Genomic DNA, 106,000 nt, shown 5'->3' on the forward strand with positions numbered 1-106,000 from the left:
GCGGGGGGGGGGGGCGCGCCCGGGGGGGGGGGCGGGGGGGCGGCCGGCCGGGGGGGGGGGGGGGGGCGGGCCCGGGGGGGGGGGGGGCCCGGGGCGGGGGGGGGGGGGGGCCCGCCCCGGCTTCGTCGGGGTCCGCTGCGCTGCGAGGATGTGAGTTCAGGAAGTTCAGCCGGCCAAAGCGGGCCGGCCGGGGCCGCGGGGGATTACACCTGTAGGGCGCGCCCCGGGAGAAGCAAGGGAGGAAGAACAGCATGGTGGTCACGCTCGCCAAGGGCGGGAACGTCTCGCTCACCAAGGCTGCGCCGAACCTGACGCAGGTCCAGATCGGCCTCGGCTGGTCCGCCCGTTCGACCACGGGCGCACCGTTCGACCTCGACGCGAGTGCCCTGATCTGCGGTAGCGGGCGAGTGCTCGGTGACGAGTACTTCGTCTTCTACAACAACCTGAAGAGCCCCGAGGGCTCGGTGGAGCACCAGGGCGACAACCTCGTGGGCGGCGACGAAGCGGGTGACGACGAGCTGATCCTGGTCAACCTGGAGCTGGTCCCGGCGCAGGCCGACAAGGTGGTCTTCGCGGTGTCGATCTACGACGCCGAGGCCCGGCTGCAGAACTTCGGCCAGGTCCGCAACGCCTACATCCGGGTGGTCAACTCCCTTGACGGCCAGGAGATCGCGCGCTACGACCTGTCCGAGGACGCGTCCAGCGAGACCGCGATGATCTTCGGCGAGCTGTACCGGTACGCGGGCGAGTGGAAGTTCCGCGCGGTGGGCCAGGGCTACGCCTCCGGCCTGCGTGGCATCGCACTCGACTTCGGCGTCAACGTACAGTAAGGGCGTAAATCGGACTTATCGCACCCAACCAACGATCATGAGAACAGAGGGCAGTGCGGGGGTGACCTGACCGGGTCCCGGCCCGGTCAGGCGTCTCGGGACGAGGCCGACCCCGGCACGGCCAGAATCCCGAAAGGTAGCCAACTCCCGTGTTCCTCCGCACATTCGGCTGGTCGTTCGCGATCACCGCCATCGGCCTGATCGCGGCCGGACTGCTCTGGGGAGCCCAAGGCTTCGGCATCGTGCTGATCCTCTCCATCCTGGAGATCTCCCTCTCCTTCGACAACGCGGTGGTCAACGCCACGGTGTTGAAGCGGATGAACCCGTACTGGCAGAAGATCTTCCTGACGGTCGGTGTCCTCATCGCCGTCTTCGGCATGCGGCTGGTCTTCCCGCTGCTGGTCGTCGGCCTCACCGCGAAGCTCAACCCGGCGACGGTGATCGACCTCGCGCTGCATTCCGACACGACCCACAACGGCCTCACCTACGGCCAGTACCTGGAAGCGGCCAACCCGGCCATCGCGGCCTTCGGCGGCGTCTTCCTGCTGATGATCTTCCTCGACTTCGTGTTCGAGGAGAAGGAGCACAACTGGTTGAGCTGGCTGGAGCGGCCGCTGGAGAAGGTCGGCAAGCTGGACGCCCTGTCCACGGTCGTCGCCCTGGTCGCGCTGGTGCTGGCCTCCCGCTTCTTCGCCGCGGAGCACGCCGAAACCGTTCTGCTGGCCGGTGTCCTCGGCCTGATCACCTACCTCGCGGTCGGCGGCCTCTCCTCGATCTTCGAATCGGGCCTGGAGGCGGAGGCCGAGCGCGAGGAGGAGGCCGAGAAGGCCGGCAAGTCGGTCGTCCAGGTGGCCGGCAAGGCCGCGTTCTTCCTGTTCCTCTACCTGGAGGTGCTGGACGCCTCGTTCTCCTTCGACGGCGTGGTCGGCGCGTTCGCCATCTCCAGCGACATCTTCCAGATCACCCTGGGCCTCGGCATCGGCGCGATGTACATCCGCTCGCTCACCGTCTTCCTGGTCCGCAAGGGCACCCTGGACGACTACGTCTACCTGGAGCACGGCGCGCACTACGCGATCGGCGCGCTGGCGGTGATCCTGCTGATCGGGATCAAGTACCACATCCCGGAGATCGTCACCGGGCTGATCGGCGTCGCCTTCATCGGGCTGGCGCTGGGCTCGTCCGTCCTGCGCAACCGGCGCGAGGGCGCGGCGGAGGAGAAGGAGCTGGTCGCCAGCGACCAGTAGTCGCCGGGCTGATCTCCTGCGGGCCGGGTGGCCCGCCGGGCAAGCGCAACGGCCGCCTCCGGGGTTCCGGGGGCGGCCGTTCGCGTTGCCGTCCGGGCGTGCCGTCCGCGCGTCGCCGTTCGGGCGGTGCCGTCTGGGCGTTGTCGCCGGGGCCTTCGTCGTTACCGGGGCGCCGGGATCAGCCGAGCTGCTGCTCGATCGCGCGCAGCTTGCGCTCCAGCGAGTCCAGCTTCGGCATCGACAGGGTGTCGTCGTCGGCCGTCAGGTCGACGGTGGAGCCGCGACGGGTCGAGACGGAGTCGCTCGTCGACGAGGAGTACGTCGAGGACGAGTACGTCGAGGAGGAGTAGGAGGAGCTGACCGCGGCCCGCGGGCGGCGGCCGGCGTCCAGGGCGGTCGGCTCGAACGAGTCGAGGGCGAACCGGTCGGTGGAGCTGTTGGTGGAGGTGGCGCTGTCGTCCCTGGCGGCTAGGGCAGGCTCCGTAGCGCTCGGGCCGTCTCCGGCCGCCGTGAGAGCGGGAACCTGACGCCCGCCGCGGGCCCGGGCGAGCATGCCGCCCTGGCGGGAGATGGCCTTCAGCTCTGCCCGCTCACGGCGGTCGGCGGTGCGGGCGCGGGCCTTGGCGTCCAGCTTCGCCTGGCGCTCCTCGCGGACCTCGTCGACCGCCTCGTCCAGGCTGCGGACGTTCTCCAGCAGCATCAGCGACCAGGCCGCGTAGGTCTCGCGCGGGGCGCGCAGCCAGCGGACGATGCGGATCTGCGGCAGCGGGCGCGGGACGAGGCCCTGCTCACGCAGGGCGGCCTTGCGGGTCTGCTTCAGCGCGCGGTCGAACAGGATCGCCGCCGAGATCGACATGCCGGAGAAGAACTGCGGGGCGCCGGCGTGGCCGAAGCCGCGCGGGGCGTGCACCCAGTTGAACCAGGCCGAGGCGATCGCGAACACCCAGACCAGCAGGCGGGAGCCGAGCGCGGCGTCACCGTGGCTGGCCTCGCGGACGGCGAGCACCGAGCAGAACATCGCGGCGCCGTCCAGGCCGAACGGGACGAGGTACTCCCAGCCGTTGGCCAGGCCCAGGTTCTCCTTGCCGAAGCCGACGAGGCCATGGAAGGAGAGCGCGGCCGCGACGCCGGCGCAGCAGAACAGCAGGGTGTACGAGGAGATTCCGTAGATCATCTCCTTGCGGCGGCGGCGCTCCTCGCTGCGCTCCCAGGAGTCGCCCACCTCGTCCTTCTTCGAGTTCTTGAAGCGCAGCGTCGCCATCAGGACGGCGACGAACAGCAGGGCTGCGCCGCCGACGACAGTCCAGACCAACTGTATGGAGGTCAGGTTCATTGCGGGTCGGGCCTCGGGTTTCCGCAGGGGACAGGTTCACAGTGCGACACAGGCGGTCAGGTCCCGCCGTGCGGGCACTGCCTGACGGTTCGTTCGTCTCCGCACGGCGTGCCCACCGCGCCCGCGCAGGGGCGGAGGGGACACCTGTGCGGCTAGACGATATCGCGTCCGAAGGGGCGGCATGTTACGGGAGGGCGGCTTCCTCGGGCCAATCGACCCACCGGTTGGCGTCGGGGGTGGGCGCGAACGGCCTTGCGGGGTAGGGGAATGGGGAGTTCGGGTATCGGTCGGCCGGGTCGATGCCCGATCATGGACCGGTCGATCGTCGATCGTCGACCGGCGGATCGTCGATCGGTGGATCGTCGGACCGCCGCACGGAGGCAGGGGGAGAGGACGGGATGGTCTCGATCTGGGAGTACCTGCGCGGGGACAAGAGCTACACCTTCGACAACCCGGGCGCGCAGCACAAGGTCACACTCACCAAGTCGGCGCCGCAGCACGCGATCACCGGTTCGGCCGCCACCACCGGCTACCTCTACGTCAACCTGCACTGGACCATGCGCTCGGGCGCCGCCCGGCCGAGTACCCGGGAGACCGTCAAGCGCTTCTTCAGCCCCCGGATCCTGAGCCCGCTGGAGCCGGACTCGCCGGGGGGCAACGAGCAGCTGAACGTCGACCTCGACCTGGCCTGCATGTACGAGCTCACCGACGGCACCCGGGGCGTGGTGCAGCCGCTCGGCGGCTTCTTCGGCGACCTGCGGGAGCCGCCGTACATCAAGCTCAGCGGCGACGACCAGTACGGGGCGCCGTCCGGCGAGACGATGTACGTCAACCTGGAGAAGAAGGACAAGTTCAAGCGGCTGCTGATCTTCGTCTACATCTACGACGGAACCCCGGCCTTCGAGCAGACCCACGCGGTGATAACGATCGTGCCGCAGACCGGGCCGCGGATCGAGATCAAGCTGGACGAGCGGGCCCGGGCGGCGCGCTCCTGCGCCGTGGTGCTGATCGAGAACGCGGGGGACAACCAGCTGACGGTGCGCCGCGAGGTGCGGTACGTCAACGGGTTCCAGGCGGACATCGACCGGCTGTACGGGTTTGGGATGCAGTGGCAGCGGGGGTACAAGGGCCAGCCGGGGGGCGGGGACTGAGCGCCCTCCCCCTCGGCGGGGCCGTGTCGAGCCGGCCCCGCCGTCCGGCGGGCGGCCGCCGGACGGGGCGCTGCGGCCGGCGGGGTGCTGCGACCGGTGGTGGCCTGCGGCGGGGCCGGAACCGCGGCTAGCGGGGCTGGAACTGCGGGCCCTGCGGGGGAAGGGCGAACTCCTCGACGCCCTGTGTCGGGGGCTGCGGCGGTACCGGCGGCTGCTGGCCGGTGCCGGGCTGGTAGTGGGCGCCGGGGTGCTGCTGCGGCGGGACGGTCGGCTGCTGTTGCTGGGGGTAGCCGTAACCGGTGCCGGGCTGCGGCTGGGTCGACGGCGTGGGCGGGTACGGCTGGGCGGGCTGCGGGTAGCCGTAGCCGGTCGCGGGCTGGTGCTGCGGGTAGCCGTACCCGGTGCCGGGCTGCGGCTGGGGGTAGCCGTACCCGGTGCCCGGCTGGGTCGGCGGCGCGGGCGGGGCCGGCGGGACGTTCGGGGGCGCGGTGGGCGGAGCCGTCGGCGGGGGCGTCATGGTCGGCGGGGCCGTGGGCGGCGGAGGGGGCGGCGGCGTCGCGGGGCCGCCCGCGGCCGCTGCCGGGCCGGTCGTCGGGTGCTGCGGCTGCGCCGGGGGCTGGGGCGTTGGGACGGCCGGGGACAGCGTGAAGGTGCCCGGCTCGGGCTGGGGCGCCGGGCGCCGCTCCGGCAGCGGGGTGGCGCGCGGGTCGACCGCGCCGGTGGGGCTGGCGGTGGAGGCGGGGGCCGGGGTCGGCGTCGGCTCGGGCGCGGCGGTCTCCGCCTCGTCGTCCACGGTGATGCCGAAGTCGGTGGCCAGGCCGATCAGCCCGGAGGTGTAGCCCTGGCCGATCGCCCGGAACTTCCAGGCCCCGTTGCGCCGGTAGAGCTCGGCCGCGACCAGCGCGGTGACGTTCTCGGCGTCGGCGATCGCGAACTCGGCGATCGGGGGCGCGCCCTCACCGGTCGCGGCGTCGAACAGCAGCAGCCGCAGTCCGGGGACGGCCCGGAACGGTCCGCCCTCGGAGGAGCCGGCCAGCACCACCCGGTCCACGTCGGCGGGCAGCTTGGCGAGTTCGACCTCGACCGTGTCGATGATCTCGGCGCCGCCGGAGGTGTGCTGCTTGGGCAGGTGGCGGACGAGTCCGGAGGGGTGGCGCGGCTGGTTGTAGAAGACGAAGTCGGCGTCCGAACGGACCCTGCCGTTGGCGCCGAGCAGCAGCGCGGACGCGTCCACGTCCGGCGCACCGGGCGTGGCGCTCCAGCGCAGCACGGCGCGGACCGCCGCCGCCGGCAGTGCGATGTTGGCGCCCTTGGCCATCACGTGCGTCATAGCGGACCATCCTGCCTGTTCGCCACCCCTTCGGACAACGTGACCGGGACCGCCCGGGCGGGGGCGGACTTTGCCAAGACTTGCGCCAGACCGAGGTTTGCCGTCACCTTCCGCGCGCCCCTCGCCGTGATAGCGAGTGATCATCCGGTGATCGTTCAAGCGGACCACGGGCTTCCGGGATGTTCCGGGAGTTCAGTGCCCGGGAACCGGGAACGGCCGGAAATCGTCCGTACGATGGGCGTCCGAAAGGCCCCCGGGGGTCCGGCGGAGGGGAGTCCGCCGGCGGTGCCTCCAGGTGAAGCGCCCAGGTAGAGCCGCTGGCCGGAGGCCGTCCACCCCCGAGGAGAGCACCTTGCGCCATTTCGGCCACCTCGCCGACGACGTCCGCGCCCGGCTGTTCCTGGAGCAGCCGCGGACGTTCACCGCGGACAGCGAGCCCGCGGTGCTCGCCACCGCCCTCGGCGGCACCCTCTACAGCCCCGCCACCAGGCCCGTTCTGGCCGCCGACATCCGCAAACAGGCCGCTCGGGGCGTGGTTTCGATGGTGCTGTGCCTGGAGGACGCGATCGCCGACCACGAGGTGGACGCGGGGGAGCGGAACCTGGTCGAGCAGTTGACCGACCTGGTTCAGGATTTCACCGACTATGCACAGGATCACCCGCTTCTCTTCATTAGGGTTCGTGCCGCCTCCCAGATCCTCGACCTGGCCGAGCGGCTCGGCCCGGCCGTCTCGCTGCTCAGCGGCTTCGTGCTGCCCAAGTTCACCCCCGAGGGAGGCGGCGCCTACCTGGCCGCGCTCACCGCCGCCGAGGCCGCGACCGGGCGACGGCTGTTCGCCATGCCCGTCCTGGAATCGCCCGAACTCGCTCACCTGGAGAGCCGGCGCGAGCAGCTCTTCGGCATCGGCGAGCTGCTCGCCGGGCACCGCGAGCGGGTGCTCGCCGTCCGGCTCGGCGTCACCGACCTCTGCTCCGCCTACGGGCTGCGCCGCTCGCCGGACCTCACCGCGTACGACGTGGCGCTGGTCGCCTCGGTGATCGGCGACGTGGTCAACGTGCTCGGCCGGGCGGACGGCACCGGCTACACCGTGACCGGGCCGGTCTGGGAGTACTTCCCGGTGCAGGAGCGGATGTTCAAGCCGCAGCTGCGCCGCACCCCGTTCGCCGCCTCCGGCGGCACGGCCCGGGCCTCCGGGGAGGAGGTCCGGCGCCGGATCATCGAGCACGACCTGGACGGGCTGATCCGCGAGCTCGAACTCGACCGGGCCAACGGCCTGCTGGGCAAGACCTGCATCCACCCCAGCCACGTCCCCGCGGTGCACGCGCTCTCCGTGGTCACGCACGAGGAGTACTGCGACGCCCACGACATCCTCCGCCAGGAGCAGGCCGGCGGCGGGGTACTGCGCTCGGCGTACACCAACAAGATGAACGAGGCCCGGCCGCACCGCGCCTGGGCGGAGCGGGTGCTGCTGCGGGCGGAGGTGTTCGGCGTGGCCCGGGAGGACGTGAGCTTCGCGGAGCTGCTGTCGGCCTGCCTATGCGGCTGACCGCCACCTGAACGCGTGATGGGAACCGAACGCGTGATGAGACCTGAGCACGTGAGACCTGAGCACGTGATCCGACGAGCACCATCGAAGGCGGGACCGGCAGTGACGACAGCAGAGCAGACATGGACCGGGCGCTGGGTCGCCGACCGGGCCGGGATAGCGCTGACCGGATCGGAGCGCCTCCCCGAACTCGTCGGCCTGGCCCTGCGGTCCGGCAACCCCCGGCGTGCCCACCTGCTGGTCTCCAGCGTGCTCGGCAAGCACGTCCCGCAACGGCCCGCGGTGGTGCACGGCACCGGGCTGGAACTCGGCCGCCGGGTCCGGGAGCTGCTCGGCGCCGAGGGGGCCGCCCGGGCCGTCGTGCTCGGCTACGCGGAGACCGCCACCGGCCTCGGCCACAGCGTCGCCGACGGCCTGGACGCCCCGTATCTGCACTCCACCCGCCGGCCGGTCCCCGGGATCGCCCCGCTCGGCGGCTTCGAGGAGGAGCACTCGCACGCCACCGCCCACCTGCTGCTCCCCGCCGACCCCGCACTCCTCAGCGGGGACGGTCCGCTGGTGCTGGTGGACGACGAACTCTCGACCGGTCGGACGGTCCTCAACACCATCCGCGAACTGCACGCCCGCCACCCGCGCGGCCACTACGTGGTCGTCGCCCTGGTCGACCTGCGCTCGGCCGAGGACCGGGCCCGGCTCGCCGGGGCCGCCGCCGAACTCGGCGTCCGGCTGGACGTGGTGGCCACCGCCAGCGGAGCCGTCGAGCTGCCCGGGGACATCGTCGAGCGGGCCGAGCGGCTGATCGCTGCGGCGCCCCCGGCGGTCGTACCGCCGAGGGTCGCCCCCGCCCCGCTGGTCCGGGTCGCGCTGGACTGGCCCGCCGGGCTCCCCGACGGCGGCCGGCACGGCTTCACCGCCGCCGACCGCGCCCGGCTCGACGCCGTACTGCCCGCGCTGACCGGGCAGTTGGCCGAGGCGCTGCCCGAGGCGGCGGAGCGGGTGCTGGTGCTCGGCTGCGAGGAGCTGATGTACGCGCCGCTACGGCTGGCCGACGCGCTCGCCGCGCGGCTCGGCGGCGACCGCGTCCGGTACTCCACCACGACCCGCTCGCCCGTCCTCGCCGTGGACGACCCCGGCTACGCCATCCGCACCCGGCTGGCCTTCCCCGCCCACGACGACCCGCAGGACGACGCCTCCCGCGAGCGCTACGCCTACAACGTCGCCCCCGGTGCCGACCCGGCCCGGCGCTTCGACGCCGTGGTGCTGGTGGTGGACGACGTCGCCGACACCCCCGCGCTGCACCGCGGTGAGCGCGCGCTGCTGGGCCAACTGCGGCAGGTCGCCGACCAGGTGGTGCTCGCGGTGCTGCCCTCGCACCGGCCGGTGCCGTCATCGTCGTTGCCGCCGTCGCGGCCCTCGTCTTCTCCGCCCTCGTCTTCGCTTCCCTTGCCTTCGCCGCTGTACGGGCCGGAGTTCTCCTCGTACCGTCCCGAGGAGGTGGCCTGGCTGCTCAAGGACCTCTCCGACGTCCGGCTCGAAGCCCCCACCGAGGAGCGGGAGGAGGCCGTCCAGAACGGCGGGGCGCACTACGCCGAGTCGCTGCCGGTCGAGTACCGGCCCAGCCCCGAGTACCAGGAGCTGTTCCACCAGGCGCTGCGCGGCTCCGCCGAGCGGATCGCGCTCGCCGTCGGCACCGTCGCCGAGACGCTGCTGCGCGAGCGCGGGCCCGGGCTGGTACTCGCCTCCCTGGCCCGGGCCGGGACACCGGTCGGCATCCTGATCCGCCGCTGGCTGGCCTTCGCCCACGACCTCGACGTCCCGCACTACGCGGTGTCGATCGTTCGCGGCCGGGGCGTCGACCCGGTCGCCCTGCGCTACCTGGCGGCCCACCACCGGGCGGCGGACGTGGTGTTCGTGGACGGCTGGACCGGCAAGGGCGCGATCACCCGCGAACTCGCCGACGCGCTGGTCGGCACCGGCTTCGACCCGGACCTCGCGGTGCTCGCCGACCCGGGCCGCTGCGTGCGGACCTACGGCACCCGGGACGACTTCCTGATCCCGTCGGCCTGCCTCAACTCCACGGTGTCCGGGCTGGTTTCGCGCACCGTGCTGCGGGCCGGGCTGATCGGCCCCGACGACTTCCACGGGGCCAAGTACTACGCCGAGCTGGCCGGCGGCGATGTGTCGGCGGCCTTCCTGGACACGGTGGCCGCCTGTTTCGCTGCGGTTCGCGGCTCCGCGGTCGAGGGGGCCGAGCGGCTGGCCGCCGACCCGGACCGGACGCCCGACTGGGCCGGCTGGACCGCCGTGGAGCGGATCAGCGCCGAGTACGGGATCGACAACGTCAACCTGGTGAAGCCCGGCGTCGGCGAGACCACCCGGGTGCTGCTGCGCCGCGTCCCCTGGCGGGTGCTGGCCCGGCGCGGCGCCGGCGCCGACCTCGACCACGTACGGCTGCTCGCGGCCCAACGCGGCGTCGCGGTCGAGGAGGTGGACGGACTGCCGTACACCTGCGTCGGCCTGATCCACCCCCGCTACAGTCGGGGCGCGACCGGGGCGAGCGGTCGGTCCGTGACCGGGAGGGAGTCCTGATGGGTGGCGTGGCTGAGGAAGTCCCGAGGGGCGGCGCGGCTGAGGAAGCCCTGAGGGGTGGCGTGGCCGAGGTGCTGGTGGCCAGCGACCTCGACCGTACGCTCATCTACTCGGACCGGGCCCTGGCCCTGGACGTCCCCGACCGGCTGGCGCCGCGGCTGCTCTGCGTCGAGGTACTGGACGGGCGGCCGCTGTCCTTCCTGACTGAGCGGGCGGCCTCGCTGCTGGAACGGCTGGCGGGCGAGGCCGCCTTCGTACCCGCCACCACGCGGACCGTCGAACAGTACCGGCGAGTCAACCTGCCCGGCCCGACGCCGAGTTACGCGATCTGTGCGAACGGCGGGCAGCTACTGGTGGACGGCGAGCCGGACCAGGACTGGCGTCGCGAGATCACCGCGCGGATCGCGGCCGGCTCGGCGCCGCTGGAGGAGGTGGTCCGCCACCTGGCGCTGTGCGCCGACCCCGAGTGGACGCGTAAACGGCGGGTGGCCGACGAGCTGTTCACCTACCTGGTGATCGAGCGCGACCGGCTGCCGGACGGCTGGCTGGCGGAGCTGGCCGGCTGGTGCGCCGAACGCGGCTGGCGGGTCTCGTTGCAGGGACGGAAGGTGTACGCCGTGCCGGAGCCGCTCGGCAAGAGCGCCGCACTCGCCGAGGCCGTCCGGCGCAGCGGGGCCACCACCGTGCTGGCCGCCGGCGACTCGCTGCTGGACGTCGACCTGCTGCTCGCCGCTCACGCCGCCTGGCGGCCGGGACACGGCGAACTGGCCGACAGCGGATGGACCGCCCCCGGCGTCACCGCCCTCGCTGAGGTGGGGGTGGCGGCGGGGGAGGAGATCGTCCGTCGGTTCCTGACCGCTGTCGTCCGACCGCCTACGGACTAACCGCAGCAACCGCCGCCGCAGCAACCGCCCCCCGCGGGCTGTTGCGGTGCGGCGCCGGCCGCACCGGCGGCACCGGTCACGGCGACGGTGGACAGCAGCTTCACCGTGTCCTGGTGGCCCTCCGGGCAGACGGCGGGGTCGTTGGCCTGCGCCATCGGGCGGCTGAGCTCGAAGGTGGCGCCGCAGGAGCGGCAGCGGAAGTCGTAGCGTGGCATACCGGCAGGGTACCGATGGGCGCCGTGGTCGGTGGCATGGTCACCGGTGTTCATCGATGGCCGAGGTCGCCGCGGATCATGCCGATCACCTGCGCCGCCGTCTCCCGGACCGCCGCCAGCTCGGTCAGGAAGTGCCAGTAGTCGGGGTGCCGGCCGGCCGCCTGCAGGGTCGCCACCGCCTGGTCCAGCCGGGCCACCGCCTGGTCCAGCGGGGCCGCGTGCCGCGGATCCGGCGCGCTGCGGCCCACCATCGCCAGGCGCTGCGCGTCCCGGACGGCGAATCGGGCCCGCTCGATCTCCCGGTTGGGGTCGTGCTGCACCTCGTTCAGCCCGCGCAGCCGCTCGTTCACGGCGAGCACCGAGCCGTCCGCGGTCTCCAGCAGCGCGCGGACCGTGCCGATCGCGGCCGTGGCGTCCGCCCAGCGCTGCTCGTCCCGGGCCCGGGCGGCCTCCGCGAGCTTGCGCTCGGCGGCCCGGCCGGTCTCCGCGACCTGCGCGGGCACCTGCTGGAGGTCCTGCCAGCAGGCCGTACTGAACCGGCGGCGCAGCTCGCTCAGCGCCGGCTCGACCGTCGCCGCCTTGGTCTCCAGCGCCTGGATCCGGGTCCGCAGGCTGGACAGCCGTCGGTCGAGCTCCCGGGCCCGCTCCGGCAGCTGCGCGGCGTCGGCGGTGACCGCCTCGGCGCGCTGCCGCACCTCGTCGGCGCGGCGCAGCGTGGCGGCCACACCGTGCCGGGCCGGGCCCTCGTTCAGCCGCCCCAGCTCGGGGGCCAGCTCGGCCAGCCGGGCCGCCAGGTCGTCCGCCCGCAGACCGGCGCCGCGCACCTCGTCCAGCGTGGTGGTGGCCTGCAGCAGCGCGCGCTTGGCCTGCTCGACCGCCGGGGTGACCCGCATCAGCTGCTGCTCGGCGTGCTGGAGGGTCGGCTGCAGACGGCGCAGGAAGTCGTTCAGCTCGGCGCGGGCGGAGCCGAGCTGGCCCTTCACGTCCTCCAGCAGGCGCCGGGCCCGGGCGGCCGAACCGGCGTCCAACGCCTCGCTGTCGAGGTCATGGGCGTCCAGGGCGGCCAGGTAGTTCACGGTGACCTGCTCGACCCGGCCGGAGATCGCCGGCAGCTCGGCCAGCGCGCGCTGCGCCGTCGCGTCGTCCTCGGCGGCCCGGACGGTCTCCACCGCGAGCCTCACCTCGCGCTGCGTCTCGTCCAGCTCGTAGAACGCCTCCTGCGCCGCGGCCCGGGCCTCCTTGGCCTCCGCCCGCACACCCTCCCCGCCACGCCGGCCCCACCAGCCGCCACTGCCGGCCGACGCCAGCGCGACCGCCCCCAACGCGCCCGCCAGCACCACCGGCAACACCAGCGCATCCCCGACGGCCCCCGCCACCCGACGCCGCCCCCGCCGCCCGCTCCCGCCGGCCACCGCCACTGCGCGCTCCCTGCTCCGACTACCCGCTGATCCGCGCCCATTCTCCCCGATCCGCCCCTCGCGAGGGCACCCCGGGCCTGCGCCTTCCCCGGCATGCCCGCCGCCTGCGTGGTGGGCCCCACCCCGGCGCTTCCGGCCCGCCCCGCGGGCGCTGCCCGCGCCCTCCACAGAGCCCACCCGGCCCCCGCCCGTCCGCCCGTGCCGCGACCACCCCCCGGGACCAGGTACCCTAGGCACTCGTCGTGCGCCCATCGGGCCACGTACGGGGGCGCGTAGCTCAGTGGTAGAGCGCTGCTCTTACAAAGCAGATGTCGGCGGTTCGAAACCGTCCGCGCCCACCCCGTGAACAGGTGAAACGCAGGCTGCGGCCCAGGTCAGGAGCATGATCCTGACCTGGGCCGCAGTTGTTCCGGCAGTCTCACCACAGTCTCGAACAGTCTCGCCACAGTCTCACTACGCGGGCCCGCCTCCTAAATTCCTCCCAAACGATCATGGGGAACCTGCAGGTCGGAGCCGCCATAACGTGGAAGCGCCCCCAACCGCCGCAGCGGCCTGGGGGCGCTTTCATGCCGAGGAAGAGGGGGGTCAGGCCTGCCCCGGCAGATTGCTCGGCCCCACCATGCGGCGGGTCCCAAGCGGTAGCGAGGTCAGTAGGATTCCTACGACCTCACGGTCCCCCCTCGTAGCGCCCGTTTCCGGCGGGCACTCCGTGGGGGCGTGCGGGGGCCCGGCCGGTCGGAGAGCAGCCGCCGGCCGGGCCTGTGAGTGCCTCAGCCGCCCCACGAGGAGTCGTTGACAGTCATGGGTGCCGCCGAGACCGTCAGGTCCGGGTCCGGGTTCGGCGGGGCAATGCCGCCCCAGCTGGAGTCCGCGACGGTCGGCCGTGCGCCGGACGGCGTGGTCGCGCCTGCCAGCACCGCTCCGGCGACAAGAGCGGCTCCGACTAGGGCGACAGCAGCGCGGCGGGCGATCCACGTGCGAGACATGGGACACCCCTTTCAGTGCTCGGGGAAGGTGTGCGTGAACTCTTAACGCGCACGTACTAGTGTTCGCGCGGGTTGTTGCAGCTTCAAGCGTTCTACGCGGGGTGACAGCTACACTTCCCACAGTGGAAGTCTGCTGATGGGGTGAAAGTGGACAATCGGGGCGCCGAGCTTGATCAAAACCTTCTCAGTTGGGAAGCCAAGCAGCTCTACCGCGGCCTGCTGGCGGGATCCAGCACGCTGCCTCAGCCCGGCAACGCGCTCGACGAACTCCTCGGTCTGAGGCTTGCTGCACCCGACCCGAACCGCCCCGGGCACTACGTAGCCCTGAATGCCTCTACGGCAGCCCTTCACCTGCAGAACCACCTTCAGAACCTCGGTAGCAGGTACCTGGCGCAGGCCGTATCTGTCGCCACCGACATGAACGATCTGATCGGCGCGTACCAGCTGGCTCGGCCGGTGTCCGACGGGGGCGCCATCGAGTACCTGGTGGGCTTGGACGTGATCCAGGATCGGCTCACGCCGCTCCTGGCGGCATGTGAAGCGGAGCTGTTCACTGCTCAGCCGAATGGCCCGCGCCCGGCTGCCCAGCTTGCTCTCAGCTATCAGCGAGACCTGGCCGTGCTCCAACGCGGCATCAAGATGCGCACCATCTACCACTACACGGCCAGGGGTGACGAACCGACCGCTAAGTGGGCGGCCACCGTAACGGTGCATGGCGCCCAGGTGCGTACGGTGCCGAACCGCTTCCCCCGTACGGTCATCATCGACCGCAAGGTGGCAGTCACCGCGGTGCTCACCCCATGGGAAGGGCCTGGGCCTGCGCCTGAAGAGCGTGCCCTCCTCATATGCGACGAGGCCGTGGTTCGATGCCTGGCGACCATGCTGGACCTGCTGTGGGACAGCGCCCTGCCGTGGGACGGGAGCGCGCTGGTCGAGATGACTTCGACTCAGAAGGCGATCGTGGAGGGCCTGATTAGGGGAAATGGTTTGGAGGTCATTGGCCGAGCCCTCGGCGTGAGCCGCCGTACGGTGTCAACGCACCTTGACCCCCTCCGTGAAGCGGTGGGGGTCGAGTCGCTAGCGCAGCTGACCTACTGGTACGGGAAGAACGAAGGCCACTACCGGGGGATCACTCCGGTCGGCGGATGACGGCCACGTGCTCCCGCTGGTTGGCCACGAAGGTCAGCCGGTACTCGCCGTCGGCCAGTAGGAAGTCCCGAACCCGGCCCTCGTCTCCGAGGAACCAGAGGTACGCGTCGCGCTGAGCCGGGTCCAAGGGCATGGTTGTGAGCGCGTTGCCCAAGGCTGCGATGGCGGCCGCAAGGTCGACGTGGCGCGTTTCGTGGGCGTCGATGGCGAGGGTGTGGGTGGTACTCAGGGTTTGCTCCCGGTTTGGTCCCCCCGGTTGCATGTACCAATCATAAGCGAACGGAAAGTCGAACAGATGGGGACTTTGGTATGCAGACTTTTGATCTTGGTCGGGCGAGCGTCAATGCGTGCCAACCCCGCCCCAGCGCCCACCAGACACCCGCCAGCTGCAGGAACGTCGCGAGGTCGGTGACAGGATCCGCTTCCTCCGGCGCCAGCGGGGTGTCAGCCAGGAGCGCCTCGGCGAAATGGTTGGCCGCGACCGGCAGTCGATTTCCAACTGGGAAAACGGGCGCACCCCACCCAGTCTCGACGACCTCGTGGCCATCGCTCGGGTGTTCGGCGTCGAAACATGGAGGCTGTTCTACGGGTAGCCCCAGCTAACCACGGAGCCAGCGGCCTACTCCTCGGGCGGCTCCGGACAGCCGACGTGGTCCGTGATCCAGTCGGTGTGTGAGGTGCGGATGCCGTCGAATCGGCCTCGGCCGTACCCATCGCAGTATCGGCAGTAGCCGGACGAGTTGGCCGTTTCCTCGGGATCGGCGGGCTTGCCGCCGGCCATGCTCATCGCTCACCAGTCGGCAGGTGTCGCGAGCAGGTGCAGTCGGTGGCGCCGCACATGCAGAGCAGTGGCGGGTCGCCGGCCTCGGCGGGGAGGCCGCCGGGGCAGCCCCAGTGGGCGCCCAGCTGGCACTCGGCGCTGACGTACCGGCCGGCCCGGCTGACGTCCAGGCGGATGACGATGGCGGCCGGCGCATCCGGCCGGGGTGCGACTGTGGTCATTGCGCCTCCATCTCAACGCACGCTCGGTGGGCCACCACAGGCCAGCCGAGCGGGGCAGAGCCCTCGCCGGTGGACGTGCGGACGTGGCCGGCGTCAACCAGCACTTCACCGGTACATCCAGGGCCGACGACGCAGGCCCGGCCGTGCAGCTGCTCGCCGGTCACTCTGATCTGCCTGGGTTCGCCGCCGGGTGGCCTGTATTCGACCAGCATCGTCATGTCGACCGTCATGGTGGAATCGTCGTCACCCGATGTGGGTCAATCCATATGCAGCTCTATATGCCTGACATATCGTCAACTCATGACCGAGACGTCACCATGGGCAAACCCGCGTCTGCGTGCCGCCTGGGCGCGGACCGATTGGGCTGCCATCCTGCGCGAGTACCGGCGAGCCGCCAACATCTCCCAGACCGCCCTCGCGGGCCTGGTCGGGCTGAGCCAGGCAGACGTCAGCCTCATCGAACGAGGGCGGCGCACGGTGCGCGAATCCGCCGTGATGACCCGGATCACCGAAGGGCTGAACGTGCCCCCCGAGCTACTGAATCTGAGCGCGTCTGCATCGACCTGGGCGCCAGATCCCGAACTCACCGAGCGTATCGCCCGCGCCCATACCACCGGCCGCACCGATATCCGCTCGGCCGACTGGATCGCCCGCGTCCTCGCCGAACACCGCCGAGCCGAGGACGACGGCGCCGGGGCCGACCTCTGGCCGGTCGTCCGCAGCCAGCTCGACACCGTCACGCGGCTCATCCCCGGGGCCTCCGGCCCGACGGCGGACAAGCTGCTGCTGCTGAGCGCTGAGCACGCGCACTGGCTCAGTTGGGTAGCCCATGGTCAGGGGGAATACGGTGCCGCGCTGGCATGGCTCGGAGTCGCGCACGGCTGGGCGCTGGACGCAGGCAGTGCCGACATGGCGTCCTGGATTACTCGCGTGCGGTCGTACTACCAGCTCGGCGCGGGTGACCCGGTTCGGGCCCTGCGGACAGCTGAGACGGCTATAGGGGGCGGCGCCGGCCTGTCGCCAAGCGCGGCCTCGATCGCGTCTCACACGGCGGCCATGGCGGCGGCTGCGGTGGGGGAGCGTGACCGCGCCCACCGGCTGGCGGATGAAGCCTACGAGGCAGCCCTGAGGACGCCGGATGAGGATGACCGGCCGGGCTGGCTGTACTGGCTGTCGCCCACCCGGGCGCGCCTGCTGCTGGGCGAGGCGGCCTACGCGGCACGGGACTGGCGGCGCGCCGCCGATGCACTCGGTGACGGGCTGGCCGAACTGGAAGGCTACCCGCGGGATGCCGCGTTCTACATGGCCAAGCTGGAGGACGCCCGACGCAGGGCTTAGGCTTCCGCGGTCGCCGCGTCGCGGAGCTTCACGATGACCAGGTCGTCCGGGTGCTCGATGCGCGCATACGCATCGGGATCGGTCTCGCGGATGGCCTCGCGCAGGGCCCGGTGGATGTACGCAATGGCTGGCCCGCACCCAGGTGTCGGAGCGGGGTCTACGACCCGAACACGGAGCGTCTGCCGGGCCGGCTTGACCTCATCATCCGGTTCGGCGATCACATAGTCGATCACGTACTCGAACTCGGCCTCGTTCGCGTCCATAGCGCCGAGTGTATGGGGCCTGTGACAATTAGTCAGCCCATGAACAGGGTGAAGCCGCATATCCCCCTAATGGGGCGTGGCAGTTCAGTAGGCGATGAGCGGAGCCACCGTCTGACCTGGATTGTCGGATGCCGGTCGTACGATGGCGGCATGCCCAAGCCTCTGCCGCTCCCCGAAGACGTGCTCCCGCTCCACGCCGCCGCACTGCAGGCCGACCGGGCGATGACCGCCACTCGGGAGGCAGGCGGCGACGTGGACGCCGCACGGGACGCGTACGTCGACCGGGCACTCGCCCTCCGCGCGCACCCGATCTGGGAAGAGGCCCGGGGCGCCGGCTGCTACGCGCAGACCTGGCAAGCCAGCCTCGACGCCGCGAAAGCCGCGCTCGACGGCGAGGCCACCAGCTGAAGCCGAGCACAACGAAGCGCCCCCGCCCTCCCGAAGGAGGGCGGGGGTGTGGTGGTTCAGGGGTGGAGTGCCGCGTACACGGCGGTGATGGCTCCGACGACTCCGCCGATGGCGCCGATGGTCGGCAGGGGCCAGCGGCCTCGCTTCAGGGCCTCGACCTCGGCACGGAGTTGAGCGATGTCGGCCTCGGCCTGGGTCGTCCGTGTCAGCGCGACGTCCAGCCGGCCGTTCAGGGTCGCGAACCCCGTTTCCATGGTGCCGCGGATCTGCTCCAGCTTGACGGCTACCTCCGTTCCAAGGGAGGTCGGGGGTGGCTCCGGGCTCACTCGCGGCTCGCGGTCGGCGGGACGGGCGGCGCCAGCGCCTCGACCGGGTCGGGCAGCGGCGCCTTCGGCGGGGTCATCTTCAGCCAGGACGGCATCCAGGCGTCGACCTGCGGCAGGGCGAGGATGCGGGTGATCGCGGCGGCGACCGCCAGGACCGTGCCGACACCGGGGAGAGTGTCCGGCAGGCCAGCGGTGCGGACGAGCAGCGGCAGGCCCGCGGCGAGCGCGAGGACGACGGCGAGGATGGTGCGGGCGGTGCGGCGGGCGGAGTCGGACATCAGGCCCCCTTGGCGGTGGTGTTGACGGTGAGGGTGATGCCGCTGGCGAGGGCCTGGGCCACGGCGGCGGGTGCAGCGTCGATCTTCTGGGACAGCCCCGCCACCCCCGCCGAGCCGAGCTTGTAGTCCAGGGCGGCGCCCATGCTGGACTGGCTGCACTGGTGGTACCAGTCGATCAGCCACTTCAGGTTGTCGTCGGCACCGTTCGGGGCCTGCCCGGCCAGGCCCTGGGCGAGCAGGTAGACGACCCGCTGGGCTACACGGTTGACGTCGTCGTCGGTCAGAGGCATGTCAGTCTCCTCGGTCGGGGGCGCGGTCGGCGCCGGAGCGGTGGTATCTGGCGCGGAGCCAGCGAATGAGAGGGCCCAGGCTCGGAGCTCGCCGACGCTGCCGAGGTGGCAGTAGTCGGAGTCGAGGGGCTGGTCGCTGTACTGGTGGAACAGCCATGGCGCCTGGATGCCGGGGTCCCCGGCGGAACGGCCGACAGTGGCGATCCACAGGAAATCGCCGTAGAAGCCGGTCGTGTCGACCTTCTTCCAGTAGTCCACGTTGGCGTACATGCCGACCGGGTTGTTCGGCATGCGGCTCTTGACGTAGCGGAGCCACGCTTCCTTGTAGGCGAGCTGAGCGGACCGGCTGACGTCCTGGTTGGCCGGGTCGTAGCCCTCCCAGTCCAGGACGATCAGGTCCCCGGGTCGCCAGTTCACCTGGGCGAGGAAGTAGTCAGCCTCTGCCTGGGGCGAGTTGGCCATGTGCGGGTAGTGGTAGCCGCCCCACACGAGGCCGCTGGCCTTGGCGTGGTCGCGCTGGGCGACCCAGCGCGGGTTGATGTAGCTGGTGCCCTCGGTGATTTTCGTGAAGACGAACGAGAGCCCCGAGGTGTCGGGCTGGGCGTCCTGGTAGCTGGCCCAGTCCTGGCCGTAGATACCCATCAGGCGGCTCCAGTCGGTGCGGTCGCGGGGGTCGCCCAGCCGGGCGGCAGATTCGGGGGCGTGGCCTGCACCGGCGTCCCGGACGGGATCGGTTCGGGGGTGCAGGTACAGCCGGAGGGCCCGGGCGCGGTGCAGGTGGTGGCGTGGACGTGGGCGGCGGCGTCGAGGGTGATGGCGTGGCTGTCGCAGGCGAATACGGCGAGGGTGTGGCCGGGGTCGGTGCGGCGCTTCCATTGGACGGCGGCTGAGTTGGTGCAGCCGGTGGCGGTGCAGCCGAGGACGAGCGCGGGGATGGTCATGCGTGCTTCCAGATGACGGTCATGCCGGTGGCGGAGGGGTTGGTGGCGAGGGCGCCGCCGGAGGTCTGGTAGGCGAATCCCTCCACGTAGTCACCGGCGGCGAGTTGGATGATGGCGGTGGCCTGGAGCGCGGCGGCAATGTCGACGCGGCTGTCGTCGGTTCCTGCGTAGCCGAGCTTGATGACGGTGCCGTTCTTGTGGATCTCCAGCGCTCTGGCGCCGTTGGCGTTGGCAACGAACCCGAGGGCGGCGGTCACCTGGTACCAGCCGGCGGCCCCGGCCTGCACGGTGTAGCGGCTGTTGTTGACGGTGTTGGAGTGACCGGCGTAGGTGTCGATCGTGGTGGTGTCGATGCCGATGGCGGTGACGGAGCCGTTGGGGATGCTCTGCGCGGCGGACTGGTAGCCCTGGAAAAGCGGCGCGTTGAGGAGGAACGTGAGCCCGTTGTACACGTTCGCGTTCCACAGGGCCCCGGTCTCGTAGCCGCCGGGTACGACGCTGGCCGGGACGGGGACGGGTAGGGGCATGGATCCTCCGGCGGTTAGTAGGAGAAGGCGGTGGAGTCGAACTTGGCGACGCTGTCCCAGGTGGTGGGGTCGGTGACGCCGGTCGGCAGCGGCTCGCACACCACATCGCCCGCCGTGTGGGCCTTGGTGGTGGCGGTGGTGAGGGTGAGGACAGCCGTGGTCCAGCCAGCCGTGGTGGCGCCAACGGACTGGATGGTGACGGTCTCCTGAGTGGCCGTGCCGAGGCCGAGGACGAGTTGCTGGCCGCTGCCGAGTTGGGCTGCTGCCGGGTTGGTGTTGTCCGCGCCGGCGTTGATGGTGACCGTGGTGACGCCTGCCGCCGGGGAGGTGGCGAGCGTCGTGTGGAACGAGGCGAACAGCCCGTAGGGGGTGGTGTCGACCGGGCTGAGCTGGAGTACCCACCGCGCGGTGTCGCGGCTCATGTCGGTCTGGATGTTCTCGACGAAGCACGCCAGGCTGATCAGACTGCCGTCGGCGCGGCGCCGGTTGACGGTCACCCTCATGCCGAGTTCGAGGTTGAGGCAGACGGGCCACAGCGTCGGGTTGGCGGCGGGGTTGAGGGTGATGGAGGTGATGCGCATCGCGGGCTGCCGGTACCTGCTGAGCAGGTAGTTCGCAGCGTCCTGCACCTCCAGCGCGGACTGGGAGTTGATGGTGCGGGAGGCGGTGCGGGGAAAGTACTGGTTGATGCTGGTGCTGTCCTTGGCGGTGAAGGTCTGGCCGCCGGACTGGGTGGTGGAGACGATGTTGGCGACGCGGGTGAGGTCGTAGTCCGTGCCGAGGCCTGGCTCGTACGGGTACTCGCCGGGCCCGTCGCCGAACGTGTAGGCCGACGTCACCGCGTTGTACCGGTCCGCGCGACTCTTGAAGACGACGTTTCCGGCGCGGTCGATGTAGTGGTTGCCGCCTTCGGTGGTGACGATGTCCTGGAGCAGCTGCAGGGCGGTGCCGCCAGCGGCGGGTCCCATGGCGGTGGTGCGGCCGGTCTGGATGGACTTGCCCGCCAGGTACCCGGCCCAGTACAAGACGCGGTTGTAGCGGCTGTCGGTGGACTCTCCAGCGAGCGCGCTCTTCCATGCGTTGTACATCGTGGTGAGGGTGGGCGAGTCGATGCTCGCGGCGAACGAGCTCTGGAACTCGGTGGCGTAGCTGATGTCGCCCTGCCAGGCGTAGAGGGCGCTGTTGCCCTGACGTGGATCTACGTAGCCGCCGATGACGTCGGAGATCAGGCCGGTGGGTGCGGCGGTGGCTGGCGCGACTGGGAAAGCGTTGGGGGAGCCGTCTACGGAGAGGACGGCGTACCCGGAACTGGCCGAGTACCCAAAGACTGCGAGATGCCAGTTGCCGTCCGCAAGGTTGGTGGGAGGGTAGGCGGTGAACGTGCCGGCGTTGGTGGTCGGCGAGGCGAGGGTGAGGTTCAGGTGGCCACTGGAGTCCAGGTAGAGAGTGGTGTGGCTGTTTGCCGCCGGGTCCGTCCGTCCGTCCTGGCAGACCCAGATGTTGGCGGCCTGTGAGATCGTGCCGCCGGTCCACCGGAAGGCGATCATCCTGATCCACTCGGCTGGGTTGGCCGGTCCGGTGACGCCGCCCTGCGATAGGGACAGGTAGGTCAGACCGCTGAAGAGATTGCTGCCGGGGTACTGGCCGACGATGGTGCATACGGTGCCGGTGGCGCCGGTGTAGGCGCCCCCGGGGCTGGCCGACGTGATTTGGGTGCCGAACGTCAGGGTCGCGGCCCCGTTGGCGCCGTTGGTGACGATGGCGGGCGGGCACTGGCCGGTGGTGTCCGCGGCGACGGTGGAGCCCTGGGGGTCGCTGAGGGGGTACATGAAGCGCAGGCCCTTGGCGATGACTTCCTGGGCGAAGGCTCCCTGGAGGGTGAGCTGAGAGAACGCCGCGAACACGTCTGTGGCCACGGGGCTCGTCAGGGCGTACTTGGGATCCGTCCAGGACTGCGGCCACCGCTCGATGAACCCGCCATACAGCGGGTACCAGACGCCCGGCTGCACCCACGCCGAGGCGCTGGCGTTCTTCTCCAGCTGCCATTCGTCGACCTGGACGGTGGCATTGGAGGCGGGTGCTGCGGCAACCGCGGCACCTACGGTGATGCCCATCGCTCCTGCGGGGAGGGTGGCCGTGCAGGTGATCTGGGTCCACGCTGCGGTGGCCGAGCCGGTGAGGGTCACGGTCGTGCCGTAGGCGTAGGCGGTGGGCGACGCACCAGCGGTGAGGTACCAGCCGACGTGGGCCTTGACCTGGACTGTGGTGCTCGGCGTGACGTTGCGGACGCGCAGTTGCACCGTGTAGGTGGCGCCGGGCTCGCCCGCAGGTTCGGAGGTGTGAAGGACGCGCTGCCCCGCGGTAGCGGCGCTGGAGACCGGGAACTGCAGGACGCGGCCGCCCCGGTAGGCGGTGGCGTCGGTGACGACCGATCCGGTTCCGGTGTCGCTGAACACCTGCGTGGAGTTCCCGTCGAGCGTGCCGAGGGGCCAGCCGCCGACGTCGCCGCCCGTGGCCTGGCCCTGGCTGAGACGATTGATGGTGGGCGGCCATTGCGCGCGGCGCCGGACCGGAACCATCGGTCGGACGAGGCCGGCGAAGGGGCTGGCCATGTTGGACGGGTCGAACGTGCCGTCGGTGTTGTCGAGCTGGAGCCGTAGCTCGCCGGCCCGGACTTGGTCGAGCTCGTACTGGCGGCCGCGGTTCTGGGAGATGGTGCCGCGGACGCGGCCGGTGATCTCCGACCAGCGGTTGCCGGAGATGAGGCCGCCGTAGGGCTGCCAGTAGGGTCCCCATGACTCCTCGACCACCGGCCAGTTCGGGTTCGGAGTGGTCATGGGGGCTCCTCCTGTCTAGCGGCTGTAGGACTGGTACGTGCCGACGTTGCGGGCGCCGTCGCGCAGGTTCTCCTGCCGGACGAGGTCGCGTAGGTCCCGCTCGGCCAGGACGGATCCCTGCACGGTGATGTGGGTGGTGTGCTGGACGATCTGGCCGGCACCGACGCCTGCGGGCAGGGACACGGCGGCCGGCTGCTGCAGGCCGTTGATGGTGCCCGCGTCGACGGCGGCCCCGGACAGGGCTGTGACCGCCGCGAGGGCGACGCCCGCGCTGGCCTGGACGCCGACGGCGATGCCCTCCGGGATGCTGGTGCCGACGTGGTCAGCGAACACCTTCGAGGGGCTGTTGATGCCGAGGAAGTCCGTCGCGGCCTTGAGCATGTCGCTGGCCAGGCTCTTGACCTTGTTCTTGAGCCAGTTCCAGCTGCCCTCTATGCCCTTGACGATGCCGTTGATGATCTCGGTGCCGACGTTGATGAACTTGCCGGCCTCCTCCTTGGCAGCATTCCAGGCCGAGGAGATGCCGCCTTTGACGGCCGAGGCGACCTTGCCCACGGCGGTGCCGACGGCATCCGCGGCTTTCTCGACCGGCTGAACGATCGCTTCGTAGACGGAGCGCCAGGCTGACCGGGCCGCATTCTCGATGCCGTGCCACTTGCCGGACAGCCACGCGGACGCCTCGCCCCACAGGCCGACGAGGTAGTCGCGCGCCTCGCCTGTGGGCTGGACGATCCAGGTCTGCACCTCCGCCCAGGCGCTCTGGGCGATCGAGACGACGCTGGCCCAGGTGCTGGAGAGGAAGTCGCTGACCGCGTGCCAGACGGTCATCACCGTGTCGATGATCTGCTCATGCCAGTGATTCCAGATCGCGATGAAGATCGCCAGAACCGGAAGAAAGATCACCAGCAGCAGCGGCCACCACTTCGCGAAGAAGTCGTGGATCCCGCCCCAGACCTGGGACGTGACGCTGACGACCCACTGCCAGGCCGCGACGATCGGGTCGGTGACGGTGTGCCACGCGGAGACGAAGAAGTTCGAGATGCCGTGCCAGGCGTCCTGGACGTGGCTGGAGACCCACTGCCAGGCGGCATCGGTCTCATCGCCCATCCAATGCCAGGCGGCCACGACGACAGCCGCCACCTCATGGCCGGCGCCGCGGATCCAGTCCCAGACCTGGCGCCAGTGCATCGCGAGCACGACGAGCGCCGCAACGAGGGCGACGACTCCGAGGATGATCCAGGTCACCGGGTTGGTGGCGGCCGCGGCAGCCATGGCGTACAGCTGGGCGGTCAGCGCGGCAAGAGCGAAGACGAGGACGCCGCCGATGGTGAACGCCGCAGCCTTGGCCGCCCCTTCGTGCTGTGTGAGCCAGCGGGCGCCGTCGGCGATGACCACGGCGACCTTCTCGGCGACGGGCATGAGGTACTGGCCGATTTGGATGGCCAGCGCCCCCGCCGAGGCTTTCGCCGAGTCCAGTTTCTGGTTGAAGTTCTGCTGGACGTCCGCCCAGCCCTCGATCGACTTGCCGCCGGCCTTGACGTGCTCGTTGATGCCTGCGGTGTTGTTCTTGAAGTCCTGCATGTGCGGGCCGGTCAGCTCGAGCGCAGCCATCATCGACTTGGTGCCGCCGACCATGTCCGCCAGGGCGCCGATGTAGGTCTGCTGATCGGGCTTCAGGTTGGCCAACACCTTCTGGTAGGCGTTGGTGTCCTTCGCCGCCGCACGCAGGTGCTCGATCAACACCGTGCCGGCGGGGCCCATCTTCGACTGGATGGCGTCGGTCAGCATCTCCAGTGTGCTGGCCAGGCCGTTCTTGCCGAGGTTCTGGGAGACCTCGACTGACGACAGACCCAGGGACCGCATCTCCTGAGCCGCTTTGCCCGACGGGTTGGACAGGTTGCCGATGGTCTGGCGCAGGTAGGTGGCCGCCACGTCGGCGCTGGTGCCCTGCGCGGTCATGGTGGCCATCGCGCCGAGGACTTCGTTGAGGCCGACGTGCGCGGCGGCGGCCGTCGGCAGGATCTTGCTCATGCTGCCGGCGAGGGCCTCGAGGTTGGTTTTGCCTTCGGATTCTGTCGCGATCAAGGCGTTCGTCGCCTCGGCCGACTGGTCCGCGCTCATCTTGTAGGCGTTCATCGCGGTCGTGGTCGCGTCTGCCACCGTCGAAAGCTCGGCGGCGCCGACCTTCGCGCCCATCGCGCTGTTCTTGAGCACTTCGAGCGCGGCAGAGCCGTGGTAGCCGGCCGACTCGATCTGGTAGAGCCCGGCGGTGAGGTGCTCGGTGCTCTGGCCGACTTGGCCGGCCATTGCGAGCACGCCGTTCGAGACCATCTGCATGTTCTCGGCGGCCTCGCCCGCGCCAGTACGGACACGGGTCATCTGGACCTGAAAGTCCCCGGCTGCCTCGATGGCGTGCTTGCCGGCCTCGAACGCCGCCACGCCGAGGCCGGCCAGGGCGGCTTTACCGAGCATGCCGCTGCGCTGGAAGGCGCCCGCGCCGGCGGCGTCGGCCTCGGCGAGGGCAACCTTCGTCTCCGCGACGGCGGTTTTGACGCCCGCGGAGCTGCCGATGAACTCGATGAAGACGGGAGGCAGGCCGCCCACGACTCACCTCCCACTGTTCAGTTCTGGTGCGTCACCACTTCTCGGTGGCGCGGCCCCACGCCGCCGCCCAGATCGCGCCCATCTTCGGCTCGGCCTTGTCCACGCCGGGCTTGAAGTAGGGGAATCGGCCTTCGAGTTGCCCCTTGTAGAGGTTCTGAGGGCCTCCGCGACCGCCCGCGAATACCACGCCGTTGAAGCCACCCCCGGGCAGCGGGCGAGGCTTGCGGTTGGATTTGATCGACTTCGACAGGGAGCCGGTGAGCCGGCCGGGGCCGCCGGACTTCGAGACGACGTGCGGGTTCAGGTTGAGCCGCACGGTGTCGCCGGTGCGGGACGACTTGCCGCGGTGGTCCCAGCGTGGCCGGCCCCGCAGCTGCCCCTTGATGGACTGCCTCGCGAGGCCCTGGCAGGCTTTCAGCGCTTTGAGGGTGGCGAGGTCGATGGACGCGTCCATCTTCACGAGTGAGGCCTGGGCCTCTTTGACGCCGCGGACGACGGCCCGCATTTCACCGGGCATCGGCCGCCCTCCTTTCCAGGGTGGCCCGTGCCTTGGCGACGGTGTCGTCGACGGCGATGAGCCAGTCCAGGGTGAGCGCCGACTCGTCGTCGAGCTGGGATGGCAGGCAGTGCAGCAGCGTGCACAAGCGCCACGTGCGGTACTCCTCGTCCGGCACACCCGTGACGCCCCTCATCCCCTCCAGGGCGTTCCTCAGGCGCTGGAGGGCACGGTAGGGGACTGCGGGTCCGGCGACGGATCCTTGAGGTTGGGGTTGAGGGCGCTCTGGTAGGGGGCGACCGCAGCGCGCAGGGCGTCCAGAGCCTGCCCCGGGAGGTCGAGCAGCCCGTCCACGGTGATGGGGACGGCGTCGAAGCTCCAGCCGCGGACGGCGGCGACGACAAGAAGATCCTGGATGGCCTCCAGGTCGTCGAACGCGCTGCCCATGCCGGCGGCGACCCGCAGCTGCTCGTCCGGTGTGAGGCTGCCCGGGTCCTTGCCGGAGGCCTGCATCTCGGCGACGGCGGCGGCGAAGTCGGCGTGGCCGAGCAGCCCGGTGGAGAGCTTGCGGATCGGGCGGCGGTGCCGCTCGGTGATGTCGCTGACCGGCCGGAGGTCGGCCCACGCGCCGCCGGGCAGCGGGATGCGGGTGGCAGTGCTGATGTCGATCGTCACTTGTACGTCCCTGCTGCGATGGCGTTCTGGATGGTCATCTTGATGGGGCTGTAGCCGCCCGAGGTACCGACGTCGCTGGTGTTGGCGAGGGCCTCGTAGTTGACGGACAGCTCGATGTAGTCCTTGCCGCGGCTGATCTCGGCCGAGCTGTACGCGACCTTGGACATGTGTAGCTTGACCTGCACCGCGGCAGCACCGGCGCCCTGGGCGAAGTTGAAGTCGAGCGACGGCTTCGCGTTCGTCAGGTAGTTGGTCAGCTGGGAATCGTCCTCCATGATCAGCGTCAGTTTGCCGGAGACGGTGACCGGGCCGGACCACAGGGCGACCGGGGCCTGCGTGCCGTCGGCGGTGTGGATCGGCGTCACGGGCCGCTTGATGGTGCACTCGCCGTCGATCAGGGTCGTGACCACCGTCCCGCCGATGGTGACGGCGCCCTGCCACGCGGCAATCGGCGTGACCGCGGTGTAGGAGGGCGTCGGGGCCGACGTCGTCGCGGACGCGAGGGTCACCGCCTTGGCCGAGTACTCCAGCAGACCGTCCCCGTTGAACTTCAGCCCGAGCTCGCTGAACTTCGTGCCGGCGAACTGCCTGGTGGAGATGGCGTAGTAGTCGGAGAGCGTGTAACTCGGCGGCTGGGCCGTGCCGGTGTTGAGGACGGCAGCGGCGTGCGTGTACGGGGCGCTCGCGCCGGTCGTGGTGAGGTCGCCGAGGACACCGGTGGCGACCCAGCCGAGCGTGTCCGGGAAGACGTCGCCGCCGAACTCGTACTCGGCCCAGATCGGGCCGCTGATCTCGTCGTAGACCTCGACCATGGAACCGCGGTAGCCCTTGTCCGGAAGGAGGCTCAGCTTCTCCTTGGGCTTCATGTCCTTCACGGCGAGGAACGCGGTCGCGGCCACCGGAGTGCCGAAGACGGTCTCCTTGGCGATGCCGAGGAATGACCTGGCGGACGGCTGGGGCATCACTCACCTCCGGTGGTGTCGTGCGGCTCGGCGGCCGGCTCTTCGACGGGTGCGGCAACGCCGGGCTCGAAGCCGGGCTGCATGGTCCAGGCGCTGCTGTCAGCGGCGGCGGACCACCGGCCGTCGCCGGGGTCGGCGTCCAGGTCGTAGGTGATGCCGGGGCCAGGCTTGAGGGCGAGCGAGGGGTAGTAGCGGCCCTCCTCGCCCTGGTAGGTGAAGCGGGGCAAGGGGGCCTCCTAGATGCGCTGGTTGCACTCGACGGTGAGGGTGCCGGTGGCGACCCAGTGGGAGTGGTCGTCAGCCCAAACGGTCTCCAGGTCGGAGCGGGCCGGCTGGGACCACAGGACGTTGCCGCCGAGGGTGGGGTCGGTGCGGACGACGGCGGTGATGGCGTCGATGAGGGTGCACGTGCGCTCGAATGCGCTCTGGCTGTCGTCGGTGGCGCGGGCGCACTCGATCGTGATCTCGATGCTGAAGTGCTCGATCAGCCAGCCCGCGCCACCACTGCCGACCATCGAGGAGACGTTGATCCGCCGGTCGATCTTGCCAACCGCGACGATGTCCTCAGGCTGGTAGGTGCCCGGGGCGTCCAGGCACACCAACAGGCTGGCGTTCGCGTCGCCGTACGAGCCCTGGCCACTGACCGTGCCGGGGTCCGGAGTGAGCGCGGTTTTCAGGGCGTTGAACAGCCACAGCCGCGCGGCCGGGACCGACGAGGAGGGGATGGTCATCACGCCACCCCCGGGGGCCGACGGAACGGCGCCCACAACTCCAGCACCCGGGCCGGGAGCGCGAACCCCATCGGGACCGGGGCACCGTCACCATCGAACGAGCCGGTCGCCCCGAACTTCGGCCGGCCTCCCTGCTGGGTCATCGCCCACAGGTGCCGGATGAGCTCCAGGGCGCCGAGGAACACCGTGGGCGGGACGATGCCGGTCCCGGACGTGTATACGATCTTGACGTTCTTCACCCCTCGGGGGAACGGGACGTCCTGGCCGACCGCTCGGCGGGTGATCGTGCCGCGGGCGTAATCGACGGTGTACCCGTACGAGTCCATCCCGCCGCTGCCGAGCGGCTGTTCGGTGAGGTTCCACGTCGACGAGGCCACGTACTCGGTCACGCTCGTGACGGAGGCGACAGGCTGCCAGTCCAGGGAGATGACCGGCCGGCCGCCGTCGTACCACTCGGTGTGCAACTCCGCCATGATCGGGCCGCACACGTAGCGGGCCTGGTCGTCGGCAGCCGAGATGAACCGGCCCAGCTCGGTGTCCTGCCTGGTGTCAGCGCTGGGGATGTTCAGGTGGAGCTTGACCGAGGTGAGGTCGACGATGCTCACCGGGCCTCCTCGCTACGTGGCGACGACCCGGGGGACGAACGCGCTGACGGACGGGGTGGCGATTGTGGCCGGCGCCGTGCCGGTCAGCGCCGAACCGCTGACGGTGGTCAGGGTTTTGTCGCCGCTGGTCATGCCGGTGACGGCGCCGGTCAGCGTCGCCAAGCCGACCAGGCTGGGCGCGGTGGTGGCCTTCACCATGACGGCGGCGTAGTAGATGCCGGTCTGGGTGATCTGCACCGGCGCCGAGAGCGGCAGGGTCTTGGAGGTGGTGGCCGCCCATGCCGCGGTGAGCTGGTCGGCGCTCTGGCCGAGCAGGTTCGGGGTGGCGGAGGTGTCATAGAGGGCGAACCACCAGTTCGTGGGGGTGCCCGCTGCGGTGCCCCCGGAGGCGAAGGTGAGGTTCGTGACGACGTCGCCGGCGTACAGCGGCAGGGCGGTGGCCAGCATGACCCCGGAGGCCAACACCCCGCCGTCGTTCAGGACGTGCGAGCGGGCGATGTTCTCCCGGGACAGTCCGGCAGGCGCCCCCGCGAGGAGCCACGCCGGGTTCTTGGGCCCGTAGCGTCCGTTGACCAGTGGCATGTCACTCGCCGCCTCTCGCCGTCTCGGGCGCCTGGGCAGCCGCAGCGGTCTGCTTGCCGCGCTTGGGCGGCGTGGGCAGCGCCAGCTCATCGAGGCCCGCGCGCAGGATCCGCGCGGTCTCGGCGCGGTCGGCGGCGGGGAAGTGCTGGCCCTTCTCGGCGAGGTCAGCGGCCTCGGTCTCCAGGCGCTCGATGTCCGCGTCGACCGCGGCGACGACGGCGCCGATGGCCGCCTCGACCTGGCTGGCGCGGTCGTTGTCCTGGTGCTGGGCGTGGATGGTGTGCTCGGCGCGCAGGCCGCGAAGCTCGGCAATCCGGTCGTGCATGGTTCCTCCATCGGAGGGCCCGCCGCCCCGGGATTGGCGGCGGGCCGGTCAGGGGTCGGATCAGAATCCGGCCGGGGCGATCACGCCGGTGCCGGAGATGACGGAGATCTGCTCGGGCCTGCGGTCGCCCATGAAGGCGGCGTAGTTGTAGACCTGGAGGCGGACCTGGAGCGTGCCGGAGAGGATCTCCGGCAGCACGCGCGTACGCATGGCGCCCTCCCACAGGTACATGTCGCTCGTGCGGGAGATGATGATCCGTTCCTCGTTCGTGCCGGCGCCGAGGTTCGCGGGGATGTTGCCGTCGGCCAGCAGAGGGAAGTTCAGGATTCGTCCGACCGGGCCCTCGACGCCGTCGCCGGTCTGGAGCGCGAGCGGGTTCCACGGGGCGGAGGTGTCCGGGAGGATGAGCGGCCTGTTCTGGCCGTCCAACTGGCTCGCCATCCAGAACCAGCGCGCGGGGGTCAAGAAGATGGCGGTGGGCATCATCTTGCGGTTGCGGGCGGACTGGGAGATCGCCTGCATCAGCGGCGGGTAGATCTTGCCCAGCGTCGGCGAGGCGTCCGTGTAGGTCACGGCGTTGATGCCGCTCACGTTGAGGATGCCCTTGAGCTGGCCGGACACGCCGGAACCACTGATGACCTGGAGGTCCAGGCGCTGGTTGTAGTCGGCGTGGAGATCGTGGAACACGATCTGGTCGAACGACGCAGGGGACTGGTCGAGCAGCTGGATGGCAATGTCCTGCTGGCCGGCGATCGTGCGCACGGGCGCGGACACGAAAGTGTCGGTGAGGTCCTGCGACGTCACCGCAGCGGCGTCGGCGGACTGCACGCCGGTCAACGTGCCCGTGGCGACCTTCGGCACGTTGATGCTGTCGGTGCCAGCCGGGAGCGTCATGTTGCGGACGCTGTTGGCGATGGTGCGGCCGAAGCGCGGCAGATCGATGTACTCGTCGATCAGCCACAGCGGCGGCACGAAGTAGCCGCCCTGGCCGTCGACCCGGTTGGGGTTGACGCGCTTCTCGAAGCTGGACTCGCGGTCGATGCCGCGGAGTTCCTGCTCGGCGCGGGCCGCACGCTGGCGCTCGCGCTTCGGCATCTCGACGTCCAGCTCGGAGCGGTGCCGGGCGAGGCGCTCGCGAGCCGCGTTCACGCCGCCGTCGCCGTCGCCCTGGCCGAGCTGGGCGCGCATCAGGTCGAGGAAGTACGAGTGGTTGTTGCCGCGCTGATAGGTCTTCGGCTCGGAGGTGACGGTGACGGTCGGCGCGTAGCGCTTGGCGGTGGCCGCGGCCTGCGCGTCGCGCTGCAGCTGCTCGTCCAGCTCGGCGATGCGGGCGTCGATCTGCCGCACCTCCGCCTCCCTGGCGTCGAAGCGCGAGCGCTCGTCGTCGTTGAGGTCGCGGGTCTCGGCGGTGGGGGCCTTCAGGATCTCGCCGAGCTCGGTCTTGAGCGCGGCACGCCGGTCCTGGAGGGCCGTGATGAACTCACGGGACATGTCTGGTCCTTCGGTCGGTGATGTGTGGTGGCGTGCCTGCTGCTCGGGTGGTGGTCCGGGTGGCGGCCAGGTGCACAAGGTGCGGCGTGGCCACCGGCGCGGCTCCGGCGCGGTCGGCAGGCGGTGAAGTCAGAGGGAGAGCAGGCGAAGACGCGCCTGGTCAAGGCCGAGCAGGGACGGCGCCGCAGCCTCCTCGGGTGCCGGGGCGAACTCGGCGGCCAGGCGCTCGTACAGTGCCTGGCGGTCGTCGGCGGACAGCCGCTCCAGCTGCTGGCCGACCTCGCGCGCGTTCAGCTGGGCGCCCGCCGTGGCCGGGTTCGCGCCGTAATTCACGACGCTCACGTCGCCTTTGCTGAGATTGACCTCGAGGATGTCCCGCTGGTCGTAGTCCGGTGACCACTGCTGGCGGGTGACCCAGAACCCGAAGCTCATCTCGTCGACGTCGCCGCGCTCCATGGCGGAGCGCAGGGCCTGGACGTGAGGGCTGGACGGGTCGAGGTCGGCCTCGGTGTGCAGCCCGGTGTCGTCCTCGGCGAGCCGCAGCGTGCCCGACTTGGTCCTCGCCAAGGTGAGGCCGCCGTGGTTGACGAGGAACGGCACGTCGGCGCCTTCGCTGAGGGTCTTCTTGAACGCGCCGGCGCGGACGACCTCGGTGTAGGAGCCGAGCCAGTCCTCCATCTCGTAGCCCTGCTCGGTCACGCTGGCGTACCCGGTGAAGGTCAGCGTCTCGCCGCCGGTCCCGGACGGCTTGGAGCGCAACTCGACACCCTGGAACGGCGTCGAACGGCGCTGGACGGTGGTGGGCCGTGCGGCCCGTGCGGACAGGTCCATGGCTCACTCTCCGGGCATGGGGTCAGGGGGCGGAGCAGAGTCGGTGCCGCTGTGGGCAGAATTGAGCGGCGCGAAGATGTCGTCGCCGCCCTTGACCGGCGGCAGATTCTCCTTGGCGCGTGCCTCGTTGATCGTCAGGACGCCGCTCGTACGGGCCTGCGTGTAGGCCGCGTACCGGCCAGCCGTGTCCGTACGCTGCAACGAGGTCGTGTCGAGCTTGGCCGTGGACCCCCGCGGCAACATGGCGGTCCAGGCGTCCTCATAGATGCCGATCCACGGGTCGAGGGTGTATGTGCCGAACCCGATGCCCTGCTGCTCGATCCCGGTGCCCCAGCTCGTCGTTCGGTCGACCTGGCCCAGCATGTGCGGGGGCACGCCGTAGAGCATCGCGACGTCCAACGTGGATGCCGCCCGCGTGCCGAGGAACTGGGCGTCCTCCGGAGTGACCGAGATCGACTGCCACTTCGCGCCGCCGGACAGCACGCCGATTGCGTGCGCGTTCGCCATGCCCGAGTGGCTGGCCTCGAACGCCTCCTTCATCTGCCGTGCGGTCTGCCGGTCGAGGTTCGCGTCGACCGTGATCACGCCGGACAGGTGGGCGCCCTTGTCGAAGAAGCGTCCCCCGTATTGTTCGGCCGCGAGGCCCAGGCCGATCGTGTGGCGGGCGTAGGCGATCGGCGACATGGCGGTCGGCTCGCCGGGCAGGCACATGCCCATCAGGTGCACCATGTCGGCGGCGGAAACCGGCTGCCGGTCGACCTGGTAGGTGCGGGCTCCGTCGTCGCCCCAGTCGACCTTCACACGGTCGGGGTGGATCACCGTGAGGCGGTTCGGTCGGTACAGCCAGTCCCTGGACAGCACCATCGCGTACCCATTGCCGCGCAGGCCCAAGGACACAGCGAGCTGCTGAAAACCGGCGCGGCGGCTGAGATAGCGCAGGTCATTGAAGCCGCCGAACGGGTCGACCACGATCGCGGGTTGGTCCGGCACCGGTTCGGTGACGGCGCCGCGCTGGCGCATCGCCACCATCGGCAGCCCGGACACCGCGGTCGACAGGATCCGCACGCACGCCCAGACCGCGGACAGCTGCATGGCAGTCTGGTCGGACACCGGGACGCCCGCGCTGGAGAGGCCGGCCATCGACCAGCCGTTCGTGGGGATCGATGAGTCGCCCCACTGCTGCATCACGCGGCGCTCGGCCGCACGGCGAAGGAGGCTCACCGGTCCATCACCCACCCGATCAACAGCAGCGCGGCACCGGCGACGGCGAGGCCCGCCACCGGGTGCAGCCACCAGGCGGCCGCGTCCAGACAGCCCAGGCCGGCCACGTCAACCAGATCGGAGATGAGACGTCGGCGAGGACGCACGGGCACCTCCTACAGGTCGGCCCAGTTCCAGAACTGGGGCGTCGGGTCAGGCTCGGGCTCCTGGACGGCGCGCTCCAGCGCCATCACCGCACTGACCGCAAGGTCGATCTTGCGAGGGCTGTGCTTGGCATCCTTCGACAGCCGCGAGCCGCGCGAATCCGTGCGGATCACGCAGTTACTCAGGTGCCGGGCGAGCCGCGGGTCACCGGAGTGCGTCAGCGTCCGGTTCATCACCGACTCGTAGAACCGGGTCGTCGCCGGGATCATGCGAGCCGGCGACTGGGGGAACTCGACGACTGGCAGCCGCTCTTCCTCCAGCACCTGGTAGGTGCGGCCCCAGCGGTAGGGGTCGCAGACGATCTCGCGGACGTTCCAGCGCCGGCAGGCCTGCCGCAGTGCGTCCTCGACCTCCAGGATCGGGACCGTCCAGTCCTGGCCGGCCTGTTGCGGGCGCTCCCAGGCCGCGATCACATCGACGTGCGGCACCTCGGTGCACGACACCACGGTGATGGCCGTCGAGTCGCCGTTGAACGAGCCGTCGAAACCGATGCACACCTCGGCGCCGTCCTCGATGGGTCCGCCAGTCGCGCAGGCGTCCCAGGCTCCGGCCGGGAGCCACGCGGTGGCGGTGTTCACCCACTGGTTGAGCCGCTTGGTACGGAACTCCGCCTCGGGGGTGCGCTTCACCGCGCTGGCGAAGTCCTCCGGGTCGATCAGGTCGCCGTAGGCCGGGTTGGCGATCCGCCACGTCTCTTCGAGCCGGTGGTCGGCCTCGTCCGGGGCGCCCCACCAGGCCATGAAGAACGTCGGATCGACCTCCTCGCCTGCGGCCAGCCGCTGCCCGTACTGGAACAGCTGGTAGCAGATCGAGTCCAGGCCGCGGCTGTCGGTCTTCACCCCGGCCGTGGTGATGGCCACGATCAGCGGGTCCAGCTGGGCGCCCATGGCCAGGGACATCACGTTCCACAGGTCAGGGTTCGGCTGGACGTGCAGCTCGTCGAATACCACACGGGTCGGCCGCAGGCCCTCCTTGGTGAACGCCTCCGCCGACAGGCACCGGTAGACGCTGCCGCTGCCGATGACCTCCAGCGCGTCCTTGTACGGCTTGATGGCCTCCGACAGGTCCGGTGACGCGTCGACCATGCGCTTGGCGTCGCCGAAGACAATCCGCGCCTGCTCTTTGTCGCCGGCGCACGAGTACACCTCGGCGCCCTCGCACTCGAACAGGCCGTCCAGAGCGATGCCCGCGCCGAGGCCCGACTTGCCGTTCTTCCTCGGCTCGCCGATCAGCGCGATGCGGTGGCGCCGGCGGCCGTCCGGACGCCGGGCGAAGAGATGGGCCAGCAAGGTCTGCTGCCAGTCCCGCAGCGTCAGGGACGATCCGGAGGGCCCGGCGAACGAGTCCTTCGTAACTGTGCACAGCGTCTCGATGAAGTCGACTACGGCCGGCCCGTCACCTCGGCGCACATCCGCGGCCGTGACCGGGGTCAGGAACCGCGGGGGCCAGCTACTCGCCGCCCGCCGCCCTCGCTTGGCGCCGCGCGATGAGCGCGTCGAGCTTGCTGGCACGCTTCACCTCCGCATAGCCGAGCCGGGCCCGGTCCGTCGGCGTGAAGCCGCACAGCGACTCCCACTTCGTCATCTGCGCTTCCAGGGCGCGGATCTGGGCGAGGAGCGGGTGCGCACGGGTCTGGCCCATCGAACCGGGCACCATGTAGCCGTCGGCGGCGACCTGGTCGCGCATCGCCTCGCGCTCATCGTGCGCCTCGCACAGCCGGGTGAGGACGTCCATGTCGGTGGCCGGGGACAGCCAGGCCTGACCGGCGGTCCACAGCCGGTCCCATGTCGCCCGGCCGGTGTCGCCGAGCGTCGCGGGCGGCGGCGGCAGGTGCGCGACTGCGGCCAGCTGGACGACCGGCTCGGGAAGCGGTCTGCCGCCCGGATTGCCGGTACGGCGCTTACGCTCCGTGGGCGTTGGAGGTCGACCAGCGGGCATGATCAACACCCCCGAGAAAGACCAAGGTCAAAAACAGCCCGAATTTCGCGGCGCTGTGTGGGGGCTGGGGGGCCGGGTCCGAAGACGATCATGGCCCGAAGTTTCGACCGCCCCCGGTCAGTGGCGACCGAGCGCGAGCACTGTCACGCACCGTGACGGCCGAGGCTTGCCGCTCACTGGTCGCGCTTGCGGCTGTTGCACGAGCGGCACAGCACACGGGTGTTCTCTGCTGTGCCGCTACCACCACGTGCGAGGGGCACGATGTGATCGGCGGTGAGGTCGGTGCTGTGGTGTGCGGGCACCTGCCAGCCTGGACACCAGTCGCCGTAGACAGCACGGTGCCGGGCTACCGCTGCCCGCGCTACCCGCTGCCACTGACTGTCGTAGCCACGCTGGGTGGCACTGCCCCGCAGTTGGTTCTGCCTGGACTGCCATGCGGCTTGGTGCTCGTCGCATCGGCTGGGGTTGCGGGTGAGCTTGCTGCAGTCGAGGCAAGGGCGTTGGCGTCTGCGCACGTCTGCCTCCTCGCTGATCGCTGCTGAGGGCTGGCAGCCGGGCATGGCCAGCGTTGACCCTCCCCCTGACGTTGACCCCCCGGGTCAAATGAGCAGGCCACTCCCGCTGCGTTCAGCAAGGATGTCGCCGGCGTGGGTGATGGTGTCGATGGTGAGCGGCCGACCAGCCGCCGTCTTCTGCAGTAGCCGTTGAGCTCGGTCAGGGGCCACTCCTGCCCAGCGGGCGAAGTCGAAGTACTCGTCCCGCAGCCTGACGATCTCCGGGTCTTCGCGGCGCCGGAATCGAAGCTTCATGCCCGCTCCTTGTCAGCTGGTGGTGGGCGTCTCGATGCCGAGGTGGGCGGCGATGCCGCGGACGAGGCCGAGCGTCTCGGTGTCGGTTACCAAGTCCTGCTCGGCGCGGGCGCGGTCGCGGTCACCTTGGCGGTTCTGCGCGAGAAGGATCAGCGGGGCCGCGTACGAGGCCTGGAGCGACAGCACCAGGGTCAGGAAAATGAACGGGTACTCGTCGAACCGGAAGCTGGCGGGCAGTGCGGTGTTCCAGATGAGCCACACCGCGATGATGACGGTCATCCAGACGATGAACCGCCAGCTGCCGAAGGCGCTCGCGACGCGGTCGGCGGCGCGCTGGCCGAGGGTGTCGACAGGCATGGCCACCTCCGTCTCAGGCCGCGATGGGGGTTCGGCCGGCGCGCTTGCGGGTCTTGGCCTCGGCTCGGGCGAGGGTGAGCTGCCGGTAGAGCGGGCGTCCTCGTTCGTCGAGCCCGTCGGGCCGTATGAGCCCGCGGCGCTTCCACTGCCAGATGGTGTCGACTGTGACGCCGCACAGGTTGGCACCTTCGGCGGGGGTCATGAGCTCGGTCATCGCGACCTCCCGGGAACGCCGAAGGCCCGACCGTGGTGGTCGGGCCTTCGTGAAGTAGGCGCACGTGTGGTGCTGTCATCAGCCTGACACAACGCGCCGATCTTGTGCAAGCAGTCAGCTCTCAGGCTGCGGCTGCGGTTCCGGCTGGGGCCAGTGGATGCTGACCCCGCTGCCGCGCTCGACGACGATGGGCTGGGGCTGCGGCTGGGGCTGCTGGTTGGTTCCGTCGGCGTGGGCCATGATGGGCGTCTCCCTGCTCTGTGTTGGGTGGTGGAGGGCCCGGGGCGGCCGGCGTGCTGGCAGGCTGTGACGGTCGCCCCGGGGCGAGGTCAGTTGTTGCTGCTGAGGCCGAGGCGCCGGGCGGCGGCGTTGAGGGCGCGGAGGGTGCTGTCCATCGCGCCGGGGCCGCTGAACTCGGACTCGGAGACCGTGGCGACGGTGAGGTCGGCGGCGGCCGCCGGGTCGCGGTGGGCGGCGTCGCGGATGTCGAGGAAACGCTGCTCGTAGAAGGCGTTGTACGCGGGGTCGTTGGTGCGGCTCATGGTGTTGATCTCTCTCGTAGGTCAGGCGGTCGGCTGGAGGCTGGACAGGCGGGTGATCTCGCCGCGGGTCTCGCGGATCTGGTCGAAGAGGCGGCGTCGCTTGTCGTGGTCGTAGGCCTCGTCAACGAAGGCCTGCTGCAACTCGGTGAGCCGAGCCTCGGCGGCAGCGAGCTGCTGCTCGATGGTCATCACTGCGGTCCTCTCTGGGGCGGTTGCTAGTTGAAGGCGCTGGGGTTGGTGTGCATCCGGTAGTCCGCGCACTCGACGGCCCAGCCCTGGTGTGCGTGGCAGGTGATGCGGTCGTCGGCGTGCATGCCGGCGTCCTCCAGCTCGTTCTCGCGGGTGATCACCGCGGCGAGGATCTCGTCCTCGGTGACACCGCGGGTCATGACGTCGTTCAGGGCGGGGAGGGTGACGTGGGGGTCGGTCAGGCAGTCGGGTCCGCCGTAGGCGATGACCTCGCGGGCGGCCCGGACGATGGCTTCGGTCTTGGTCATGGGTCTCTCCGATGTTGGTAGGGAGTCGGGTAGGTAGGCCCGGTAGGGGGCCGGTAGGGCGGGCGGTAGGCGTGCTCTGACCTGCGGTTCCTACCGCCTACTGGTCGGCCACGTGGTGGTCCCCGGGTGGCCCAGGGGAGCCGCCTCACGCGGCGCTCTTGGCGGTCGCGGACGGGGCGCCCTGGACGATGGCCGGGACGGTCGCGGGATCGGCCTCGGGGAGGTCGCTCAGGAGGACCGCTTTCCGGGTGTGGTCCTTGCCCCCGAGCGTGAGCTTCTTCTTCTCGATCACACGGACCCCGAGGGCCTCCAATTCGCCGCCCAGCTCGGTGACGTCCCAGCCGTCGAACTCGCCCCGCTTCTGGCCTTCATCGAGGATGGCCTGGAGGTGCGCGGCGGTGCCCTGTTTGGTGAGGCCAGCGGTGTGCCGGATCAGGGCCCACAGCACCTCAGGGGCGGGGGATTCCTGGATCCACTCACCGTCGTCGTCCGGCGGGCTGCTGGCCTCCTCCGCCGAGGTGGCAGTGGTGGCCTTGGCGGGCGTGTCTCCACCGGTCTGACCGACGATCAGGGCGGCCAACACCCAGAGGGTTACAGCCCCTGCCAGCAGGGCGGCGTGGTGGCCGTGGAGCATCGGCCACACGATGACGGCCGCGACGACCGTGCACCCGGCGGCGACCAGGAGGGGGCTGGTGGGCCGCTCCCCCCGGAGGTCGTCAAGGGCCTTGGCGCGCTGCTCGGGGTCCTTGATCTCCAGGGCCTTGGCGCGGCGTTCCTTCCACGCGGCCAGCGCCTCGCCGTGTCCCTTCCGCTTGTCGGCCGCGTGAGCCTTAAGCGGGGCCAGCATGCGCCGGTTACCCCGGGCGAACGCGGCCAGCGAGACGCCTTCGAGGTAGCGGCTCATCAGCTCACCACGGTGTGGATGAGGGAGGTGGCGATGCCGACGGGGATCGTCCACACGCCGGCGGCAGCGCTGAGGACGCCGGGGGCGGCGATCCCGCAGATCAGGTCCTTGACGAACGAGGGCTTGAACCAGAAGGCGACGCCGATCAGGAACGCGGCGATGGCGGCGGGACCGATGGTGCCGAACGTCTCGGACTGCTTGGTGAGCGTGTCGGAGAACTGGGTGCCGACCAGGCTGATCTTCTGGAGGGCGGTGCCCGCTCCGGCTGCGACGAGCCCGATGACAGCGCCCCACCAGAAGACGTGGTGTCCCTTGACGGGCTGGAACTTGCCGCCGCCGCGCTTGTGGGCGATGAGGGCGAGCGTGACGACGATGAGGACGCCGCCGGCTCCGAACGTGCCGAGCATGGTTGGTGGCTCCTGTCAGTGGTGGGTGGAGAGGATGGTGATGAGAGGGGCGAGGCCGAGGACGCCCACCAGGGCTGAGGCAACGGGGATGCGGGCGATGACCAGGACGATGAGGGCGCCAGCGCCCCGAACCTCGGAGACGCGGACGGGGCCGCGCCGGTCGTCGCGGCGCGGGTTGAGGCCGCGCAGCCACAGGTCGAGCCCCCAGGCGCCGACCAGGGCGGCGACGCCGACGGGCAGGGGCAGGTGGGCGGCGAGCTGGACGGCGCCCATCTGGTAGCCGAGAACGGCGGAGGTGGTGGTGAGGATGCACCAGCGACGGAAGCGGAGGGTGCGCTCGGACTGGGGCTGGCGCCACAGGATGGAGGCGTGACGCTCGGCCGAGCGCTGTTCGCGTTCATGTCGGGCCTCGCGCTCCTCTTCGGTCTCGCCCTGCTGCTGGTACTTCTCCTCTCGGCGAAGGCGGGCGGCCGCGGCCTGCTCCTCCGGGGTCTGGTTGATCAAGCCGCGCAGGTTGTGGTGGACCCGGTACGCCCAGGGCTCGCCGTGCTGACCGGCCTGCTCGCCGTCGGCGAGGTCCTGGTCCTCGACGTCTTCGGCGACGCTCTTGGCGGCCGGGGCCGGGCGCGTCTTGCCCAGGCTGACGGGCACGGACTTCGGGGTGCGGTCCCAGGGCCCGCTCTTGCGCCACCACTCGGGCTCGGCGGTGGGTTCGGTCTGGCCGATGGTGGGCGGGTGGACGGGCGGCGGGGGGATGGTGGTCACGGCTACTTCCCTTTTCGGGGGCCGCGTCCGCCGGCGCGGAGCCAGGCGGCGGTGCCGGCGTCGATCTTGCGGACGTTGCCGCTGTCGCGCAGGCGGTCCTTGGCGGTGCGGCCGGTCGCGTTGGTGGCGGTCTTGTTGCCGCCGGTGATCAGGGACCTGAGGCCCATGTCTGTCTCCAGGCGAGGAGGGTGATGAGGGTGGCGCCGATGAGGGCGCAGGCGCCGGTGCGGCGCAGGGTGAGGCGGGCGTCGTCTCCCGCGGCGGCGTAGAGGCCGGCGTAGGCCAGTGCGGCGGGGACCGCCCACAGCAGGGCGGCGGGCACGGTGCGCCTCTTCAACCGACCCGGCGGGCGATGCGCTTGACGGTGTCGTCCTTTGCGTCGGCGTGGACGTAGCGGACGAGCGCGAGAAGGGTCTCTTCGTCGGTGACGCCCTGCCGGACAAGGTGGCGGACAGTGTCCGTGATGTTGTCCGTCCCGCGGCGGGCATCGAGGTCGTGCAGGGTCGCTGACCTGCTGTCCGTCTGTCCGGACAGGGCGCGGACAGTGTCCGGGTCGGTGTTGATACCGACTCGGGCGAGCCGTTCGACGATCACGTCCGGGGTGGCCTCGGGGTCGACCTCAAGGGCGGCGCGGACAGCGGAGCGGACAGTCGCGTCGGCAGGTGTCCGCTGTCCGCGAGGCTTGTCCGGGTTGGGCTCGTGGTCGTCCTGGGGCACCTGCAGGGCCTGGTAGTAGGCGGCGACCTGGGCGCGTTCGCGGGCGAGGCGGCGGTTGACCGTGGCGAGGGCGAGTTGCCCGCTGGCCTCGTCGAGTTCCTGCTCGACCCACTGCTGAGTGAGGGGGTCGAGGGTTCGGGCGTGCCGGGCGATGACAAGGGACCACAGCAGCTTGACGCCGATGGAGATGAAGGCGCCGACGATTCCGGCGGCGAGGTGGCCGGCGGTGTAGCCCTCGACGATGAGGGCGGTGATGGCGATGCCGAGGCAGAGCCAGCCGGCGGCGTGGGCGGCACGGGCCTTCGCGGGTTCGTAGCGGGCGAGCCATCCGAGGGCGGTGCAGGAGATCCACAGCGTGTCGAAGACGCCGGCTCCGCCGTAGGCGACGAGGTCGGGGGCGGCCTGCGAGAGGAGGCTGCCGATCGACGTGGTCGACCAGGCGACGCAGCCGATTCCCCCCCCGACGGCGACGGTGGTCACGCCGTTGAGGATGATCTGGTCCCAGTCGCGGGGCGCCTTGGGGGCCTGGTACTGCTCGGGGACGACTCGGGTGCGGCCGCCGACGGTGTGTTCGACGTGGCGGGTCCGGGTGACCGTGCGCGAGGGCACGGTAGGGTGCGTGTTGGCCATGGGAGCGCTATCTCCTGTGGTCAGGGGTCCGGTCGGCGGTGATGTCCGCGGGTGTTCCAGCACTCGCGGTTGGAGCCGGCCGGGCCCTGTTGCGTGTTATGCGGTTGTTGGCCGGTACTTCTTGATGGCCTTGTCGATGGCCTGCCAGCTGCGGCCGAGCTCGTTCGCGACTTTGTAGACGCTCCCGAGTTCCGCCACGCCGTCGGCCAAGGCCGCTGAGCGGCGCTGTGATGCGGCTACGACTTGGCGTCCGAGCTGTTCCAGCAGCTCGTCCTCACGTCGCACCCGATCGCGCCAGGGTGGCGTTTCCATCCCCTGAAGGCTATCTAACCCGGGGTTAGATAGCAAGCGCCTTGTGACGATGCATCACGCCGCGTTGTGTATGGCGAGGTACTGCTCGATGCGCCGTTCGTACTCGTCGGCGCGGAGGACGGCCCAGCAGCTGTCGTTGCCGCACCGTACGTCGTCGCCATCGAGCTGGGACAGGGACAGGAGTCCGCACCGCGGGCAGGGCAGCTGCAGTGCGCGCCGGCGGGGGCGTATGGCGGCGAGGCCGTCGAGGTGGCGCCAGGCGGAGTGGATCTCGGCGGCGTACTCGTCGGCCCACATCTGCTGGATGGACCAGGCGAGGACGTCGCGGCGGCTGAGGTAGGCGGTGAGGGCGCCGATGCTGCCGGAGCGCGGGTGCCCGAACCGGCTGCATTCCTCGACGTGGATGCGGGCCCAGGCGGCGAGGGTGCCGGCGAGGGGGGTGATGCCGTCCTGGTCGCCGTGGGGGTCGTAGACGTCGCCGGGGGCGGCGGGGCCGAGGTAGCTGGCGGCGTCGAGGCGGAGCGGCACGGGCGGGGTGCGGGTGGCGCCGGAGACGCGGGCTCCCTGGCGGCCGGCGCCGGGCGTCACGGACAGCTGGGCCCAGGCGGCGAGCAGGGGGATCTCGGCGAGTTCGCGGGCGAGGCGGCTGCCGGTCGGGAAGTCGAGCATGTCCGGTCTCCTGGTGCGCTGTACGGGCGGGCGGGTTCAGCGGGTGGGCTGGTAGTCGTCGAGGTCGCGGATGACGTCGTGGATGGGTCGGGGCGGCGGGAGGGGTTCCCACCGGTCGGGGTCGAGGTCGAGCAGGGTCTCGTCCTCCCAGCCGTCCCAGAGGTCGTCGGGGCAGGTCACGGCTGGGCCTCGTCGAGGGCGGCGCGGAGCCGCTCGGCGTACAGGCTGGCGACGCCGTGAGGCGAGCAGTAGGTGGCCATCTCGTCAGCGAACCGGTAGGCGGCGGCGATGCGGGCCTCGACCTGCTCGGCGCGGTCGACGGCGGTGGCTGTGGCGGCCTGGGCAGTACGGAGCCAGCTGTAGACGGTGTCGCGGTCCTCGCAGCGCTGCAGGATGCCCTCGCCGTACGCCTCGGCCCGCTGGCGGGCGGAGAGCCAGGCGGCGCGGTAGCGGTCGGCGCGACGTCCCTGCCGCCGCCACCGGCCGAGCTCGTCCTCGGCGGCCCGGAGCTGCTCGACGACCTGACGGTGGTAGGCCCCGGAAGGTGCGGTGCGGAGTGCGGTGCCGGTGCCGGCGAGGCTGGCGCGGAGGGCCTGGATGCCGTCTCGGAGGGCGGCGTGCTCGTCGGGGGTGAGGGCGCGGTTGGCGGTGTGGCCGATGAGGTGGTCGAGCTGGGCGGAGGTGGGCGGGGTCATCGGCTGGCCTTCCTCTTGGCGCGGGCGAGGGCCCGGCGGGTGGCGCGGTTGGGTCGGGGCGGTTCCGGCTCGGGGGTGGTGTCGGTGACGACGGTCTCGACCTGGTCGACGGTGGTCCACCAGGTGAGGCCGGGCCGCGGGGCGTGCTCGATGGTCACGGCTGACGCTCCAGTTGGGCGACGATGGCGGCGAACTGGTCGTCGAAGCGGGCCTGTTCGGTGTCGCGGCGGCGGAGGTCGGCGGCAGCTCGGCCGGCCGCGACGTAGTCCGCGCAGATCTGGCGGAACCACCACAGTCCGACGAGGGCGGCGCAGGTGGCGAGGATGGTCCAGGGGTTCATGTGCGTCTCCAGGTATGGAGTGCGAGGAGGGTGGCGGTGAGGAGGGCGCCGGCCAGGACCAGCCAGGGGGAGAGCGTCACTCGCCGTCGGGGTCGATGAGCTGCAGGCCGAGGGCCTCGCGGTGTTCGTCGTCGAGGAGGAGGGCGACGGGCTGGCCGTCGTCGGTGAGGCAGCAGACGATGGTGTCGTCGCCGGGCGCGGTGGGGAGGATGGTGCGGTTCCAGCGGATGGTGATGGGGTCCATGACGGGTCCTCAGCTGGTCGTGGTGCGGGCGGCGGCCCGCTGTTGGCGCTCGTAGCGCAGGTCGCGCAGTTCCTCGCAGAGCTGGTCGAACCGGTTCCGGGCGAGGTTCAAGGCCTTGCGGGCGTCCTGGATGTCGGCTCGGAGGCGGCGTTCGCGCTCGTCGAGGTCGGCGTCCAAGAGCGGCGGCGGGGTGTCGGTCACCGGTCGCCCCCGGCGGTCGGGGCGGTGCACGCCGTGGTAGTGGCGCCGCCGTACAGGTAGCCGCGGTTATCGAGGACAGCGTCGCCGCACCGGGTACAGGTCCAGCGTTCGACGGCCGTGATGGCGGCGGGCGGGTCCCACTCGAAGTGGCGAGTGTCGAGGATGGGGCTGCTGGGCGGGGTCGTCATCGCGTCTCCGTGGTGGGTGTGTGGCGGGCGGCCGGTGGGTGCCGGCCGCCCGGGGGTGGGTCAGGCGGCAGCGCTGCCGGATCGGCAGGCCCAGGGCGAGCAGCCGTCCGGGTCGCCGTCTTCCAACTCGGCGTCGGCGATCTGCCCGAACACGTCGGTCTGCCGGGAGGCCCACTCGTGGGTGGTCACGCGGTCGATGGGCGCCTGGTCGAGCGGGAGGCGGGAGCGGTGTAGGTAGGCCTCGCCAAGGAGGGGCTTGCCGTTGGCGGTGCCTCGGGCATTGCCGGAACGAATCTGCCGGTCGAAGTCGACGGCGTCCGCCCACTCGTCGGGCCGGTTGTCCCGCATGTCGCGCCACTGGGCGTTGCCGTGGAACGGGCAGCCGATGCACGCGGATTTCGGCGTGGACTCCCAGCCGGCCGAGCGCAGGTAGCGCAGGCAGTCGTCGCGGGTCCACCCCCCCCGGCCGTCGGCCGCGCCGTCGAGGTCGAGGAGCGGGAAGGCGTTGCGGGCGTACTTGACGTCGGAGTCCTTGGCGCGGCCGATCTCGTCGCGGCTGATGCCGATCCACTGCTCGACGTGCAGGCCGCGCGGGACTGGTGTCGGGTGCGGGTAGCCGAGGAGCTGCCGGACCTGCGCCTTGATGGCGACGACCTTGTACTCGTTCGAGCACTGGCGTCGAGTCATCCCGTTGCCGCCGTCCTGGTTCTTGACGAACAGGGGCATGGAGGCGAAGCGGTGGGCGGGGTCGAGGGCGTCGTTGCGGATGTTGCCGCGGCTGACGCGGTGGAGCGGGATGCCGGCGGGCTGGAGGATCTCCCGGTCGAGGCGGTCGAGGTGCTGGTAGACGGCGGCGGGTTCCCAGCCGGTGTCGGCGAAGATCGCGGCGTCGAGCTTGGGGAGGCGGCCTTCGGCGGAGAGGAGGGCGAGGGTGGTGCTCTGGACGCCGGCGCCGAGCGACAGGACGCGCAGGGCGGGTTCGACGGTCATTGGAATACTCCTGGGGGTATTCGGCGAGGCGGTCGTGTGGCGTGGCGGCCCGTGGACGCCTGTTCGGGCGCTCGGGCTGGGTCGTGGTCCGGTGCGGTGCTGTTCGGCCGTCAGGCGGCCGTCTGCGGGCCGCTGGGGGCGGGCTGCGGGTAGCAGGCGATGTAGTACGCGCAGGTGCAGGAGCGGACGCGGGCGGCGGAGGCGTTGCAGTCGCGGTCACCGGCCGGGTCGTGGGCGGATTCGAGGTGACCGCAGTCCGCGCAGGTGGGCGGGTCGGTCTCGGCGAGGGCCCGGGTGCGCTTCAGCACGTCCCGGAGCCGCTCGGTCTCGGCCTCCAGTTCCCGGACCCGGGCGAGCAGCTGCTCGACGTCCGTGCGGGCGGCGGCGATGAACTCGGCGTTGGCCCTGTCCTCGCTGAACTCGCTGTCGGTGCGAGCGATCCAACCGGAGGCGGCGATGATGTCCGCTTCGATCTCGCTGTCGTCGACGGTCCACGGTCCGTCGGTGGCGGCGTCGGCGCGGGCCTGGATGGCGTCGAGGTCGAGGGGCTGGGTGGCGGGCTGGGGCTGGTTCATCGGGCGTCGGTCTCCTCGGTGCGCAGGTCGATGTGTTCGAGGGAGATGCCGCCGGCGTAGCCGTCGACGGCGACGACCGGGGTGCCGTGGCCGAGGTTCCAGGCGTGGCTGCGGGTGCGGGTTTCCAGGCGGGGGTAGTCGGTCGCGCCGATCTCGGCGGCGTACTCGGGGCGGATGCCCGGGTAGGCGGTCACGGGCGTGCCGACCGGGTAGCGCTCGTTCCACTGCTCGACGGTCAGGCTGGTCACGGTGGTCTCCTCAGGCGGCGGGGCGGCGGGTTGTGTCAGCGGTGGGTGTCGCGCCAGTGCGCGTTGGCGGCCTCAGTGGCGACGCCCAGGTCTGCAGCGCAGGAAACGACCACCTTGACGGGCTCGCACAGCCGACAGATCAGATCCCCGCCCGTGGTCTGGGTGAAGTGGTGCAGCCGGGGCGCGTACGCCCGGTAGCGGATGATGACGGCCTCGGGCGTCCCGTCGCGGGTGACGAGGAGGGGGTCGCGGGTTCGGTGGCTGTCGAGGCCGGCGATCAGGTCGTCGAGGTTGAGTGCGAGGTCGCGGATGTCGATCGGGTTCATCGTGGTCTCCTCAGGCGGCGGGTTGGGCGGTGTGTACGAGCCAGGCGTCGGCCCGGCTGGGGTGGCTGCCGTCGGTGAGGCGGCGGCCGGTGGGTGTCCGGCAGGGGGTGCCGGCCTTGGCGCGGCAGGTGGGGACGGGGCAGGGGATCGCCCACTCGGGCGGCGGCTGGTGGCGGCGCAGGCCCTGGGGCATCGGGGCGCCCATCAGGCGGCCCGGCGGCGGCGATCGCGGCCGGTCATGACGACGACGTCGGTCATCTCCATGAGGCGGCTGACGATGCGGTCGCCGAGGATGACGTCGAGGCCGGGCCCAACGATGGCGCCGGTCTTCGGGTCGCGGGGCGCTTCGGTGGGGTAGTTCGAGGTGAACACGGTCGGCCGGCAGGCGTTGTACCGCTCGTTGATGAGCCGGTAGGTGATCTCCTCGACCCATTCGGATGCCTTGGCGGAGCCGAGGTCATCGAGCAGCAGCAGGGGTACGCGGGCGAGCCGGTTGAGCGCGGTCTCGGTACCGGCGTCGGATCCGCCGGGGCGGAGCCGGCCGTACATGTCGGCGGCGGTGGTGGCGATCAGCTCGTAACGGGCGGGTCCGGCTTCGGCGATCATCCTCAACGCGGCCCAGGCCTGGTGGGTTTTGCCGGTGCCGGTGGTGCCGGTGAGGAGGAGGGAGCGGGCTTTGGTGGGGTCCTTGGCCACCTGCTGGGCCCAAGCGCCGACTGCGGGATCGGCGGCGATGGGGGCGGCATTGGCGTACCGGCGGGGCACGGCAGTCTCCCAGCGAGCGAGGGCGAACTCGGCGCGGGCCCGGCGGTGGTACTCGGGGTGACCGGGCTCGTCGGGGCTCGGCGTGTCGTCGATGGGGCCACGTTCGGGCAGCGGGATGCCGAGGCGGCCGAGGCGGGCCTGCAGAGCGGCAACGCTGTCGGCACTGCCGAGGCGCTGGGGTTCGGTCATCGGGGTTACCAGCCGTTCTTGTACACAGCGGGGTCGGGGTTGCTGTAGGGCTGCCAGCCCTGGGAGTTGCCGCCGGAGACTGCGCGGAGCGGGGGGCGTTCGGCGTCGGCCGAGGGCAACGGCGGGAGTTGGCACCAGCCGTTGAGGAAGTAGCGGGCCGAGTCGATGCCGCCATGCTGCCGGTCCCAAACGCGTCGGGCGTACTCGACGAGCGCGGGGATCCCAGACTTCTTGATCGCGGCGTCGAGCTTGAACCACTCACCGGAGTTGAAGGGCCAGCGGACGACCACTCCGGCGAGAGTGAGTTGGTCGGAGAGTGGTCGGGCAAAGTCGGGGAAGCCGTCCGCGTCGATCGCTCCCTCCCTCTTGGGAGGGTGGGATTGGTAGTGGGGTCCGGTTTCCGGACCCTTATCGGTCCGGTTTCCGTACCCCTGGGGTCCGGTTTCCGGACCAAGAGGCTCATCTGTCTCGGTCCGGTTTTCGGACCGAGAGGAGCCGCTAGGGGTCCGGTTTTCGGACCGAGAGCTCTCCTCTGTTGGTCCGGTTTCCGGACCAACAGCGCCGTACTGGGGGCGCTTGAAGTTGACCGCCAGGGGCATCTGATAGGTCGCTGCGCGGCTCCCCGACGCCGGACGGACGATCTTCAACTCGCCCGACTCCAGCAGCTTGTCCACCGCGGCCACGACCGAGGACTTCGCCGCGTTCGACCACTGGATGAACTCGGCCGTGCTGAGCGAGGCAACACAGTCAGCCCCAGGCGCCTTGTTGGCGACCGCGAGCAGGCAGTGCCGGCCGGTCCCCTTCGACTGGGAGTGCAGCCACACCCAGTACATGGCGTCGAGGGTCACGTGGTCCTTCTTCCGGTAGTGCGGTCGGGGGTTGGTGGCCTGGGGCGGGGGACGGTCACCCCGCCCCAGGCAGTCAGGCGGCGGTGCCGTCGGACAGGAGCCGGACGCGTGCGAGCTGGCGGAGTGTCGTTGGGGCCCACGGGACGGCGGCCGGCTGCAGGTGCTCGTCCCAGGTGACGTGGGCGAGCACGTCGGAGGCGATGGCGTCGGGGTCGACCATGGCGGCCAGCACGACGGCGAGGGCCTGGAGTTCGGGGACTGCGAGGCGGCCGATGAGGTCGGTCACGTCGAGCTGGCCGCCGTCGCCGTGGACGATCGTTGCGAGGCGGGCGCCCTTGTAGACCATTCGCTCGGCCAGGGTCCCGCGCTCCTCGGGGGTCACTGCTCGCCGTCCTCGACGATCTCGCCCTCGAGAGGCTCGTCGTCCTCGGACCGGGTGATGGGCAGTGCGGGCAGCGGCGCGGCGGCAACGTCGACTGCGGCCGACGTGCTGCCGGGGGTGACGTACTCGGCGCTGGTCGGCACCCACTTGGCGAGGCGGTGTGCGGCTGTCTTCAGCCACATCGCTTCCTCGTTGGTTTGCCACGGCGACCACGACTTGTCGGCGCTGTCGGACTTGGCCCGCGCGTCCCGGATGTGCTTGCGGTTGAGGACGACGACCTTCGACGTGGCGCCGTCCTTCATGACGGCGTAGGCGTAGACGAGTCGCAGGTCCCCGCGGTCTTCGGCGTCCCAGTCGATGTGGTGGTCGGGGCGCTCATCACGGCCGGGCCGGTAGTCGAAGTGGTCGCGTTCGCGGACGACTTCGACGATGACGCTGGACACGGCGCCGGCCCGGTACATGAGCTCGATCTCGCCCTGGTAGCCGCGGACGCCGGTGACCTCGGTGCACCGCTTGTTCTTGTTCCAGCGGGGAACGAGGTAGTACTGCTCGGTGCCGGGCTCGAGACCGAGGCGGGCCGCGTCGAGGAGCACGGACATGAACTGCCCGGGGTCGTTGGTGGCGGCCTCGAGGAGCTTAGGGTCGCGGCGGAGCAGACCCTGGGTGATGCGGATCCACGCGCCGACGCGGGACTGCAGGTGGGTGGGGATGACGAGGGCGATGTCGCCGCGGTACTGCTCGACGAGGGCGCCGGGGCCGGCCTCTCGCTTCTCGATGGCGGCGCTTATGGTTCCGGTCATGCGGTACTCCGGTCTCGTGCGGGCTGGAGGCTGTGGGTGTGGCCGTCGCGGACGGTGCGGGTGGCGACGAGCCGTCCGGCGGTGCGGGCCCGTCGGCCGTCGCCGATCCGGTCGAGGATGCGGCTGCGGCACTCGGTGAGTTCGGTCTCGGCTGCGGCGTGGGCGTCGATTGCCGCGAAGTAGCGGTCGCGCAATTCGGCCTCGATCTCGACGTCGACATCGCGCATGCCGTCGGGCAGATGGCGGATCGTCTGGTACGTCGCCGAGTGGCCGTCGATGTCCGGTCGATACCCGTCCTCGACGTCGTCGAGGAACAGGCGGGCCTTGGTGCGGAGCAAGTCGGCCTCGTCCGCGTCGTACTTGATCGGGTAGGTGCGGTAGTCGTGGCCGGCGATGAGCACGGCTACGGTTGCCCGGGTGAGTCCGAGGGTGTCGAGCTGCCACATAACCTGGCAGCGGTAGTACACCGGGATGCCCAGCGGATCGCCGTCCTCACCCCACCCCTCCGCGACGGGGCTGGTCTTGATCTCCAGCACCTCCGTGTCGGCGACCGTCCACTTCTCGTCCAGGACGAGCGGGGTGATCAGCCGGTCCGGGGTGCAGCGCTGCCACGGCCGGTCCCGGTGCCGCCAGGTGCCGGTGGTGAGGACCATGTGGTTCGGATGGTCTTCCTGCCACTTCTCGGCGACGGTCGGCTCGTGCCGGTTCCCCCACTCCATCTCGGACGTTGCGGTGAACGTGTCCGGGGCCTCGCCACGGAGCCGGTGATAGAGCGACAGACGCGACTCCCACGGCGACAGGCCCATGACGGCGGCGATCCGGGTGGCGGTGATGACCGGGCCCGTACGGGCGGCCTCCCATTCGGAGGTGCCCGGCTGCAGGCGCCCCAGGAGGACGCCCGTCGGGGTCGGGGTAGCCCTCACGCGGCCGCCGCCTTGCTGACGCCGCCGGCGTTGATGATGGCGAGCATCTTGTCGTCGTAGCCGAGGGCGTGGTCGAGCTGCTCGAGGGCGCTCTCGCGGTCGCGCCGCAGCAGCTCGTTCTCGCGGCGGAGCCGGGCGATCTCCTCGACCATCGCGGCGTGGCCCTCGCGCTGGGCGAGGTGCATCTCGCCGAGGGCTTCCTCGGCGACGTCGGCACGGCGGATGGCGGACCGCAGCCGGGTGGAAAGCGTCAGGCACTGCTCGCGGGTCTCGCGCAGGTCGGCCTTCAGGCAGCGGACCACGGCGGGCGTGTCGAGCGGCTGGGAGGTGGTGGCGCGGCGGAACAGGAACATCAGGACTCCTTGGCGGTGCGCTGGCGGGGGAAACGGGCGAGGTGGCGGCGCTCGGCCTCCTCAGCGGTGGGCGGCACGAACGCGTGCCAGCCGGGGCCGGGCATCCAGCCCTTGATGTGGGCGGTGCGCGGCTGGTCGCACTCCGCGCAGCGGGTCGGGTCTGCGGCGATCACTCGGCGCCCTCGGGGGTGGCGGAGTGCAGCGCGGCGACGATCAGCAGCGCGGCGTCGTGGGCAGTGGCGGTGTGCGCACCGCTCCGCGCGCCGTTGCTGCCGATCAGCGCCTCGAACCGGCCGTTGTGGTGCTCGACGACAACACCGGCGAGCCGGCTGTCCGCGGCGGCGATGAGCGTCCAGTAGCGGCCGGCGGGGTTCGCGCCCGGCGACGCCCACAGGGCCGTGCCGTTGATGAGGACGTCCGCGACGCCGGTCACCGTGGAGATGTCGGAGATGGCGGTAGGCTGGCTCATGGCCCGCCTCCTTTCTCTGCGTGAGTTGGTTGATCGGTGGGCCAGGGCTCTCGCGGGCGGCATCCGGGCGCAATCCGGGTGTGCCAGGCGGGGGCCCGACCCATGTCAGGGGTGCGTCAGGCGGCGCGACGGCGGCCGAGGGTGGCCGGGTCAACCTCACCGGCCTGCTGGATCGCGAACACGTGATCCAGGCGGAAGCAGATCTTTCCGGCGACCTTGGTGTGCGGGATGCGCTTGTTGTACGCGGCGTCCTTCAACGTTCGGACGGTGTAGGGCAGGAGCTTCATCTCGATCACCTCCTCCGGCGTGTAGAGCCGGAGCCGGTCCGCTGCGGAGAGCGCGGGCGGCTCGACCAGCACGGTCACGGCTGTTCCTCTCGGTTGATGGCGGCTACGGGCACCGTCAGCGCTGCGGCGATGCGCCGAAGCGTCTCCTCGCTGGCGCCGGACTGGCCCCTCTCCAAGCGGGAGAGGAAGCCGACGTCCCGGCCAGTTCTGGCGGCGACCTCGCGAAGGCTCAAGTGTTGAGACCTCCGTATGGCCCTGATTGCGGTGCCGTTCGGTGTCACGGGAGAAGCACACCACAGTAGATCTCAACTTTCAAGGCCTCTGGCTACACGATGGCCACACTTTCCACCGGTAACAGTTGAGACTCGCCGGGCCTGAGGGGCTCCTGATGCAACACTTTGGAGGGCGACTTGAGCCTTAAGCGCAGCTCAAAAGGCTTGATCCGGTCGTCAGAGTTGCATGAGCATGGGGCATCATGGGCCCATGGACAGAGACTGGGGCCGCCTTGGACGCGCAGTGAAGGCTGCGCGGCAGGACAGCGGCATGACTCAAGACGACCTCGCCAAGGCCGTTGGCGTGGGCCTGTCGACAGTCCAGACCCTGGAAAGAGGGTCGCGTTCATATGCCAAGGTCAATGCGACCCACAAGGCAATCGCCAAGGCCGTCGGCTGGACCGAGGACAGTGTCGAGGCTGTGCTGGCTGGCGGTAACCCGACCATTCAGGGGCGGCATGGCGATGTGACACCGAGCGTCGAAGCCGAAGGCGAAGTGGTCGACGAGCTTCTTGATGAGCTGACCGGGCGGGTGCGGGCAGCCCTGCTCGGCGGCCGAGTCGCGGACGCTACGGCGATTGCCCTCGACACGCCTGATGAGGGCGACGTGGTGATCATCTGGAAGGAAGGGGAGACTCGGGACCTCACGCCCGAAGAGCGGCGCAAGTTGCAGAAGAAGTGGAGCCGGCTCCAGCGAGCCGCGCACGAGATCTTCTCTGAAGACACAGAGTAAGTCGACAATCACACGACACGCCCGCAAACCCGTGCGCATATGCCAAACGTGTGTCAGGATTCCGCTACCTGCGTGAGGGGGGTCAACCCAACCAGGTGAGGGGGGACCGCCCCAATGCGGCTGCGGATCGAGCGCGTAACGGACATCCCCCACGGCGGCCTAGCGGTCGTCCGACGGAAGGCCGGCGCGCCGGTGGTCCAGCTGAACGCTTACCTCGTCACAGAGGCTCAGGCGATCCGGTTCGGCCAGCGGCTCCGTGAGGACCCGGACCTCCTGTGGGCGATCGGCGTAGCCGACGTGTAGCACGGCACCACCCTTGGCACGGCGGGGCATGCGGGACGGCAGGCCCCGCCTGCCAGGACTAGGGAGGGTGCATTGGCGTACGCCGAGAAAGTGTTCAAAGTCCGCAACGGCAAGAAGACGGCCCAGTACACATGGCGGTCGCGGTACCTCCTGCCGGACGGTATCAACTACGGCAGCGAGCCGGGATTCTTGACCAAGAAGACCGCCGTGGACTGGGGCAACGAACAGGAAGCCGCGATCCGCGCCGGCAGGTGGACCGACCCGAAGCTCGCGCAGACGCAATTCGGGCAGTGGGCCCGTGAGTGGATGGCTGCCAAGGCTCCCCGCGGCCGCACCAACACCACACGCTGGGACCGGCTCGACACCCACATCCTCCCGCGCTGGGAGCACACGTCGCTCAACCAGGTCAACTGGTTCGAGGCGGAGGCCTGGGCCAACTCCGTCGGTGAGACGCACGACGACACCACCGCATCGCACTGTCTCACGCTCATGAGCCAGATCATGACCGGCGCGGTCGACGCAGGGAAGATCCAGGTCAACCCGTTGTTCGGCCGCCGCCGCAGTCGCACCGCAGCCATCAAGGCGAAGAACCAGGCGAAGCTCGTCAAGAAGCAAGCCGCCCCAGCCACGCCCGAGTTGGTGCTCCAGCTTGCCCGCCGTGTCGGCCCGCTCGACGGCATGCACATTCTCACCACGGCGTTCGTGGGGCCCCGTTGGGGAGAGGGCTGTGCGCTCACCCGCGGCAGCCGTGGAGAACGGCGCGAGGCCCACGGAAACGGCGTCTGGAGCTGCCCCACGCTCCAGATCCGCGACGAGGTCGCCGAGTATCAGACCCGCCTGTCAGACGGCACGAAGGGGCCCATGCACTTCGACCTGGAGCCGGTGAAGAACGACGGCTCCCTACGGGACATCGATGTGCCGCCGTTCCTCAACGCCTTGCTCGACGAGCACGAGAAGCGCATGAAGCCCGAGCACAACACGCTCTTCTGTACCCGTAAGGGAGTGTGGTGGCGCAACTCGAACTTCGGTCGGCAGGTGATGAGGCCCGGCGCGGACGGGCGCAAAGCCCTGGAGGCGTCGAAGGGGCATGCGCCACGGGAGGGTTGGGAGCCGCTGCTGCCCGGGCTTACCATGGACCTGCTGCGGCACTTCCACGACACCCTGCAGTCGCAGATAGGAGTGGCGGACCCGCTGGCACACGAGCAGGCCGGCCACGTGCGGTCCGGCATCAAGGCCGTGTACCAGCATCCGACGGTGCCGATGCGGATCGACCGGCTCAACGGCCTTCAGGCCGTCTTCGAGCAGGCGATGGCGAATCTGGGGTGGGAGAGGGTCTGGGAGAGTTGATCTCCCATAATTCCCCTAAATGATCTCCATTGAGTCCATCGCAGCAGGTGAGAGGCAGTCAAAACGGTGCTCTTACAAAGCAGATGTCGGCGGTTCGAAACCGTCCGCGCCCACCGACGAGAAGGGCCAGTTCAGAGGCTTGATCCTCCCGAACTGGTCCTTGATCGTTTCCGGGGTCCTACTCGTCCCGTGCCACCCGCGTGCCAGATGTCAACGGGGGACGCGTGGGATCAGCCAGGCCTCGACTGGTTCCTCGAAGGCGTAATCGCGCTCCCGAAGCAGGTGACGACGTCCCGCCTCAGAGCAGGACAGCGGGATGATGGCTCGGAGACTATCGTCGCCAGGTATCGGGTTTGTGGGACCGCGAGTTGTCCGGGTTAGCGAGCGCCTCAGCGACTATGGTGCCCCCGCTTCCACGTGCCCAAGACGGCTTGTCAGCTTCCCCGGTTGCCGCAGAGTGTGCTTGCCGCATGTCCTGAGCCCGCTTGCTGACCCGGCACCTCCGCAGGTTGTGCACCGAACGGTGAGGCTGGAGGCTTCACGCAGCCGCCCCGAGGGCGGCAGCGAGCAGCTGTCCGACGAGTCGACGGCCGTCGCGTGGCTCACCCCGGAAGAGATGCCTGCTCGACGCCGTCCAGGGCGACGTGGCCCCGCATGTCCGGACGCACGACGGTCGGACGCTCATCGACACGCCGCAAGCGGGCTGAGTCAGCGGGCCTTCCTGCTCCGCTTGCCCATCTGGCTCCAGACATGACGGTGGCGGGCGATGGTGAAGATCCGATCCACCCTGTTCGGGGACAGAACCGCCGGCCGGGCGGGCAGGACAGCGGCGATCTGCTCGCCGTCGATGACCGTCACTCCAGGCGTTGCCCCGAGCGTGATCTTCTGGGCGCCGACAACGGCGATGACCGGGTGAACGGGGACCTCGAAGCCGCACCACTCGGACAGCAGCTTGGCAGTGCGGTTGGCCTCGAACTCGGAGTTCTCCAAGTACGGGAAGCCGTTGCGGTTCACCTTCACGACCTTGTCGCCGACCCAGACAGTGGCTCCCGGATGGTGCTTAGAGTTGACCGTGAAGACGCCCGGCGGGCCTATGACCACGTGGTCGATATCGGACCCGGACGGCAGTGGCACCCCGTGCAGGACCCGCCAGCCGGCGGTTTTCAGCGGTTCCAAACGGGCACCGACGAACTGCTCGCCTTCGAGGCCGCGCAGCGTGCTTGAATCACCGAGGCGTTGACGGGAGAGCTTGGCCGCGAGGCGGACGAGCAGCTTGTACTTCGCCTCACCCTGGCGTACCAGGGTCTCCAACCCCGCGCCGGGCAAGTTCCGTGCGAGGTCGTCCTCTTCCCGCATCGGAGGGAGGAACGGGACTTCTGTCCGAGGCTGCGGCACCGGAGCCGTGGTTGTCTTCGCGGGTTGCTTCTTCTCTTCTCTGCGTCGAACGGTGCGGGGTGGTACGTGACTACCGAAGGATCGGCACCACTCTTCAACCTTGGCCAGTGCGAGGGTCTCGAACTCGGGGATGTCGACCGTGACGACGCCGGTCTTGCAGTCCAGCCAGGCCACCGAATCACCGCGGGCGCCAGCCTTGTTGACGTAGAGGCGCTCCTTCCCCGGCACTCGCCAAGGCTTGACCACCAGCTCCGTCATGCGTCCCCCTCCGGCGTGCTCTCCCTGACCCAAGGTCAGCATGCCCACGTAGCGATCGGCAGGAACGCAGAGAGCCAGCCGACCAGGCAAGTTCAGCCAGCGGCCAGGAGTCCAAGGTGAAGGGAGTCGAGGGAGGGGTGTGCGTAAAAATCTTCTCTACGGGTTCAAGGCGCCTCGCTCCGCTCGGCGGGGAGGTGGGCGGAGCCCAAGGGGAAGGCACATCACGGCGGATCGGAGATCCGGCGTCGATTCCCGGCCTCCTGAACTACTCGAAGAGCAGCCTCACACAAGGTTCGGGGTGACCGCGCAAAGCGCGGCGGCGCCGGCCTTCCTCCGGCGCGCGCCCCGCCTCCTGTCTGCGCCCCGGCTGGGGCTTCGCCGTCGTCGGCCGCGCCCGAGGGGCGGAAAGCTAAGGCCGGGGCGGTACGGACAAGACAAGACTTCCCCCGTAGCGGAGGAGGGTGGGGAAGGTGCAGCTCAGAACCAACCCCGCCGGGGCCGGGGCGGACGGCTCCACGGTTTTACCCACCTCTCCGGGCAGGGACCCGCGTCGAGCAAGACCGGGGGGCCACTCGGCCAAATTGCGGTCAGGCCCAAAGAGCCCTGACCGAGTCGCAACAGCTTACGGCCCCCCGATCATGCTCGACCCCAGACCGGACAGGACACCGGCCAAAACCGTTCCACCGCCCGCAAGGCCAGGTCACAACCGGCGGCCGCCCTCGCACTCCGGAAGTGGGCGCCGGTTGGCGGCATCTGCGCTGCAGTCAAGACCCGGGCTGCCGAGCTTGGGTAGAGACTCCAGCTTCGGAACTCGTCCAACGTGACGAATTGAGCAACGGTAAAGCGACCCGCTACTCTCCGCGTTTCACAATCGCCGACGACCCGAGATTTTCACTACCTAACGGCAGAGTGCAGAAGGCTAGTAAGTGACCTGCTCACCTGATGGGCGGCATTTGCGTGCCCGCGATTCAGGAAAACGGAGCCGGTGGCCCTAGTCGCCCGCAGACTTTCTGCTCTTGGCCGCTCGCCTTGCCGCGCAAGGACTCCGGCAAGATTCTCGATCAATTCACTCGCGCTTCGACGAAGCCTCGAAAGTCGGGCAATAAGATAACGCCCCCTAATGTCAACCGGCCCTACAGTCTCCTTGAATTCCCGAATAGTGGTTTCCCACTCAGTGTTGAAGAATGACGCGAAATTGCGAAGGTCAGCCTCAAGCTTGGCCCGGTGAGCCTCTCGCTCGGGCCCGCTCGCGGACTCCAACTTCTCCACGTTCTTGCTCAGTACAAGAAGCTTGCGAACGGAGTCGATGAGGAACTCCACGAGGTGCAACCTAGCTTGCCGCGTTGATGCAGAACTCTCAGTCATCTCCTGCGGAGAAGCTGGGGAATACCCGGGGCCGCTGTGCGTGATTGAGTCGAGCAGCCGCCCAATTCGAGTAGCTCGTGGCATGGGCCAGCAATCCGAGGTATCGATGTCGTAGCCAGGTCCCCGCCTAGCCAAAACATCCGCGAGTCGAGCAGCCAATTTCACACACCACCTTCGGATACGGCCGATGAAGACACACCGTCAGGGGACTCTGCTGCAGGCTTGCGACCGCTGGCGGGCCTTTTAGCCTGGCGAGGAAGCCTATTAGCGTTTTTTGCACCCTCTTGGCTGGCGATAGCAGCCTGAGGGCCCATGCGCTGCCACTGCTCCAGAATCGCTGGCGCGCCCGCCCCCGCCATCAGCGCGCCAAGGACACCAAGTGGCCCTGACTCAGCCAAGCCCCATGCGACAGCGGCACCGATAACGACGCGAATAGTCTCGCCGGTCAAGTACATGCCGCACGTCGGGCCGTTCTTAACCCTCCAGGGCCACTCACGCCTGGTCTGAAGGTGCCGATAGAGAGTGACAAGTGAGATCAGCGCGCCACCCACGGCCCCGCACAGAAAGCTCTGCCAGTGCGGCATGCCACCCCTCCATCCAACCCACTCCAGCCCTTAGCAGGCTAGCGCTAGACGACCTGACTGTCACTCAGACTTCCGATCCGGTGCCGCCGAGGCCTTCCGCGCACTCAACCAGGTCGCCAGCCTCCGGGGCGATCAGCAGTTCCAATCCGCGCGCTACTGACTCCTCGTCACTGGTTGGTTGACCAGGCGTGGCCACCGACTACCGACCCAGGCCTCGGGCTGCCAATCCGCGGGTGAGACGGTGCAGGCCTGACGCGCTGCGTGTCTAACTGTCCTGCAACGGGCGCGTACTTGGGCGGACGGCTACGGACGCTCCTGGACCGTTCGGGCAGGTCGGCGGCAGTGACGACCCGGGTCGGGTGGGTGCCCAGGTTGCTTCGGGACGAAGAGGCCGTGGGCTAATGGCCCCCCGATCCAGTCAGGCTGAGGCCCCATCGGAGATAGCCGGTGGGGCCTCTGACGTGGCGCCCATCAAACGGGACCGTGAGCCTATTGTCGTACTGGCGTGTCAGGATCGCGGGCGGACCGTTTTGTTCGTTGAAGGGGGCGCTGTGGGGCGTTCGTTGCGGGTGGGTGACGTGCTGCGGTACACGGCTTCGAAGGACACGGCGCCAGCGACGGTCGATGGGTTCGACAACTTCTACTTCGTCACGGACAGCCCCGGTCAGAAGCGGGCTCTGCTTGAAGCAGGGATCAACGCGATGGCCAAGGTCAAGGCGGGCCCTGGGATGAGGCGGCCGGCGGTGATGATCCGGTCGAGTCCGTGGAAGGCGGGATCGGAGCAGACACCGTGGCACGACGTGTTCGACATCGACAACGGGCACGTTCGCTACTTCGGTGACCACAAACCGGAGATGGCGAAGCCGGTCGGTACCACCACAGGCAACGCGGCATTGCTGGAGGCGTTCGACAGCCACCAGGCCCCCACAGCCGAGGGGAGGGCTGGCGCGGCGCCGCTGCTGCTGTTCCGGTCGGTGTCGAAGAATGGCAAGGTCAAGGGGCATGTCCAGTTCTGTGGCGTCGCTCTGATCGAGCGGGCGGAGCGGGTGGTCCAGTGGGGTGGGCCCGCGCAAACGACGTTCACCAACTACGTCTTCGATCTCGTGGTGATCGACCTCACCGCGGAGGACGACAAACTGGACTGGGACTGGATCACCGCGCGGCGTGATCCCGATCGGACCGATGCCGAGGTCCTGGAACTGGCGCCCGCGGCATGGCGGGAGTGGGTGAAGCACGGTCGCTCGGTGCTGCCGAAGGTGCGCCGGCGGGTGGCACGCTCGCAGGTCGTCAAGGTTCGCGATCAGAGGCCGACTCCGGGCAGCTCGGTCGAGGCAGACCTTCAGGCGGTTTACAAGCGGTTCGACAGCGACAAGCACGCATTCGAAGTGGTGGCCGCGGTCGTCGCTGCGAAGGTGATGCGAGCGTCCGGTCACAGGTACAACGAGGGCTGGCTCACCCGCCGGTCGGGGGACGGTGGGGCGGACTTCGTCGGTCGGCTGGACCTCGGCAGTGGTCTGGCCGGTACCAAGCTGGTCGTTCTGGGGCAGGCGAAGTGCATCAAGCCGGACAGCCTGGTGTCAGCCGAGCAGATCGCCCGGGTTGTGGCTAGGCTCCGGCGCGGATGGATCGGCGTGTACGTCACCACCGGGTCGTACTCGGAGCCGGCGCAGTTGGAGATGGTCGAAGACCAGTACCCGGTGCTGCTGATCAACGGGCAGGACCTGATCGAGGAGCTGTACGAGATCGCTGGCAAGGATCACGGCGGTGATCTGATGGGCTGTGTCGAGGATCTGTTGAGCAGCCGCTCGCTCGAAGTGCTCAACCGGAGGCCCGAGGAGATCCTTCTCGACTGAGCTGCCGCGGATGACGTTCCGCGTGCCACAGGTGTGCCAGATCGGGCGGTACGTGACGGTAAGTTGCGGGCGCCGGCGGTGCGGTGGCCGGGGAACGGGCAGGTCGGGCGGGGTCCAGGTCAGAGCGGGTGGCGCACGCCAAGCCTTACAAAGCGGATGTCGGCGGTTCGAAACCGTCCGCGCCCACCAGCGCAAAAGGCCCGCAGCGATCATGCTGCGGGCCTTTTGACTGCAACGACTGACGACAACTGCTGATGTCAGCCCGCCTTGCGGCGCCTCTTGAGGAGGCGGTCCATGTGCCCGAGCGCCTCGCGCCGGGTCTCCTCCGAGACGTGCGTGTAGACGTTCATCGTCACGGCGATCTGAGAGTGCCCCAGGATCTCCATCACCACCCGCCCTCCCCCGTGACGCCGCACCCCCGGTGGTCGGGGGTGGCGATCTCGGTGGTAGGGAGGTGGGGTGACTACCAGGGCGTTTGATGCGGTGTTGTGCGATGTGGACGGTGTGATCCGGTTCTTCGACGGGGCCGGGGTGGCCGCGTTGGAACGGGCGGCGGGGGTGGGGGTCGGGAGTACGGCGGCGGTCGGGTTCGCGCCGGAGAACGACCGGCCGTTGTTGCTGGGGCGGACCAGTAAGGCCGAGTGGGTGGAGTCGATCGCCCGCGGGCTGACGGGGCGGGTGCCGGAGGGGGCGGCGCGGGGGTTGGCGGAGGCGTTCGCGAACTCGCCGTTCTGGGCGGACGAGGTGGTGGTGGAGCTGCTGCGGCGGGTGCGGGAGCACTGCCGGGTGGTGCTGGTGACCAACGCGACGGTGTGGTTGGACGAGGACCTGGCGCGGATGGGGCTGACGGATCTGGCGGACGAGGTGGTCAACAGTTCGCGGGTGGGCAGTGCCAAGCCGGAACGGCGGATCTACGAGATCGCCGCGGAGCGGGCCGGGGCCGCGCCGGAGCGGTGCCTGTTCGTGGATGACCGGCAGGAGAACGTGGACGCGGCGGTGGCCTTGGGGATGGCCGGGGTGCTGTACCGGGGGCCGGAGGATCTGCGGCGGGCCTTGGCGCCGGTGTTGAACTAGCGGGTGGTGTGGGCGCCGCCGTTGAGGTGGAGGGTCTGGCCGGTGAGGTGGCGGGCGCCCGGGGAGGCGAGGAAGTGGACGGTGCGGGCGACGTCGGCGGGGGTGCCGGGGCGGTTGGTGTGGGTCTCGGCGATGAGGGCGGCGCGGCGTTCGGGGGTCATGGCGCCCTGGAAGAAGTTGGTGTCCTCGATGTAGCCGGGGGAGACGACGTTGGCCGTCACGTCGAGCGGGCCGAGTTCGGCGGAGAGCGCGGCGTTCCAGGCGGCGAGTGCGGCCTTTGACGCGCCGTAGGCGCCGCCGCGGCGTTCGGCGCCGAGGGAGCCGATGCTGATGACGGTGCCGCCGGGGACGAGGGCGGGCCGTAGGGCGGTGGTGGTGAGGACGGCGCCGAGCAGGTTCTGGGCCAGGTTGGCCTGCCAGTCGGCGAGGACGGCGTCGAGCGGCGGGAGGTCGGCGGGGGCCGGGGTGGGCAGGCCGCCGGCGGCGTTGACCAGGACGTGCAACTTGGGGACACGGTCGGCTAGTTCAGCTACCTGTCGGGGGTCGGCGGCGTCGCACGGCATGCCTTCGACGGACAGTTCGGCGGCAGCCCGCTCGACGGTGTCGCGGTGGCGGCCGGTGATCAGGACGCGGTCGCCGTCGGCGGCGAAGAGTTCGGCGGTGGCGCGGCCGATGCCGCTGGTGCCGCCGGTGATCAGGACGGTGCGGGCCATGGGTTCCTCCCCGGGATGTATGTTTAGGCCTAAACGTAGCGGGGGTGTCAACGGTGTCGGAAGCGGCAGCCGACGAAGCGGCGGGAGCGGCGGTCGAGGTGGGGGAAGTGGCGATCGAGGTGACGGCGGCTCAGATCGCCGAGGCCTGGCGGCGGGAGCGGCCGGGGACGCCCACTGACTCGATCGGGATCGTCACTCCGGTCTGGTGGCTCGCCAAGCTGTTCACCGACGACCGGTCCCGGGCCCTGCGCGCCGCGGGGATCGACGCCGCGACGCTCGACCTGCTCTCCGTGCTGCGCCGATCGGGTGAACCGTACGCACTGACCACCCGTGAACTGGCCCGGCGCACCCTGGTCACGGCGGGGGCGATCTCGCAGCGGGTGGCCCGGGCCGAGGCGCAGGGGCTGGTCGTCCGGAGGCCCGGGGAGCCGGCCGAGCACGGACGCCGGGCGGTGGTGGTGTCGCTCACGGCGGCCGGGCACGTGCTGGTCGAGCAGTCCGTGGACGTGGTGCTGGGCCGGGAGGCGCGGCTGGTCGACGGCCTGTCGGAGGCGGAGCGCGCGACCCTGGCCGGCCTGTTGGACAAGCTGTTGGCCGATGTACGGCTGCGGGTGGCGGGGCCGGAGGGGCCGGGCGAGGCTCGGGGGGACCATACGGACCCCTGAGAGCGGTGGGCGGATGGCGGAGCAGCCGGGGGAGACCCGGGCGGAGCTGTCGGCGCGGCTGAACTGGCTGCGGGCGGCCGTGCTGGGCGCCAACGACGGCGTGGTCTCCACGGCCGGGATCGTGACCGGGGTGGCGGGTGCGGCCGGTTCCCGTACTGCGCTGCTCGCGGCGGGGGTGGCCGGGCTGCTGGCGGGGGCGATGTCGATGGCGGTCGGCGAGTACGTGTCGGTCAGTACCCAACGGGACACCGAGCGGGCCGCGTTGGCCAAGGAGCGGCGGGAGTCGGCGGAGGACCCGGAGGGCGAGCTCGACGAACTGACCGACTACTACCGGGACAGCGGGCTGACCGACGGCCTGGCCCGGGAGGTGGCGGCGGCGCTGACCGAGCGGGACGCGCTGGCGGCCCACGCGCAGACCGAACTCGGCATCGACCCGGAGGCGTTGACCAACCCCTGGGAGGCGGCGCTGGCCAGCGCGGCCGCGTTCACGCTGGGCGCGCTGGTGCCGCTGCTGGCGGTGATGCTGCCGCCGGAGTCGTGGCGGCTGGGGGTGACGGCGGCCGCGGTGGTGCTCGCGCTGACCCTCTCGGGCTGGACCAGCGCCCGGCTGGGCGGGGCCGGGCGGTGACGCGCAACGTCGCGGGCGGGCTGCTGGCGATGGCGGTGACGTACAGCGGGGGCGTGCTGCTGGACCGCATCGCCGGCTGATGCGCTCGACAGGCGGGTGAACGCGGCCTGTGTTTGTGTGGCTGCAAACCGCTTGGGAGAGGTGAAACGCCGTGACCATTCCCCCGTTCGGATCGAACGATCCGTTCTCCGACCTGCTCAGCCGGTTCTTCGGGATGAGTCCGCTGGCATCCCCGCCCGCTGTGCAGCGGGTGCCGATCGGGCGGTTGCTCAGTGAGTCCTCGCAGGAACTGCTGGCGTTCGCCGCACAGCGCGCGGTCGAGGACGGGGGCAGCGATCTCGACACCGCGCACCTGGCCTGGGCGGCTACCCGGGTGGAGCCGTCGCGGCGGATGCTGGAGCGCGCGGGCATCGACCCGGATCGGCTGTCCCGGGACCTGGAGCAGGCGATGCCGTCCGGGGGCCCGGAGTCGCTGGGCGGGCAGCCCGCGCTCACCCCCTCGGCCAAGCGCGCGCTGCTCGCCGCGCACGCCCGTTCGCAGGCGGTCGGTGCCTCGTACATCGGGCCTGAGCACATCCTCGGCGCGCTGCTGGAACAGGAGCGTTCGGGTGCGGGTACGGCGCTGCGCAACGCGGCGCCCTCGCAGGAGGCGCTGAAGTCGGTGCTGGAGGGGCGCGGCACCGGCGGGGAGCGCAGCAGCGCGGGCGCGCACCCGAGCGAGACGCCGACGCTGGACGAGTACGGGCGGGACCTCACCGAGGAGGCGCGTTCGGGCCGACTGGACCCGGTGGTCGGGCGGGCCGAGGAGATCGAGCAGACCGTCGAGATCCTCTCCCGGCGGACCAAGAACAATCCGGTGCTGATCGGCGAGCCGGGCGTCGGCAAGACCGCGATCGTCGAGGGCCTGGCGCAGCGGATCGTCTCCGGGGACGTGCCGCGGAGCCTCGGGGAGAAGCGGGTGGTCGCCCTCGACCTGACCGCGCTGGTGGCCGGCTCCAAGTACCGGGGCGAGTTCGAGGAGCGGCTGAAGAACGTGATCGACGAGGTCACGGCGGCCGAGAAGAGCGTGATCCTGTTCCTGGACGAGCTGCACACCGTGGTCGGCGCGGGCGGTGGCGGCGAGGGCTCGATGGACGCCGGCAACATCCTCAAACCGGCCCTGGCGCGCGGTGAGTTGAGCGTGGTCGGCGCGACCACGCTGGACGAGTACCGCAAGCACGTGGAGAAGGACGCGGCGCTGGAGCGCCGCTTCCAGCCGGTGCTGGTGCCCGAGCCGAGCGTCGAGGAGACGATCGAGATCCTGCAGGGGCTGCGCGACGCGTACGAGGCGCACCACCAGGTGCGGTTCAGCGACGAGGCGCTGGACGCGGCGGCGACGCTCTCCGACCGGTACGTCAGCGACCGCTTCCTGCCCGACAAGGCGATCGACCTGCTGGACCAGGCCGGCGCGCGGGTGCGGCTGCGCAGCCTCAGCGGCTCCACCGGGGCGACCTCGGTGCAGGAGCGGATCACCAAGCTGAAGCGGGAGTTGGACGAGGCCGTCGCGGACGAGGAGTTCGTGCGGGCCGCCAACCTGAAGACCGAGCTGCGGCAGACCGAGGACGAGCTGGCGGCGATCGCCGAGTCCCGCGAGGAGGTCGTCGACGTGACGGCCGACGACATCGCGCAGGTGCTGTCCTCCCGGACCGGCATCCCGGTCGCCGAACTGAACGCGACCGAGAAGGAGCGGCTGCTCAAGCTGGAGGAGCACCTGCACGAGAAGGTGATCGGCCAGGACGAGGCGGTCAGTGCCGTCGCCCAGGCGGTGCGCCGCGGCCGGGCCGGGATGGGCGACCCGGAGCGGCCGACCGGCTCCTTCCTCTTCCTCGGGCCGACCGGTGTCGGCAAGACCGAGCTGGCGAAGGCGCTGGCGGCGCTGCTGTTCGGCGACCCGGACCGGATGATCCGCTTCGACATGAGCGAGTTCCAGGAGAAGCACACCGTCTCCCGGCTGGTCGGCTCCCCGCCCGGGTACGTCGGCTACGAGGAGGCCGGGCAGCTGACCGAGGCGGTGCGCCGCAAGCCGTACAGCGTGCTGCTCTTCGACGAGGTGGAGAAGGCCCACCCGGACGTCTTCAACCTGCTGCTCCAGGTGTTGGACGACGGACGGCTCACCGACTCCCAGGGGCGTACGGTCGACTTCCGCAACACCGTGGTGATCATGACCAGCAACATCGGATCGCAGCGGATCCTGGACCACTCCGGGAACGTCGACCGGATCAGGGACGATCTGATGCGGGACCTGCGCCGGCAGTTCCGGCCGGAGTTCCTCAACCGGATCGACGAGGTGATCGTCTTCCACGCGCTCACCCGGAAGAACCTGGTGTCGGTGGTCGACCTGCTGCTGGAGCGCACCCGGCGCCGGCTCCGGGCGCAGGACGTGGGGCTGGAGGTCACCGAGGCGGCCAAGGAGTTCCTGGTCAACCGCGGCTACCAGCCGGAGTTCGGGGCCCGGCCGCTGCGCCGGACGATCCAGTCGGAGCTGGACAATCGGATCTCCAACCTGCTGCTGGACGGCACCGTCCGGGAGGGGGACACCCTGATCGCGGACATGAGCGACGGGGAGCTGGTGGTGACACTGGCGCGGCCGGAGGCGTCGGCGACCTCCACGGAGGCGGAGGAGAAGGCGCGGGCCGAGGCAGCTGCCGCCGGGAGCTGACCTCGCCCGTGCCGGGGACCGGCGACCCTGGGATCAGTCCGCCGCGGCCTGCGGGAACACCTCTCGCAGGAGCGGGTCCGGCAGCCCGCGCTTGCGCCACTCGCGCGGGTAGCCGAGCGAGACCTCCTCGAAGGGGACTCCGTCGTAGTTCGTCTTGCGCGGGATGTGCAGATGGCCGTAGATCATCGCGGCGGTGTTGAAGCGGCGGTGCCAGTCGGCGGTCAGCTCGGTGCCGCACCACTGGGCGAACTCCGGGTACCAGAGGACCTCGGTGGGGTGGCGGACCGTCGGGTAGTGGTTGACCAGGACGAGGGGGACGTCCGGGTCGCAGGCCGCGAGCCGCTGCTCGGTCAGCCGGACGCGCTCGCGGCACCAGGAGTCCAGGTCCGGGAACGGGTCGGGGTGGAGCATCCGCTCGTCGGCGCAGACGATGCCGCTCTCGTAGGCGGCCGCCAGGGACTCCTCCTTGGTGGTCGTGCCCGGCGCGCGGAAGGAGTAGTCGTACAGGAGGAAGAGCGGGGCGATGCGGACCGGGCCGCCGGCGCCCTGCCAGAGCGGGTACGGGTCCTCGGGGGTGATGACGCCGAGGCCGCGGCACAGTTCCACCAGGTGCTCGTAACGGGCTACGCCGCGGAGCTGGACCGGGTCCTCGGGGTGGGTCCACAGCTCGTGGTTGCCGGGCGCCCACACCACACGGGCGAAGCGTTCGGCGAGCAGGCCGAGCGCCCACTCGATGCTGGTGGTGAGCTCGGCGACGTCCCCGGCGACGAGCAGCCAGTCGTCGGGGTGGGTGGGCTGGAGCTTCTCCACCAGGTCGCGGTTCTCCTGGTAGGAGATGTGCAGATCGCTCACCGCGAGCAGCCGACCGCCCGTCCCGGTGGACGTCGGCTGTGCGTCGCTGTGGATCTCGGTGGTCACTCCTGCCCCCTGTGTTCACCCGGCCGATGTGGCCACCCTACGTGGCGGGCCGGGGTCATGGGCGGGCTTGACGGGATCAGCCGTTCGAGGGCTGAGACGAGGAGTTGAGGTCGGCTCAGGGGCGGACCTCGACTGCGGACCCCGGAAGGAGCTCTCGGCGGCGCACCTCAGGAGCTGATGTCGATGAGCACACCGTGGGAGGTGGCGGCGGTGACGGCGAGGATCGCCAGCGAGGCGATGCCGAGCGCCAGGCCGAGGACGGCGCGGCCGCGGCGGCTGGTGCCGCGGACCAGGGCCAGGGTGGCGAGGGTGATGGCGATCGGGCCCAGGACGATGTTGAAGAGCAGCAGGCCCGGGAGGCCGAGGAGGAAGGAGGCGATGGCCAGGTTGTCGGCCTCGGTGGTGCCCTGACGGCCGGTGGCGGCCCGGTCGGCTGCGTTGTCGACGGCGCGGGTGGCAGCGGTGCGGGTGGCGGCGGCGCGGGTGGTGATGGCGCCTTCGGTGACGGTGCTCATGGCGTGGCGGGTCCTCTCAGCGGGAGTGGACGGGTCGGCTGGGGTGGCCGGAGCGGCCGGGTCAGCGGTGTCGCAGGCGGGCGATGCCCTCACGGGCGCCGAAGGCGAGCAGCCAGGCGGCGATCGCGGCGGCGGCGGTGAGGAAGGCCGGGAGGGGCAGGTGGGCGGCGGTGCCGATCAGGACGCCCATGGCGACCAGGGCGGAGAACAGGATCACGGCTGGCTCCTTCAGCTGCGGGTGCGGCTGCGCCGGTTTCGGCCGCATTTCGACTGTGTTTCGGTTGACAAGTGTTCACCGAGTTCGGGTCCCAATGTACGCCCGGCTGGCCAAGTTCGGCAAACGACTGTTTACTGAATGGCGTGAGTCACACCGTAGGGGTCAGACAGGCCCAGAAGCAGCAGAGTCGGCGAGCCTTGCTGGATGCGGGGCTGCACCTGCTGGCCGATCAGAACCTGGCGAGCCTGGGTGTCCGCGAGGTCACCCGCGAGGCCGGACTGTCCCCGGCCGCCTTCTACCGGCACTTCCCGGACCTCGCCGCCCTCGGCGTCGCGCTGGTCGAGGAGTCGCTGGCCAGCCTGCACGTCATGATCCGCTCGGTGCTCGCCGAGGCCGGCGGCGCCGAGGAGCTGATCGACCGGGCGGTGGACGTGATCCAGCGGCACGTTCGTGAACACCGGTCACATGTGCGCTTCCTGGCACGCGAGCGGCACGGCGGGGTCCGGCCGGTGCGCGAGGCGATCGACGCCGAACTCGGGCGCTTCGCCGTCGAGGTGGGGTCCGCCCTGGCGCTCCAGCCGGTCTCGCGGGGGTGGAGCGAGCGGGACCTGCGGATGCTCGCCGAGTTGTACGTGGACCACATGGTGTCGACGGCCTCCGCGTTCCTGGAGGCCCAGGAGGCCGACCCCACCCGGGAGCGGCGGATCGCCGCCACCGCCCGGCTCCAGTTGCGCCTGATCAGCCTCGGTCGGCGCCATTGGCAGGGGAGTTGACCGTGCGGGTCGGCCGGAACCCCTGACGGCGCCCGACCACGTGCCCTAGTGTGCCGAATGGCCACTCCGTGAGGGCGGACCCCTTGACATGTCGTCATGTCCACGACAATTTTGGGGGACCCCCACACCGAGAGGTCTCTCATGAAGAAGCCACTCATAGGCATGCTCACCGCGGTCCTGGTCGCCGGAGCCACCGCACTGACCGGGGCCGTCCCGGCCCAGGCCGCCGGCGCCGTGACCACCAAGGCCGCCCGGGCCTTCGACGCCGTCGACTTCAGTGGCACGGTCGCGCTCAGCAACTGCTCGGGCTCGCTGGTCCGGATGCCCGGCTCGACCGGCAGCGACCCGGGACTCGTGCTCACCAACGGCCACTGTCTGGAGACCGGCATGCCGGGCCCCGGTCAGGTGATCGTCGATCAGCCGTCCAGTCGCACCTTCACCCTGCTCGACGGCTCCGCCGGTGAGGTCGCCACGCTGACCGCCACCAAGGTGGTCTACAGCGCGATGACCGACACCGACGTGACGATCTACCAGCTCGACTCCAGCTATGACTCGATCCAGGCCCAGACCGGGATCGCCCCGCTGACCGTCTCCGCCGACCATCCTGTCCAGGGCACCGACATCCGGGTGGTCTCCGGCTACTGGAAGCGGATCTACTCCTGCTCGATCGACGGCTTCGCCTACCAGCTCAAGGAAGCCGACTGGACGATGAAGGACTCGGTCCGCTACACCTCGGGCTGCAACGTGATCGGCGGCACCTCCGGCTCGCCGGTCGTCGACGCGAACACCGGCCAGGTCGTCGCCGTCAACAACACGATCAACGAGAACGGCGAGTCCTGCACGCTCGACAACCCGTGCGAGGTCGACCAGTCCGGTGCGGTGACGGTCCATCAGGGCATCGGCTACGCCCAGGAGACCTACATCATCCCGAGCTGCTTCGCCGCCGGGAACCGCCTCGACCTCACCCTCCCGGGCTGCACCCTGGCCCGCCCGTAGGCCCACCCGGAGCCCCGCTTCGCAAGTCCCGACCCGACCGTAAGACCTGTCCCGACCGTAAGCCCTGACCCGCCCGCACCGCACCCCATCAGCGGGCGACCGCCCGAGCAGTCGACGGAACCGAGGCGACCCCACTGACCAGCACCTTCCCCCGATGGGCCACCCGCGACCAGCGGGTGGCCCATTCGGCCGTCCATGAGGCGGCCGCCGCACCACCCGCACCGCAGAGTTGTGCCGACGAGGCAGCTGTCATGTCCGTTGATCCGATGGAGAGTTGATGACCGCCAAGCTGAGAAGACTGCTGGTTTCCGTCCTGCTGATACCGATGTTCGCGATCGGCGGCCTGGCCACCCCGGCCTCCGCCGCCGGTGGCCAGGGCGCGGGGACCTCCGAGACGGCCGGGGCCGCCCACGGGCGCAGCCCGGCCGACGACCCGAACGCCGACATCAAGGACCGGCTGGCGGCGATCCCCGGGGTGACCATCACCGAGGAGAAGCCGACCACCACCGGCCACCGCTACCTCTTGGCCACCTACACCCAGCCGATCGACCACTTCCGCCCCTGGCTGGGCACCTTCCAGCAGCGTTTCAGCGTGCTGCACCGCGGCTACGACCGCCCGACCGTCTTCTACACCAACGGGTACACGCTGGGCACCAACCCGTCCCGTACCGAGCCGACCCGGCTGGTGGACGGCAACCAGGTCTCCATCGAGTACCGCTTCTTCACCCCCTCGCGCCCCGAGCCGGCCGACTGGTCCAAGGCCGGCATCCGCCAGCAGGCTGCCGATTCGCACAAGCTGGTGACCGCGCTGAAGCGGATCTACCAGCAGGAGTGGCTCTCCACCGGCGCCAGCAAGGGGGGCATGTCCTCCACCTTCTACCGCCGGTTCTACCCGGACGACGTGGCGGGCACCATTGCCTATGTCGCGCCGAACAACACCGACATCAACGACTACTCGGCCTACACCGAGTTCTTCCGCACCGTCGGTACCACGGAGTGCCGCGCCAAGCTGAACGCCGCCCAGCGTGAGCTGCTGGTGCGCCGCGACCGCCTGGAGCCCCGCTACATCGCCGACAACAAGGCGGCGGGTTCCACCTTCAACACCCTCGGCACCCCGGACCGCGCCTACGAGGCCGGTGTGCTCGACGTGGTCTGGGCGTTCTGGCAGTACAGCCTGGAGTCGGACTGCGCCAAGGTCCCGGTGGCCGCCACCGCGACCGACGACGAGCTGTACGCGTGGTACGACTCGCAGTCGGGCATCACCGGCAACAGCGACCAGTCGCTGGCGAAGTACACCGCGTACTACTACCAGGCCGCCACCGAACTCGGCGCGCCGTTCTTCGACGTCGCTTACCTGCAGGACCAGCTGCACTACGACTACAAGGAGCTCTACTCGGCCCGCTCCTACGTGCCGAAGGAGATCCCGACCGTCTTCAACCCGTACGCGATGCCGGACATCGACCGCTGGGTGAAGCGCGAGGGCGAGCGGATCATGTTCGTCTACGGCGGCAACGACCCGTGGGGCGCCAAGCCGTTCCGCCTCGGTCAGGGTAGTGACGACAGCTACGTCTACAGCGTGCCCGGCGGCAACCACGGCTCCAACATCAGCAAGCTGCCGGCCGAGCAGTCGGCGGAGGCCACCGCCAAGGTGCTGGAGTGGGCCGGCCTGGGCGACCAGGAAGCCGCCCGCTCGCTGGCCAAGTCGCCGCAGTCGGTCCCGGCCTTCGGCCCGCTCGACGTCGAGGGCCAGCGGCTGGAGCAGGAGCGCCGCCCGCTGTAACTCCCAGTAGCGAACCAGCAGGACCAGCGGGACCAGCACGACCCGCAGGACCAGCAGGACCAGGAACACCAGGAGGCCGTCCCGCCCGGGGCGGCCTCCTGCCGTATCCCGTATCCCGTATCCGGCCCCGTATCCCGTATCCGGCATCCCCGGTGTCCCCGCCCCCGGACCCCGCGCCGACCCCCTCCCCGAAGCAGTGAATCAGTGCTTCAATGCTTCCATGGCCTACCGACGCACCCCCGCCGTGCAAGCCCGCCTGGACGCCCAGCGCGAGGCGGTACTGCAGTCGGCGGTCGGTCTGCTCGCCGAGCGCGGCTACGGCGGCTGCACCATGGCCGCCGTGGCGGACCGTGCCGGGATCGCCACCGGCAGCCTCTACCAGCACTTCGCCAACAAGGCGGAGCTGTCGGTGCAGCTGTTCCGCCGGGTGGTCACCCGCGAGATCGAGGCGGTGAACGCCGCCGTCGCCCGCCGGGACACCCCGCAGCAGCGGATCGCCGCCGTGGTCGAGACCTTCGCCGCCCGCGCCCTGCGCGCGCCCCGGCTGGCGTACGCGCTGCTGGTCGAGCCGGCCGACACGGTGGTGGACGGCGAGCGCCTGGTCTTCCGGCGGGCGTTCCGGGACGTGATCGCCACCGAGATCGCCGCCGCCGTGGCGAGCGGCGAACTCCCCGAACAGGACCCGGTGCTGACCGCCGCCGCCCTGGTCGGCGCGGTCGGCGAGGCCCTGGCCGGCCCGCTCGCCGCTGCGCCGATCGAAAGCGCCGGGCCCGAACACAGCGACAGGACCACGGTGGTCCCCGCCCTGGTCTCCTTCACCCTGCGTGCCCTGGGAGGACGCGATGACAGCGACGCATGAGGTCACCAACCAGGTGCCCCTGCCGTACGGACACGACACCGCCGCCGACCCGACCCTGCTCGCCGCCCTGGACCGGGCCGGCGCCGGCTGGGCCGAGCCCGAGCTGCGCGAGCTCGGCCGTCTGGCGGGCTCCGAGCAGGCCGCCGAGTGGGCCCGGCTGGCCAACGAGAACCCGCCCGTGCTGCGCACCCACGACCGCTTCGGCCACCGGATCGACGAGGTCGAGTTCCATCCGCACTGGCACGAGTTGATGCGCACCGCCGTCTCGTACGGTCTGCACGCCGCGCCCTGGCGGGAGGAGCGTCCCGGCGCCCACTCCGCCCGCGCCGCCAAGTTCTACGTGTGGGGCCAGGTCGAGGCCGGTCACACCTGCCCGATCTCGATGACCTACGCCGCCGTCCCGGCCCTGCGCCAGAACGCCTCCCTGGCCGCCGAGTTGGAGCCACTGCTGGCCGCCACCGAGTACGACTACGGGCTGCGCGAGCCGCGCACCAAGCGCGGGCTGATCGCCGGCATGTCGATGACCGAGAAGCAGGGCGGCTCGGACGTCCGCGCCAACACCACCACCGCCACCCCGCACGCCGACGGCACCTACCGGCTCACCGGTCACAAGTGGTTCACCTCGGCGCCGATGTCCGACCTCTTCCTGACGCTCGCCCAGGCGCCCGGCGGGCTCAGCTGCTTCATGCTGCCGCGCATCCTCCCGGACGGCAGCCGCAACCGGCTGCACCTGATGCGGCTCAAGGACAAGCTCGGCAACAAGTCCAACGCCTCCGCCGAGTTGGAGTATGACGGCGCGGTCGGCTGGCTGGTCGGCGAGGAGGGCCGGGGCGTGCCGACCATCATCGAGATGGTCAACATGACCCGCCTGGACTGCACCGTCGGAGCCGCCTCCGGCATGCGCTACGGCACCACCCGGGCCGTTCACCACGCCCTGCACCGGCGGGCGTTCGGCAAGGCGCTGGTCGACCAGCCGCTGATGCGCAATGTGCTGGCCGATCTGGTGGTGGAGTCCGAGGCCGCCACCGTGGTCGCGATGCGGCTCGCCCAGGCCACCGACCTCGCCCTGGCCGGGGACGAAACCGAGTCGCTGGTGCGGCGGTTGGGTCTGGCGGTGGCCAAGTACTGGGTGTGCAAGCGCGGCCCGGTGCACTCCGCCGAGGCGCTGGAGTGCCTGGGCGGCAACGGCTACGTCGAGGAGTCCGGGATGCCCCGGCTCTACCGCGAGGCGCCGCTGGTGTCGATCTGGGAGGGCTCCGGCAACGTCGCCGCCCTGGACGCGCTGCGTGCCATGGCCAAGCGCCCGGAGACGGTCGAGGCCTTCCTCGGCGAACTCGACGCCGCCGCCGGCGCGGACCGCCGACTGGACGCGGCGGTCGCCGAACTGCGCAAGCAGCTCAGCGACGTGACCGACCTGGAGTTCCGCACCCGGCGGCTGGTCGAGTCGATGGCGCTGGCCTTCCAGGGCTCGCTGCTGGTCCGGTACGGCAGCCCGGCGGTGGCCGACGCCTTCTGCGCCACCCGCCTGGGCGGCGACCACGGTGCCGCCTTCGGCACCCTGCCGCCCGGCGTCGACGCCGGTGGGATCATCGACCGGGCCCGCCCGGTGCCCGCGTGACCGATCGAGAAGCCACCGCCGTACGGGAGTTCTGGCAGGCATTGGGCCTGCCCGGGCTGATCGACGTGCACACCCACTTCATGCCGAAGAACGTCCTCGACAAGGTGTGGGCGTACTTCGACGCGGCCGGCCCGCTGGTGAACCGCCCCTGGCCGATCACCTACCGCGAGGCCGAGGAGCAGCGGGTCCAGCGGCTACGGGAGTTCGGTGTCCGGGCGTTCACCTCGATGCTCTACCCGCACAAGCCGGGCATGGCCGCCTGGTTGAACGCCTGGGCCGCCGACTTCGCCGCCCGCACCCCGGACTGCCTGCACACCGCGACCTTCTTCCCCGAGCCCGGGGCGGCCGGGTACGTGGCGCGGGCGGTCGAGGACGGCGCCCGGGTGTTCAAGGCGCACCTCCAGGTCGGCGGCTACCACCCGGCGGACCGGCGACTGGACGAGGTCTGGGGGCTGCTCGCCGACACCGGCACCCCGGTGGTCACCCACTGCGGATCCGGGCCGGTGCCGGGCGAGTTCACCGGCCCCGGCCCGATCGGCGAGGTACTGGAGCGGCACCCCGGACTGGTCCTGGTGGTCGCGCACCTCGGCATGTCCGAGTACCGCGACTTCCTCGACCTGGCCGAGCGCCACCCGGCAGTCCGGCTGGACACCACCATGGCGTTCACGGACTTCGCCGAGGCCGACGCCCCGTTCCCGCGTGACGAGCTGCCGCGCCTGCGCGGGCTGCGGGAGCGCGTCCTGCTCGGCAGCGACTTCCCCAACATCCCGTACCGGTACGTCCACCAGCTGGAGGCACTGGCCGGGCTGGGGCTGGGGGAGGAGTGGCTGCGGGCGGTCTGCCACGACAACGCGGCCGCCCTGTTCAAGCTCAGCTGACCGAACGCAGCACCCCCAGCGCGTCCGCGTGCAGCCCGGGCGCGGCGGCGAGGAAGCCGTCGGAGTCGGCCGTCCAGGCCGCCCCGGCGGCGTCCGTCACCGCCGCGCCCGCCTCGCTCGCGATCAGCGCGCCGGGCAGCAGGTTGCCCGCGTCCGCGCCGTACTGCCAGAACAGCGCCAGATGCCCGGAGCCGACCTGGGCCACCTGGAGCGCGGTCGGGCCGAGGTTGCGCACCGCCAGTGCCGCGCCCGCCATCGCGGACAGCGACTCGCCCGCCCGGCGCAGTGCCACCGGGTCGTCGGCCACCCGGGGCGGCTGGCTGGTGGCGGCGACGGTGACCGCCAACTCCCGCTCCAGCGGGGCGATCGGCCGCCCGTCCAGCTGCGCCCCGCCACCCAGCACCGCCCGGTACGTCCGGCCGCCGGCGTGCTCGGGCGCGTGTACCACGGCCAGCACCGCTGCTCCGTCCCGCACCAGCGTCGCCGTCACCGCCCAGTGCGGCTGGCCCAGCAGGTACTGCACCGCGCCGTCGGTCGCGTCGCACAACCACCACTCGCCCTCGCCGGGCACCGAGCCGTCCAGCTCCTCCGGGGCCCAGCCGGCCTGCGGGCGCAGCGCGGTCAGTCGCTCGCGCAGCTCGGTGGCGGCCGAGCCGTCCAGCTCCGCGAAGGCGGCCATCGCCTCCGCCACCGTCCGTCCCGGGGTCGGCTGGTCCGGCCGACGCGCCGCCAGCTTCCCGCCGACCTCGCGCACCGCGGCCTCCACACCCTCCGCCAGCGTCCACAGCTCGTCCGTCACGGCGACTCCTCCGTTCCCGGGCCGGTTCGCTCCGGCCGCCCAGGACAAGGAGTACCGTCAAGCCTGCCGAACGGGACGCTCCAAGGACCGTGAATGACGGAGATCAGACACCATGGACCTCGAAACGACCGATCCGGACATCGTGTTGGACAGCCTCGATCGCCGCCTGGTCTGCGCGCTCCAGCTGGACGGACGGGCCGAGCCCGGCCGGATCGCCGAGGTGCTGGGCGTCTCCGCCCGGACGGTCACCCGCCGGCTCGGCCGGATGCGGCAGGCCGGGGTACTGCGGGTGGTCCGGATGCCCGATGTGGAGGACGCCGCCGTGGGCGCGCTGCTGCTGCGGGTCCGGGTGCTGCGCGGCCGGGTGGACGCGATCGCCCGGGCGCTGGCCGACCGCCCCGACATCCCCTTCGTCGACGTGATGCTCGGCGGCCACGAGATCGGCGCGGTCATGCTGGGTGACGCCGGCTCCCGGGACCGCCTGCTGTACGGGCAGCTGCCCGCGACCGGCGCCGTCACCGAGACCACCACCCACGCCGTGCTGCACGCCTTCGCCGACGCCGGGCAGTGGCAGGCCGGCTATCTGACCGAGCAGGAGGTGGCCGCCCTCGCCCGGCCCGTCCCGCCGCGCCCCACCGCACCCCCGCCGCTGGACGAGCTCGACCGCGCGCTGCTGGAACGGCTGGGCGAGGACGCCCGGCAGTCCCACGCCGTGCTGGCCGGGGCGGTCGGCGCGCCCGAGTCGACCGTCCGGCGCAGGCTGCACCGGTTGGACGGGGTCGGGCTGCTGCGCACCCACGCGACCGTGGACCCGCGGCTGCTCGGCATGGCCGTGGACGCCAACCTCTGGTTGGACGTCCCGCCCGGCCGGCTCGCCGAGGTCGGCACCGAGCTGGCCCGCCACCCGCAGGTGCACGGCGTCTTCGCCACCAGCGGTCCGACCAACCTGCTGGCCGTGATCTTCTGCCCGGATCACGGCGGCCTCTACCGGTTCCTCACCGACACCCTCGGCCCGCTCGGTGTCACCCGCGCCGAGACCACCATCACCGCCCGCGCGGTGAAGCGGGCGGGCGTGCCGATCCGGCAACGGCCGTGAGCCGAGGGGGCCTGACGTAGGAGGCCGAGGCCCTTACCCGCGAGGCCGCCGCCCTTACCCGCGAGATATCGGGATCCCGGCCCAGGCCGCCGTGGTGGCCCGGTTCGCCGTGTTCCGGCTCACCGCCCTGCGGCGGAACGGCAGCCGCATCTGAGGCATCAATGCTCCGGTCCCACCACGGACTGCAGGAAGCGGACCGTCTCCGCGTCGGCCGGCAGGAAGGTCTCCATGGCCAGCTCGGAGACGGTCACGTCCAGTGGGGTGTTGAAGGTCGCGATGGTGGACAGGAAGGACAGCACCCGCCCGTCGTGCCGGATCCGCAGCGGCAGCGCGAACGGGCGGCCGTCCTCGACGGCGCCCCCGGTCGGGTCGTCGGCCGCCTCGGGGTAGCCGCTGACCTCCTCGTACAGCTGCCGCAGCGGCTCGGCGTGGACCAGTTCCAGCTGCCGTTCCATCCGCTCCAGCAGATGCCGCCGCCACTGCCGGAGGTTGACGATGCGTGGCGCCAGCCCGTCCGGGTGCAGGGTGGCCCGGATCGCGTTGAACGGCGGTCGGAGCAGCTGCGGGGCGACACCGTCCAGCAGCACGGCGAGCGAGCGGTTGGCCGCCAGCACCCGGAAGGTCCCGTCGACCACCACCGCCGGGTACGGGTCGTGGGCGGCGAGCAGCCGCTCGATGCCGCCGCGCAGCGCGTCCATCCTCGGGTCGTCCAGCGGCGTTTCGGGGTAGTGCGGGGCGTAACCGGCCGCCAGTAGCAGGGTGTTGCGCTCGCGCACCGGGACGTCCAGCTGTGCGGCCAGCCGCAGCACCAGTTCGCGGCTCGGGCGGGAGCGGCCGTTCTCGACGAAGCTGAGGTGCCGGGCCGAGGAGTCCGCCCGCAGCGCCAGTTGCAGTTGGCTCAGCTGTCGTCGTTCCCGCCAACCGCGCAGCAACGGGCCGACTCCGGTCCCCGTCGGGCTGCCCATGCCCGCCATGATCGTCATGGCCAAGGACGGTACTCGAACCGACCCGGCGGCGGGAGGGGGGCAGGGCGGACCGGACCGCGCGGGGCCGGTCAGGCTCCGGTGGTCGACCCCGGACGGATGATCATCAGCACCACGACCACGGCCCACAGCAGGTTGAACACCCCGGCCGTCATCGGCAGCATCCGCAGGCCGCTGACGGCCTTGGTGTGCTGCTCGTCCTTCGGGTCGAGGCCGAGCGCGTCCACGGCGGCCTGCTGGCCGGGCAGCACGAAGAGCAGCAGCGAGAGCGCGGCGATTGCGGTGAGCACCATCGAGGCGATCATCCAGGACTGCCCGAGCACGTCCATCACCTGCGCCAGGCCGATGCCCAGCACCGGCACCGCGACGCCGAGCAGCGCGTAGACCTGGGTGATCCGGTGCAGGACGCGCAGCACGCCCGCGTCCGAGGCCTGGTCCGGCCCGCCGGCCAGGGCGGCCTTCGCCCGGCGCGGGAACATGCTGACGGCCACCGCGACCGGGCCTATGAACAGGACCGACGCGAGGACGTGCAGGCTCAGGAGGAACTTGGCCATGGCGGGGCACCCTTTGATCCGGTGGGCAGCTGGGTCGGCGGGCGCGCGTCGTCGGCGCGCCCACGACCAGGCACGCTAACACCGCTTATCCGGTGGCCCCGCGCTCGGGTGCCCCGGCGGCTAACCGGCCGCCGCCAGGTCCACGATGGTCGGCGCGGCGGTGCTGACCGCCGCGACGGCGGCGCCGTGCTCCGGGTCCGCCCAGTCGAGCAGGTGCAGGTCCTGGTACCGGCTGCGCAGCGGGGCGCCGGGCGGGACGTCCAGTGGCAGGGCGGAGAGGTCGATCTGCCCGAGGGTGTCCAGGGTGGCCCGCCCGATCTTGATCAGTGACTCCTTGCGCACCCACTGCCGCAGGAAGGCCGGGTTCGGCTCCGGCGCCGCCTCGACCAGCGCCAGCTCGGCCGGGGCGAGCACCCGCCGGGCGACCGTGCGCAGCGAGCCGCCCCGGGCGGCCAGCTCGACGTCCACCCCGACCGGCTGGTGGGCGGCGCCGGCCGCGACCACGCCCCGGGTGTGGGACAGGCTCACGTGCACTCCGGGGTGGTCCGGCAGATAGGGCCTGCCGTGGTCGGCGAGGCCGCAGTCCGGGCACTCCTGGGCGAGCGTCAGCTCGGCCGCCGGGACGCCGAGCAGCCGGGCGGCGCAGAGCCGGACCAGGACGTGTCCGGCGGTGAAGTCGATCCGCCCGGACTCGTGCCGGAACCGTTCGGCGCGCGCCCGCTCGATGTCGGTGAGCAGGTGCTCGCCCGCCTCGGGGTGCCGCAGTACGGTGTCGGCGGACGCGACGGCGACGAGCGGCGCGCTCTGGTCCTGGGCCTCGGTGGTCATGCCGTCCAACCTAGTCGGGTCGGCGGCCGGACGTGGTGCGCGGGCCGGGCGGGGCCAGAGGCGGGCCGCCAGGGTCAGTGCTTCGGCGGGTAGTCCGCGAGCCCCGAGGCGAGCAGGCCGAAGGCCCGGTCCACCACCGCCTCGACCCGGGCGCGCACCGCCTCGATCGGCTCTCCGGCGACCATCGCCCGGCGGATCTCGGCGAGCACCGCGCGATGGGCCCCGGCCACGGCGCCGGCCACCACCCGGGGGAGCGGGTCATCCTCCCCGGCCTCCGACTCCCCGGCCTCCGACTCCCCGGCCCCTGACTCCCGGGCCCCCGACTCCTCGGCCAGGACGGCTGCCAGCGCGGCCTCGGCGCGCTCGGCGGCATCCCGGACGTCCGCCGGGCGCTGGTCGAGGGCGTCATCGCGGCCAAGGAGGAGGCGCTGGCCTGCGGTTACGACCGGCTGGCGGTCGGCTTCAACGCGGTGCCGTCCTTCGGCGCCGCCGCCGACACCTTCTGGGGCGAGCTCGGCGAGCTCGCCGACGACCGCTTCCACCGCGCCCTGGACTACGTCGGCGTGGACTTCTTCCCGGACGTCTTCTGGTCCGTCCCCTCCGGCCAACTCGCCGACGCCGTACGGGCGGTGCTCACCGGCTTCCGCGTCGACGCGCTGCCCCGGGCCGGGATCGGGTCGGCCGTCCCGCCGCGGATCTGCGAGAACGGCTGGCCCACCGGCCCCGGGCGGAGCGAGGCGCGGCAGGCCCAGGTGGTCGAGGAGGTGGTCCGAGCGGTCGCCGGGGTGGCCGCCGAACTCACCGTCGTCGGCTACACCTTCTTCGCCCTGCGGGACGCCGACAGCGCGGGCCCCGGACTGTTCCACCGCTTCGGCCTGCTGCGCGACGACTACACGCGCAAGCCGGCCTTCGACGTCTACCGCAAGCTCGTCGCGGAGTTGGCGGTCGGGTAGCTCAGTGGGTCTCGAAGAACCGGTCCACCGTGCGCCGTTCGGCGGCGATCGAGTGGACCGGTTCGCCGACCACCCGGCCGGCCAGGGTGACGGCCAGCCCGCCGACGTCCCGTCGGAGCCGGGTGGCCGCCTCGGCCCGGTCGGCGGCGATCCGGGCGCGCCCGGTCGCGAGCAGCAGGTCGCGGTCGCGGAGGCCCTCGGCGCGGGCCGCCGCGATCGCCGCCGTGCCCCGCTCGGCGTACTCCTGTCGGATCCGGGCCGCCTCGTGCCGGGCCGCGCCGATCTCCCGCAGCGCGGCGTCCCGGGTGGCCTCGGCCTCGGCGCGGACGGCCTCCGCGCGTTCGGCGCGGCCCTCGGTCGCGTCCCACCGCTGGGCCCGGACCCGTTCGACGCGCGGGAGCAGGTGGAAGCCGAGTGCCCACGTCAACAGGAAGAACTGGGCCAGGCCGAGGGCCAGCATGGAGGGATCGGGCTTGAGCGGGCCGAGTTCGATGTTCACGCACAACCTCCCCGTGTTCTGGCGGACGGTCAAAACGGAGGTTTCCCTGGTGCGATGACGGTCGAACTCGCACTCGACCATGACCTGCGTCACTTCACGCGCCCCGCGGTGTCACCCGCCCGCGGCCCTGGTTTGCGGCTACGTCACCTCGCCCCGGCGGGAGAAGCGCTCCTCCTGCCACTCGCCGCTCGCCAGCACCTCGGCCAGCTGCCGGGCCGCGTCCCAGACCTCGGTGTACGAGAGGTAGAGCGGGGTGAAGCCGAAGCGCATCAGGTCCGGCGCGCGGAAGTCCCCGATCACCCCGCGCGCGATCAGCGCCTGCACCACCGGGTACCCGTCGGCGTGCCGCAGCGCCACCTGGCTGCCGCGCCGGGCGTGCTCGCGCGGGGTCGCCACCTCGACCCCGTCCAGGCCCTCGACCAGCGAGATGAACAGGTCGGTCAGCGCCAGGCTCTTGGCCCGGACCGCCGCCAGGTCCGCCCGCTCCCAGACGTCCAGCGAGGCGCCCAGCGCGGCCTGGCCGAGCAGCGAGGGCGAGCTGGTCAGGAACCGGCCGACGCCCGGCTTGGGGTCGTACCCGGGCTCGAAGGCGAACGGGCGGGCGTGCCCGAACCAGCCGCTCAGCGGCTGCCGCGGACCGGCCGCCAGGTGCCGCTCGGCGACGTACAGGAAGGCCGGCGAGCCGGGGCCGCCGTTCAGGTACTTGTAGGTGCAGCCGATCGCGAAGTCCGCGTTCGCGGCGGTGAGTTCGACCGGCAGCGCGCCCACCGAGTGGCACACGTCCCAGATCATCAGGGCGCCTGCGGCCTGGACCCGGGCGGTGATCCCGGGCATGTCCAGCAGCTCGCCGGTGCGGTAGTCCACGTGCGAGAGGACCACCGCGGCGACGTCCCCGTCCAGGTGCCCGTCCAGCTCCTCCGGGCGGATCAGCAGGCTGCGCCCGCCCTCGACCAGGCCGGTCATGCCCTCGGCGATGTACAGGTCGGTCGGGAAGGCCTCGGCGTCGCCGAGTACCGTGCGCCGCCCGGGGCGCAGCGTGAGCGCCGCCGAGAGCACCTTGAACAGGTTCACCGAGGTGGTGTCGCAGACGACCACTTCCGCCGGATCGGCCCCGATCAGCGGCGCGATCCGCTGCCCCAGCCGGTACGGCTGCTCGAACCAGCCGGCGTCGTTCCAGCTGCGGATCAGCTCCCGGCCCCACTCCTCCTCGACGACCTGCCGCACCCGCTCCGGCGTGCGCACCGGCAGCGCGCCCAGCGAGTTGCCGTCCAGGTAGATCACCCCGTCCGGCAGGGCGAACTCCTTGCGGAACGCCGCCAGCGGGTCGACGGCGTCCAGCGCCGCGCACTCCTCGCGCGTGATCATGCCCATTCCCTCGGTCCCCTCGCTTCCGACCGGTTCCGTCACCGCTCTGCCGCCTGCCACTGTTCCGTCGCCCGTCACCGCGCCGTCGCCCGTCACAGCTCGTCCCGGATCGTCCACAGCTCCGGGAAGACGTCCTGCTCGGCCGACTTGCGCAGCCAGGTCAGCCCGCTGGAGCCGCCCGAGCCGGGCTTGCCGCCCATCGTCCGCTTGACCGCGGTCAGGTGGCGCTGGCGCCATCGGGTGACCCGCTCCGCCACGTCCAGCAGCGCCTCGCCGAGCGGCTGCAGGGCGGCGAACTCCGGGTCGGTGTAGACCCGGCGCCAGGCCGCCGCGACCTCCTCGGACGGCTGGTAGCGCTGCTCGGAGGGCTCCGGGCGCGCCATCAGGCCGCGCCGGGCCAGCAGCGCCAGCACCTCGTCGTACAGGCTGGGGGAGCGCAGCGCCTCGGCCAGCTCGGCCCGGGTCTGCGGCATCTCGCCGTACATGTTCAGCAGTGCGGCGTTCTTGTTGCCGAGCATGAACTCCAGGTGCAGGAAGGCCGCGGACTGGAAGCCGGAGGCCTCGCCGAACAGCGAGCGGAAGGAGTTGAACTCCTGGGGGGTCATGGTGGCCAGCAGGTCCCAGGACTCCACCAGCACGTCCTGCGCGTGGGTGCCGCGGCGCAGCGCGGCCAGCGCGGCGGTCAGGTCGTCCTCGTACAGCGCCTGCCGGGCCTGCGTCCACTCGTGCCGCAGCAAGTCGAAGAGCAGCTCCATCACCTGCGTGGTGACGATGAACGACAGCTCGGCCGGCTCCTTGCTGCGCGGCTGCTGCAGGCTGTGCAGCTCCTCCAGACGCGCGTACTGCGCGTACGGGGTGCCCCGACCCGGCTCGCCGCCCCGACCGAACGACAGGTTGGGTGTCTCCACCGTGTCGTGCCCCATCCCGATCCCTCCTGATCCGTCCGGGCCTGGTTGCCCGGGGCCGGCGGAGCGGACGGACGTCCTGGTTCCGCCGGGGAGCCCATTGTGCGGCGCCATGGCCCCCCGCTTGAATGGCCGATGAGCACCGCAACCGCGTTTCGGGCTGTCGTTCGCGAGGTGTTCGGTCGATCTGCTTTATGAATGAAAAACCGCTGATCACAACCGCTTTTCAGGAGTCGCCATGGATGCCGTCGACCGCCGCCTGCTGGCCGAGCTCCAGGCGGACGCCAGGCTCTCGTACAACGAACTCTCCCGCCGGGTGAGCCTGTCCGCACCCGCGGTGGCCGAACGGGTCCGCCGCCTGGAGGCCGACGGGGTGATCAGCGGCTACCACGCCCATGTCGACCTCACCCGGGCCGGGCTGCCGATCACCGCGCTGGTCCAGATCCAGTGCTACGGTCCGCGCTGCGTGCTGCGCGACCCCGAGGTGGAGACCTGGCCGGAGGTGCTCCAGCTGCACCGGGTGACCGGCGGCGCCTGCTGCGTGCTGCTGGTCGCGGTGTCCACGATGGCCGAGTTCGAGGCGCTCTGCGACCGGCTCGGCGGCTACGGCCAGCCGTCCAGCTCGATGATCCTCTCCAGCCCGGTGCCCTGGCGGCCGGTGGAGCTGCGGTAGGGCGTGCCCCGGCGTCGCGGATCCGGCGAAGATCCGCAGGGCCCGCGCTGTCCCCGGGCGGGGGCGGTGGCGGCTGGCCTTGACGTGAACGTCAAGGAGTAGGTTCCTCGGCATGCCGAACGAGCGCCACATCCTGCTGCTGCCCGGGAGCCTGCGGGCCGGCTCCTCCAACGAGAGCGTGCTGCGCACCGCCGCCGCCGTGGCCGGCGCCCTGCCGGGCGTCCGGACCACGTACTACGCCGGGCTGGCCGGGCTGCCGCACTTCAACCCGGACCACGACACCGACCCGCTGCCGGAGCCGGTGAGCGCGCTGCGGGCCGCGATCGGGGCCGCCGACGCGCTGCTGGTCTGCACCCCGGAGTACGCCGGGACGCTGCCGGGCTCGTTCAAGAACCTGCTGGACTGGACGGTCGGCGGGGTCGAGATCTCCGACAAGCCGACCGGCTGGATCAACTGCGCCGCCCCCGGCCGTGGCCAGGGCGCCGAGGCCGCCCTCCGTACCGTGCTCGGCTACACCGGCGCGGCCGTGGTGGACGAGGCCTGCGCGCGGATCCCGCTGGAGCGTTCGGCGGTCGGCCCGGACGGGCTGGTCGCCGACCCGTCGGCGCGCGAGCGGATCGGGGCGGTGCTGGCCCGGCTGGCGGCGGGCTGACCCGCACGGGCGGCCGGGCGGGCGGAGGCCCGGTACGCCCGGAGGCCCGGCCCGCCCGGAGGGGACTCCTGTGTGCCCGCGTCGGGGAGGAAGCCCCGCCACCGGTCGATCCATTCCTCACCGCCGGTGAATTCGCCCGGATGGCGGTCCCGACTCGAACGGGTGCGCGCTCTCGGGTGCCATGGAGGTACGACCACTCCTTGGCGGAAACGAGGATGCGACATGTGCCTGAACCGTAAGGACCTGGGCCTGCTGGCCCTGCGCAGTGCGGTCGGTGGGGTGCTGATCGCGCACGGCACCCAGAAGCTGTTCGGCTGGTTCGGCGGTGGCGGCCTGGAGGGCACCACCAAGGCCATGGACCACATGGGCTTCCATCCGGCCCGGGAGAGCGCCATCGCGGCGGGCCTCGGCGAGGCGGGCGGCGGCGCGCTGCTGGTGGCCGGGCTGGCCACCCCGGCGGCCGGCGCGGTGGTGGCCGGGACGATGGCCGGTGCGGTGGCGGTGCACGCCCCGGCGGGCTTCTTCGCGATGTCCGGCGGCTACGAGTACCCGGCCTTCCTCGGCGCGACCGGGCTGGCGATCGGCCTGGCCGGGCCCGGGCGGTACTCGCTGGACCACCTGACCGGGCACGTCTTCGACCGGCCGTGGACGGGCGTGCTGGCCTTCGCGGCGAGCGCGGCCGGCGCGTACGGGGTGGTGGCGCGGCGTCGGCACGTGGTGCGGCTGCGCGAGGAGCGGGCGGCGGTGGAGGCGGACGAGCAGGAGGGCTCCGGGCTGTCCTGAGGCGCGGGCTGTCCTGAGGTTCTCGGCGCGCCCTCGTCACCCGGAGGACGCACCCCTGCTGGCGGCGGGTCCCGGGCGCTCGGAAGGTGGGCGGGGAGGTGTGCCGGGCAGCCCGGCGCCGGGCAGAAACGAGGACCCGCATGGACCGCCAGCCGCTCACCCGAGCCACCCCCGGGCCGCGCGTCACCGCGCGGCCCCAGGAGCCGCTGGGCAACCGTCATCGCCGATCCGTGGCAGGGGTGTCGGCCGCAGTCGTGGTCGGCGCGGTGGCGCTGGCGGGTTGCTCCTCCGGCACGAGCGCGAGCAGCGCGGCCTCCCAGGCGGCGAGCGCGGTGCAGAAGGCCGCGAGCGCCGCCGTTTCCGCCGCCTCGGCGCTGGCCTCGGCGGCGGGCGGGGCGGGGGCCGCGATCGCCTCGGCTCAGGCCCAGGCCTCGGCGGCGGTCTCGGCCGCCTCCTCGGCGGTCGCCGGGATCAAGGGCGGGCTGGACGCCAAGGGGGACGTGACGGTCGGGGCGGTGACCACCGGGACGGACGGCAAGACGCTGGCGCAGCTGACCGTCACCAACCACGGTCAGCAGTCGTACCGGTACGTGATCCAGGTGAACTTCACCGACGAGAACGGCAAGCTGCTGGACGCGACCGCGGTGACCGTCCCGGACGTCGCGGTCGGCCAGAGTGTCCAGGCCACCGCGCGCAGCAACCTGAGCCTCTCCGGCACGGTCAAGGCCGAGGCGGCGAACGCGGTCCGCTTCTGAAGTCCGTGCCCGGAGCGGGGGGTTGAACCTTAAGCGCGGCTCAAGGGCCGACGGCACCCCTTGACGGGGGAGTTGGTCTAGTCCATTTTTATTGCCCAGGTGCAGGGAGCCCCTGATCCGGCGTCACCGGCCTCGCGCCGGGGGCGCCGGTTCGGCGCATCCCGGCGCCCGTCACGGCCTGATCCCGCTCGATTCCCCACCCCGACCTGTCATGTCCCGGTCGTCCGGCCCCACCCCGGACGTGCGACCCCACCGGGACGACGGCATCCCCCACGACCAGGAGTCACGCACCCATGCTGCGCTCACGCATTGAAAGGGCCGGGGCCCCGGCTCCGGGCGGCGCCCGCCGGCGGCGCCCGAAGAGCCTGGCCGCCGTCGCGGCCGGCACCACCGCGTCCCTGCTGCTCGGCGCGGGCCTCGCGCTGTCCGGCGGCGGCGCGGCCGACGCCGCGACCACCAACACCACCGGTGCACCCGCCACCAGTGGCGGCATCAAGGTCGCCTACTTCGACCAGTGGTCGATCTACGCGAACGCGTACTACCCCAAGACGATCCAGGACACCGGCGCGGCCGGGAAGCTGGACTACCTGATCTACGACTTCGCCAACATCCACCCGACCGACCTGGGTTGTTTCGAGGCCACCAAGGCCGCCGACACGAACGACGACAACCCCGACGCGGGTGACGGTGCGGGCGACGCGTTCGCCGACTACCAGAAGAGCTTCGGCGCGGACATCTCGGTCGACGGCGTCGGCGACGTCTGGAACCAGCCGATCGCGGGCAACTTCAACCAGCTGAAGAAGCTGAAGGCGAAGAACCCCAACCTCAAGGTCCTGATCTCGCTGGGCGGTTGGACCTACTCCAAGTACTTCTCGCAGGCCGCCGCGACCGACGCCTCGCGCAAGCACCTGGTGTCGTCCTGCCTCGACATGTTCATCAAGGGCAACCTCCCGACCGACGCCGGCTACGGCGGCCCGGGCTCGGCGGCCGGCATCTTCGACGGCGTCGACATCGACTGGGAGTACCCGGGCGGCGGCGGCCACACCGGCAACATCTCCAGCCCGGCCGACAAGCAGAACTTCACCCTGCTGCTGCAGGAGTTCCGCAACCAGCTGGACGCCCGGGGCAAGGCCGACAACAGGACCTACGCCCTGTCGGCGGCGGTCGGCGCCGGCCAGGACAAGATCATGAACGTCGAGACCGACAAGATCGGGCAGTACCTGACCTTCCTCGACGTCATGACCTACGACATGCACGGCGGCTGGGACGCCCAGGGCCCGACCAACCACCAGGCCCCGCTCTACTCCGGCCCGAACGACCCGATGACCCCGGCCAAGCCGGGCCACGGCAAGTACTCGATCGACAACGCCGTCAAGGCGTGGACGGTCGGCGACCCGGACTACGGCATCCCCGGCGGCTTCCCCGCCAGCAAGATCAACATGGGTGTGCCGTTCTACTACCGCGGCTGGAGCGGTGTCCAGAACAACGGCAGGAACGGCCTCTTCCAGCCCGCCGCCGGCCCGGCCGCCGGTGCGGCGATGTCCGGCAACGTCCCCGGCATCCGGATGTACAAGGAACTGGGCGGCTTCGTCGACAACCCGTCCAGGACCTTCTGGGACGACGACGCCAAGGCCACCTACTTCTACGACGGCAACACCTTCTGGAGCGGTGAGGACGCCCGGTCCATCCAGGCCAAGCTGGACTACGCGCACTGCAACGGTCTCGGCGGCTCCTTCGCCTTCTCGATGTACGACCTGGGCGCCAACACCACCCTGTTCGACAAGATGGTGAGCGCCACCAACGGCTCCGCCGCCGCCTGCCCGGCCCCGCCGACCGGCACGCCGTCGCCGACCCGGACCCCGACCGGCACCCCCACCGGCACGCCGACGGGCACCCCGACCGGTACGCCCACCGGGACCCCGACCGGCACCCCGACCTCGCCGGCCTCCTGCCCGGCCGCCCCGAGCTGGGACCCCGACACCACCTACGCGGCCGGTGGCACCAAGGTCTCGTGGAAGGGCCACTACTACACCAACAAGTGGTGGACCAAGGGCGAGGACCCGACCCTGAGCGGCCAGTGGGGCGTCTGGGCCGACAACGGTCCCTGCTGAGCGGCTGACCGCGCGAGGGCCCGACGGACCTCGCCGCACCCGAACGAAACGCCATGAGTCCGGCCCGCCGGGGGAGTGTCCCCGGCGGGCCGGACTCCGTCCGCTCTCAGGCCAGGTCGGCGGTGCGCCCGAGCGCGTCCGGCTGGCTCTGCTCGATCCGCCGCAGCATCCGGGCCAGCAGGGTGGAGAGCGCGGCGCGCTCCTCGCTCGCGACGTCCTGCAGCAGCTCCTCCTCGAACACCGCCGCCATCCGCATCGACTCCAGCCACTTGTCGCGGCCGTTCTCGGTCAGCTCGATGATCACCCGCACCCGGTTGGACTCGTCCCGCTCCCGGGTGACCAGGTCCTCGGCGACCATCCGGTCGATCCGGTGGGTCATCGCGGCCGGGGTGAGCCCCAGCCGCTTGGCCAGCTCGCCGGGCCCCAGTCGGTACGGGCTGCCCGCCACCACCAGCGCCTTCAGCACCTCCCACTCCGCGGAGGTGATTCCGAGCACAGTCAGCTGCCGGTCGTACGCCACGCCCATCCGCCGGGCGACCCGGGACAGGGTCTGCACGATCGTCTCCACCTGAGGGTCCACGGTGGGGAATTCCCGCTGGTAGAGGGCCACCTGCTCGGCGATGCCGAGCTCCAGGGGGGTGGCCGGCAGGGGCTTGTCGGAAGCCGGCGCCGGCTTGTCCGTAGTCATGCCGACAGTGTCGCACGCGGACGTGCATCTCTTAAGCCTTTGACTCCACAGTCTTCCGGTGCTAAGACTTTATCTCGTCAAACTTTAGCTCTGAAATCTTCTGGCCTTAAGAGTTCAACTCGAGAGTCCAGTCGAACCAGGAAGGGATGTGCACGGTGACCGGCACGGTGAAGCAGCAGAGGCAGCAGCGACGTGGGGCGGGCGGCCCGCTGCGCCGCGTCCAGATCGGCAACGCGCTCAGTGCGTTCGGCAGCGGGTTCACGATGCCGTACATGTTCGTGTACGTGGACCAGGTGCGCGGGCTGGGCTCGCTGGCGGCCGGGATGGTGTTCACCGTCTTCGCGCTGGCAGCACTCGCCGTCCTCCCGTTCACCGGGCGCGGCATCGACAAGTACGGTCCCCGTCCGGTCCTGCTGGCGGGCGCCGCGCTCGCCGCCACCGGCGCGTTCGCCTTCGGTCACGCCACCGACACCCCGGCCCTGCTGGTGTCGTCCTTCCTGTTCGGCGCGGGTGTCACCACCTGCCAGCCGGCGCTCGCCACGATGATCGTCCGCTGCTCGACGGCGGCGACCCGCTCGCACGCCTTCGCGCTGCAGTTCACCCTGGTCAACCTGGGCATGGGCATCGGCGCGCTGGTCGGCGGGCAGATCGTCGACATCGCCGACCCGGCCAGCCTCACCCGGCTGTTCACCATCGAGGCGGCGACCTTCATCGGCCTGGCCCTGGTCACCGGCACCGCCCGGATGCCCAAGGTCCAGCTGAGCGTCGTCCAGCAGAAGACCGACGGTCCGACCGGCCTGCGCGCCCTGTTCGCCGACACGGCGATGGTGCGGCTCTGCGTCCTCGCCGGGCTGATCTTCTTCACCTGCTACGGCCAGTTCGAGTCCGGTGTCGCGGCGTTCGCCACCGACACGGTCGGCACCGCGCCCTCCACCTTGGGCTTCGCGATCGGCGCCAACGCGCTGACCATCGTGGTCCTGCAGATGTTCATGGTGCGGATCACCGCGCGCCGCCGCCGCACCACCGCGATGGCTGCGGCCGGCCTGGTCTGGCTCGGCGCCTGGGCGATGGCCCTGGTGGCCGGTCTGATCCGGACCGAAACCATGGCCGCCACGGTCGCGATCGTCTCGATCTACGCCCTGTTCGGCGTCGGCGAGTCGCTGCTCGCGCCCACCATGGGCCCGATCGTCGCGGACCTCGCCCCGGCCCGGCTGCTCGGCACCTACAACGCCGGGTACGCCCTGGTGAAGCAGATCGCCGTCGCGGTCGGCCCGGCCGTCGGCGTGCTGCTGGTCGGCTCCGGTACCTGGCCGCTCTACCTGGCGGCCATGGCGGGCTCGACGCTGCTGGTCGTCCTGCTGGCGCTGCGGCTGCGCCCGTACCTCACGGCGGAGCAGGACAACGCGGCCCCGGCCGTGGTCCGGACCCCGGCCCCGGTCCGGGAGCTGCAGACCGCCGCGTGACAGAGCGCGCGACAGCGGGCGCGCAACGGTGTTCGCGACGGGCGCCGACTGGCTCACCTGGTCGGTGCCCGTCGCGCTTGGCTTCCCGGGCACCGCCACATAGTGTCAGTGGCTGTTGACCGCCCGGCCCGGCCCGGGCAGCAGACCCGGGCCCGGAGCAGCATCCGGCGGGCCCCGCAGACAGGCGATCGGCGAAGGCAATGACGCAAGCGGCGCTCACGCACCCCCCGGCGGCCCCGGCCCCCGCCGACCCCGCACCGGCCCCGGCCGGGCTGCTCCGCTGGGCGGCCGACCGCTCCGGCTGGCTCGGCCCGATCGCCGTCGCGCTCTTCGCCGGCCTGCTGCGGTTCTGGAACCTCGGCTACCCCAACGCCTTCGTCTTCGACGAGACGTACTACCCCAAGGACGCCTGGTCGCTGCTCCAGCAGGGTTACGAGGGCACCTGGCCCGACCACGCCAACACCGACATCCTGGCCGTCCCGCAATCCATCCCGCTCGGCTCCGCGCCCGAGTTCATCGCCCACCCGCCACTCGGCAAATGGGTGATGGCGATCGGCGAGCAGCTGTTCGGCCTGCACCCCTTCGGCTGGCGGTTCATGACCGCCCTGCTGGGCACCGTCACCGTGCTGATGCTGGCCCGGATCGGCCGCCGGCTCTTCGGCTCCACCCTGATCGGCTGCACCGCCGCCCTGCTGATGTCCGTGGACGGCCTGCAGCTGGTGATGAGCCGGGTCGGCCTGCTCGACGGCATCCAGATGTTCTTCGTGCTGGCCTCCTTCGGAGCCCTGCTGGTCGACCGCGACCACGCCCGCGCCGAACTGGCCGCCGTGACCGACGCCGACCGGGCCGGGCTCGGCCTGCGCCCCTGGCGGACCGCCGCCGGCGTGTTCATCGGCGCCGCCTGCGCGGTCAAGTGGAACGGCGCCCCGATCCTCGCTGCCTTCGGCATCCTGACCGTGCTGTGGGACCAGAGCGGCCGCCGCGGCGCCGGCGCCCGCCACCCCTGGCGCTCCATGCTGCGCCGGGACGCCGTGCCCGCCTTCCTCGCCATGGTCGGCTCCGCCCTGGTGGTGTACGTCGGCGCCTGGAGCGGCTGGCTGGCCAGCGGCGCGGGCGGCGACGGCGGCTACGACCGGCACTGGGCGGACGGCCGCGCCGGGCTCTCCCCGGACCACTTCCTCGGCATCCCGCTGCCGCAGCTCCCGATGAGCTGGGTGCCCGCTCCGCTGCGCAGCCTGTGGCACTACCACTCGCAGATGTACGACTTCAACACCGGGCTGAGCACCCCGCACACCTATCAGTCCAACCCCTTCGCCTGGCTGGTCGACGGCCGCCCGGTCTCCATGTACTGGGAGCAGATCCCCAACGGCACCCGCGGCTGCACCTCCTCCGGCGGCTGCGCGGCGCAGATCCTGGGCCTGGGCACCCCGTTCCTGTGGTGGGCGGCCTGCTTCGCGCTGGTCTACCTGCTGTGGCGCTGGTTCTTCCGCCGGGACTGGCGCTCGGGCGCCGTGCTGTGCGCGGTGGCCGGGATCTACCTGCCCTGGTTCCAGTACCAGGAGCGGACGATCTTCTCCTTCTACATGGTCGTGCTGGTGCCGTTCCTGTGCCTGGCCGTCGCCCAGATGCTGGGCGCGATCCTCGGCCCGGTCGGCAGCAGCCCCGAGCGCCGCCGGTACGGGGCGATCGGCGCCGGACTGATCGTGCTCGCGATCGTCGGCTGCTTCGCCTTCTTCTACCCGCTGTACACGGCGGAGGTGATCCCGATGTCGTCCTGGCAGGACCGGATGTGGTTCACCAGCTGGATCTGATGGCGTTTTCCGCCTCCGGTGGGCAGTTGCTGCCGGTCACGCCGGTACTCGGGGTGGTCACCGCGGTGCTGCTGCTGGCCGCGGTGGCGGTGGCCGGGCGGGGCATGCTCGGCCACGGGCACGCGGTGGCGCGGGCCGGGCTGCGGGCGGCCGTCCAGCTGGCCGCCGTCGCCGCGGTGATCACCTGGGTGGTCGGCTCGCTCTGGTGGTCGGCGCTGTTCGTGCTGCTGATGTTCGCGGTCGCGGTGCGCACCGCCGGACGGCGGATGACCCCGGGCCCCGGCTGGGTCTGGGCGGCCGCCCCGATCGGCGCCGGGGTGCTGCCGGTGCTCGCCCTGCTGCTGGGCGTCGGACTGCTGCCGCCCAAGGGCCTGTCGGTGATCCCGGTCGCGGGCATCCTGATCGGCGGCGCGCTCACCGCCACCTCGCTGGCCGGGCGGCGGGCCCTGGACGAGCTGCGGCAGCGGCGAGGAGAGGTGGAGGCGGCGCTGGCGCTCGGCTTCGAGGAGCGGGACGCCCGGTTGGAGATCTGCCGTACGGCGGCCGCGACCTCGCTGGTCCCGGCGCTGGACCAGACCCGTACGGTCGGGCTGGTCACGCTGCCGGGAGCCTTCGTCGGCATGCTGATCGGCGGCGCCTCGCCCGTTCAGGCGGGGGCGGTGCAGCTGTTCGTGCTGATCGGGCTGCTGGCGGTGGAGTCGACGGCGATCGTGGTGGTGCTGGAGCTGGTCGGGCGGGGGCTGGTGACGGCGGTCGACGGCGTCGGACAGGCCTGATGACGGCGTCGGGTAGGCTGGAGCACGTTGAAGGGGAGTAGCCCTCCACCGGACCGTCGACATACTGGCCCCCACGGGCCCGGCGCCCGGGGCACCTGAACCATCCGATCCGGTCAGTCCGCTGATCCGGACGGGCGGTGCCGGCGAGACCTTCGGCCGCAGTGCTGTGACCATTCCAGTGCTGTCGGGCCGAAGCGACCCCTGACGGAGCTGCGGAGGCCGGACAGCCCGACCGAGGGATTCCTCCGATGAGTTTGACCGTTGCCGCGTTGACGTTCGGCATCATCTTCCTGGCCGAGCTGCCGGACAAGACGGCGCTGGCCAGCCTGGTGCTCGGCACCAAGTACCGCGCGAGCTACGTGTTCGCGGGCATCGCCGCGGCCTTCGCCCTCCAGGTGGGCCTGGCCCTGGTCGCCGGGCACCTGCTCTCGCTGCTGCCGCACCGCTGGGTGGAGGGCGTCACCGGCCTGCTGTTCCTGGTCGGCGCGGCGATGCTGCTGTTCCACGGCGGTGAGGACGACGACGAGCACTCGGCCAAGGAGCCGTCCTCGAACAGCTTCTGGAAGGTGGCCGGGGCCAGCTTCGTGGTCGTCGCGGTCGCCGAGTTCGGTGACCTGACCCAGATCATGACCGCCAACCTGGCCGCCAAGTACGCCGATCCGCTGGCCGTCGGCATCGGCTCCTGGCTGGCGCTCTGCGCGGTCGGCGGGATCGCCATCGTGGGCGGGCAGAAGCTGCTCAAGTACGTGCCGATGAAGCTGATCATCCGGGTGGCGGCGGCGATCATGGTGGTGCTGGCGGGCGTCAGCATCTTCGGGGCGATCACGGGCTGACGTCCTGGGCCGGCCGTCGAGTGGGATGCCCGTCGGCCGCCGTCGGCCGCCGTCGGCCGGGGCGGTAGCAGGCCTCAGCAGCCGGGGTCGGCCGTCAGGACGGCCTGGGTCTTGGGGCCGTAGACGCCGTTCTCGCCCTTGATGTGGTTCTCGCGCTGGTAGTCGGACAGCACCGTCCGGGTCCAGTAGTCGAAGGTGCCGGTGACGATCGAGCTGTCGACCATTCCGCACTCGGCGGTGTAGAGCTGCTGCTGCATCGCCTTGACGTCGGGTCCGCTCATCCCGAGCTGGAGCAGCCGAGGCGTGGGCGTCGCGGTGGGCGTGGGGGTCGGCGTCGGCGTGGGGGTGGGGGTGGGTGTCGGGGTGGGGGCCGGCGTCGGCGTGTGGGCCGGTGTCGGGGTGGGGGTGGGCGTCCTGGTCGGGCTGGGTCTGGCCGTCCGGGTCGAGGTCGGGGTCGGCGTGTCGCTGGTGGGGGCCGGGGAGGCCGGGGGCGGGGCGGCCTGGGTGGGCGGGTCCGACGGCGCGGGGGCGAGCGTGGTGGTGGGCAGCGGGTCCGCGCGGTGGGACGGCTCGGGCGAGGGCGTCACGGCGTACGCGAGGCCCACGGTCAGCGCCAGTAGGCCCGCGCCGACGCCCGCGATCAGCAGCTTGTGCTGGGCGAACGGGCTCTGCGCGGCCTGCTCGGCCGCCCGTCGCGCGGCCCGTCCGCCGGCGGGACCGGCCCCGGGCTCGGACGCCGGGTGGTCGAACGGGAAGTAGCCGATGTCCTCCCCGGCGCCGGGCGGGACCGGGGGCAGGGCGGTGGTGGCGTACGCGTCCGGCGCGGGGCCCGGCACGGGCGGCAGCACGGTCGTCGCGTAGGCGTCCGCGTCCGGCCCCAGCGGAGGTGTGACGGGCGGTTGGGCCGACTGCATCGGCTGCACGGCGTGCACGGGCTGCATCGGCTGGACCGGGGGCAGGACGGTGGTCGCGAACGGGTCCCCGGCCGGCGGGAGCTCCTCCGCCACCTGGCCGGCCGACTGCGGCACGTACGGGCGCACCAGCGGCGGGCCCTCGACGTGCGGGAGCACGGTGGTCTCCGCGAGGCTCGGATCCGGGAGGCAGCCGCACCCGGTTGAGCGTGCGGCGCCGCACGTCGGGCAGTGCTGGTCCGGCATCGGCCGGTCCTCCTCGGGTCTCGGGTCTCGCGATCGCGCCTGATTATGCAGGACGTCCCGGAGGGTGGACAGGGGCGTCCGGCCCCCGGCGGGGGTGTTGTGCCGGTTGGTGGTGGTTGGCTCCCGGGGAAACCGCCGAAACGCGTGGGACGGGCCCGGCGCTTACGTTCGGCTCAACCGGGCGGAACAAACCAGGACATATCTGCCAGCATGGGGAACTGGGAGTGATCATCCCCACGGGCGCCCGGTCGTCCGGCCCCGCGACCCTACGGAGAGGCCATGCCGCCTGTGGAGAGGCCATGACGGACCCGCTCGCCGCGTCCGACCGGAGCCCGGCGAACGAGCCCGGCCCGCCGGGGGTCGCCGCCCCCAACCTGTGGGTGCCGATCGGCGCCCTGCTGCTGGCGATGCTGCTCGCCGCCCTCGACCAGACCATCGTCTCCACCGCGCTGCCCACCATCGTCAGCGACCTCGGCGGCCTGGAGCACCTGTCCTGGGTGGTCACCGCCTACCTGTTGGCCTCCACCGCCGCCACCCCGCTCTGGGGCAAGCTCGGCGACATGTACGGCCGGAAGCGCTTCTTCCAGGCCTCCATCGTGATCTTCCTGATCGGCTCGGTACTGTGCGGAATCGCCCGGAACATGGGCGAGTTGATCGCCTTCCGGGCTCTCCAGGGCCTGGGCGGCGGCGGACTGATGGTGCTCTCCCAGGCGATCGTCGGCGACCTCGTCCCGCCCCGGGACCGCGGTAAGTACCAGGGGCTGTTCGGCGCCGTCTTCGGCGTCACCAGCGTGCTCGGGCCGCTGCTCGGCGGGCTGTTCGTCGACCACCTCAGCTGGCGCTGGGTCTTCTACATCAACCTGCCGATCGGCGTGGTCGCCCTGGTGGTGATCGCCGCGGTGCTGCACGGGCTGGAGGTCCGGCGGGAGCACCGGATCGACTACCTCGGCACCGTGCTGATCGCCGCCGTCGCCACCTGCCTGGTGCTGATGACCTCGCTCGGCGGCACCACCTGGGCCTGGAGCTCCTGGCGGATCGTCGGCCTGGGAGTGCTCGGGCTGGTGCTGCTGATCGCCTTCATCGAGGTCGAGCGCACGGCCGCGGAGCCGGTCCTGCCGCTGCGGCTGTTCCGCTCGCAGACCTTCAGCCTGGTCGCGGTGATCTCCTTCGTGGTCGGCTTCGCGATGTTCGGCGCGCTCACCTACCTGCCGACCTTCCTCCAGGTGGTCCAGCAGGTGTCGCCCACCATGTCCGGCATCCACATGCTGCCGATGGTGCTCGGCATGCTGGTCACCTCGATCGGCTCCGGCCAGATCGTCGCCCGCACCGGCCACTACCGGACCTTCCCGATCGCCGGCACGGCCGTCACCACGGTCGGCCTGCTGCTGCTCTCCCGGCTGGACGAACACAGCAGCACCACCGAGATGAGCCTCTACTTCCTCGTCTTCGGCCTCGGGCTGGGCCTGGTGATGCAGGTGCTGGTGCTGATCGTGCAGAACTCGGTCGACTACCAGGACCTCGGCGTGGCCACCGCGGGCGCCACCTTCTTCCGCTCCATCGGCGCCTCCTTCGGCGTCTCCGTCTTCGGGACGCTCTTCACCGGCGGCCTGCGCTCCCGGCTCGCCGACGCCCTGGCCGGCCGGCCGCTCCCGCCGGGCTTCCACGTGGAGGCGATCACCTCCGACCCCCGGCTGATCACCCGGCTGCCGCCCACCGTCCAGGCCGGGGTCCACCACGCGTACGCCGAGTCGATCACCCGGGTGTTCCTGTACGCCGCGCCCGTCGCGGCGGTCGCCTTCGTCCTGTCGCTCTTCCTGCCCGAGCAGAAGCTGCGCTCCACCGTGACCGCGCCGGACCTCAGCGAGTCCATCGGGCTCAACCCGGTCGAACGCAGCTCGCTGGACGAAATCGCCCGCTCCCTCTCGGTGCTCAGCACCCGGGAGGCCCGGCGGGACCTGTTCCGGCAGATCACCGCCACCGCCGGACTCGACCTGCTGCCGGCCTCCAGCTGGCTGCTGCTCCAGATCCACCACCACGGCTCGATGGAGCCCGCCGAACTGGCCGAGCACCGGATCATCCCGATCGCCGTCGTCGAAGAGGCCGTCCGCGAGGTGGAGGGCCGGGGCCTCGCCGCCCGCACCGGCAGCCGGTTGCTGCACCTCACCGAAGCGGGGGAGGAGACGGCGCTGCGTCTGGTCGAGGCCCGGCGCACCCAACTCTGCGAGCTGCTGGGCGACTGGGACGAGAAACAGTACGCGGACCTCGCCGAACTGCTCACCCGGCTCAGCACGACCCTCTGCGCCGACCTCCGGGACCGGCCGGACCCGGTCGGACCGGAGCCGCCGTACCGGGGCGAGGGCCGGTCGTTCTGACGGCGGCCCGGTTCTCCCGCGCGCCCTACGGCGCGCCGAACCAGCGGGGGGTGTCGAGCCGGAACGGGTCCCCGGGGGCGAGCCGCCGCAGGCCGTCCTCGACCTGGCGGAGCTGCTCCTCGCCGAGGGCCTGTGACCACTCCGCGCGCAGCTCGTCGAAGATCCGCGCCGAGCGGACCAGGCAGTCCACCCCCCGGTCGGTGAGGCGGACCACCTTGCGCCGGGCGTCGGCGGGATCGCTGCCGCGCTCGACGTAGCCGAGCTGTTCCAGGTTCTCGACCGTCTTGCCCGCCGCCTGCTTGGAGACGCCGAGCCGCCGTCCGAGTTCGACGGCGGTGGTGCCGTCGGGGCCGATCGCCTGGAAGACGAAGCCGTGCATCGGGCGCAGGTCGGGGTGCCCCTCGCGGGCGATCCGCTCGTGCAGCTCGTCGATGATCGTCCGAAAGGCGAACAGCAGGCGCAGCGGCAGCTCGAAGCCGGGCGGGGCGGGCTCAGTTGACACGATAGACAACCTCATTGACCATATAGACAACGTCATTGTCCATCTTAGGGGGTTCCTTCGCCATGCCCGTGATCCGTTCAGTCGACGCCCGCCGCACCGAGACCCCGAACGCCGTCATGACCACCTGTGCCTCGCCCACCCAGGGCTCGACCTCCCTCGCCCTGTGGCGAGTTGACATGCAGGCCGACGCGCAGGGCCCGCTGCACGCCATGGACGCCGAGCAGATCTGGACCTTCCTGACCGGTTCCGTGACGGTGGACCTGGCCGGGGAGTCCCACACCCTCGGCGCCGGCGACACCCTCGTCCTCCCCGCCGACGCGCCCCGCCGGATCTCCACCACCGACGGCTTCACCGCCCTCGTCGCCTCCACCTCCCCCTCTCACGCCTACAACCCCGACGCCGTCACCCCGCCCGGCGCCTGCGCCCTCGCCCCGCGCGACGACCGGCGCGTCCTCCCGCCGTGGGTCGCCTGACCTGCCCGCGTGAGGTGTAGGAGACTGCTGACCGTAGGCAGCAACCGAGCCGGAGCCCGCACCCGGGACCCCGGCGGAGGAGAAGGAGCGGCATGCCCGTCGTCAAGATCAACGTACTGACCGTCCCCGCCGAGCAGCGCGAGACTCTGGAGCAGCGCTTCGCCCACCGTGCGCACGCCGTCGAAAGCTCTGACGGGTTCGAGTGGTTCGAGCTGCTCCGCCCGGTCGAGGGCACCGACCAGTACCTCGTCTACACCCGCTGGCGCGACGAGGAGTCCTTCCAGGCCTGGATGGAGGGCCCCATGAAGGCGGCTCACCAGCACGGCGGCGAGGGCGAGGCTCCCAAGCGCCCGGCCGCCTCCGGTTCCACCCTCTGGTCCTTCGACGTCGTCCAGTCGGCGGGCCCGAAGGCCTGACGATCGGACAGGGCGAACGGCGCGTCCCGGGTTCACCGGGGCGCGCCGTTCGATGTCCGGGGCCGTCGGTCGTCAGGCCGCGGCGGCGTAGAGGACTTCGCGCAGGCCCGGGACGGTTTCGCGGTCGGCGCGCCAGACGAGGCGGAGGTGGAGGGGCGGGGGGTCGAGGGGGAGGCGGATGAGGGTGCCGGCGGTGAGGGGGTCGCGGACGGCGAAGTCGGGGAGGAGGGCGATGCCGAGGCCCTGTTCGGCGCAGGCGCGGGTCACGGCGACGCCGCCGGTGCGGACGCGTTCGACGTCGTGGCCGAGCAGGCGTTCGCCGGCCAGCCAGAACGAACAGGCGGGCGCGTTGACCAGGAGGCGTTGGCCGCTGAGGTCCTCGCGGGTGAGGGTGGTGGCCCGGGCCAGCGGGTGGGCGGGGGCGGCGACCAGGGCGAGCGGGACGTCCTTGAGGTCGAGGTAGTCGAGCGGGGCGGGCGGGAGGTAGAAGCCGAGTTCGCCGAGCGGGCCGGCGGTGTCCAGGATCAGCGCGGCTTCCAGGGCCCCGGCGGCGACGCCGCCGAGCAGGGCGTCCCGGGCGGTATCGGTGTGCAGGGAGACGTCCAGGTCGGGCCGGCGTTCGGCGAGGCGGGCCAGGACGGCCGGGACGTGGGTGGCCGCGATGGTCTCCAGGGCGCCGAGGCGTAGCCGGGCCCGGTCGGCGACCACCTCGCGGCGGGCCTGGTCGGCCTGGTCGAGCAGCTTGCGGGACCAGGGCAGCAGCCGCTCGCCGGCCGGGGTGAGGGTCATCCCGCGCGGGGCCCGGTCGAACAGCTCGATGCCCAGGCTGCGTTCGAGGGTGCGGATCTGCTCGGAGACGGAGGACGGTGCGAGGCCGAGCGACACCGCCGCCGCGGTGACGGTGCGGTGGGCGACGACGGCTTCGAAGACGCGCAACTGACGGAGTTCCACTGGATTCCTCGGTTCCCCCGAACGGCCGGCCGTGGTGTGGTCGTGGTCATGTCGGTGCTGGTGTTGCGGGACAGCGTACGGGGGCGTTCGGGTATTCCGAACGGTGTATGAGGGATCGGCGGTGGAGCGGGCCGGGGCGGCGCAGCAGAGTGGGTGGCCGATCCCCCCACTGACTTGGAGAAATCCGATGACTGCTCCTGTCCTTGTCTCCGGTTCGGCCGGACCGGCCGAACCGCCGGGGGCGACCCGCCTGCGCGCCCTGCTGGGCATCTCGCTCGGCTACTTCATGGTGCTGCTCGACACCACCGTCCTCGCGGTCGCCGAGCCCGACTTGGCCTCCTCGCTGGGCAGTTCGACCGCCGGACTGCAGTGGGCCGTCACCGGCTACAGCGTCGCCTTCGGCGCGCTGCTGCTGTCGGCCGGGGCCGCCGCCGACCGCTACGGCGCCCACCGGGCCTTCCGCTTCGGCATCGCCGCCTTCGGCGTCGGCTCGCTGCTGAGCGCGTTCGCGCCGGACATCCGGACGCTGGTGCTGCTGCGCGCCGTACTGGGCGTCGCGGCGGCGGCCTGCGTGCCGGCCAGCATGGCGCTGATCACCCGGCTCTACCCCGAACCGGCCGAGCGGGCCCGGGCGGTGGCCGTCTGGGCGGCGGTCAGCGGCTGTGCGATGGCTTTCGGGCCGCTGGTCGGCGGGGTGCTGGTCGACGTCGCCGGGTGGCGGGCGGTGTTCCTGGTGAACGTCCCGCTGGCGGTGCTGGTGCTCGGCCTGGTCGCCGGGCGGGCGGTGTACGGGCCGCGCGGGGAGCGCCGCATCGACTGGTGGGCCCAGCTGGCCGCCTGCGCGACCCTCGCGCTGTTCACCGACGCGCTGATCGCGCTCGGAAACTCCGAGTGGATGCAGGTGGGTTGGGCGGGCGTCGGAGCGGTCGCGGCCTGCCTCGCCTTCGTCCGGCGCGAGCGGCGCAGCCCCGCCCCTGTGCTGCAGCCGGCCGTGCTGCGGGCGCGCGGGATGGGTGCGGTGCTGCTGGCGGGTGCGGCGGTGAACTTCGCGATGCTGGGCGTGCTGTTCCTGCTGCCGCTGCTGCTGCAGGGGGAGTTGGGGCTGTCGCCGACGGCGGCCGGGTTGGCGTTCCTGCCGATGACCCTGCCGCCGGGCTTCAACCCGCTGCTCACCGGGCGGATCGTGGCCAAGGTCGGCCCGTGGAAGCCGGTGCTGGGCGGGCTGGTGCTGCTGGCCGTCGGTTGCGCGGTGTTCGCCGTGGCCGTGCTGCTCGGCACGCCGTACCCGCTGCTGGCCGTGGGCCTGTTGGCGGCCGGCTTCGGGGTCTCCTTCGCCCTGCCTGCGCTGATCACCGCCGTGGTCACCACGGCGCCGGAGGGCAGCGCCGGTGCGGCGGGCGGCCTGCTCAACGCCGTACGGCAGGTCGGCGCCACCGTGGGCGTGGCGGTCACGGGCGCCTTCGTCGGCGGCGGTGACGGCGAGTTCGCGGTGGCGCTGCTGGTCCCGGCGGCGATGTGTGCGCTGTCCGCCGTGCTGGTGCGGCGGAGCCGGGCAACCGTCCGACGGTTCAGGGCGGCGGAGTCGAGGTAGGCGCGGTTGGGGAGGGAACGGCTCAGGAAGGCAGCGTCCAGCGCTGGTTGGGGCCCGCGTGGCAGTCCCAGATCTGCAGCCGGGTCCAGTCGGCGCTGCTGCCGCCGCGGGCGTCGAGGCAGCGGTTGGAGGCGGGGTTGAGGAGGGTGCCGTCGCCGCGGGGTTGCCAGCGTTGGGCGCCGGTGCCGTTGCAGTCGTAGAGCTGGGCGGGGGTGCCGGCGGCGGTCCAGCCGTTGGTGACGTCCAGGCACTTGCCGAACACCCTCAGTGAGCCGTCCTGTTGGACGGACCAGTCCTGCGCGCCGGTGGAGTTGCAGTGGTAGAGCTGCACGGCGCTGCCGTTGGTCGTCGCCGCGCGGTCGATGTCCACGCACTGCCCGGCGATGCCGGTCAGCGGGCCGCTCGGGCGGGGGGTGGCCCAGCGTTGCTCGGCGGCGCCCGAGCAGTCCCGCAGCAGAAGTCGGCCGTCGGCGGTGGCGAGGCAGCGGCCGGAGGCCGGGTGGAGGAGCGAGGTGTCCGGGCGCAGACGCCACACCTGGTCGGTGCCCTGGGCGGTGCTCTGGGCGCAGTCCCGTAGCCGGACGGCGGCGCCGTCGGCGGAGCCGTCCGGGGTCAGGCAGCCGTCGAGCACGCCGATGCTGCCGTCCGAGCCGACCGTGACGTCCTGGGCCGCCGTTCCGGCGCAACCAGCCGTCCGTACCGACTCGTTGGTGTCCGTGGCGGCGGCCTCGGCGTCCAGGCAGGAGCCGTCGGCGCCGGTGATCCGTCCGGACCAGGCGGAGACGGCGGGGGAGTCCGGGACGAGCGCGGCGCCCTGCAGCCTCGGCGTGCGGGAGGAGGAGCCGACCGTCAGACCGTACTGGCCGCCGGGGACCCGCCAGCCGTGGGCGTCGGTGTCCCAGGTGGCGAAGGAGGAACGGTCCAGCCGGAGTTGCACGTGCGTCGAACGGCCCGGCTCCAGCGTGACCTTGTCGAAGGCCTTGAGCTGCTGCGGCGGTTCCCCGGCGGCGGACGGGAAGGAGACGTACAGCTGGGGCACTTCGGTGCCGGTGCGGCTGCCCCGGTTGGTGAGGTCGAAGCCGACGCCGACCCGCCCGGCGGGGTCCGGGCCGGTCACGGTGAGGTTGGCGTAGTCGAAAGTGGTGTACGAGAGGCCGTGGCCGAAGGGGAAGAGCGGGGCGGTGCCGCTCGCGTCGTACCAGCGGTAGCCGACCTTGAGGCCCTCGGTGTAGTGGTAGGCGCCGTCCGTGCCGGGGTACTGGGAGGCGCCCTGGACCGGGGTGGCGTTCGCCGAGGTCGGGAAGGTGACGGGCAGCCGCCCGGCCGGGTCGGTGTCGCCGAACAGCACGTCGGCGAGCGCGGCGCCGCTCTGCTCGCCCGGGTACCAGGCCTCGACCACGGCCGGTACCGCGTCCAGCCACGGCATGGTGACCGGCCCGCCGGTGTTCAGCACCACCACCGTGCGCGGATTGGCCTTGGCGACGGCCCGGATCAGCGCGTCGTCCGCTGCGGCGAGGTCGAGGGAGGCGCGGTCCGCGCCCTCGGTCTCCTCGTCGCCGACCACCACCACGGCGGCGTCCGCCCCGGCGGCCACCGAGGCCGCCGCGTTCGCGTCGTCGCCCGGGTGGTAACGCACGGAGACCCCCGCTCCCGCCCTGGCGGCGATGCCCTGGCGGGGCGTCACCGTCTGCTCGGTGTAGGGGGTGACGTGCGAGGATCCGCCGCCGCCGGTGTACGCCCGGTCCGCCCACGGGCCGATCACCGCGACGGACGTGAGCCGGGTGGAGTCCAGCGGCAGTGTCGCCCCCTGGTTGCGCAGCAGCACCGTCCCGGCGGCGGCCGCGGTCCGGGCGTCGCGTGCGCCGGCGGCCGGGTCGGAGGCGGGCGGCTGCCCGCCGTCGAGCGCCCCGGTGCGGGCCATCAGCCGCAGTACCCGGCGGACCTGGTCGTCCAGTACGGCCGGGGCGAGCCGCCCGTCGGCCACCGCGGCGGGCAGGTCGGCGAAGTACGTCGAGCCGCCGAACTCCTGGTCCAGGCCGCCGGTCGCCGCGTTGACGGCGGAGTGGGTGGCCGGGTAGTCGGAGCCGACCACCCCGTCGAAGCCCCAGCGGCCCTTCAGCACATCGCGCAGGAACGGGAAGTGCTCGCACGCCCAGATGCCGTTGACCGGGTTGTAGCCGCACATCGCCGACCAGGCCCGGCCGCTCCGGACGGCCGCCCGGAAGGCCGGCAGCTCGATCTCGGTCAGCGTACGCTCGTCGACCTCCGAGCTGTACGACTGGCGGTTGTCCTCCTGGTTGTTGGCGGCGTAGTGCTTGACCTGCGCGGCGATGTTCCGCGCCTGGATGCCGCGCACCTCGGCGGCGGCGAGCTGCCCGGCGAGGAACGGGTCCTCGCCCAGCGTCTCGAAGTTCCGCCCGCCCTGCGGGATTCGTACGATGTTCACCATCGGCCCGTACAGCACCTGGTAGCCGCGTGCCCTCGCCTCACGGCCCAGGACGTCGCCGTACGTCGCGGCCAACGCGGGGTCGAAGGCGGCGGCCAGCGCCACGGGCGCGGGCAGGGCGGTCGCGGGTCGGCCGTCCCGGACACCGGCCGGGCCGTCGGACAGCAGCAGCGGCGGGATGCCGAGACGGGGGACGCCCCGGACGTAGCCGACGGAGTTCACGCCGTTCGGGGCGCCGACGCCGCGGAGGAGGGTGGCTTTCTCGTCGGTGGTGAGTTGGGAGAGCAGCGACTCGATCCGCTGCTCCTGTGGGGAGCCGGCCCCGGGGCGCTGTGGGGTGGCTTCGGCGTTCGCGGCGCTGCTGGCGGCCAGCAGGAGGCAGCCGCCGAGCCCGAGCCGGAGGAGTCGCGCCCTCAGGGGGATACGTCGCATCATGGCAACCACCGATCGACGGAGTCGGACCGAGCCGGGCGGGCCTGGAGGAATGACGGTCCGTCAAATTTACGGCGCACCGGGGCGGGACGGCAGGTGGCGCGCAAGGGCGTGTCGTGTACGTTCGGGGCGCGCCGGGCCGTGTCGCCGGGCCTCCACAGAGACGTTTAGCCGAAAAGCTCAGTCGGCGAGCGTGGCGTCCAGGTACTCCTGCACCGGTCCGAACATCGGCGACGGCACGTACTCGGGGAGTTCGCCCCGGGCCACCCAGGCGAGGGCGTCCAGCTCCTCGGTGTCCGCGACCGTGGCGATGCCGCTGACGAACTCGCAGACCGTGTACGACATCCGGCGGCCGTTCTGCGGATGAAGCCGCCCGCCGAGGTCGCGGGCGGCTGCTATGCGCAGCCCGGTCTCCTCGGCGGTCTCGCGGACCGCCGCCTGCGCAGGCGACTCACCGGGCGCGATCCGTCCCGCCGGGAACTGCCAGGAGAGCTGCCCCTCGGCGACTCGCCGCCGCACCATCAGCACCCGGCCATCCTGTACGACGATCGCAACGGCGATGCCGGGGAGTCCCTCGGTGCTGTGCTCGGCCATGCGTGCTCCTCCGGGGCCTTGGGTGCTGAACGCCATTGTGGCGTCGGCCCCCGGCCGGCGGGACTCCATCGGCTTCGTGTCGTCCCGGCCCCGGCCCGTCGGCTACGGGGCCTCGGGTCCGTAGAGCGCGGCCGGTGCGGCGGTGGCCAGGGCCCAGTAGCGGTCGCCGTACGACCAATGCCACCACTCCGTCGGGTAGTTGACCAGCCCGGCGCCGGCCAGGACGCCGCTGAGCAGCCGCCGGTTGGCGCGGGCCTGCGGGCTGATGCCGTCGGCGTCGGTGTAGCAGGCCCCGGCGCTCTCCTCGGGGCTCGCGTTGACCCTGGTCCCGAGGTCCAGCTCGCGGCCGTCGGCGTCGACGAGGGTGAGGTCGACGGCGGCACCGGCACTGTGCGGCGCGATCTCAGGCGGCGAGACGTACCGGCTGGCCGCCGACCTGATCCGGCCGTCCGGCCAGTCGGGGTTCGCGGTGCGCAACTCGGCGGCGTACTCGTCGAAGTAGCGCCTCTGGAGGGCCGGCGGCCGGTAGCCCTCGACGAACAGCAGGCGGAGGCCGTCCGGCAGCTTCGTCTGGGCGTCGAGGAGTCGGTCCAGGACGCCGAACCGCAGCCGCGCGAACGCGCCGGTGCCGTCCTGCTTGCGGCCGTCGACCAGCAGCCCGGGACCGCGTACGTCCACGAGCCGCTCGCCGCACTCCCGGACCGGGACCGCGGCCACCTTCGGGTCTGACATGAGGATGATGCTGTTCAACAGGGCCCCCTCGGTGGGCGATTGGGTGGTTCGCCGAACCATTCTCACCGACCGTCGTCGATAGCGTGATCGTCTCAACGTACTTGGAGGTCCTCATGCCCGTTGTCATCGCCACGATCAAGACCAAGCCCGGCCGCCGCGACGAAGTCCTGGCCGCCTTCGAGAAGCACACCCCGGCCATCCACGCCGAGAACGGCTGCGAGCTCTATGCCGTCCACGCCGGCACCGACCGCGTCACCGTGGTCGAGAAGTGGGCCGACCAGGCCAGCCTGGACGCCCACGGCGCCGGCGACCCCCTGGCTGCCATCGCCGCTGCCGTCACCGACGCGCTCGCCGAGCCCCTCGACATCGCGGTCATGGAGCCCTTCGCTGCTGGAGGCGCGGCCAAGGGCCTGATCTGACCGTCGTAGGCCAAGCGCCCCCCGGCCGAGCAGGTCGGGGCGCGCCAGGTGCGCGTCGAGTTGATGACGGGCTCGGAAGGCGTGTTCGCAGATCTCCGGGCTCAACGTGGCTGCCGTCAAGCTCCTGGGCGAGCGCGTGCACCCGAAGACCGGTCGGATGATGTCGTATGCCGCGTGTGAGGTTGTGAGCGGCGCGGCTGCGGTGGTGGACACCGACGAGCTGGACGCGCTGGCCTGGGTGACTCTCCCCGAGATCCCCGAGTACGTACCGTACGGGCTCTTCGGACCGGTTCAGGAGTACCTGGACGCTGTTCTCAAGCGCTGACCAGATCGAGTATTTGAGCGCGCCCCGGGCTTGCGAGCCCGGGGCGCGCCGGGTTGTGCGCGCTTGCGCCGCCTGAATGGGTGACGTGAGTGGGAGTTTGACGCGTGGTTACGGCATTACGGTGAACATTGCGATGCCGGGTGCCTGGAGGGGCGCCCGGTGCATGGGCAAAAGTGAGCCCCGGCGGTGCTGGAACACCCCGGGGTATGGCACCGGAGAAGGAGCTCCAGATGCAGATTCATCGTATCCCGCAGCATGCTCCCGGGTACACGATCCTCGACAACGGCCACGTCGTGCGTAAGCACTCGCTGAGTTGGGCGGCGCGCGGGCTCCTCGGCTACCTGCTCAGCCTGCCGGATGGGGCGCGTGAAGACGTGCGCACGCTCGCCGCGAAGAGCGTTGAGGGACGGACGGCCATCTCGCGGGCGCTGCGGGAGTTGGAGACGGCCGGGCACTACGTTCGGCGGACGCTCCGGGATCCGGTGACGGGGCAGATTCGGACGGTCGTCTCGGTTCATGAAGTGCCGGTGGTGGGGAAGGCGGTTCACGCCATGCCGCCGCTTCCCGTGTCTCCGGCCGCCGGGTTGCCTGGAGCTGGAACGGCAGGCGCCGGGACGGCGGGAAGCCCTTCCAAGGAAGTGAGGGTGTAGGCCTTCTCGTTGAGGTCGCCCAGGTAGCCGCCGTTCGGGCGCCAGCCGGCATCGGTCATCGCCTTCCGGGTGATGTCGACGTCCTCCCAGTCGAGTTCCGCCATCCCGGCGATCTGGGCGGCCAGTTCGGGCCCGACGGGGCAGGTCGCGACGATCCAGGGGTCGTCTTCGTCGTCTTCGTCGATGTCGAGGGGCTCGTCGGACACTGGGGAACTCCCGTTCGGCTCACGGTTCGGGAGTTCACCCTAGTGGCAGGCCCGATCAGAGCGAGTCGCGGACCTTGATGTAGCCGTTCTCGACCACGAACTTCTGGTTCTGGTTGGCCGCGCCGCAGGTGTACAGGAAGACGTTGTCGCCGTTGTCGCGGTCGTTGCCGACGTCGATGCACATCTCGTCGGCGGTGCCGGCGGTCCGCTGCAGGACGAACGAGCCCTCGCGCAGCAGCCAGGTCTGGTTGGCGCGGGCGGCCTGGGTGTACTCGCAGGCCCAGATCCGGACGTTGTCGCCGTTCTCGCCCGTGTAGTCGGCGTCGAGGCACATCTCCTGCGCCGTCCCCACCGTGTCGGCGACCTTCACCCGGCCCCCGTCCAGGACGAAGCGCTGGTTGGTGTGGCCGAGGCACTGCCAGATCCGGACGTTGTCGGCGTTGAAGCGGGTGTTGCCGACGTCCAGGCACATGGCGGATGAGGTCCGGGGCGGCGTGGCGACGTTGAGGGTGCCGTTGTCGATGGTGTAGATCGTGCCGTTGCTGGGGTCGCTGTAGCGGAAGCTGCCG

General features: G+C 71.3%; 130 protein-coding genes, 1 tRNA gene and 4 pseudogenes (1 of these 135 cut by a window edge). 44 read left to right on the plus strand and 91 right to left on the minus strand.

What is annotated here, in order from left to right:
• The first annotated feature begins 251 nt into the window (after positions 1-251).
• Positions 252-830, plus strand: a complete 579-nt coding sequence (locus ACH4E7_RS06655; RefSeq protein WP_396247904.1) for a TerD family protein — start codon at positions 252-254, stop codon at positions 828-830.
• 149 nt (positions 831-979) lie between these two features.
• Positions 980-2,074 carry a DUF475 domain-containing protein gene (locus tag ACH4E7_RS06660; protein ID WP_396247905.1) on the plus strand — a complete coding sequence of 365 codons (1,095 nt, stop codon included), beginning with the start codon at positions 980-982 and terminating at the stop codon, positions 2,072-2,074.
• Positions 2,075-2,252: 178 nt separating this feature from the next.
• On the opposite strand, the gene ACH4E7_RS06665 is transcribed toward ACH4E7_RS06660, so the two are convergent.
• Complete coding sequence (locus ACH4E7_RS06665; RefSeq protein ID WP_396247906.1) at positions 2,253-3,407, minus strand: DUF2637 domain-containing protein; 1,155 nt, start codon at positions 3,405-3,407, stop codon at positions 2,253-2,255.
• Between the two features lie 398 nt (positions 3,408-3,805).
• Here ACH4E7_RS06665 and ACH4E7_RS06670 point away from each other — a divergent pair, with 398 nt between their 5' ends.
• Positions 3,806-4,558 carry a Tellurium resistance gene (locus tag ACH4E7_RS06670; RefSeq protein ID WP_396247907.1) on the plus strand — a complete coding sequence of 251 codons (753 nt, stop codon included), beginning with the start codon at positions 3,806-3,808 and terminating at the stop codon, positions 4,556-4,558.
• Between the two features lie 127 nt (positions 4,559-4,685).
• On the opposite strand, the gene ACH4E7_RS06675 is transcribed toward ACH4E7_RS06670, so the two are convergent.
• Entirely contained in the window at positions 4,686-5,888 is a 1,203-nt protein-coding gene (locus ACH4E7_RS06675) for a TerD family protein (RefSeq protein ID WP_396247908.1), read from the minus strand.
• Between the two features lie 352 nt (positions 5,889-6,240).
• Between ACH4E7_RS06675 and ACH4E7_RS06680 the strand changes: the two genes are divergently transcribed.
• The 3 genes from ACH4E7_RS06680 to ACH4E7_RS06690 all read left to right on the plus strand — a co-directional run bounded on the left by ACH4E7_RS06680 (position 6,241) and on the right by ACH4E7_RS06690 (position 10,907).
• Complete coding sequence (locus tag ACH4E7_RS06680) at positions 6,241-7,434, plus strand: HpcH/HpaI aldolase/citrate lyase family protein (protein ID WP_396247909.1); 1,194 nt, start codon at positions 6,241-6,243, stop codon at positions 7,432-7,434.
• Between the two features lie 36 nt (positions 7,435-7,470).
• Complete coding sequence (locus ACH4E7_RS06685) at positions 7,471-10,023, plus strand: phosphoribosyltransferase (RefSeq protein WP_396247910.1); 2,553 nt, start codon at positions 7,471-7,473, stop codon at positions 10,021-10,023.
• 62 nt (positions 10,024-10,085) lie between these two features.
• Positions 10,086-10,907: an HAD family hydrolase gene (locus tag ACH4E7_RS06690; protein ID WP_396248225.1), complete on the plus strand. Its 822-nt coding sequence runs from the start codon at positions 10,086-10,088 to the stop codon at positions 10,905-10,907.
• Here the strand turns inward: ACH4E7_RS06690 and ACH4E7_RS06695 are convergent.
• Positions 10,904-11,122 (minus strand): zinc ribbon domain-containing protein, encoded by a 219-nt coding sequence (locus ACH4E7_RS06695; protein ID WP_355669388.1) that lies wholly within the window; start codon positions 11,120-11,122, stop codon positions 10,904-10,906. The two genes, ACH4E7_RS06690 and ACH4E7_RS06695, sit on opposite strands and share 4 nt — an antisense overlap.
• A gap of 50 nt (positions 11,123-11,172) precedes the next feature.
• Positions 11,173-12,471, minus strand: a complete 1,299-nt coding sequence (locus tag ACH4E7_RS06700) for a hypothetical protein (RefSeq protein WP_396247911.1) — start codon at positions 12,469-12,471, stop codon at positions 11,173-11,175.
• A gap of 335 nt (positions 12,472-12,806) precedes the next feature.
• On the opposite strand from ACH4E7_RS06700, the gene ACH4E7_RS06705 reads away from it, so the two are divergent.
• Positions 12,807-12,878: transfer RNA gene (locus ACH4E7_RS06705), tRNA-Val, on the plus strand.
• Between the two features lie 432 nt (positions 12,879-13,310).
• Here ACH4E7_RS06705 and ACH4E7_RS06710 read toward each other — a convergent pair.
• Positions 13,311-13,526, minus strand: coding sequence for a hypothetical protein (locus tag ACH4E7_RS06710; protein ID WP_396247912.1), 216 nt, complete (start codon positions 13,524-13,526; stop codon positions 13,311-13,313).
• A gap of 141 nt (positions 13,527-13,667) precedes the next feature.
• On the opposite strand from ACH4E7_RS06710, the gene ACH4E7_RS06715 reads away from it, so the two are divergent.
• Positions 13,668-14,675, plus strand: coding sequence for a LuxR C-terminal-related transcriptional regulator (locus ACH4E7_RS06715; protein ID WP_396247913.1), 1,008 nt, complete (start codon positions 13,668-13,670; stop codon positions 14,673-14,675).
• On the opposite strand, the gene ACH4E7_RS06720 is transcribed toward ACH4E7_RS06715, so the two are convergent.
• Positions 14,656-14,802, minus strand: a complete 147-nt coding sequence (locus tag ACH4E7_RS06720; RefSeq protein ID WP_396247914.1) for a hypothetical protein — start codon at positions 14,800-14,802, stop codon at positions 14,656-14,658. The two genes, ACH4E7_RS06715 and ACH4E7_RS06720, sit on opposite strands and share 20 nt — an antisense overlap.
• A gap of 220 nt (positions 14,803-15,022) precedes the next feature.
• Here ACH4E7_RS06720 and ACH4E7_RS06725 point away from each other — a divergent pair, with 220 nt between their 5' ends.
• Complete coding sequence (locus tag ACH4E7_RS06725; protein ID WP_396247915.1) at positions 15,023-15,268, plus strand: helix-turn-helix transcriptional regulator; 246 nt, start codon at positions 15,023-15,025, stop codon at positions 15,266-15,268.
• 190 nt (positions 15,269-15,458) lie between these two features.
• Here the strand turns inward: ACH4E7_RS06725 and ACH4E7_RS06730 are convergent, their stop codons facing one another.
• Both ACH4E7_RS06730 and ACH4E7_RS06735 read right to left on the minus strand, forming a co-directional pair.
• On the minus strand, positions 15,459-15,677 hold the full coding sequence (locus tag ACH4E7_RS06730; RefSeq protein ID WP_396248235.1) for a hypothetical protein: 219 nt from the start codon (positions 15,675-15,677) through the stop codon (positions 15,459-15,461).
• A complete protein-coding gene (locus ACH4E7_RS06735) occupies positions 15,674-15,907 on the minus strand; it encodes a hypothetical protein (RefSeq protein ID WP_396248236.1) in 234 nt (77 codons plus the stop codon). Before ACH4E7_RS06735 ends, ACH4E7_RS06730 begins: the two co-directional genes overlap by 4 nt.
• A gap of 70 nt (positions 15,908-15,977) precedes the next feature.
• On the opposite strand from ACH4E7_RS06735, the gene ACH4E7_RS06740 reads away from it, so the two are divergent.
• On the plus strand, positions 15,978-17,015 hold the full coding sequence (locus ACH4E7_RS06740; RefSeq protein WP_396247916.1) for a helix-turn-helix domain-containing protein: 1,038 nt from the start codon (positions 15,978-15,980) through the stop codon (positions 17,013-17,015).
• Here the strand turns inward: ACH4E7_RS06740 and ACH4E7_RS06745 are convergent.
• Positions 17,012-17,278, minus strand: a complete 267-nt coding sequence (locus ACH4E7_RS06745) for a hypothetical protein (protein ID WP_396247917.1) — start codon at positions 17,276-17,278, stop codon at positions 17,012-17,014. The two genes, ACH4E7_RS06740 and ACH4E7_RS06745, sit on opposite strands and share 4 nt — an antisense overlap.
• Positions 17,279-17,428: 150 nt before the next feature.
• Here ACH4E7_RS06745 and ACH4E7_RS06750 point away from each other — a divergent pair, with 150 nt between their 5' ends.
• On the plus strand, positions 17,429-17,686 hold the full coding sequence (locus ACH4E7_RS06750) for a hypothetical protein (RefSeq protein ID WP_396247918.1): 258 nt from the start codon (positions 17,429-17,431) through the stop codon (positions 17,684-17,686).
• Between the two features lie 56 nt (positions 17,687-17,742).
• On the opposite strand, the gene ACH4E7_RS06755 is transcribed toward ACH4E7_RS06750, so the two are convergent.
• From ACH4E7_RS06755 to ACH4E7_RS07045, 59 genes are all read right to left on the minus strand, one after another.
• Positions 17,743-17,940, minus strand: a complete 198-nt coding sequence (locus ACH4E7_RS06755) for a hypothetical protein (protein ID WP_396247919.1) — start codon at positions 17,938-17,940, stop codon at positions 17,743-17,745.
• Positions 17,941-18,008: 68 nt separating this feature from the next.
• Positions 18,009-18,290 carry a hypothetical protein gene (locus ACH4E7_RS06760; protein ID WP_396247920.1) on the minus strand — a complete coding sequence of 94 codons (282 nt, stop codon included), beginning with the start codon at positions 18,288-18,290 and terminating at the stop codon, positions 18,009-18,011.
• Positions 18,290-19,222 (minus strand): glycoside hydrolase family 25 protein, encoded by a 933-nt coding sequence (locus tag ACH4E7_RS06765; protein ID WP_396247921.1) that lies wholly within the window; start codon positions 19,220-19,222, stop codon positions 18,290-18,292. Before ACH4E7_RS06765 ends, ACH4E7_RS06760 begins: the two co-directional genes overlap by 1 nt.
• On the minus strand, positions 19,222-19,521 hold the full coding sequence (locus tag ACH4E7_RS06770; RefSeq protein WP_396247922.1) for a hypothetical protein: 300 nt from the start codon (positions 19,519-19,521) through the stop codon (positions 19,222-19,224). The genes ACH4E7_RS06765 and ACH4E7_RS06770 overlap by 1 nt, the downstream gene beginning before the upstream one ends.
• Complete coding sequence (locus ACH4E7_RS06775; RefSeq protein WP_396247923.1) at positions 19,518-20,048, minus strand: hypothetical protein; 531 nt, start codon at positions 20,046-20,048, stop codon at positions 19,518-19,520. The genes ACH4E7_RS06770 and ACH4E7_RS06775 overlap by 4 nt, the downstream gene beginning before the upstream one ends.
• A gap of 14 nt (positions 20,049-20,062) precedes the next feature.
• Positions 20,063-22,885 carry a hypothetical protein gene (locus tag ACH4E7_RS06780; RefSeq protein WP_396247924.1) on the minus strand — a complete coding sequence of 941 codons (2,823 nt, stop codon included), beginning with the start codon at positions 22,883-22,885 and terminating at the stop codon, positions 20,063-20,065.
• 15 nt (positions 22,886-22,900) lie between these two features.
• Positions 22,901-25,489 carry a phage tail tape measure protein gene (locus ACH4E7_RS06785; protein ID WP_396247925.1) on the minus strand — a complete coding sequence of 863 codons (2,589 nt, stop codon included), beginning with the start codon at positions 25,487-25,489 and terminating at the stop codon, positions 22,901-22,903.
• 31 nt (positions 25,490-25,520) lie between these two features.
• Entirely contained in the window at positions 25,521-26,006 is a 486-nt protein-coding gene (locus ACH4E7_RS06790) for a hypothetical protein (protein ID WP_396247926.1), read from the minus strand.
• The gene (locus ACH4E7_RS06795) at positions 25,996-26,181 is read right to left on the minus strand and encodes a hypothetical protein (protein WP_396247927.1); all 186 of its coding nucleotides are present in this window, start codon (positions 26,179-26,181) and stop codon (positions 25,996-25,998) included. The genes ACH4E7_RS06790 and ACH4E7_RS06795 overlap by 11 nt, the downstream gene beginning before the upstream one ends.
• Before the next feature lie 17 nt (positions 26,182-26,198).
• On the minus strand, positions 26,199-26,660 hold the full coding sequence (locus ACH4E7_RS06800; protein WP_396247928.1) for a hypothetical protein: 462 nt from the start codon (positions 26,658-26,660) through the stop codon (positions 26,199-26,201).
• Positions 26,657-27,622 (minus strand): phage tail tube protein, encoded by a 966-nt coding sequence (locus ACH4E7_RS06805; RefSeq protein ID WP_396247929.1) that lies wholly within the window; start codon positions 27,620-27,622, stop codon positions 26,657-26,659. Before ACH4E7_RS06805 ends, ACH4E7_RS06800 begins: the two co-directional genes overlap by 4 nt.
• Positions 27,622-27,849 carry a hypothetical protein gene (locus ACH4E7_RS06810; RefSeq protein ID WP_396247930.1) on the minus strand — a complete coding sequence of 76 codons (228 nt, stop codon included), beginning with the start codon at positions 27,847-27,849 and terminating at the stop codon, positions 27,622-27,624. Before ACH4E7_RS06810 ends, ACH4E7_RS06805 begins: the two co-directional genes overlap by 1 nt.
• Positions 27,850-27,858: 9 nt before the next feature.
• A complete protein-coding gene (locus tag ACH4E7_RS06815; protein ID WP_396247931.1) occupies positions 27,859-28,353 on the minus strand; it encodes a hypothetical protein in 495 nt (164 codons plus the stop codon).
• The gene (locus tag ACH4E7_RS06820) at positions 28,353-28,958 is read right to left on the minus strand and encodes a hypothetical protein (protein ID WP_396247932.1); all 606 of its coding nucleotides are present in this window, start codon (positions 28,956-28,958) and stop codon (positions 28,353-28,355) included. Before ACH4E7_RS06820 ends, ACH4E7_RS06815 begins: the two co-directional genes overlap by 1 nt.
• A 12-nt stretch (positions 28,959-28,970) precedes the next feature.
• Positions 28,971-29,540, minus strand: coding sequence for a hypothetical protein (locus ACH4E7_RS06825; RefSeq protein ID WP_396247933.1), 570 nt, complete (start codon positions 29,538-29,540; stop codon positions 28,971-28,973).
• A gap of 1 nt (position 29,541) precedes the next feature.
• Complete coding sequence (locus ACH4E7_RS06830) at positions 29,542-29,865, minus strand: hypothetical protein (protein ID WP_396247934.1); 324 nt, start codon at positions 29,863-29,865, stop codon at positions 29,542-29,544.
• A gap of 60 nt (positions 29,866-29,925) precedes the next feature.
• Positions 29,926-31,356, minus strand: a complete 1,431-nt coding sequence (locus ACH4E7_RS06835; protein ID WP_396247935.1) for a phage major capsid protein — start codon at positions 31,354-31,356, stop codon at positions 29,926-29,928.
• Between the two features lie 129 nt (positions 31,357-31,485).
• Positions 31,486-32,187: an HK97 family phage prohead protease gene (locus ACH4E7_RS06840; RefSeq protein ID WP_396247936.1), complete on the minus strand. Its 702-nt coding sequence runs from the start codon at positions 32,185-32,187 to the stop codon at positions 31,486-31,488.
• Positions 32,188-32,190: 3 nt separating this feature from the next.
• Complete coding sequence (locus tag ACH4E7_RS06845; RefSeq protein WP_396247937.1) at positions 32,191-33,408, minus strand: phage portal protein; 1,218 nt, start codon at positions 33,406-33,408, stop codon at positions 32,191-32,193.
• Positions 33,405-33,554, minus strand: coding sequence for a hypothetical protein (locus ACH4E7_RS06850; RefSeq protein WP_396247938.1), 150 nt, complete (start codon positions 33,552-33,554; stop codon positions 33,405-33,407). The genes ACH4E7_RS06845 and ACH4E7_RS06850 overlap by 4 nt, the downstream gene beginning before the upstream one ends.
• Positions 33,555-33,563: 9 nt before the next feature.
• Complete coding sequence (locus tag ACH4E7_RS06855) at positions 33,564-35,021, minus strand: terminase large subunit domain-containing protein (protein WP_396247939.1); 1,458 nt, start codon at positions 35,019-35,021, stop codon at positions 33,564-33,566.
• A gap of 40 nt (positions 35,022-35,061) precedes the next feature.
• A complete protein-coding gene (locus ACH4E7_RS06860) occupies positions 35,062-35,550 on the minus strand; it encodes a phage terminase small subunit P27 family (RefSeq protein ID WP_396247940.1) in 489 nt (162 codons plus the stop codon).
• 173 nt (positions 35,551-35,723) lie between these two features.
• Positions 35,724-36,110 carry an HNH endonuclease gene (locus tag ACH4E7_RS06865; protein WP_396247941.1) on the minus strand — a complete coding sequence of 129 codons (387 nt, stop codon included), beginning with the start codon at positions 36,108-36,110 and terminating at the stop codon, positions 35,724-35,726.
• A 39-nt stretch (positions 36,111-36,149) separates the two neighbouring features.
• Complete coding sequence (locus ACH4E7_RS06870) at positions 36,150-36,359, minus strand: hypothetical protein (RefSeq protein ID WP_396247942.1); 210 nt, start codon at positions 36,357-36,359, stop codon at positions 36,150-36,152.
• A gap of 12 nt (positions 36,360-36,371) precedes the next feature.
• Positions 36,372-36,716: a DUF1003 domain-containing protein gene (locus ACH4E7_RS06875; RefSeq protein ID WP_396247943.1), complete on the minus strand. Its 345-nt coding sequence runs from the start codon at positions 36,714-36,716 to the stop codon at positions 36,372-36,374.
• A gap of 13 nt (positions 36,717-36,729) precedes the next feature.
• Entirely contained in the window at positions 36,730-36,930 is a 201-nt protein-coding gene (locus ACH4E7_RS06880) for a MerR family transcriptional regulator (RefSeq protein ID WP_396247944.1), read from the minus strand.
• A gap of 329 nt (positions 36,931-37,259) precedes the next feature.
• Positions 37,260-37,472 (minus strand): hypothetical protein, encoded by a 213-nt coding sequence (locus ACH4E7_RS06885; RefSeq protein WP_396247945.1) that lies wholly within the window; start codon positions 37,470-37,472, stop codon positions 37,260-37,262.
• A gap of 21 nt (positions 37,473-37,493) precedes the next feature.
• Positions 37,494-37,661 (minus strand): hypothetical protein, encoded by a 168-nt coding sequence (locus ACH4E7_RS06890; RefSeq protein ID WP_396247946.1) that lies wholly within the window; start codon positions 37,659-37,661, stop codon positions 37,494-37,496.
• Positions 37,662-37,687: 26 nt separating this feature from the next.
• A complete protein-coding gene (locus ACH4E7_RS06895; protein WP_396247947.1) occupies positions 37,688-37,969 on the minus strand; it encodes a hypothetical protein in 282 nt (93 codons plus the stop codon).
• 145 nt (positions 37,970-38,114) lie between these two features.
• A complete protein-coding gene (locus ACH4E7_RS06900; RefSeq protein WP_396247948.1) occupies positions 38,115-38,873 on the minus strand; it encodes a hypothetical protein in 759 nt (252 codons plus the stop codon).
• Positions 38,873-39,280 (minus strand): hypothetical protein, encoded by a 408-nt coding sequence (locus ACH4E7_RS06905; protein WP_396247949.1) that lies wholly within the window; start codon positions 39,278-39,280, stop codon positions 38,873-38,875. The genes ACH4E7_RS06900 and ACH4E7_RS06905 overlap by 1 nt, the downstream gene beginning before the upstream one ends.
• 15 nt (positions 39,281-39,295) lie before the next feature.
• Positions 39,296-40,045, minus strand: coding sequence for a hypothetical protein (locus ACH4E7_RS06910; RefSeq protein WP_396247950.1), 750 nt, complete (start codon positions 40,043-40,045; stop codon positions 39,296-39,298).
• A 2-nt stretch (positions 40,046-40,047) separates the two neighbouring features.
• The gene (locus ACH4E7_RS06915) at positions 40,048-40,212 is read right to left on the minus strand and encodes a hypothetical protein (RefSeq protein ID WP_396247951.1); all 165 of its coding nucleotides are present in this window, start codon (positions 40,210-40,212) and stop codon (positions 40,048-40,050) included.
• Positions 40,194-40,367, minus strand: coding sequence for a hypothetical protein (locus ACH4E7_RS06920; protein WP_396247952.1), 174 nt, complete (start codon positions 40,365-40,367; stop codon positions 40,194-40,196). Before ACH4E7_RS06920 ends, ACH4E7_RS06915 begins: the two co-directional genes overlap by 19 nt.
• Before the next feature lie 11 nt (positions 40,368-40,378).
• Positions 40,379-41,392, minus strand: a complete 1,014-nt coding sequence (locus tag ACH4E7_RS06925; RefSeq protein ID WP_396247953.1) for a protein transporter Sec31 — start codon at positions 41,390-41,392, stop codon at positions 40,379-40,381.
• A 96-nt stretch (positions 41,393-41,488) separates the two neighbouring features.
• Positions 41,489-41,704: a hypothetical protein gene (locus tag ACH4E7_RS06930; RefSeq protein ID WP_396247954.1), complete on the minus strand. Its 216-nt coding sequence runs from the start codon at positions 41,702-41,704 to the stop codon at positions 41,489-41,491.
• Positions 41,705-41,758: 54 nt separating this feature from the next.
• A complete protein-coding gene (locus tag ACH4E7_RS06935) occupies positions 41,759-42,373 on the minus strand; it encodes a hypothetical protein (RefSeq protein ID WP_396247955.1) in 615 nt (204 codons plus the stop codon).
• A gap of 36 nt (positions 42,374-42,409) precedes the next feature.
• Positions 42,410-42,553 carry a hypothetical protein gene (locus ACH4E7_RS06940; protein WP_396247956.1) on the minus strand — a complete coding sequence of 48 codons (144 nt, stop codon included), beginning with the start codon at positions 42,551-42,553 and terminating at the stop codon, positions 42,410-42,412.
• Positions 42,550-43,068, minus strand: coding sequence for a hypothetical protein (locus ACH4E7_RS06945; RefSeq protein ID WP_396247957.1), 519 nt, complete (start codon positions 43,066-43,068; stop codon positions 42,550-42,552). Before ACH4E7_RS06945 ends, ACH4E7_RS06940 begins: the two co-directional genes overlap by 4 nt.
• Positions 43,065-43,226 (minus strand): hypothetical protein, encoded by a 162-nt coding sequence (locus ACH4E7_RS06950; RefSeq protein ID WP_396247958.1) that lies wholly within the window; start codon positions 43,224-43,226, stop codon positions 43,065-43,067. Before ACH4E7_RS06950 ends, ACH4E7_RS06945 begins: the two co-directional genes overlap by 4 nt.
• Positions 43,223-43,408 carry a hypothetical protein gene (locus ACH4E7_RS06955; RefSeq protein ID WP_396247959.1) on the minus strand — a complete coding sequence of 62 codons (186 nt, stop codon included), beginning with the start codon at positions 43,406-43,408 and terminating at the stop codon, positions 43,223-43,225. Before ACH4E7_RS06955 ends, ACH4E7_RS06950 begins: the two co-directional genes overlap by 4 nt.
• 76 nt (positions 43,409-43,484) lie before the next feature.
• A complete protein-coding gene (locus ACH4E7_RS06960; RefSeq protein WP_396247960.1) occupies positions 43,485-43,652 on the minus strand; it encodes a hypothetical protein in 168 nt (55 codons plus the stop codon).
• A gap of 9 nt (positions 43,653-43,661) precedes the next feature.
• Positions 43,662-43,853, minus strand: a complete 192-nt coding sequence (locus tag ACH4E7_RS06965) for a hypothetical protein (RefSeq protein WP_396247961.1) — start codon at positions 43,851-43,853, stop codon at positions 43,662-43,664.
• Positions 43,850-44,041, minus strand: coding sequence for a hypothetical protein (locus tag ACH4E7_RS06970; RefSeq protein ID WP_396247962.1), 192 nt, complete (start codon positions 44,039-44,041; stop codon positions 43,850-43,852). The genes ACH4E7_RS06965 and ACH4E7_RS06970 overlap by 4 nt, the downstream gene beginning before the upstream one ends.
• A 60-nt stretch (positions 44,042-44,101) precedes the next feature.
• A complete protein-coding gene (locus tag ACH4E7_RS06975; protein ID WP_396247963.1) occupies positions 44,102-45,031 on the minus strand; it encodes a hypothetical protein in 930 nt (309 codons plus the stop codon).
• A gap of 110 nt (positions 45,032-45,141) precedes the next feature.
• Entirely contained in the window at positions 45,142-45,606 is a 465-nt protein-coding gene (locus ACH4E7_RS06980; RefSeq protein ID WP_396247964.1) for a hypothetical protein, read from the minus strand.
• Entirely contained in the window at positions 45,603-45,854 is a 252-nt protein-coding gene (locus ACH4E7_RS06985; protein ID WP_396247965.1) for a hypothetical protein, read from the minus strand. Before ACH4E7_RS06985 ends, ACH4E7_RS06980 begins: the two co-directional genes overlap by 4 nt.
• A gap of 35 nt (positions 45,855-45,889) precedes the next feature.
• Positions 45,890-46,180, minus strand: a complete 291-nt coding sequence (locus ACH4E7_RS06990; protein WP_396247966.1) for a hypothetical protein — start codon at positions 46,178-46,180, stop codon at positions 45,890-45,892.
• Between the two features lie 10 nt (positions 46,181-46,190).
• Complete coding sequence (locus ACH4E7_RS06995) at positions 46,191-46,385, minus strand: hypothetical protein (RefSeq protein ID WP_396247967.1); 195 nt, start codon at positions 46,383-46,385, stop codon at positions 46,191-46,193.
• Positions 46,385-47,134: an ATP-binding protein gene (locus tag ACH4E7_RS07000; protein ID WP_396247968.1), complete on the minus strand. Its 750-nt coding sequence runs from the start codon at positions 47,132-47,134 to the stop codon at positions 46,385-46,387. The genes ACH4E7_RS06995 and ACH4E7_RS07000 overlap by 1 nt, the downstream gene beginning before the upstream one ends.
• Positions 47,135-47,139: 5 nt before the next feature.
• On the minus strand, positions 47,140-47,982 hold the full coding sequence (locus ACH4E7_RS07005) for a hypothetical protein (protein WP_396247969.1): 843 nt from the start codon (positions 47,980-47,982) through the stop codon (positions 47,140-47,142).
• A 73-nt stretch (positions 47,983-48,055) separates the two neighbouring features.
• The gene (locus ACH4E7_RS07010; RefSeq protein WP_396247970.1) at positions 48,056-48,364 is read right to left on the minus strand and encodes a hypothetical protein; all 309 of its coding nucleotides are present in this window, start codon (positions 48,362-48,364) and stop codon (positions 48,056-48,058) included.
• A complete protein-coding gene (locus tag ACH4E7_RS07015) occupies positions 48,361-49,164 on the minus strand; it encodes a recombinase RecT (protein WP_396247971.1) in 804 nt (267 codons plus the stop codon). The genes ACH4E7_RS07010 and ACH4E7_RS07015 overlap by 4 nt, the downstream gene beginning before the upstream one ends.
• Complete coding sequence (locus ACH4E7_RS07020; RefSeq protein WP_396247972.1) at positions 49,161-50,087, minus strand: YqaJ viral recombinase family protein; 927 nt, start codon at positions 50,085-50,087, stop codon at positions 49,161-49,163. The genes ACH4E7_RS07015 and ACH4E7_RS07020 overlap by 4 nt, the downstream gene beginning before the upstream one ends.
• Positions 50,084-50,440: a hypothetical protein gene (locus tag ACH4E7_RS07025; RefSeq protein ID WP_396247973.1), complete on the minus strand. Its 357-nt coding sequence runs from the start codon at positions 50,438-50,440 to the stop codon at positions 50,084-50,086. The genes ACH4E7_RS07020 and ACH4E7_RS07025 overlap by 4 nt, the downstream gene beginning before the upstream one ends.
• Positions 50,440-50,613 carry a hypothetical protein gene (locus ACH4E7_RS07030; protein ID WP_396247974.1) on the minus strand — a complete coding sequence of 58 codons (174 nt, stop codon included), beginning with the start codon at positions 50,611-50,613 and terminating at the stop codon, positions 50,440-50,442. The genes ACH4E7_RS07025 and ACH4E7_RS07030 overlap by 1 nt, the downstream gene beginning before the upstream one ends.
• Positions 50,610-50,909 (minus strand): hypothetical protein, encoded by a 300-nt coding sequence (locus ACH4E7_RS07035; RefSeq protein WP_396247975.1) that lies wholly within the window; start codon positions 50,907-50,909, stop codon positions 50,610-50,612. The genes ACH4E7_RS07030 and ACH4E7_RS07035 overlap by 4 nt, the downstream gene beginning before the upstream one ends.
• Positions 50,910-51,025: 116 nt before the next feature.
• Complete coding sequence (locus ACH4E7_RS07040) at positions 51,026-51,274, minus strand: hypothetical protein (protein ID WP_396247976.1); 249 nt, start codon at positions 51,272-51,274, stop codon at positions 51,026-51,028.
• Positions 51,271-51,477 (minus strand): helix-turn-helix domain-containing protein, encoded by a 207-nt coding sequence (locus ACH4E7_RS07045; protein WP_396247977.1) that lies wholly within the window; start codon positions 51,475-51,477, stop codon positions 51,271-51,273. Before ACH4E7_RS07045 ends, ACH4E7_RS07040 begins: the two co-directional genes overlap by 4 nt.
• 202 nt (positions 51,478-51,679) lie before the next feature.
• Between ACH4E7_RS07045 and ACH4E7_RS07050 the strand changes: the two genes are divergently transcribed.
• The 4 genes and pseudogenes from ACH4E7_RS07050 to ACH4E7_RS07065 all read left to right on the plus strand — a co-directional run.
• Positions 51,680-52,201, plus strand: coding sequence for a helix-turn-helix transcriptional regulator (locus tag ACH4E7_RS07050; protein WP_396247978.1), 522 nt, complete (start codon positions 51,680-51,682; stop codon positions 52,199-52,201).
• Positions 52,202-52,315: 114 nt separating this feature from the next.
• Complete coding sequence (locus ACH4E7_RS07055; RefSeq protein WP_396247979.1) at positions 52,316-52,504, plus strand: hypothetical protein; 189 nt, start codon at positions 52,316-52,318, stop codon at positions 52,502-52,504.
• Positions 52,505-52,576: 72 nt separating this feature from the next.
• A complete protein-coding gene (locus ACH4E7_RS07060) occupies positions 52,577-53,851 on the plus strand; it encodes a hypothetical protein (protein ID WP_396247980.1) in 1,275 nt (424 codons plus the stop codon).
• Between the two features lie 541 nt (positions 53,852-54,392).
• Positions 54,393-54,558: pseudogene (locus tag ACH4E7_RS07065) on the plus strand (NUDIX hydrolase); the annotation flags it as partial.
• Between the two features lies 1 nt (position 54,559).
• On the opposite strand, the gene ACH4E7_RS07070 reads toward ACH4E7_RS07065, so the two are convergent.
• Complete coding sequence (locus ACH4E7_RS07070) at positions 54,560-55,504, minus strand: nuclease-related domain-containing protein (RefSeq protein WP_396247981.1); 945 nt, start codon at positions 55,502-55,504, stop codon at positions 54,560-54,562.
• A gap of 2,527 nt (positions 55,505-58,031) precedes the next feature.
• Between ACH4E7_RS07070 and ACH4E7_RS07075 the strand changes: the two genes are divergently transcribed.
• Complete coding sequence (locus ACH4E7_RS07075) at positions 58,032-59,306, plus strand: restriction endonuclease (protein ID WP_396247982.1); 1,275 nt, start codon at positions 58,032-58,034, stop codon at positions 59,304-59,306.
• Positions 59,307-59,563: 257 nt separating this feature from the next.
• On the opposite strand, the pseudogene ACH4E7_RS07080 reads toward ACH4E7_RS07075, so the two are convergent.
• Positions 59,564-59,701 (minus strand): annotated as a pseudogene (locus ACH4E7_RS07080) (site-specific integrase); the annotation flags it as partial.
• A gap of 64 nt (positions 59,702-59,765) precedes the next feature.
• On the opposite strand from ACH4E7_RS07080, the gene ACH4E7_RS07085 reads away from it, so the two are divergent.
• Positions 59,766-60,380: an HAD family hydrolase gene (locus ACH4E7_RS07085; RefSeq protein ID WP_396247983.1), complete on the plus strand. Its 615-nt coding sequence runs from the start codon at positions 59,766-59,768 to the stop codon at positions 60,378-60,380.
• Here ACH4E7_RS07085 and ACH4E7_RS07090 read toward each other — a convergent pair.
• Complete coding sequence (locus tag ACH4E7_RS07090; RefSeq protein WP_396247984.1) at positions 60,377-61,093, minus strand: SDR family NAD(P)-dependent oxidoreductase; 717 nt, start codon at positions 61,091-61,093, stop codon at positions 60,377-60,379. The genes ACH4E7_RS07085 and ACH4E7_RS07090 overlap by 4 nt on opposite strands.
• A gap of 98 nt (positions 61,094-61,191) precedes the next feature.
• On the opposite strand from ACH4E7_RS07090, the gene ACH4E7_RS07095 reads away from it, so the two are divergent.
• The 3 genes and pseudogenes from ACH4E7_RS07095 to ACH4E7_RS07105 all read left to right on the plus strand — a co-directional run bounded on the left by ACH4E7_RS07095 (position 61,192) and on the right by ACH4E7_RS07105 (position 65,084).
• Positions 61,192-61,758, plus strand: coding sequence for a MarR family winged helix-turn-helix transcriptional regulator (locus ACH4E7_RS07095; protein WP_396248226.1), 567 nt, complete (start codon positions 61,192-61,194; stop codon positions 61,756-61,758).
• A gap of 13 nt (positions 61,759-61,771) precedes the next feature.
• Positions 61,772-62,466, plus strand: a pseudogene (locus ACH4E7_RS07100) (VIT family protein).
• Between the two features lie 71 nt (positions 62,467-62,537).
• The gene (locus tag ACH4E7_RS07105; RefSeq protein ID WP_396247985.1) at positions 62,538-65,084 is read left to right on the plus strand and encodes an ATP-dependent Clp protease ATP-binding subunit; all 2,547 of its coding nucleotides are present in this window, start codon (positions 62,538-62,540) and stop codon (positions 65,082-65,084) included.
• 33 nt (positions 65,085-65,117) lie between these two features.
• Here the strand turns inward: ACH4E7_RS07105 and ACH4E7_RS07110 are convergent, their stop codons facing one another.
• The 3 genes from ACH4E7_RS07110 to ACH4E7_RS07120 form a co-directional block, all read right to left on the minus strand.
• A complete protein-coding gene (locus tag ACH4E7_RS07110; protein ID WP_396247986.1) occupies positions 65,118-66,002 on the minus strand; it encodes a metallophosphoesterase family protein in 885 nt (294 codons plus the stop codon).
• Positions 66,003-66,169: 167 nt separating this feature from the next.
• Positions 66,170-66,517, minus strand: a complete 348-nt coding sequence (locus ACH4E7_RS07115; RefSeq protein ID WP_396247987.1) for a DUF4190 domain-containing protein — start codon at positions 66,515-66,517, stop codon at positions 66,170-66,172.
• A gap of 61 nt (positions 66,518-66,578) precedes the next feature.
• Positions 66,579-66,734 carry a hypothetical protein gene (locus ACH4E7_RS07120; protein WP_355673998.1) on the minus strand — a complete coding sequence of 52 codons (156 nt, stop codon included), beginning with the start codon at positions 66,732-66,734 and terminating at the stop codon, positions 66,579-66,581.
• A 143-nt stretch (positions 66,735-66,877) separates the two neighbouring features.
• Between ACH4E7_RS07120 and ACH4E7_RS07125 the strand changes: the two genes are divergently transcribed.
• The 6 genes from ACH4E7_RS07125 to ACH4E7_RS07150 all read left to right on the plus strand — a co-directional run bounded on the left by ACH4E7_RS07125 (position 66,878) and on the right by ACH4E7_RS07150 (position 73,638).
• The gene (locus ACH4E7_RS07125) at positions 66,878-67,507 is read left to right on the plus strand and encodes a TetR family transcriptional regulator (RefSeq protein WP_396247988.1); all 630 of its coding nucleotides are present in this window, start codon (positions 66,878-66,880) and stop codon (positions 67,505-67,507) included.
• Between the two features lie 141 nt (positions 67,508-67,648).
• A complete protein-coding gene (locus ACH4E7_RS07130) occupies positions 67,649-68,503 on the plus strand; it encodes a trypsin-like serine peptidase (protein WP_396247989.1) in 855 nt (284 codons plus the stop codon).
• Between the two features lie 277 nt (positions 68,504-68,780).
• Positions 68,781-70,283 (plus strand): S28 family serine protease, encoded by a 1,503-nt coding sequence (locus ACH4E7_RS07135; protein WP_396247990.1) that lies wholly within the window; start codon positions 68,781-68,783, stop codon positions 70,281-70,283.
• Between the two features lie 220 nt (positions 70,284-70,503).
• Positions 70,504-71,142, plus strand: coding sequence for a TetR/AcrR family transcriptional regulator (locus tag ACH4E7_RS07140; protein WP_396247991.1), 639 nt, complete (start codon positions 70,504-70,506; stop codon positions 71,140-71,142).
• Positions 71,126-72,760, plus strand: coding sequence for an acyl-CoA dehydrogenase family protein (locus ACH4E7_RS07145; protein ID WP_396247992.1), 1,635 nt, complete (start codon positions 71,126-71,128; stop codon positions 72,758-72,760). Before ACH4E7_RS07140 ends, ACH4E7_RS07145 begins: the two co-directional genes overlap by 17 nt.
• The gene (locus ACH4E7_RS07150) at positions 72,757-73,638 is read left to right on the plus strand and encodes an amidohydrolase family protein (protein WP_396247993.1); all 882 of its coding nucleotides are present in this window, start codon (positions 72,757-72,759) and stop codon (positions 73,636-73,638) included. Before ACH4E7_RS07145 ends, ACH4E7_RS07150 begins: the two co-directional genes overlap by 4 nt.
• Here ACH4E7_RS07150 and ACH4E7_RS07155 read toward each other — a convergent pair.
• On the minus strand, positions 73,631-74,437 hold the full coding sequence (locus ACH4E7_RS07155) for an inositol monophosphatase family protein (protein ID WP_396247994.1): 807 nt from the start codon (positions 74,435-74,437) through the stop codon (positions 73,631-73,633). The two genes, ACH4E7_RS07150 and ACH4E7_RS07155, sit on opposite strands and share 8 nt — an antisense overlap.
• 112 nt (positions 74,438-74,549) lie before the next feature.
• On the opposite strand from ACH4E7_RS07155, the gene ACH4E7_RS07160 reads away from it, so the two are divergent.
• Entirely contained in the window at positions 74,550-75,533 is a 984-nt protein-coding gene (locus ACH4E7_RS07160; protein ID WP_396247995.1) for an Lrp/AsnC family transcriptional regulator, read from the plus strand.
• A gap of 158 nt (positions 75,534-75,691) precedes the next feature.
• Here ACH4E7_RS07160 and ACH4E7_RS07165 read toward each other — a convergent pair whose 3' ends face one another.
• From ACH4E7_RS07165 to ACH4E7_RS07180, 4 genes are all read right to left on the minus strand, one after another.
• Positions 75,692-76,516, minus strand: a complete 825-nt coding sequence (locus tag ACH4E7_RS07165; RefSeq protein ID WP_396247996.1) for a helix-turn-helix domain-containing protein — start codon at positions 76,514-76,516, stop codon at positions 75,692-75,694.
• A 71-nt stretch (positions 76,517-76,587) separates the two neighbouring features.
• Complete coding sequence (locus tag ACH4E7_RS07170; RefSeq protein WP_396247997.1) at positions 76,588-77,070, minus strand: DUF2269 family protein; 483 nt, start codon at positions 77,068-77,070, stop codon at positions 76,588-76,590.
• 120 nt (positions 77,071-77,190) lie between these two features.
• Positions 77,191-77,898 carry a 4'-phosphopantetheinyl transferase family protein gene (locus ACH4E7_RS07175; RefSeq protein WP_396247998.1) on the minus strand — a complete coding sequence of 236 codons (708 nt, stop codon included), beginning with the start codon at positions 77,896-77,898 and terminating at the stop codon, positions 77,191-77,193.
• A 74-nt stretch (positions 77,899-77,972) separates the two neighbouring features.
• Positions 77,973-78,128, minus strand: coding sequence for a hypothetical protein (locus tag ACH4E7_RS07180; RefSeq protein ID WP_396247999.1), 156 nt, complete (start codon positions 78,126-78,128; stop codon positions 77,973-77,975).
• A 240-nt stretch (positions 78,129-78,368) separates the two neighbouring features.
• Between ACH4E7_RS07180 and ACH4E7_RS07185 the strand changes: the two genes are divergently transcribed.
• On the plus strand, positions 78,369-78,851 hold the full coding sequence (locus ACH4E7_RS07185) for a hypothetical protein (protein WP_396248000.1): 483 nt from the start codon (positions 78,369-78,371) through the stop codon (positions 78,849-78,851).
• Between the two features lies 1 nt (position 78,852).
• Here the strand turns inward: ACH4E7_RS07185 and ACH4E7_RS07190 are convergent, their stop codons facing one another.
• The 3 genes from ACH4E7_RS07190 to ACH4E7_RS07200 form a co-directional block, all read right to left on the minus strand.
• The gene (locus ACH4E7_RS07190; RefSeq protein WP_396248001.1) at positions 78,853-79,350 is read right to left on the minus strand and encodes a hypothetical protein; all 498 of its coding nucleotides are present in this window, start codon (positions 79,348-79,350) and stop codon (positions 78,853-78,855) included.
• A 138-nt stretch (positions 79,351-79,488) separates the two neighbouring features.
• Positions 79,489-80,715, minus strand: a complete 1,227-nt coding sequence (gene kynU / locus ACH4E7_RS07195; RefSeq protein WP_396248002.1) for a kynureninase — start codon at positions 80,713-80,715, stop codon at positions 79,489-79,491.
• A 92-nt stretch (positions 80,716-80,807) separates the two neighbouring features.
• On the minus strand, positions 80,808-81,638 hold the full coding sequence (locus ACH4E7_RS07200; RefSeq protein ID WP_396248003.1) for a tryptophan 2,3-dioxygenase: 831 nt from the start codon (positions 81,636-81,638) through the stop codon (positions 80,808-80,810).
• A 220-nt stretch (positions 81,639-81,858) separates the two neighbouring features.
• On the opposite strand from ACH4E7_RS07200, the gene ACH4E7_RS07205 reads away from it, so the two are divergent.
• The 5 genes from ACH4E7_RS07205 to ACH4E7_RS07225 all read left to right on the plus strand — a co-directional run bounded on the left by ACH4E7_RS07205 (position 81,859) and on the right by ACH4E7_RS07225 (position 86,594).
• Positions 81,859-82,293 (plus strand): Lrp/AsnC family transcriptional regulator, encoded by a 435-nt coding sequence (locus ACH4E7_RS07205; protein WP_380610665.1) that lies wholly within the window; start codon positions 81,859-81,861, stop codon positions 82,291-82,293.
• 112 nt (positions 82,294-82,405) lie between these two features.
• On the plus strand, positions 82,406-82,945 hold the full coding sequence (locus tag ACH4E7_RS07210) for an NADPH-dependent FMN reductase (RefSeq protein WP_396248004.1): 540 nt from the start codon (positions 82,406-82,408) through the stop codon (positions 82,943-82,945).
• Positions 82,946-83,167: 222 nt separating this feature from the next.
• The gene (locus ACH4E7_RS07215; protein ID WP_355673979.1) at positions 83,168-83,728 is read left to right on the plus strand and encodes a DoxX family protein; all 561 of its coding nucleotides are present in this window, start codon (positions 83,168-83,170) and stop codon (positions 83,726-83,728) included.
• A 140-nt stretch (positions 83,729-83,868) separates the two neighbouring features.
• Entirely contained in the window at positions 83,869-84,483 is a 615-nt protein-coding gene (locus ACH4E7_RS07220) for an FxLYD domain-containing protein (RefSeq protein ID WP_396248005.1), read from the plus strand.
• Between the two features lie 293 nt (positions 84,484-84,776).
• Positions 84,777-86,594 (plus strand): glycosyl hydrolase family 18 protein, encoded by a 1,818-nt coding sequence (locus tag ACH4E7_RS07225; RefSeq protein WP_396248006.1) that lies wholly within the window; start codon positions 84,777-84,779, stop codon positions 86,592-86,594.
• Between the two features lie 106 nt (positions 86,595-86,700).
• Here the strand turns inward: ACH4E7_RS07225 and ACH4E7_RS07230 are convergent, their stop codons facing one another.
• Entirely contained in the window at positions 86,701-87,282 is a 582-nt protein-coding gene (locus ACH4E7_RS07230) for a MarR family winged helix-turn-helix transcriptional regulator (RefSeq protein ID WP_396248007.1), read from the minus strand.
• Between the two features lie 155 nt (positions 87,283-87,437).
• Between ACH4E7_RS07230 and ACH4E7_RS07235 the strand changes: the two genes are divergently transcribed.
• From ACH4E7_RS07235 to ACH4E7_RS07250, 4 genes are all read left to right on the plus strand, one after another.
• Complete coding sequence (locus ACH4E7_RS07235; RefSeq protein WP_396248008.1) at positions 87,438-88,745, plus strand: MFS transporter; 1,308 nt, start codon at positions 87,438-87,440, stop codon at positions 88,743-88,745.
• Positions 88,746-88,945: 200 nt separating this feature from the next.
• The gene (locus ACH4E7_RS07240; protein ID WP_396248009.1) at positions 88,946-90,556 is read left to right on the plus strand and encodes a dolichyl-phosphate-mannose--protein mannosyltransferase; all 1,611 of its coding nucleotides are present in this window, start codon (positions 88,946-88,948) and stop codon (positions 90,554-90,556) included.
• Positions 90,556-91,332, plus strand: coding sequence for an ABC transporter permease (locus tag ACH4E7_RS07245; RefSeq protein ID WP_396248010.1), 777 nt, complete (start codon positions 90,556-90,558; stop codon positions 91,330-91,332). The genes ACH4E7_RS07240 and ACH4E7_RS07245 overlap by 1 nt, the downstream gene beginning before the upstream one ends.
• A gap of 248 nt (positions 91,333-91,580) precedes the next feature.
• On the plus strand, positions 91,581-92,165 hold the full coding sequence (locus ACH4E7_RS07250) for a TMEM165/GDT1 family protein (protein ID WP_396248011.1): 585 nt from the start codon (positions 91,581-91,583) through the stop codon (positions 92,163-92,165).
• Between the two features lie 74 nt (positions 92,166-92,239).
• Here ACH4E7_RS07250 and ACH4E7_RS07255 read toward each other — a convergent pair whose 3' ends face one another.
• Positions 92,240-93,322 (minus strand): peptidoglycan-binding protein, encoded by a 1,083-nt coding sequence (locus tag ACH4E7_RS07255; RefSeq protein ID WP_396248012.1) that lies wholly within the window; start codon positions 93,320-93,322, stop codon positions 92,240-92,242.
• 299 nt (positions 93,323-93,621) lie between these two features.
• Between ACH4E7_RS07255 and ACH4E7_RS07260 the strand changes: the two genes are divergently transcribed.
• Entirely contained in the window at positions 93,622-95,694 is a 2,073-nt protein-coding gene (locus tag ACH4E7_RS07260; protein ID WP_396248013.1) for a DHA2 family efflux MFS transporter permease subunit, read from the plus strand.
• 25 nt (positions 95,695-95,719) lie between these two features.
• Here ACH4E7_RS07260 and ACH4E7_RS07265 read toward each other — a convergent pair whose 3' ends face one another.
• Complete coding sequence (locus tag ACH4E7_RS07265; protein ID WP_396248014.1) at positions 95,720-96,196, minus strand: MarR family winged helix-turn-helix transcriptional regulator; 477 nt, start codon at positions 96,194-96,196, stop codon at positions 95,720-95,722.
• Between the two features lie 68 nt (positions 96,197-96,264).
• Here ACH4E7_RS07265 and ACH4E7_RS07270 point away from each other — a divergent pair, with 68 nt between their 5' ends.
• Both ACH4E7_RS07270 and ACH4E7_RS07275 read left to right on the plus strand, forming a co-directional pair.
• Positions 96,265-96,669, plus strand: coding sequence for a cupin domain-containing protein (locus ACH4E7_RS07270; RefSeq protein ID WP_396248015.1), 405 nt, complete (start codon positions 96,265-96,267; stop codon positions 96,667-96,669).
• Between the two features lie 92 nt (positions 96,670-96,761).
• Positions 96,762-97,085: an antibiotic biosynthesis monooxygenase family protein gene (locus ACH4E7_RS07275; protein ID WP_396248016.1), complete on the plus strand. Its 324-nt coding sequence runs from the start codon at positions 96,762-96,764 to the stop codon at positions 97,083-97,085.
• A gap of 72 nt (positions 97,086-97,157) precedes the next feature.
• Here ACH4E7_RS07275 and ACH4E7_RS07280 read toward each other — a convergent pair whose 3' ends face one another.
• Complete coding sequence (locus ACH4E7_RS07280; RefSeq protein ID WP_396248017.1) at positions 97,158-98,036, minus strand: LysR family transcriptional regulator; 879 nt, start codon at positions 98,034-98,036, stop codon at positions 97,158-97,160.
• 187 nt (positions 98,037-98,223) lie between these two features.
• Between ACH4E7_RS07280 and ACH4E7_RS07285 the strand changes: the two genes are divergently transcribed.
• Positions 98,224-99,627: an MFS transporter gene (locus tag ACH4E7_RS07285; RefSeq protein ID WP_396248018.1), complete on the plus strand. Its 1,404-nt coding sequence runs from the start codon at positions 98,224-98,226 to the stop codon at positions 99,625-99,627.
• A gap of 22 nt (positions 99,628-99,649) precedes the next feature.
• Here ACH4E7_RS07285 and ACH4E7_RS07290 read toward each other — a convergent pair whose 3' ends face one another.
• The 3 genes from ACH4E7_RS07290 to ACH4E7_RS07300 all read right to left on the minus strand — a co-directional run bounded on the left by ACH4E7_RS07290 (position 99,650) and on the right by ACH4E7_RS07300 (position 103,849).
• Positions 99,650-102,508: a glycoside hydrolase family 3 C-terminal domain-containing protein gene (locus ACH4E7_RS07290; protein WP_396248019.1), complete on the minus strand. Its 2,859-nt coding sequence runs from the start codon at positions 102,506-102,508 to the stop codon at positions 99,650-99,652.
• A gap of 177 nt (positions 102,509-102,685) precedes the next feature.
• Positions 102,686-103,099, minus strand: coding sequence for an NUDIX hydrolase (locus ACH4E7_RS07295; protein ID WP_396248020.1), 414 nt, complete (start codon positions 103,097-103,099; stop codon positions 102,686-102,688).
• Positions 103,100-103,201: 102 nt separating this feature from the next.
• On the minus strand, positions 103,202-103,849 hold the full coding sequence (locus ACH4E7_RS07300) for a M15 family metallopeptidase (RefSeq protein ID WP_396248021.1): 648 nt from the start codon (positions 103,847-103,849) through the stop codon (positions 103,202-103,204).
• Between the two features lie 95 nt (positions 103,850-103,944).
• Between ACH4E7_RS07300 and ACH4E7_RS07305 the strand changes: the two genes are divergently transcribed.
• The 3 genes and pseudogenes from ACH4E7_RS07305 (at position 103,945) to ACH4E7_RS07315 (ending at position 105,225) form a co-directional block, all read left to right on the plus strand.
• Positions 103,945-104,250, plus strand: a complete 306-nt coding sequence (locus ACH4E7_RS07305) for a putative quinol monooxygenase (RefSeq protein WP_396248022.1) — start codon at positions 103,945-103,947, stop codon at positions 104,248-104,250.
• Positions 104,247-104,575, plus strand: a pseudogene (locus ACH4E7_RS07310) (NUDIX hydrolase). Before ACH4E7_RS07305 ends, ACH4E7_RS07310 begins: the two are co-directional and overlap by 4 nt.
• A 230-nt stretch (positions 104,576-104,805) precedes the next feature.
• A complete protein-coding gene (locus tag ACH4E7_RS07315) occupies positions 104,806-105,225 on the plus strand; it encodes a helix-turn-helix domain-containing protein (protein WP_396248227.1) in 420 nt (139 codons plus the stop codon).
• Here the strand turns inward: ACH4E7_RS07315 and ACH4E7_RS07320 are convergent.
• Complete coding sequence (locus tag ACH4E7_RS07320) at positions 105,120-105,431, minus strand: hypothetical protein (RefSeq protein ID WP_396248237.1); 312 nt, start codon at positions 105,429-105,431, stop codon at positions 105,120-105,122. The genes ACH4E7_RS07315 and ACH4E7_RS07320 overlap by 106 nt on opposite strands.
• A 55-nt stretch (positions 105,432-105,486) precedes the next feature.
• A protein-coding gene (locus ACH4E7_RS07325; protein ID WP_396248023.1) for an RICIN domain-containing protein crosses the window boundary here: on the minus strand, positions 105,487-106,000 show its 3' portion. It continues 473 nt past the right edge of the window; the window shows 514 of its 987 coding nt (coding positions 474-987); its start codon lies off the right edge, out of view — the gene reads right to left on this strand; its stop codon occupies positions 105,487-105,489.

It is taken from the genome of Kitasatospora sp. NPDC018058, assembly GCF_044327205.1.
Lineage (GTDB): Bacteria > Actinomycetota > Actinomycetes > Streptomycetales > Streptomycetaceae > Kitasatospora.

Coding starts and splice junctions, on each gene's coding strand:
- ACH4E7_RS06655 (WP_396247904.1), top strand. CDS start 252: ATGGTGGTCACGCTCGCCAAGGGCGGGAACGTCTCGCTCACCAAGGCT.
- ACH4E7_RS06665 (WP_396247906.1), bottom strand. CDS start 3,407: ATGAACCTGACCTCCATACAGTTGGTCTGGACTGTCGTCGGCGGCGCA.
- ACH4E7_RS06670 (WP_396247907.1), top strand. CDS start 3,806: ATGGTCTCGATCTGGGAGTACCTGCGCGGGGACAAGAGCTACACCTTC.
- ACH4E7_RS06675 (WP_396247908.1), bottom strand. CDS start 5,888: ATGACGCACGTGATGGCCAAGGGCGCCAACATCGCACTGCCGGCGGCG.
- ACH4E7_RS06685 (WP_396247910.1), top strand. CDS start 7,471: ATGAGACCTGAGCACGTGAGACCTGAGCACGTGATCCGACGAGCACCA.
- ACH4E7_RS06695 (WP_355669388.1), bottom strand. CDS start 11,122: ATGCCACGCTACGACTTCCGCTGCCGCTCCTGCGGCGCCACCTTCGAG.
- ACH4E7_RS06710 (WP_396247912.1), bottom strand. CDS start 13,526: ATGTCTCGCACGTGGATCGCCCGCCGCGCTGCTGTCGCCCTAGTCGGA.
- ACH4E7_RS06730 (WP_396248235.1), bottom strand. CDS start 15,677: ATGACCACAGTCGCACCCCGGCCGGATGCGCCGGCCGCCATCGTCATC.
- ACH4E7_RS06735 (WP_396248236.1), bottom strand. CDS start 15,907: ATGACGGTCGACATGACGATGCTGGTCGAATACAGGCCACCCGGCGGC.
- ACH4E7_RS06740 (WP_396247916.1), top strand. CDS start 15,978: ATGACCGAGACGTCACCATGGGCAAACCCGCGTCTGCGTGCCGCCTGG.
- ACH4E7_RS06745 (WP_396247917.1), bottom strand. CDS start 17,278: ATGGACGCGAACGAGGCCGAGTTCGAGTACGTGATCGACTATGTGATC.
- ACH4E7_RS06750 (WP_396247918.1), top strand. CDS start 17,429: ATGCCCAAGCCTCTGCCGCTCCCCGAAGACGTGCTCCCGCTCCACGCC.
- ACH4E7_RS06755 (WP_396247919.1), bottom strand. CDS start 17,940: ATGGAAACGGGGTTCGCGACCCTGAACGGCCGGCTGGACGTCGCGCTG.
- ACH4E7_RS06760 (WP_396247920.1), bottom strand. CDS start 18,290: ATGTCCGACTCCGCCCGCCGCACCGCCCGCACCATCCTCGCCGTCGTC.
- ACH4E7_RS06765 (WP_396247921.1), bottom strand. CDS start 19,222: ATGGGTATCTACGGCCAGGACTGGGCCAGCTACCAGGACGCCCAGCCC.
- ACH4E7_RS06770 (WP_396247922.1), bottom strand. CDS start 19,521: ATGACCATCCCCGCGCTCGTCCTCGGCTGCACCGCCACCGGCTGCACC.
- ACH4E7_RS06775 (WP_396247923.1), bottom strand. CDS start 20,048: ATGCCCCTACCCGTCCCCGTCCCGGCCAGCGTCGTACCCGGCGGCTAC.
- ACH4E7_RS06780 (WP_396247924.1), bottom strand. CDS start 22,885: ATGACCACTCCGAACCCGAACTGGCCGGTGGTCGAGGAGTCATGGGGA.
- ACH4E7_RS06790 (WP_396247926.1), bottom strand. CDS start 26,006: ATGCCCGGTGAAATGCGGGCCGTCGTCCGCGGCGTCAAAGAGGCCCAG.
- ACH4E7_RS06795 (WP_396247927.1), bottom strand. CDS start 26,181: ATGAGGGGCGTCACGGGTGTGCCGGACGAGGAGTACCGCACGTGGCGC.
- ACH4E7_RS06805 (WP_396247929.1), bottom strand. CDS start 27,622: ATGCCCCAGCCGTCCGCCAGGTCATTCCTCGGCATCGCCAAGGAGACC.
- ACH4E7_RS06815 (WP_396247931.1), bottom strand. CDS start 28,353: ATGACCATCCCCTCCTCGTCGGTCCCGGCCGCGCGGCTGTGGCTGTTC.
- ACH4E7_RS06825 (WP_396247933.1), bottom strand. CDS start 29,540: ATGCCACTGGTCAACGGACGCTACGGGCCCAAGAACCCGGCGTGGCTC.
- ACH4E7_RS06830 (WP_396247934.1), bottom strand. CDS start 29,865: ATGCACGACCGGATTGCCGAGCTTCGCGGCCTGCGCGCCGAGCACACC.
- ACH4E7_RS06835 (WP_396247935.1), bottom strand. CDS start 31,356: ATGTCCCGTGAGTTCATCACGGCCCTCCAGGACCGGCGTGCCGCGCTC.
- ACH4E7_RS06840 (WP_396247936.1), bottom strand. CDS start 32,187: ATGGACCTGTCCGCACGGGCCGCACGGCCCACCACCGTCCAGCGCCGT.
- ACH4E7_RS06860 (WP_396247940.1), bottom strand. CDS start 35,550: ATGCCCGCTGGTCGACCTCCAACGCCCACGGAGCGTAAGCGCCGTACC.
- ACH4E7_RS06865 (WP_396247941.1), bottom strand. CDS start 36,110: ATGCCCGGCTGCCAGCCCTCAGCAGCGATCAGCGAGGAGGCAGACGTG.
- ACH4E7_RS06870 (WP_396247942.1), bottom strand. CDS start 36,359: ATGAAGCTTCGATTCCGGCGCCGCGAAGACCCGGAGATCGTCAGGCTG.
- ACH4E7_RS06875 (WP_396247943.1), bottom strand. CDS start 36,716: ATGCCTGTCGACACCCTCGGCCAGCGCGCCGCCGACCGCGTCGCGAGC.
- ACH4E7_RS06880 (WP_396247944.1), bottom strand. CDS start 36,930: ATGACCGAGCTCATGACCCCCGCCGAAGGTGCCAACCTGTGCGGCGTC.
- ACH4E7_RS06885 (WP_396247945.1), bottom strand. CDS start 37,472: ATGAGCCGCACCAACGACCCCGCGTACAACGCCTTCTACGAGCAGCGT.
- ACH4E7_RS06890 (WP_396247946.1), bottom strand. CDS start 37,661: ATGACCATCGAGCAGCAGCTCGCTGCCGCCGAGGCTCGGCTCACCGAG.
- ACH4E7_RS06895 (WP_396247947.1), bottom strand. CDS start 37,969: ATGACCAAGACCGAAGCCATCGTCCGGGCCGCCCGCGAGGTCATCGCC.
- ACH4E7_RS06900 (WP_396247948.1), bottom strand. CDS start 38,873: ATGAGCCGCTACCTCGAAGGCGTCTCGCTGGCCGCGTTCGCCCGGGGT.
- ACH4E7_RS06905 (WP_396247949.1), bottom strand. CDS start 39,280: ATGCTCGGCACGTTCGGAGCCGGCGGCGTCCTCATCGTCGTCACGCTC.
- ACH4E7_RS06915 (WP_396247951.1), bottom strand. CDS start 40,212: ATGGGCCTCAGGTCCCTGATCACCGGCGGCAACAAGACCGCCACCAAC.
- ACH4E7_RS06925 (WP_396247953.1), bottom strand. CDS start 41,392: ATGGCCAACACGCACCCTACCGTGCCCTCGCGCACGGTCACCCGGACC.
- ACH4E7_RS06930 (WP_396247954.1), bottom strand. CDS start 41,704: ATGGAAACGCCACCCTGGCGCGATCGGGTGCGACGTGAGGACGAGCTG.
- ACH4E7_RS06935 (WP_396247955.1), bottom strand. CDS start 42,373: ATGCTCGACTTCCCGACCGGCAGCCGCCTCGCCCGCGAACTCGCCGAG.
- ACH4E7_RS06945 (WP_396247957.1), bottom strand. CDS start 43,068: ATGACCCCGCCCACCTCCGCCCAGCTCGACCACCTCATCGGCCACACC.
- ACH4E7_RS06955 (WP_396247959.1), bottom strand. CDS start 43,408: ATGAACCCCTGGACCATCCTCGCCACCTGCGCCGCCCTCGTCGGACTG.
- ACH4E7_RS06960 (WP_396247960.1), bottom strand. CDS start 43,652: ATGGACCCCATCACCATCCGCTGGAACCGCACCATCCTCCCCACCGCG.
- ACH4E7_RS06970 (WP_396247962.1), bottom strand. CDS start 44,041: ATGACGACCCCGCCCAGCAGCCCCATCCTCGACACTCGCCACTTCGAG.
- ACH4E7_RS06975 (WP_396247963.1), bottom strand. CDS start 45,031: ATGACCGTCGAACCCGCCCTGCGCGTCCTGTCGCTCGGCGCCGGCGTC.
- ACH4E7_RS06980 (WP_396247964.1), bottom strand. CDS start 45,606: ATGAACCAGCCCCAGCCCGCCACCCAGCCCCTCGACCTCGACGCCATC.
- ACH4E7_RS06990 (WP_396247966.1), bottom strand. CDS start 46,180: ATGAACCCGATCGACATCCGCGACCTCGCACTCAACCTCGACGACCTG.
- ACH4E7_RS06995 (WP_396247967.1), bottom strand. CDS start 46,385: ATGGGCGCCCCGATGCCCCAGGGCCTGCGCCGCCACCAGCCGCCGCCC.
- ACH4E7_RS07000 (WP_396247968.1), bottom strand. CDS start 47,134: ATGACCGAACCCCAGCGCCTCGGCAGTGCCGACAGCGTTGCCGCTCTG.
- ACH4E7_RS07015 (WP_396247971.1), bottom strand. CDS start 49,164: ATGACCGGAACCATAAGCGCCGCCATCGAGAAGCGAGAGGCCGGCCCC.
- ACH4E7_RS07025 (WP_396247973.1), bottom strand. CDS start 50,440: ATGTTCCTGTTCCGCCGCGCCACCACCTCCCAGCCGCTCGACACGCCC.
- ACH4E7_RS07035 (WP_396247975.1), bottom strand. CDS start 50,909: ATGAGCCAGCCTACCGCCATCTCCGACATCTCCACGGTGACCGGCGTC.
- ACH4E7_RS07050 (WP_396247978.1), top strand. CDS start 51,680: ATGGACAGAGACTGGGGCCGCCTTGGACGCGCAGTGAAGGCTGCGCGG.
- ACH4E7_RS07055 (WP_396247979.1), top strand. CDS start 52,316: ATGCGGCTGCGGATCGAGCGCGTAACGGACATCCCCCACGGCGGCCTA.
- ACH4E7_RS07070 (WP_396247981.1), bottom strand. CDS start 55,504: ATGACGGAGCTGGTGGTCAAGCCTTGGCGAGTGCCGGGGAAGGAGCGC.
- ACH4E7_RS07090 (WP_396247984.1), bottom strand. CDS start 61,093: ATGGCCCGCACCGTCCTGATCACCGGCGGCACCAGCGGCATCGGCCGC.
- ACH4E7_RS07115 (WP_396247987.1), bottom strand. CDS start 66,517: ATGAGCACCGTCACCGAAGGCGCCATCACCACCCGCGCCGCCGCCACC.
- ACH4E7_RS07130 (WP_396247989.1), top strand. CDS start 67,649: ATGAAGAAGCCACTCATAGGCATGCTCACCGCGGTCCTGGTCGCCGGA.
- ACH4E7_RS07135 (WP_396247990.1), top strand. CDS start 68,781: ATGACCGCCAAGCTGAGAAGACTGCTGGTTTCCGTCCTGCTGATACCG.
- ACH4E7_RS07140 (WP_396247991.1), top strand. CDS start 70,504: ATGGCCTACCGACGCACCCCCGCCGTGCAAGCCCGCCTGGACGCCCAG.
- ACH4E7_RS07145 (WP_396247992.1), top strand. CDS start 71,126: ATGACAGCGACGCATGAGGTCACCAACCAGGTGCCCCTGCCGTACGGA.
- ACH4E7_RS07160 (WP_396247995.1), top strand. CDS start 74,550: ATGGACCTCGAAACGACCGATCCGGACATCGTGTTGGACAGCCTCGAT.
- ACH4E7_RS07165 (WP_396247996.1), bottom strand. CDS start 76,516: ATGACGATCATGGCGGGCATGGGCAGCCCGACGGGGACCGGAGTCGGC.
- ACH4E7_RS07170 (WP_396247997.1), bottom strand. CDS start 77,070: ATGGCCAAGTTCCTCCTGAGCCTGCACGTCCTCGCGTCGGTCCTGTTC.
- ACH4E7_RS07175 (WP_396247998.1), bottom strand. CDS start 77,898: ATGACCACCGAGGCCCAGGACCAGAGCGCGCCGCTCGTCGCCGTCGCG.
- kynU (WP_396248002.1), bottom strand. CDS start 80,715: ATGATCACGCGCGAGGAGTGCGCGGCGCTGGACGCCGTCGACCCGCTG.
- ACH4E7_RS07200 (WP_396248003.1), bottom strand. CDS start 81,638: ATGGGGCACGACACGGTGGAGACACCCAACCTGTCGTTCGGTCGGGGC.
- ACH4E7_RS07205 (WP_380610665.1), top strand. CDS start 81,859: ATGGATGCCGTCGACCGCCGCCTGCTGGCCGAGCTCCAGGCGGACGCC.
- ACH4E7_RS07210 (WP_396248004.1), top strand. CDS start 82,406: ATGCCGAACGAGCGCCACATCCTGCTGCTGCCCGGGAGCCTGCGGGCC.
- ACH4E7_RS07215 (WP_355673979.1), top strand. CDS start 83,168: ATGTGCCTGAACCGTAAGGACCTGGGCCTGCTGGCCCTGCGCAGTGCG.
- ACH4E7_RS07220 (WP_396248005.1), top strand. CDS start 83,869: ATGGACCGCCAGCCGCTCACCCGAGCCACCCCCGGGCCGCGCGTCACC.
- ACH4E7_RS07225 (WP_396248006.1), top strand. CDS start 84,777: ATGCTGCGCTCACGCATTGAAAGGGCCGGGGCCCCGGCTCCGGGCGGC.
- ACH4E7_RS07230 (WP_396248007.1), bottom strand. CDS start 87,282: ATGACTACGGACAAGCCGGCGCCGGCTTCCGACAAGCCCCTGCCGGCC.
- ACH4E7_RS07240 (WP_396248009.1), top strand. CDS start 88,946: ATGACGCAAGCGGCGCTCACGCACCCCCCGGCGGCCCCGGCCCCCGCC.
- ACH4E7_RS07245 (WP_396248010.1), top strand. CDS start 90,556: ATGGCGTTTTCCGCCTCCGGTGGGCAGTTGCTGCCGGTCACGCCGGTA.
- ACH4E7_RS07250 (WP_396248011.1), top strand. CDS start 91,581: ATGAGTTTGACCGTTGCCGCGTTGACGTTCGGCATCATCTTCCTGGCC.
- ACH4E7_RS07255 (WP_396248012.1), bottom strand. CDS start 93,322: ATGCCGGACCAGCACTGCCCGACGTGCGGCGCCGCACGCTCAACCGGG.
- ACH4E7_RS07260 (WP_396248013.1), top strand. CDS start 93,622: ATGACGGACCCGCTCGCCGCGTCCGACCGGAGCCCGGCGAACGAGCCC.
- ACH4E7_RS07275 (WP_396248016.1), top strand. CDS start 96,762: ATGCCCGTCGTCAAGATCAACGTACTGACCGTCCCCGCCGAGCAGCGC.
- ACH4E7_RS07285 (WP_396248018.1), top strand. CDS start 98,224: ATGACTGCTCCTGTCCTTGTCTCCGGTTCGGCCGGACCGGCCGAACCG.
- ACH4E7_RS07290 (WP_396248019.1), bottom strand. CDS start 102,508: ATGATGCGACGTATCCCCCTGAGGGCGCGACTCCTCCGGCTCGGGCTC.
- ACH4E7_RS07295 (WP_396248020.1), bottom strand. CDS start 103,099: ATGGCCGAGCACAGCACCGAGGGACTCCCCGGCATCGCCGTTGCGATC.
- ACH4E7_RS07305 (WP_396248022.1), top strand. CDS start 103,945: ATGCCCGTTGTCATCGCCACGATCAAGACCAAGCCCGGCCGCCGCGAC.
- ACH4E7_RS07315 (WP_396248227.1), top strand. CDS start 104,806: ATGCAGATTCATCGTATCCCGCAGCATGCTCCCGGGTACACGATCCTC.